The organism is Mycobacterium colombiense CECT 3035 (genome assembly GCF_002105755.1).
GTDB lineage: Bacteria > Actinomycetota > Actinomycetes > Mycobacteriales > Mycobacteriaceae > Mycobacterium > Mycobacterium colombiense.
In genome coordinates, this window is record NZ_CP020821.1 from 2,924,704 (window position 1) to 3,040,046 (window position 115,343).

The window sequence follows — 115,343 nt, forward strand, 5'->3', positions numbered from 1 at the left end:
GCGGCCCAGGCGCAGCAGCACACGCCGCAGTGCCGCGTCGGCCCGCGACTACGACGCCGCCGAGCCGGCCCGGCGACCCCGCCGCCGGCCACGGCCGGACGCCGACGCGGACCCGCGTGGCCAATCGTCCCGGGAGGCCCGTCGCGAACCGCGCAGCCGCCGCAACCCCTACGAGCGGCCCACCCCGCGGAGCAGCCGTTTCGATGGCTTCGAGTCCTACGGCGACAGGTATGACCCGCCGAGCGGCCCGACTTCGGGGGGCCGATATGGGAGCCGCTACGACGCCCGCGAGCCCTACGAGCCGTCCTCTGAACCGAGGCGCCGGCGGCCCCCGTCGAACGGCTCCACCGGGACACATCACCCCATCTCGCAGGTGCGCTACCGCGGCGCCGGTTCGCAAGACCCGCCGCGCGAGCCGCACACCGAGCGCCGCAGCCGCTCGCGGACGCCGGGACGCACGCACGGACGGTCGCCGGCGGAATCGTGGGAGTACGACGTCTAGCGGCGGGCGCGCCTCAGCGAGCTGACCGGATCTCGCGCGGCAGCGCGAACACCAGGGTCTCCTGCGCGGTCGTGACCGGCTGCACGACGTCGTAGCCGCACTCGGCGAGCCGCGACAGCACGCCTTCCACCAGCACCTCGGGCACCGATGCCCCCGAGGTGACGCCCACCGTCGTGACGCCTTCCAGCCAGGCCGGGTCGATGTCGTCGGCCCAGTCGACCAAATGCGCGGCGGCGGCCCCGCCGCCCAGCGCCACCTCGACCAGCCGCACCGAATTCGACGAGTTGCGGGACCCGACGACGATCACCAGCTCGCACTCCGGAGCCATCGCCTTGACCGCGACCTGCCGGTTCTGGGTCGCGTAGCAGATGTCGTCGCTGGGCGGATCCTGCAGCTTCGGGAAGCGCTCGCGCAGGCGCTCGACGATCTCCATGGTCTCGTCGACCGACAGCGTGGTCTGCGAGAGCCACACCACCTTGTTCTCGTCGCGCACGGTGACGTTGTCCACGGCGGCGACCCCGTCGACCAGCTGCACGTGGTCGGGCGCTTCGCCCGCGGTCCCGACGACCTCCTCGTGACCCTCGTGGCCGATGAGCAGAATGTCGTAGTCGTTGCGGGCGAACCGCCTGGCCTCGTTGTGCACCTTGGTCACCAGGGGGCAGGTGGCGTCGATGGTGTGCAGGTTGCGCTCGGCGGCGGCGGCGTGCACCGTGGGCGCGACGCCATGGGCCGAGAACACCACGATGGCACCCTCGGGCACCTCGTCGGTCTCCTCGACGAACACCGCACCGGCCTTCTCCAGGGTGGTGACGACGTGCCGGTTGTGCACGATCTCATGGCGCACGTAGACGGGTGGGCCGTGCTTTTTCAGTGCGCGTTCCACGGTCTCGACGGCCCTGTCCACGCCCGCGCAGTAGCCACGCGGTTCGGCCAGGAGCACTCGCTTACGGGCTGGGTCGCTGGCTACCGATCGCGCTGGTCCTCCCACACGGCCGGGAATCCCCATGTCGATAGTCGGCGGCATGACGTCCAGGGTACTTACTGCCGACACGGCCTTGCCAGCTCGCGCCGGTGGGCTTGGAGTTAGCCGCCGCTTAGGGCAATCTTGGACCCATGGGCACTGCACCGTATGGCGTTCGGCTGCTGGTCGGCGCGGCAACAGTCGCTGTCGAAGAGACCATCAGGCTGCCGAAGACCATCCTGATGTACCCGATGACACTGGCCAGCCAGGCGGCGCACATCGTGATGCGCTTTCAGCAGAACCTCGCCGAGCTGGCGATCAAGGGCGACAGCACCCTCGAATCGATCTTCCCGCCGCGGGACGAGAAGCCGGAATGGGCGACCTTCGACGAGGACCTGAACGACGCGATCGACGCCGGCTACAGTCCGGTACCCGACGGCGGTGAGGGCGAGCGCCGGGCCGAGGGCCGGTTCGCGCTGTACTCGGTGGCCGACGCGCACGAAGACGCCAGCGCCCTGACCAGGCCCGCCCGGCAATCGAAGAAGCCGGGCGCCAACGCCTCGGTTCCGCAACCGGAGGTGGTCACCGAGCTGGACTACTCGTCGCTGACGCTGGCGCAGCTGCGGGCCCGCCTGCAATCGCTGAGCGTGGACGAACTCGAAGCCCTGCTGGCCTACGAGCAGGCCACCAAGGGCCGCGCACCGTTCCAGACGCTGCTGGCCAACAGGATCACCCGCGCGAACGCGAAGTGACACCGGCCGTTACCTCCGAACCAAACTCCGCCGAGAATCCCTTTCCGGTGCGCGCGGTGGCCATCCGCGTCGCGGGCTGGATCGACAAGCTGGGCACCGTCTGGGTCGAGGGCCAGCTCGCCCAGATCTCGATGCGGCAGGATTCCAAAACCGTGTTCATGGTGCTGCGCGACCCGGCCGCCGACATGTCGCTGAGCGTGACGTGCCCGCGCGATCTGGTGCTCAACGCGCCGGTTAAGCTGGCCGAAGGCACGCAGGTGGTGGTGCGCGGCAAGCCCTCCTTTTACACGGGCCGGGGCACATTCTCGTTGCGGCTCACCGAGATTCGTGCGGTCGGCGTGGGCGAGCTACTGGCCCGCATCGACCGGCTGCGCAGGCTGCTGGACGCCGAGGGACTTTTCGATGCCCGGCTCAAGCGACCAATCCCGTTCTTACCTAACATGATCGGCTTGATCACCGGCCGGGCCAGCGCCGCCGAACGCGACGTGACAACCGTGGCGGCCGCCCGCTGGCCCGGGGTTCGCTTCGCGGTGCGTAACACCGCCGTGCAGGGACCCAACGCCGTCGCCCAGATCGTCGAGGCGCTGGGCGAACTCGACCGCGACGCCGAGGTGGACGTCATCGTGCTCGCCCGCGGCGGCGGCAGCGTCGAGGATCTGCTGCCGTTCTCCGACGAGACGCTGTGCCGCGCTATCGCGGCGTGCCGCACCCCGGTGATCAGTGCGGTCGGCCACGAGCCCGACAATCCGCTGTGCGACCTGGTCGCCGATCTACGCGCGGCCACTCCCACCGACGCGGCGAAGAAGGTGGTGCCCGACACCGCCGCCGAGCAGCGGCTGATCGACGACCTGCGCCGGCGTAGCGCGCAGGCGCTGCGCAACTGGGTGTCCCGCGAGCAACGGGCGCTGGCCCAGATACGCAGCCGCCCGGTGCTGGCCGAGCCGCTGGCGGCGCTGACCGCGCGCGCCGAGGAGGTGCACCGCGCCCGATCGGCGATTCGTCGCGACATCACGCGGCTGGCCGCCACCGAGACCGAACGCGTCGGCCACCTGAGCGCGCGGCTGGCGACGTTGGGACCTGCCGCCACGCTGGCGCGTGGCTACGCGGTCGTGCAGGCCATCGGGCCGACGAGCCGGGTGCTTCGCTCGGTCGACGACGCGCCGGCCGGCACGCGGCTGCGGGTGCGGGTGGCCGACGGCGCCGTGGCCGCGGTGAGCGAGGGACGGACCGATGGCGCGTAAAAACGACGGTGGAAACGACTCCACCACCCCGCAAGAGGGCGAATCCATTACACCTATTAGTCACCTGGCGTATGAGGCCTGCCGCGACGAGTTGATCGAGGTCGTCCGGGCGCTGGAGCAGGGCGGCTTGGATCTGGATGAGTCGCTGAAGTTGTGGGAACGAGGCGAGCAGCTGGCGAAACGCTGTGAAGAGCACTTAGCTGGCGCGCGGAAGAGAATCGAAGATGCGCTCGCGGCGGGCGAGGCCGAGGACGCCTGAGCACGCCGATATGTGGGGGCTTTGTTGAAAACTTTCCGCCAAACTGGAACACGTTACATTTTTTCTCGGCTAAGCTAGCCGGACTATGGGTGATGCATCGCTGACGGCCGAGCTCGGCCGCGTCCTGGTCACCGGGGGGTCCGGATTCGTCGGCGCCAACCTGGTGACCACCTTGCTCGACCGCGGGCATCAGGTCCGCTCCTTCGACCGCGCGCCCTCGCCGCTGCCGCCGCACCCGCGGCTGGAGGTGCTGCAGGGCGACATCACCGACACGGCGGTGTGCGCCCAGGCGGTCGACGGCATCGACACCGTCTTCCACACCGCCGCGATCATCGACCTGATGGGCGGCGCGTCGGTGACCGACGAGTACCGGCAGCGCAGCTTCGGGGTCAACGTCGGCGGCACCGAGAACCTGGTCCGCGCCGGGCAGGCCGCCGGGGTGCAGCGCTTCGTCTACACCTCGTCCAACAGCGTCGTCATGGGCGGCCAGAACATCGTCAACGGCGACGAGACGCTGCCCTACACCACGCGGTTCAACGACCTGTACACCGAGACCAAGGTGATCGCCGAGCGATTCGTCCTGGGCCAGAACGGGGTTGACGGCCTGTTGACGTGTGCCATCCGGCCCAGCGGCATCTGGGGCCGTGGCGATCAGACGATGTTTCGCAAACTGTTCGAGAGCGTGATCGCCGGCCACGTCAAGGTGCTGATCGGGCGCAAATCGGCCCGGCTGGATAACTCCTACGTGCACAACCTAATTCACGGTTTCATCCTGGCCGCCGAGCACCTGACGCCCGGCGGCACCGCGCCCGGCCAGGCGTACTTCATCAACGACGCCGAGCCGATCAACATGTTCGAGTTCGCCAGGCCGGTGGTCGAGGCCTGCGGGGAGAAGTGGCCGCGGGTCCGGGTGAACGGCCCGATCGTGCGCGCGGCGATGACGGGTTGGCAGCGGCTGCACTTTCGGTTCGGGATACCCGCGCCCCTGCTCGAGCCGCTCGCGGTCGAGCGGTTGTATCTGGACAACTTCTTCTCGATCGCCAAGGCCTCGCGCGATCTCGGCTACCAGCCGCTGTTCAACACCGAGCAGGCGCTCACGGAATGCCTGTCGTACTACGTCGACATGTTCGACCAGATGAAGCGACAAGCCCTGGCGGGCAAGGCATCCGCCTAGCGGAAGCTCACCATCTCGCTGCCCCAGGCCGCGCGAATGCCAGCGTCCACGTCGTGCGCGAGGGCGTCGTTGCGGCCGATGATCAGGCAGGCACGGTCGTCGTGGGCATACGGCGTCCACTCCGGCTCGCCGGCCGGACCCGCGGGCGAGCCGTGCGCGGCGAAGTTGATCCACCGGGCGCGCACCCTCTTGGACACCGCCTTGGCGGTTCTGCTACCGCCGAGCTTCAGGGTGGGATCCTTGGGCGCACCGAGAGTGCCCCAGACGTAAGGCAATTCGGTGGCATGCGCGGCGTTGACCATCAGCAGCTTCAGCAACGGGGTGGCGTAATCGAAGCGGTACAGATAGACGGGCGCCACCCGGCTGTGGCCCTCGGCGAGCCACACCGACGGCATCCGGAAGCCGACGTCGGTCGCGATGCTCAAACTCCGTGCCTTGCGCCGCATTCGTGAATACGCCGAGCCGATCACCTCTTCGGTGGGCAACTGCAGATCGGGTTGTTCGGCGGCGATCTGGTTGAACATCGACGTGATCGCACTCGGAGTGATCGGCATCAGCGGCGAGCGCATCAACCGAAACAGCGCCGCCTCGTGCTTGTTTGTGCCGATGATCAGCGGGACCGGAAGGGAGCGCCCCTCCTGCGCCAGCTTGACCGGGTAGTCGCTCAGCACGTCGCCGTCGACGATCGGGACGAACGCCAGCCTTCCGGGGTTGCGCACCGGCACTTCGTCGAACACCTGTTGCGACGCGGTCAGGATGGCCCCCATGGGCAGGTCGAACAGCTTTTGCGATTCCGACGGGGTGACTCCCAGCCGGTCGAGGAAGGCCTGGGCCACCGGCGCGGCACGCTCGCGGTCGTAAACCGAAGTGGCCGGCGAACTTTGCGCGATCGCCGCGCCGAACAGGCCCTCGGCCGCCGGGCTGGCCAGCAGGGTGGTGACGATCCCGGCGCCGGCGGACTCGCCGAACAGGGTGACCCGCCGGGGATCGCCGCCGAAGGCGGCGATGTTGTCGCGCACCCACTCCAGCGCGGCCAGCACGTCGCGCAAGCCGACGTTCGAGTCGAAATGCCGCCCCGCGCCGTCGAACGATGACAGGTCGAGAAAGCCGAGCACCCCGAGCCGATAGTTGACGGTCACCACGACGACGTCGCCGTGGCTGACCAGCCTGCGGCCGTCATACAGCGTCTGGCTGCTCGACCCCAGGACATAGGCACCGCCGTGCAGCCAGACCATCACCGGCTTGGCGTCACCTGGCCGGGTGGCAGAAGACGCCCAGACGTTGAGCCGCAAGCAGTCCTCGCCCTGCGGTGCGCCCAAATCCAATGGCATGTTGGGAAATACGGGTTGCGGGCAGGCCGGCCCGAATGCGGTGGCGTCCGCGACCTCGGCGCTGCGCGCTGGCGGCTGTGGCGCCCGGAATCGCAGCTCGCCGGTGGGGGCGGCCGCGTACCGAATGCCCTTCCACGCCTTGACGTTGTCCTCTGCGATGCCCCGGACCGGACCGTAATTGGTTTCGACCACCAGGTCGTCGATTGCCATGCGCGTGCGAAATCTTTCGGGTGAGCTCAAATGGGACGTGACGTCATTATCGTCGAAGATCGGGGCGACGGCGTCGGCGCAGTGCCGCGACCGTGCCGCACATGCGCGCAGATGCCGGTCAGAGCCTCGAACAACAGCTGGTTCAGGCGCTGGATCTGTTCCTCGTCCAGCGCCGAGGGCGCCCATGCCCATGTCGCATGCAGGCGCTGGCCGGTGCCGGTGTCGAGGAGGGCGGCATTGAATTCCACGGTATGGCCGAGCGGCGTGGGTATCGCCGACGCCGCGGGGATGGTCGCCATGGCGCCCTCATCGACCCGCCACAGATTGTTGGAGACAGCGGCCGCATCGGCGTCAAACCGCCCGAGATAGTTGAATTCGATGGTCGGCTCCGAACCATCCAGTCCCACTTCGGGATTCAGATAGCGCAACACCCCGTAGGTCAGACCGTCGGGCATGGCGCGGAGCCGTTCTAAAGCGGCCGTGATCAATGGCCCCAGCGGGGCCTCGCCGGCGGCCACGTCCGTCCACGGCAGTTCGCCCATCGTCAGCGCTACCGGGTACTTACAGGTGAACCACCCCACGGTGCGCGACAGATCAACGTCGCGTCCCAGCTCTTCGGCGCGGCCGTGACCTTTGACGTCGATGCCGATCGGCGCGCCACCCGCGCCGAGGAATTCATTCCAGGCCAAGCCGAACGCGATCAACAGAATGTCTTGCACCCCAGCGTGAAACACGACCGACACCTCGCCAAGCAACTGGTGAGTGGTCTCGATGTCCAGGGCCGCCAGCAGGTGGCCCGCTGCGGCGTAGGTGTCGACCGCAGGTCGTACCGCGGGCAATGCGGCGGGGGTCGCCAGCAATCGTCGCCACGTGTCCGCCAGCTGCACGACCGCCGCGCTGCGCGCGTGCTCACTGAGTACCGACCCCCACCGGGCAAACGACGTTCTGCCGGTGGGCAATTCGACGGGCTGACCGTGGTGATGTTGCACCCAAGCAATGTTCAAGTCTTCGAACAGGATTCGCCAGGACGGCACATCCACGGACAGGTGGTGAATCATCAACGCCAACTGGCCCGTGTCTGGCACCCATAACGCGGTGAACATCGTTCCCGTCCCCGGATTCAAGCGTGACCGCGCGGCCACCAGCGCCTCATCAGACAGCGCATCCACCGCCTGCAGGCAGGTTCGGGCGTCCACGGCCCCTACCTCGGGTACCCACAGCGACCAATCGCCGTCGCCGGTGTCCTCGGCACGCAGCCGCAACATAGCGTGCCGGTCCAGCAGGGCTTGCAACACGACGACCACGTCGGCCTCGGTCACTCCGGCGGGAGCTTGCACCACCACCGTCTGGTTGTACTCATCGACCGGGCCGTCAAAATCGTGTAGCCAGCGCATGATCGGGGTGGCCACCACCTCGCCGACACCCTCGTCGATGTCTTCTGCGGGGCCGTCGAGCAAAACGGCCACCTGCGCAAGTCGGGCCACCGTCTGCTCGACGAAGACATCGCGCTGTCGACACAGCACGCCGGCCGCGCGCGCCCGAGCCACCACCTGCATCGACAACACGCTGTCCCCGCCCAGGTCGAAGAACGAGTCGTCCACGCCGACCCGCTCGATACCGAGGACCTGGGCGTAGATATCGGCCAGAACCTGCTCGATCGCGTCTCCCGGCGCGCGGTACCGATCGGCGTCCTGGTACTCCGGTGGCGGCAAGGCGCGGGTGTCGAGTTTGCCGTTGACCGTCAGTGGCAGAGCCTGTAGCCCCACGACCGCGGCCGGCACCATGTATTCCGGCAGTCGATCCGCCAGCTGCGTGCGCACCTTGACCGGATCGGCGGTCCCCGTGACGTAGCCGACCAGGCGCTTGTCGCCCGGACGGTCCTCGCGGGCGATCACCGCCGCCTGATCCACTCCGTCCATCTCACCGAGCGCCGCCTTGATCTCGCCCAGCTCGATGCGATATCCGCGGATTTTGACCTGCTCATCGGCGCGGCCCACATACTGCAGCTGACCATCGGCGTCCCAGCGCACCAGATCGCCGGTGCGATACATGCGTTGTCCAGGCGCCTCCGCAGAGCCGAACGGGCACGCCACGAACCGCGACGCCGTCAACCCGGACCGACCCCAGTATCCGGAGGTCACTCCCGCACCGGCCACATAGAGCTCACCGACGACGCCCGCCGACACCCGACGCAGGAATTTATCCAGCACGAAGAAGGCCAGGTGCTCCAACGGCACGCCGATCGGGCTGACGTTGTTGTCGACGTCGCCGACGCCGATCTGCCGGAACGAGGCATGCACCGTCGTCTCGGTGATGCCGTACATATTGATCATCCGCGGCGACTCCGGATGATTGCGGAACCATGACGCAAGGCGTTGCGGTTCAAGCGCTTCGCCGCCGAAGACCACCGTCTTCAGGCTCAGCCGCCCCGTATCGGGGTGCAGCGCGTCGGCGGTTTGCAGCGCATGAAAGGCCGACGGGGTCTGGCTCAAGACGCTGACCTGTTCGCGCACCAGCAGGGCGTGGAATTCTTCCGACGAACGAACGACACCGTCCGGCACCACCAACAGCCGCCCGCCGCACAGCAGCGGGGCCCAGATCTCCCAGACGGAGTAATCGAAAGCCAGGGAATGACACTGCGTCCACACCTGTCCCCGCGCCAGTTCGGCGTCGAGTGACTCGAGGAGCTGGGTCACATTACGGTGCGTGACGGCCACGCCCTTGGGCGTGCCGGTGGTGCCCGAGGTGTAGACGAGGTAGGCGAGATTGCCGGCGGCGGGGACCGGCAACGCGCCGCCGGACTGCGCGTCGATGGCGGAGTCATTGACGTCGATGACGGCCACGTCGGACGCATCCACCCGCAGACGCAGGTCCGCGGTGGTGATCACGGCGATCGGTGCAGCGTCTCCCAGGACCAACTCGATGCGGGCGTCGGGATGTGCTGGATCCATCGGGACGTATGCCGCGCCAGTCTTGATCACCGCCAGGACCGCCACGATGGCCTCGGCGCAGCGCGGCAGCAGCATCGCCACGCGCTCACCGGGGGCCGCGCCGCGACCAACGAGCAGGTGCGCCAACCGATTCGATGCCGCGTCCAGCTCGCCGTAGGTCATCGAGCGGCTCCCGCAGGTGATCGCTACCGCCTCCGCGTCGCGGGCCACCTGCGTCGCGAACAATTCGGGAATTGAGAACGGCCGGCGGGCCGGCTGTGCCAGCACCGCTCGGTTGCCCCATTCGTCGAGCTGGCTGTGTTCATCGGCATCGAGCAAGTCGATCGACAACAACCTTTTAGCCGGGTCGGCGGGTATGGCCGCCGGTAACGCGCCGCAATCAGATTCCATTTGCACCGTTCACAGGCCGAGAGCTGCCATAAGGTCCAGCGATATCAGGCACACCGATTTTCCTCAGCCCCCTGGACGACATAGCGAAATGTTCCGAATTGTACTCAGAGATAACGTGACCCGTCCCGGTTTCCGACTCGCCAAAGTCGACGCAATAGGCTCGCGCTGGACCCGCGAAATGGTAGACAGGGGCGGCGTACATCCGCCGCGCACCTGGAGCCGCAACCGGACTCGGTAGTTCCGGATGCGGTGCGTCGGCGCCCGGGCGCGATGACCGAAAGTTTGAGATCCGTCATGAGATTTGCGCTGGCTAGCTATGGAACTCGAGGCGATATCGAGCCGTCTGTCGTTGTTGGCCGCGAACTGCAGCGCAGAGGGCATGACGTGTGCATCGCCGTCCCGCCCGACCTGGTCGGCTTCGCGCAATCGGCCGGCCTCTCCGCGATCCCCTACGGAGCCGAGACGAACGCTTGGATGGATGCGTTCCGCAAATTCAGCACGACCCTGTTCAGCAGGTTTTGGAGAGTTCGGGACATATCGCGGTCGGGGCGCGAAATCAAGGAGGTCACCAACCAGTCTTGGGCACAGATGAGCGGGACACTGAAGTCGCTGGCGGAGGGAGCCGACCTGGTGCTCGCCGGGCAGACCTACCAGGAGATCGCCGCCAATGTGGCGGAATATCACGGTCTTCCGTTGGTCACGCTGCACCACGTCCCGATGCGGCCCAACGGCCAGGTTGTGGCGATCTTGCCGGCGCCGGCGTCTCGCTTCGCGGTGCGGGTGTTCGACTGGCTGACTTGGCGCCTGAGCAAAAAGCTCGAGGACGCGCAGCGCAGCGACCTCGGCCTACCGAAGACAACGTCGTCCTCGCCGCGACGGATTGCCGCATTGAGAGCATTGGAAATTCAGGCATACGACGAGGTGGCATTCCCGGGGCTGGCAGCTGAATGGGCGAGATGGAAAGACCAGCGGCCCTTCGTCGGCGCGCTGACGATGGAGTTGGCGACGAGCGCCGATGACGAAGTCGCATCGTGGATTGCCGCGGGCACGCCGCCGATTTTCTTCGGCTTCGGCAGCATGCCGGTGGAATCTCCGTCCGACACGGTCGAGATGATCAGTGGAGCCTGCGCGCAATTGGGTGAGCGGGCGTTGATTTGCGCCGGCTGGAGCGACTTCGACAACGTCCCGCATTCCGATCACGTCAAAATGGTCGCGGCGGTGAACTACGCGTCCATCTTTCCCCTCTGCCGCGCGGCCGTGCACCATGGCGGCTCGGGCACCACGGCCGCAAGTTTGCGTGCCGGAATTCCGACGCTGGTCCTGTCCGTGGACGGTAATCAGATCATCTGGGGAGCTCAGGTGAAACGACGCCTGAAGGTGGGCACCCACCGCCGCCTATCGGCCGCTACCCGGGCATCGCTCGTCGCAGATCTGCGCCGAATCTTGGCGCCTGAGTATGCGAGCCGCGCCCGCGAGCTTGCCGCCCGGATGACGACACCCGCCGAAAGCGTCGCCAAGGCCGCAGACCTGACCGAGAACTTCGCCGGCTCGAGGCGAAGTGCCCGGTAGGGCGCCTAGCTGAGCCGCTCGGTGAGGAACTCGACCACGCGCTTGCGGGCCTCGTAGGCGGGGTGGCCGTCGATTTCGCGGACCTCGTCGGTGAGCACCGAGTGCGCCATCTTGCCGAAGCCGTGCTGATTGTTTGGGCCCGAGTCGATGTCGATCACCTCGAAGGCGTCGCCGAGGCGCTGCTTGAGCGTCGCGAACCGCTCGCCGGGCGCCGTCTTGTCCTCGCTGAACCGCAGGCCCATGGCGCACAGGCCGTCGGTGGCGCACCGATCGGCCACGGTGGTCAGCTCCGACTCGCTCAGCCCGGGATCACGCCGCCGCGCGGCACCCAGCGGGAACGGGACCGACGGCTGCGAAAGCACCGGCGCCAGCACGCTGTCGTCCACCGCGGCGGCCAGCGCGAATCCGCCGGTGAAGCACTGGCCGATCACGCCGACACCCTTGCCCGGCGTGGCGGCGTTGAGGTCGCGCGCGAGCGCTCGCAGGAACGCCGCTACCGGCCGCTGCTTGTTCAGCGCGAGCGCCGCGAATTCCCTTGCCACGCAGGCCCGCGTGATCGCGCCGACTAGGTACCCGGCCGTCTTGGCCTTGCCCGGCTCGCCGAACAGCGATGGCATGGCGACGGTGAAGCCGTTGTCCACCAGGTGATTACCCAAGCCCAGTACACCGGGATGGATCCCGGGCAGCTCCGGAATCAGCACCACGCCGGGGCCGCTGCCCTTGCGGTAGACGTCGTGGGTGTAGCCGCCACCGCTGAACGGCGCCGCCGACCATCCGGACAGATCGGCCTCCGGTGCGCCCATGCGGTCCCCTTCTATTTGTGACTCGGCAAAGGCGGTTGCGATTGCGTCGCCGACGCCAGCGTACGGAACTGATCGGTGTTTCCGGCGCCGGTTATCGCGATTTGGGTGACGCCGCCCGGGCCGCTGAGCCGGGTCGTCCACACCGGCTCGGCGTCCGCGCCGTCCTGGCCGGAACCCTGATAGACCACCCAGTTGGTTCCCGCGACGTCGACCGCGCCGGTCGGGAAGGCCGACGGGTGGATCGAGCTGACGAGCTTGTCCTCGTCGGCGTCGCTCTGGGTCAGGCTCAGGTACATCCCCGTCGGACTGATGTAGCCGACGACCGAGATGGGCGCGTTCACCCGCTGCCCGCTGGCCGGGTCGGTCCGCCCGCCCTGGATGCCACCGCGGTGGCCGGAATTGGCCTGCCAGCCGCCGGGCAACCGCGGTTCGCGGATGGGAAAGCCCAGCGCGGAAGCGTCGGCGCGCAGGGCCGCGCCCGCGTCGTAGGACGGGACGGGGCCCTCGTGATTGCCGACCTGAAACGAGCACATGCCCAGCATCCCGGCCAGCACGACACACCCGATGACCAGCGGAATCAGCGACCAGAACATGTCGCGGCCGTCCTGCAACAGCCGGGGCTTCGCCGGCCTGGGCGCCGGTCCTGGTTGCGCGGACGGCGCGCCGGCCTCACTCCCGTCAAGCTGGGTATTCAGCGGCGGCTCCTCCGTCATCCCCCAAGTATCCCAGTTCCAGCGGACCGATCCGCTTCTGGGACAATCCCAACCATGACAGTTGAGGGCGACCGCTCGACCGCCACCGCCGGCCGGGCCTCAGCGCAGGGACGACCGCGCGGTGAGGCTCCGGACCGCAACCTGGCTTTGGAACTGGTACGCGTCACCGAGGCTGGTGCCATGGCCGCAGGTCGCTGGGTAGGCCGCGGCGACAAAGAGGGCGGCGACGGGGCGGCCGTCGACGCGATGCGCGAGCTGGTCAACTCGGTGTCGATGCGCGGCGTCGTCGTCATCGGCGAGGGTGAGAAGGACCACGCGCCGATGCTCTACAACGGCGAGGAGGTCGGCAACGGCGACGGCGCGGAGTGCGACTTCGCCGTCGACCCCATCGACGGCACCACGCTGATGAGCAAGGGCATGCCCAACGCCATCTCCGTGCTGGCGGTGGCCGACCGGGGGGCGATGTTCGATCCGTCGGCGGTCTTCTACATGAACAAGGTCGCCGTCGGCCCCGAGGCCGCGCACGTGCTCGATATCACCGCCCCGATCGCCGAGAACATCAAGGCCGTCGCCAAGGTGAAGGCGCTGTCGGTGCGGGACATGACCGTGTGCATCCTGGACCGGCCGCGGCACGCCAAGCTGATCGAGGATGTACGGGCCACCGGGGCCCGGATCCGGCTGATCACCGACGGCGACGTCGCCGGCGCCATCTCGGCCTGCCGGCCGCACTCGGGCACCGACATGCTGGCCGGCATCGGCGGCACGCCGGAGGGCATCATCGCCGCCGCCGCGATCCGCTGCATGGGCGGCGCCATCCAGGCGCAGCTGGCTCCCACCGACGACGAGGAACGCCAGAAGGCCATCGACGCCGGTTACGACCTCGACCGCGTGCTGACCACCGAGGACCTGGTCTCCGGCGAGAACGTGTTCTTCTGCGCCACCGGGGTCACCAACGGCGACCTGCTCAAGGGCGTGCAGTACTACCCCGGCGGCTGCACGACGCAGTCGATCGTGATGCGGTCGAAGTCGGGAACCGTCCGGATGATCGAGGCCTACCACCGGCTTTCGAAACTCAACGAGTACTCCGCCATCGACTTCATTGGCGATAGCTCCGCCGCCTACCCCCTGCCCTGACCACCGACCGAAGAACGAGGAAGCCACTCAATGGCCGCTGAAGACGTTGCCGACACCGAGTACCGCATCGAGCACGACACCATGGGCGAGGTCCGTGTACCCGCAAAAGCGTTGTGGCGGGCCCAAACTCAGCGCGCGGTCGAGAACTTCCCGATCTCGGGCCGTGGCCTGGAACGCACCCAGATCCGTGCGTTGGGCCTGCTGAAGGGCGCCTGCGCGCAGGTCAACAAGGACCTCGGGTTGCTGGCGCCGGAGAAGGCCGACGCGATCATCGCCGCGGCGGCCGAGATCGCCGACGGCCGGCACGACGACCAGTTCCCCATCGACGTCTTCCAGACCGGCTCGGGCACCAGCTCCAACATGAACACCAACGAGGTGATCGCCAGCATCGCGGCCGCCAACGGTGTGACGGTGCACCCCAACGACGACGTCAACATGTCGCAGTCGTCGAATGACACCTTCCCCACCGCGACCCACATCGCGGCCACCGAGGCCGCGGTGCGTCATCTCATTCCGGCCCTCGAGGTGCTGCACGCCGCCCTGGCCGGCAAGGCCCGCGAGTGGCACACGGTCGTCAAATCCGGACGCACCCACCTGATGGACGCCGTCCCGGTGACCCTCGGTCAGGAATTCAGCGGGTACGCCCGGCAGGTCGAGGCGGGCATCGAGCGGGTCCGCGCGACGCTGCCCCGGCTCGGCGAGCTGGCCATCGGCGGCACGGCGGTCGGCACCGGCCTGAACGCACCCGACGGCTTCGGTGCCAAGGTGGTCGAGACTCTGGTCGCCTCCACCGGCCTGGGCGAATTGCGCCCGGCGGCAAATAGTTTCGAGGCGCAGGCGGCGCGCGACGGGCTGGTCGAGGCGTCCGGCGCGCTGCGCACCATCGCGGTGTCGCTGACCAAGATCGCCAACGACGTGCGCTGGATGGGGTCGGGCCCGCTGACCGGCCTGGCCGAGATCCAGCTGCCCGACCTGCAGCCGGGTAGCTCGATCATGCCGGGCAAGGTCAATCCCGTGCTGCCCGAGGCGGTTACGCAGGTCGCAGCGCAGGTGATCGGCAACGACGCCGCGGTCGCCTGGGGCGGTGGGAACGGTGCGTTCGAACTCAACGTCTACATCCCGATGATGGCCCGCAACATTCTCGAGTCCTTCAAGCTGCTGACCAACGTGTCCAGGCTGTTCGCCGAGCGCTGCATCACCGGCCTGGCCGCCAACGTCGAGCACCTGCGCGAGCTGGCCGAGTCGTCGCCGTCCATCGTGACGCCCCTCAACTCGGCGATCGGCTACGAGGAGGCCGCCGCGGTGGCCAAGCAGGCGCTCAAGGAGCGCAAGACGATTCGTCAGACCGTGATCGATCGCGGCCTGATCGGCGACAAGTTGTCGATCGAGGAACTCGACCGGCGGCTCGACGTGCTGGCGATGGCCAAGGTCAAGCCCGAAGACTGAGCCGCTCGTCCGGGGGTGACGGCGGTGGTCGACGAGAGTAAGGGTGGTTTTCCATGACGGCTCCTCCCGGCGGTCCCTACGGCCAGGGGCCCTACGGAAGCAATCCCTATGGGCAGGACCCGAATTGGGGTGGCCAGCCGCAGGGCTATCCGGGGCCCTACCCGCAGGGCGGTCCGTACGGCTACCCGCCGCCGGGTGGCCCGTACCCTTATCAGCAGTATCCCCAACCCGGCCAACCGTTTCCGCCGGGTGGGCCGGGCGGGCCCTACCCTCCGGGGCCGCCGCCGGGTGGGTCCGGCTCGAAGCTGCCGTGGCTGATCGTCGCCGGCCTGGTGGCGCTGGCGGTGATCGCGTTGGTGGCGACGCTGCTGGTGATGCGCGGCGGCCATGACAACAAGTCGGCCACCGCGCCCTCCACAACGAGCAGCTCGGTCTCGCAACCGAAGAACTCCGCGCAGAACGCGACCGACTGCACCCCGAACGTGTCCGGCGGTGAGATGCCCCGAGGCGACTCGATCTCCGCCGGCAAGCTTTCGTTCCCCGCCAGCGCGGCGCCGGGCGGCTGGACGGTGTTCTCCGATGATCAGGGCCCGAATCTGATCGGCGGGCTGGGGGTCGCCCAGGACGTGCCGGGGGCCAATCAGTGGATGATGACGGCCGAGGTGGGCGTCACCAATTTCGTTCCCAGCATGGACCTTACGGCGCAGGCCACGAAGTTGATGCAATGCATCGTCGCGGGTCCCGGCTATGCGAACGCCCAGCCCACACTGGGACCGACGAAGTCGTCGTCGATCACCGTCGACGGCACCAAGGCCGTCCGGGTCGACGCCGACGTTACGATCGCCGACCCCAGCCGCAACGTCAAGGGCGACTCGGTCACCATCATCGCCGTCGACACCAAGCCGGTCACGGTCTTCATCGGCAGCACACCCATCGGCGACGCCGCTTCGGCGGGCCTCGTCGGCAAAATTATTGCCGCGCTGAAGGTCTCGAAGTCCTGACGCGAATCGGACCGGCTAACCGGCCGGGCCGGTCGGTGCCGAGACGTGGGTGGCCTCCGAGCGCCCGCGCAGTACCGTGGAATAGCATTCGGCCCACTGCGCGCGCTCGGCCTCACCCGCGGCGTCGATGGCACGCGCCGAGCACAGGATTCGCCGGTCCGAGGTTTTTGCGAGGTCGGCCAGCCGCGCGGCCTCGTTGACCGCATCGCCGATCACGGTGTATTCGTACCGGTTCTCGGCGCCGACGTTGCCCGCGAACACCCGTCCCGCTGACACACCGATGCCGAAATCGACCGGCAGCCTGCGCAGTTGGGCGCCGAGCGTGCGGGCGGTCGCCAACGCCGACGATGCGGGCTCGCTGATGGGCAACGGCACCCCGAAGACGGCCAGTGCGGCATCGCCGGCGAATTTGTTGATCAGCCCGTGGTGTTCGTCGACGGCGTGCACGACGATCCGGAAGAAGTCGTTGAGCACCTCCGCGACCTCTTGCGGGGGCGGCTTTCGGCGAGCTGGGTGGATCCCACCAGGTCGATGAACAGCACCGCCGCTTCGACCACGTCGCCCGAGAGAGTGGCCCCCTCGGTGAGGGCGCGCTGCGCGACATCGGCGCCGACATGGCGCCCGAACAGGTCACGCAGCCGGTCGCGCTCGGCGAGGCCGGCCACCATCCGGTTGAATCCCGTTTGCAGGCGCCCGATTTGGGAGCGTTCGTAAGCACCGACATAAGTTTCCATGCGGCCGTGCTCCACCTCGGCCATCGCGTCGACGACCTCGCCCACCGGATCCGAGATGGACCGCGAGGTCAGGATCATCGTGGGCAGCCCCAGCACCAGCGCCGCCAGCGACACCACGAGAATCGGCACGTCCAGCGAGGCCGACTTCTCGATCAGCCACCCATACGAGCGCAGAACGACCAGCGTCGCGATGACGGCGATGGGAAAGGCGCTGCACAAGAACCACAGCAGAACCAGCCGCGCGTACACGCTGGGCACCGCAAGCCGCGGTTCGGCGCCCAAGGTGGCGGCGCGCATGATGGGCCGCAGGGTCCGTTGCGCGAGCAGCATCCCGGTGCCGGCGGCCGCCGATCCGCCGAGCAGCACACCGAGCACGATGGGCAACAGAAGTCGCGGCCCGCCAGCCAGATTGAGCAGGATGAAGATCCCGCCGGTCAGCGCCCAGCACGTCACCAGGATCGCCGACTGGCGCCCGGCCAGCTTCATCACGGCTTCACGTTGTTGCGGGGTGGGTTCGTCACCCGCGACGTACCAGCGCACCGTGGGCGCCAGGCTGACGGCGCCGGCCACCGCGACGCTGACGATGCCCAGCGCGATGAGCAGCACCACGGGCGCGGTGTTCTGCCGCGCGAAGTCCGCGGTGGCGCCGACGGAGGTGTGGCCCCGCAGCGGGACCAGGATGGCCGCCGCCTCGACGACGGCCAGCACGTAGGACAGGCTCAGATCGAACCCGTATTGAAACAACCACCGCCGAAAGGACTTTCGTTGCCCCGTTGCGGGCGGCCCGGCCGGGCCACGCCACGATGACGGAAGCCGATCCCGAAGCCAGCCCACGGTGATCACCCTACGAAGGTAGCCGCTTCTAATCCGAAAATGGCTCTAAGCACCGTTGTTCGGCCCGCCGGAGTTCTGGCCCGGGATGTCGGTGATCGGGAAATTCGGCATCGGTTTCGGTGAGGGCGTGTTGGGCAGCGTGGGGATGTCGCCGGGCGGGATGTCGTGCAGGCCGTTGACGGGCGGACCGTTCTCCCGGCTGCCGTAACTGCTGCCGGGAGAACGTGATCCCAGCAGGTCGCTGACCGTCACCAGCCGGTATCCGTTGGCCTTGAGCACCGGGATGAACTGGTACACCAGGTCGACGGTGCTCGAGTAGGTGCTGTGCAGCAGGACCACCGAGCCGGGCTTGATGTAGGTCATCAGCATGTACCGCGTCGCCGCCGTGTTCGAGTCGTTCGCCCAATCGAAAGGGATCACATCCCAGAGGATTTCGGCGAGCCCGAATTGACCGGCGGCCTGGCGCACCACCGGGTCGGACAATCCGCCCGCGGGGCGATACAGGTTCGGGGTGCGGCCGGTCGCGGCGGTGATCGCGTCGTTGGCCTTGGAGAACTGGGCGGCGATGTCCTCGCGCGGGATCGTGGTCATGTTGGGGTGTTCCCAAGTGTGGCTGCCGATCTCCATCCCCGCGTCGGCGATGCGCTTGGCCCCGGCCGGGTTGGCGGCCACCTTGTTGCCGATCAGGAAGAAGGTGGCCTTGGCGTCGTTCGCCGTCAGGATGTGCAGCAGCCGCTCGTCGAACGGCCCCGGCCCGTCGTCGAATGTCAGCGCGACGCACTTGACGACCGAGCAGCTGAGGTCGTCGGCGCGCGTCACGTGGCCCGTGAGCCCGCCGATCACCAGCACCGCGACGGCCGCCGCCACACCGACAACCGTGCGCCAGTAGCGCCAGGCTTGGGTGTCGGGTCGTTTCGCCACCGTGGAAGTTTATCGAAGGACGGCCTGCCCGGGGCCGAGCGCGCTGGTCGGGCGCCCTCACTGGGGGCCGGCGATCTCCTCGAGCATCTCGGTGACCAGGGCGGCGATCGGGGATCGCTCGCTGCGCAACAGGGTGATGTGGGCGAACAGCGGATGGCCCTTGAGCTTCTCGATCACCGCCGCGACCCCGTCGTGGCGGCCCACCCGCAGGTTGTCACGCTGCGCGATGTCGTGCGTCAACACCACCCGCGACCCGGTGCCCAGCCTGGACAGCACCGTCAGCAGGACGTTGCGCTCCAGCGACTGCGCCTCGTCGACGATCACGAACGAGTCGTGCAGCGACCGGCCCCGGATGTGGGTCAGCGGCAGCACCTCGAGCATGCCCCGGGACAGCACTTCCTCGAGCACCGCCGGGCTCGCCAGCCCCTCGAGGGTGTCGAAGACGGCCTGGGCCCACGGCCCCATCTTTTCGCTCTCGCTGCCGGGCAGGTACCCCAGCTCCTGGCCGCCGACGGCGTAGAGCGGCCGGAACACCACCACCTTGCGCTGGGTCCGCCGCTCCAGCACCGCCTCCAGGCCGGCGCACAGGGCGAGGGCCGACTTGCCGGTGCCCGCCTTACCGCCCAGCGACACGATGCCCACCGACTCGTCGAGCAGCAGGTCCAGCGCCACCCGCTGTTCCGCGGACCGCCCGCGCAGCCCGAACACCTCGCGATCGCCGCGCACCAGCTGCACGCGTTTGTCCGCGTTGACCCGGCCCAGCGCGTGAGAGCTTCCGCCGAGCAGCCGAACACCGGTGTGGCAGGGCAGGTCTCGCGCTTCCACCAGATCGATCTCACCGTCGGTGAACAGCGCGTCGATGTCCTCGGTGGCGGTCTCGATCTCGCGCATCCCCGACCACCCGGAGGCCACCACGTCCTGCGCGTGGTACTCGTCGGCGGCCAGACCCACCGCGGCGGCCTTGACCCGAAGCGGAATGTCCTTGCTGACCAACGTAACTCGCTTGCCTTCGGCGGCGAGGTTGGCGGCACAGCTGAGGATCCGGGAGTCGTTGCTGTCGCTGCGGAAACCCGCCGGCAGCACCGACGGGTCCGTGTGGTTGAGCTCGACGTGCAGCGAACCGCCTTGCGTCCCAACGGGAATGGGCTGATCCAGTCGTCCGTGCAACAGCCGCAGGTCGTCGAACAGCCGCAAGGACTGGCGGGCGAACCATCCCAGCTCGTGGTGGTGGCGTTTGGCCTCCAGCTCGCTGATCACCACCAACGGAACAACCACCTCGTGTTCGGCGAACCGGCTGCACGCCCAGGGGTCGGACAGCAGCACGGAAGTGTCGATCACGTAGGTCCGGATTTCGGTCACGTAGCGCTCCTCGAGCGGGATGAGCCCGCGCGGACCCGCACAGGCATGTCGACGGGAACCGCAGCACCAGGACCGGGGCCGGTCCTTCCGTTGTGGTGACGGGAGGTGCCGCCCTGGCAGCAGAGCATGACGCTGACCATCGGGATCGACGCTACTCCCGTGGCCGCATGCGCGCTGTGCAGGCGCGCCGACGTGGCGGGCCGCGACCACCTTCGCCGGGCGGCCGATGTTGAGGGGCGGTTTCCGGCCGGCTTAGCCGACGATCAGTTGCCGCAGTTCAGGCTCGTCGGCGAGCCCCCATGCGGTGACGCGATCCGAGATCGCCTGACGCAGCTGCTCGGGACCGAAGATGCCGGCCTTGTCGACGTTGCGCACTTTGTCCGCGTACGCGTCGATGTCGGCGCCGGGCACCTCGAGGTCGGCCGCGCGGGCGGCGATCGCCGCGATGGTCTCATCGCGGGTGTACTCGAGGCAGTGCGCGACCAGGTTGGAGAAGAAGACCTCGTGGCGGCGCTCGTCGCGGGCGATCCGGTCGACCAGGCCGGCCAGGATGGGCTCCTCCAGCTTGGCGGCGAGGTTTTCGCAGAACACCGCGTGGGTGCGTTCGACGAACGCCATGTGCACCAGCGTTTCCACCTGCGAGTAGGTGTCGGCGCGGTAGCCCTTCATGACGTACTGGACCCGGGCCTCTTCGTTGGCGGTCGGGTCCACCTCGCGGGTCACCACCAGGTACTCGCGCAGCGCGATGGCGTGCAGGTGCTCCTCGGCGGTCCACCGGCCCAGCCAGCGGCCCCAGTAGTCCTCCAGGATGAAGTGCTCGACCAATTCGCGGTGGTGCGCGGCCAGGTTGTCCTTGAGCAGCAACATGATTTCGCAGGCGTCCGTCAACGGCCGCGGCAGCGTCATCGACGACGGGTCCCAGTCGCGCCCACCGAGGAAGGCGAAGTTCTCGCCCCGGTCGAACGGCACGTATTCGTGCGCGAACCAGAGTTCTTCGGTGGACAGGTGGCGGTCGATGTTTGCTTCGACGACCGGCTCGAGTTCCAGGGTCAGCGCGTTAGCGACAGGTCTTTCGGCCATGAGATAACTGTAACCCGCGTACACAGGTTCATGAAATCGCCGGGGTCGTGTCGGGCCAACTGGTGACTTTGGTCCTCAAAGCCGCCGGGGAGCCGGGCGAAGCGGGTCGCCGCGCTCGACGTCAGCGGCCGACCAGCGCCCAGTCTTCGAGGCCCTCGTACAGCGGAAACTCCTGCGCCAGCCGCGTCACGCGCTGCCGCAGCCCCGCCACGTCGGCCGAGCTGCCGGCCGCCAACGCGGTGGCGATGACGTCGGCGACCTCGCTGAACTCGGCGTCGCCGAAGCCGCGGGTGGCCAGGGCGGGCGTCCCGATCCGCAGGCCCGAGGTGACCATCGGCGGGCGCGGGTCGTTGGGCACGGCGTTGCGGTTGACGGTGATGCCGACCTCGTGCAGCAGGTCCTCGGCGGCCTGACCGTCCAGCGGGGAGTTGCGCAGGTCCACCAGCACCAGGTGCACGTCGGTGCCGCCGCTGACCACGGACACGCCGGCCTTCGCGACGTCGGCGGCCAACAGCCGGTCGGCGAGGATGCGCGCGCCGGACAGCGTGCGCTGCTGGCGCTCGACGAACTCGGGGGTGCTGGCGATCTTCAGCGCGACAGCCTTGCCCGCGATGACGTGCATGAGCGGGCCGCCCTGCTGGCCCGGGAAGACCGCCGAGTTGACGGCCTTGGCGTACTCCTGCTTGCCCAGGATCATGCCCGAGCGGCCGCCGCCGAGCGTCTTGTGAATGGTCGTCGAGACGATGTCGGCGTGCGGCACCGGCGACGGGTGCAGCCCCGCCGCGACGAGGCCGGCGAAGTGGGCCATGTCCACCCAGAGCTTGGCGCCGACCTCGTCGGCGATCGACCGGAAGGCCGCGAAGTCGAGGACCCGCGGGTAGGCCGACCAGCCGGCGATGATCACCTTCGGGCGGAATTCCAGCGCCTGCGCGCGCACCGCGTCCATGTCGACCAGGTGGGTCGTCGGGTCGACGCCGTAGAAGCCGTTCTCGTAGAGCTTGCCGGAGAAGTTCAGCTTCATGCCGTGCGTCAGGTGACCACCGTTCGCCAGGTCCAGACCCAGCAGCCGCTCCCCCGGCGACATCAGCGCGTGCAACACCGCGGCGTTGGCCTGGGCGCCGGAATGCGGCTGCACGTTGGCGAAGTCGGCACCGAAGAGCGCCTTGGCCCGGTCGCGGGCGATGTTCTCCACCACGTCGACGAACTCGCAGCCGCCGTAGTAGCGCCGCCCGGGCAACCCCTCGGCGTACTTGTTGGTGAGCACACTGCCCTGCGCCTGCAGCACCGCGCGCGGCACGAAGTTCTCCGAAGCGATCATCTCGAGGGTGTCGCGTTGCCGGCCGAGTTCTTTGCCGAGGAGCTCGGCGATATCCGGGTCGACGTCGGCCAGCGGGGCGGACATCAGGGACGCCGTGGCGGGGGCGGTGGGGCGGGCGTCAGGTGCAGCAGTCACGGCCGCCAGTCTATCCAGCGTCGAGTTTTCGCCAGCCCAGCCGTCGGGCTTTCCGGCGCCCCTGCAACACTTGCACTATGCCGCGGCTTAGCGAGCCGAGCCCTTATGTGGAGTTCGACCGAAAGCAATGGCGTGCGCTTCGTATGTCGACGCCGCTGGCCCTCACCGAGGAAGAGCTTGTCGGCCTGCGCGGTTTGGGTGAACAAATCGACTTGCTCGAAGTCGAAGAGGTCTACCTGCCGCTGGCCCGGCTCATCCACCTGCAGGTCGCGGCGCGGCAGCGCCTGTTCGCCGCGACCGCCGAATTCCTCGGTGAACCTCAGCAGAACCCGGACCGGCCGGTGCCGTTCATCATCGGGGTGGCCGGCAGTGTGGCGGTGGGCAAGTCGACGACCGCGCGCGTGCTGCAGGCCCTGCTGGCGCGGTGGGATCACCACCCGCGGGTCGACCTGGTCACCACCGACGGCTTCCTATACCCGAATGCCGAGCTGGACCGGCGGAACCTGATGCACCGCAAGGGGTTTCCGGAGAGCTACAACCGTCGCGCGTTGATGCGGTTCGTCACCTCGGTCAAATCCGGTTCGGACTACGCGTGCGCGCCGGTGTATTCGCACCTGAAATACGACATCATCCCCGGGGCCAAGCATGTCGTCCGTCACCCCGACATCTTGATCCTCGAGGGCCTCAACGTCCTGCAGACCGGTCCGACCCTGATGGTGTCGGACCTGTTCGACTTCGGCGTGTACGTCGACGCCCGGATCGAAGACATCGAGCAGTGGTACGTATCGCGATTCCTGGCCATGCGCGGCACCGCCTTCGCGGATCCCGAATCGCACTTCCACCATTACTCGGCCCTCAACGACACGAAGGCGGTCGCCGCCGCGCGCGAGATCTGGCGGTCGATCAACCGCCCCAACCTGGTCGAGAACATCCTTCCGACCCGGCCGCGCGCCACCCTGGTGCTGCGCAAGGACGCCGACCACTCCATCAACAGGCTGCGGCTGCGCAAGCTGTAGCGCCCCGACGCGGCTCCCGCCGGCCGGCGCGGCGGATCACGCCTCGAGTCGACGCAGCCCGAGGTATTGCAGCCCGGCGAACGCCGCCGTGTACGCGCCACTGGCCAGGGTCAACGCCACGCCGGTGGCCGTCAGCGGCAGCGCTTCGGCGGCCACGATCGCGGCCAGCGTGAACGCGACGTTGACCACCATCACGCTGATGCCGAGACGCCGCAATTCCGGCAGCGCCCCGAGGCTGAACACCAGCAGGCCGGCGATCACGAAAACCACGCCCACGCCGTATTCCTGGAAAGACGTCAGTCCGGTCAGCGACGAGATCGGGTCGGCGAGGAAGGCGATGGCCAACCCGACCAACCCCGTCAGGGTCGCGTCGGCGCGCACGGCAAAACGCAACAGCGAGTCCGTCGAGTCGTAGAGGGTCCGGGTCTGGATGCTTGATACGCCAGTGATCGAGCTCATGTGCTTACTCCTCGCGATGGCGGGTTGGGTCGAACAGCTTCGAGGGTGCCGCCGGTGCACTGCCATATCGACTCGTGGCGCTGCCAACTGCTGCCACGGATACAACGACGAGGTGGTTCACCCGACTATTCCCGTCGGCGGGTAAATATTTGACACGCGCCAGCCCCGAAGGGCTCAGCCACCCCAGCAGTCACAGGCACAGGGGCACAGCACTGTGCCGTCGGCGACCGCGCCGACGAAGTACCCGTTCTAGTCGCTGGGAACCGGGACCCGGCCGCGCAGATCGGCGGCGATCAGTCGGGCGGCCGCGTTCTGCCAGTTGTGCAGCGAGCGCTGGGGCACCTCGGTGACGAACCACTGCCAGGCCTGCCGCGCGATCGGATCCAGACCCGACGCGGTGGCGTTCTGCGCGTACGCGCGGACCCCGACGACGTAGGGGAAGTACAGCGAGTTGTAGTACCGCCACTCCTCGGTGGTTCCGAAGTCGCCGCCGTCGCGCGGCTTGAGCCGCGCTATGCCGTCGGCCAGCACCGCCTTGAGTTCGTTGGCCCGCTCGATCGGTTGGTCGGGGGCTCCCCGGGCGGCCAGCCGCTCGTCGATCACGGGCAACGCGGTCAGCGGGCTGGCGACCAGCTTGGTCAGGTCGCCGTAATGGCCCAGCGCGCGACGGGTGAGCCTGGCGAACGTGACGTCGTCGACGCCGGCCAGCGGGTGGTCCTGACGCAGCGGCAGCGCCGCGCCGGTATGGCGCAGCGCGGCCCGATCCGCCCGCAGCGCAGGCGATTTCGAGAACGCCAGCCGGTCGAGCACCCCGGCCAGCGGGTCGGCGAGCACCTGGACGGTGATCGCGATCGCGAGGCTGGTGAACAGCAGCACGGTCAGCGCGGTCTGTGCGCCGGGGTCGTCGCGGGTCACCGCCAACCCGATCAGCGCCTGGCCGCCGAACAGCACCGCCACCGCCACCGAACCGGCGAACGAGCGCAGCATGTCGGCGCGCAGCGCGTGGCCCTCGTCGAACGCGTCCCACAGGGCGACGGCGACCCCGAGGCCGAGGACGTCACAACTCGTCGACGCCAGCGCAACCCAGCTCGGCACCACGCCCAGCGGGATGACCAGGATCGCGTTGCTCAGCGCGAAGAACAGGGTGGCGGTGACGGCGAGTCCCACGGCAGGCCTCGGCCGCCGAGGGCGGCGCAGCGCGACGACCATCGCGGCGAGCGTCGACACCGAGATCACCGCGAACATGAGCCAGTGGCCCGGCCGCAGCGGTCCGTCGACGCTGCCGGCCTGCGCCGCCCCGAACAGGGTCAGCGCGGCCATCCCGGCGACGAGTAACACCTCGCGCGTGCGGGAGCGCCAGCCGTCGCTGGGCCGGGACAGTTCGACGAGCACCGCGAACCACGCCACGCCGGGGACCGTCGCCAGGTAGATCTCGACCCGGCTCAGCAGCTGGGCGTGCCCGGGGCCGGCGGTGCGGACCGCGTCCAGGCCCACCACGAGCGCGAATCCGCACAGCCCGATCGCCGCCAGCGCGAGGACGGGCTTACGCGGATCGCGGGCGGCCAGATACAGGCCCAGCCAGGCGCTCAGCGTGAATACCACCGCCGACAGCGCAGCCATGCCCTTAGTGTGGCACGCGCGCGAGCCGGCTCTGAAGGCCTTGAGGGCTACTTGCCGTGCCGGCGATCCCGTCGGCTGTAGTCACGCAGCGCGCGCAGGAAGTCGACGCGGCGAAACGCCGGCCAATGCGTTTCACAGAACCACATCTCCGAATACGCGCTCTGCCACAGCAGGAACCCGGACAGCCGTTGCTCGCCCGAGGTGCGGATCACCAGGTCGGGGTCGGGTTGCCCCGACGTGTAGAGGTTTTCCGAGATGGCGTCGACCGTCACCGCGTCGACGAGCTCCTCGGCGGTGGCGCCGTTGGCGAGTTCCTTGTTCAACAGCGCGCGCACCGCCCCGACGATCTCCTGCCGGCCGCCGTAGCCGACCGCCACGTTGACGTGGAATGGCGCGACGCTGGGCGTGGACTCGACCGCATCGCGCAACCGGCGGGCCGGCTCGTCGCCGAGCAGTTCCAGGTCCCCCACCGTGCGCACGCTCCAGCGGTTGGCCGGCGCGCAGATCTCCTCCACGACGTCGGTGATGATTTCGATAAGCCCGGCCAGCTCGTCGGGGTCGCGTTGCAGGTTTTCGGTGGACAGCAGGTACACCGTGGTCATTTCGACGCCGGCTTCCTGGCACCAGCGCAGCATCTCGGCGATCTTGGACGCGCCCATCCGGTAGCCGTAGCTGACGTCCTCGTATCCCGCGTCACGGGCCCACCGCCGGTTCCCGTCGCACAGGACGGCGATGTGCCGCGGCAGCTGGGACTTCGAGGCGGCCAGGCCCTGCCTCAGCCGCAGCTCGTAGACGCGATACAGCGGCTCTTTGAGGCGCGGCGGGATAATTTCCACGAACATCCACCCTACTGCCAGCGGTGATTAATTCACCGGACTCATTTCGGCGCGGTCGCTGAGAAACCTGAGAAGGCGAGGCTGCGCTGTAACCATCCCTGGCTACTGTGGATCGTGGGCGGCCGTCCGCGGCCGTCCCACCCGTATCCCACGCCGCGAGAACAAGAGACAGGAGACATGAGCAGCCAGACCAGCACCGTTCCCACCCCGGATCCCGAACCCGAGTCGATCGTTCCGGGCAACACCGTCGAGCAGTTCGTCGAGGGTGCCGCCCAGTTCTTGGGCAAGCCCCGGATGCGCGGCTGGATCCACTTCGTCTCGGCGTGGCTGGCCATCATCACCGGCGCCACACTGGTGTCGGTGTCCTGGGCGCTCTCCTCGCCCCGCGCCGGTCACTCGACGCTGGTCTATGCCGCCGCCACCGTCGCGATGTTCGCCGTCAGCGCCACCTATCACCGCGTGCATTGGAAGTCGGATGTCGCGCGCAGCCGGATGAAGCGGCTCGATCACTCGATGATCTTCGTCTTCATCGCCGGCAGCTACACCCCGTTCGCGCGGCTGGTCATGCCGCAGAACACCGGTGTGCTGGTGCAGTGCATCGTGTGGGGCGGCGCGGCGGCCGGCATCACGCTGAAGATGTGCTGGCCGACGGCGCCGCGCTGGGTCGGGGTGCCGCTGTATCTGCTGCTGGGGTGGGTGGCCGTCTGGTTCGCGCCGACGATCCTGCACCAGGCCGGCGTGGCCGCGATGGTGCTGCTGGCGGTGGGCGGCGTGTTCTACAGCGTGGGCGGCATCTTCTATGGGCTGCGCTGGCCCGACCCGTGGCCGAAGACCTTCGGCTATCACGAGTTCTTCCACGCCTTCACCGCTATCGCGGCCATCCTGCACTACATCGCCATGTGGTTCGCCGTCTTCTACACCAGCGACCACGCCTGGCTGTTAGGCGGCTAGGCCGGGGCGACGTCGTCCTGCGGCGACCAGTAGGCCTTCATCGAGGCGATCTTGCCTTGGCCGTCGAAGACCATGACGTCGATCGGCTCGATCACCAATCGGTGCTCGCCCGCGGTCACGGTCAGCCGGAATTGGAAGGCCGCCTCGTTGCCGGCCACCCGCAGCGTCACCAGTTCGCATTCGCGCTGCAGTTGGTCGACCGCGGAGTAGAAGCCGTGGATGGCCTGCCGGCCGATGTGCACCCCGCCGCCGACCGGATCCTCGACGGTGGCGTCGTCGGCGTACAACTCGACCAAATCATCGGCGCTGCCCTTGGCGACCAACTCGATGTAGCGGTTGACCGTGTCAGTGATGTGTTCGGCGCTCGGCATGACACGTCACGCTACCGTGGCGCGGCCAGCGCGTGTGCCAGGTCTTCGGCGGTGACGACCGGTAGGTCGCACACCTGGCCGCGGCACACGTAGGCGGCGTCGGCGCCGTCCACCCGCGGTCGGCCGGCCAGCAGCGCCGACGAATCCGCCTGTCCGCCGACGACGATCGCCCCGCCGGGCGCCAACCGCCGCGCGTGGGCCAGCAACGCCGAGGCCGACGGGTCGCAGGCGACCGCGATCTGCAGCGGTCCGCGCACCGCCGCTTCGGCGACGGCCAGCCAATGCCCGGCCGACCGCGGCGCGCGGTCCAACAGCACCGAGTGCGCGCCGAGCGACTCGCCCACCGCCCGCAGATACCGCTCGGCGCGATCGCCGTCGACCAGGTGCGCGGCGGCCAGCAGCGCCTCGGTGATCGACGACGCTCCCGACGGAGTCGCGCCGTCCAGCGGGTCGGCCGGCCGGAGCATCAACTGCTCGGCATCGTCGGCGGTGTCGAACCAGCGGCCGGGTTGCGCCCGATCGGCGAAGTGCGCCAGCGCGGTGTCCAGCAGGTCGGTGGCCGCCGCCAGCCAGCGCCCGTCGGCGCTCAGCTGATAGAGCGCGAGCAGCCCGGTGGCCAGCATCGCATAGTCCTCGAGGATGCCAACGCTGTCACCGACCACGCCGCCCAGGCTGGCGCGTCGCAGCCGGCCGTCGACGACATGCAATTCCAGCAGCTCCCGCGCGCAACGCCTTGCGGCGTCGATCAATTCGGGTTCGTCGAGTGCCACGCCGGCCTCGGCCAACGCGGTGATCGCCAGCCCGTTCCACGACGTGACGACCTTGTCGTCGCGCCCGGGCTGGACTCGGGCGTGCCGGGCGGCCAGCAGGGCGGACCGCACGCGGTCCAGCCGTTGCCGATCCTCGGGATCGGCGGGCAACTGCAGCACCGAGGTGCCGTGCTCGAACGTGCCGACCGGGGTGACCGCGAAAACGCCTGCCGCCCAAGGGCCGTCGTCGGGCCCGAGCACCTCGGTCAGCTGCGCCGGTGTCCAGACATAGGTCGAGCCCTCGCGGCCGTCGGCGTCGGCGTCCAGCGACGAGGTGAACATCGCGGCGTCGGCCAGATCGTCGAGCAGGAACCCGGCGGTCTGGGCGGTGACCCGGCGCGCCAGCGGATCACCGGTGCGCCTGGCCCAGTGCGCGTAGGCGCGCAGCAGCAGCGCGTTGTCGTACAGCATCTTCTCGAAATGCGGTACCACCCAAGCATTGTCGACGCTGTAACGGGCGAATCCACCGCCGAGCTGATCGTAGATGCCCCCGCGCGCCATCGCGTTGCAGGTGTGGGCAACCGCCGCGAGCGCCGGCGGCGAGCCGGTGCGCTCGAAGTGCCGCAGCAGCGCCTCGAGCAGCGCCGACGGCGGGAATTTGGGCGCACCGCCGAACCCGCCGTGCACCGCGTCAAGTTCGCTGAGCAGCGCGGCGACGGCCCGGTCGCACAGCTCGGGCGCGACGGCCGGACCGGCCCCCGGGAGGCCCGAAGCCATCTTGCGCAGCTCACCGGCGATGTTGTCGGAGGCCTCCTCCACCTCGCCGCGACGCTCCCGCCAGGTGGCGGATACGGCCGAAAGAAGCTGCAGGAAGCCCTCTTTCGGATAGTAGGTGCCGCAGAAGAAGGGACGCCCGTCCGGCGTGAGGAAACACGTCATCGGCCAGCCGCCGTGCCCGGTCAGCGCGACCGTGGCGTTCATGTACACCGCGTCGATGTCCGGGCGTTCCTCACGGTCGACCTTGACGCAGACGAACCCCGCGTTCATCGCGGCGGCCACCTCGTCGTCCTCGAACGATTCGTGGGCCATGACGTGGCACCAGTGGCAGGCCGCGTAGCCGACCGAGAGCAGGATCGGCACGTCGCGGGCGGCGGCGTTGGCCAGCGCCTCGGGGGTCCACTGCTGCCAATGCACCGGATTGTCGGCGTGCTGGCGCAGATACGGGCTGGTCGCCAGCCCAAGGGTATTCGTCGAAGCGGGGTCAGCCGGGCTCATCGCCGGGCCCCGGGGCTCGCGGTGAGCCGTCCTCATGGTCGGGGGCGCCGCCCCGGTCGACCGCGTCGGTGCCCTCGTCGGCGGCCTGGTCCGGTTCGGGGTGCTTGGGGTCAAACGATTCCGGCACCTTCTTCAGCTGGCGGTTCATCGACCGCAGCAGAAACAGCGTGCTGATCAACAGCAACACGACGATCAGCAGCCCGACCGGGCTGGCCTTGCCGAAATCGGGACCGGTGTGGTGCGGCGGGCCGTCGGCCTGCCAGCCGGCGGCGGTCAGGGCCAGGTAGAGGTGATTCACTCGTCGCTCTCGATTCCGGCGAACAGGTCGTCCTCGGGCAGCCGGACCGGGACGCGCGAACGCGCCAACTCGAATTCCTCAGTGGGCCAAAGCCGTTGCTGCCACGCGATGGGAGCGGCGAAGAAGTCGTGATCGGGGTCGATCTGGGTGGTGTGCGCGCGCAGCGCGTCGTCGCGCTGGCTGAAGTACGCCGAGCACTCGACCCGCGTGGTGACCCGGGACTCGAACGGATCGTGTTTGGCGTCCCAGTGTTCGAGCCACTTCTTGAACGGGGGCTCTTGACCATGCTTGACGGCCTCGTCGTGCAGCAACTGCATGCGCGCGCGCAGGAACCCGTGGTTGTAGTAGAGCTTGGACACCGTCCACGGCTCACCGGCGTCCGGGAAGAGCCGGTAATCGCCGGCCGCCTCGAACGCGCCGACCGAAACCTGGTGGCAGCGAATGTGATCGGGGTGGGGATAGCCGCCGTTCTCGTCGTACGTGGTCATCACGTGCGGGCGGAACTCGCGGACCACGCGGACCAGCGCCTCGACCGACTCCTCCAGCGGCACCAGCGCGAAACAGCCATCGGGCAACGGCGGCGGCGGATCGCCCTGGGGCAATCCCGAGTCGACGAAACCCAGCCAGGTGTGCTCCACGCCGAGGATCTCGGCGGCCTTGGCCATCTCGTCACGGCGGATTTCGGCGATGTGTCCACGCACCTCGGGCAGGTCCATCGCCGGGTTGAGAATGTCGCCGCGCTCGCCGCCGGTCAGCGTCACCACCAGCACCCGGTGCCCCTCGTCGGCGTAGCGGGCCAGCGTGGCCGCGCCCTTGCTGGACTCGTCGTCGGGGTGGGCGTGCACCGCCATCAACCGCAATTCGCTCACGTGCTCCCTTGTCACCTCGGGTGGTCGCCCGGTCTGACCCTATAATTCCAGTTCCGACTTCGTTGCATGCCGCCGGCTGGTGCCCGGCGGCCGACGACCAGGCATAACAGGCATAACAGGCGATGACCGAAACCCCGATTTCTCGGCCGGAGGCCCGCTACGGGCGCTCCCGGCTGTCGCGCATCCCACGGCGATGGGTGATCGCCGCGCTGGGCGTCCTGGTGGTCGTGGCGGGGCTCGTCATCGCCGTCATCGGTTATCACCGGTTCGGCACCAGCGACGTCAAGGGGACGATGGCCGGCTACCGGGTGATCGATGACCAGACGGCCTCGATAACGATCAGCGTGACGCGATCGGATCCGTCGCGGCCGGTGGACTGCATCGTGCGGGTCCGCGCGCAGGACGGCAGCGAGACCGGCCGGCGCGAGCTGCTGGTCCCGCCGTCGGACGCGGCCACCGTGCAGGTGACCACGACGGTGAAATCCTTCGAACCGCCGGTGGTGGCCGATATCTATGGCTGCGGCACCGATGTGCCCGCCTACCTGCGCCCGGCGTGACCTCGGAGATCCACGGCGAACAGCGAATATGGGGTCATCAACTGTTTGCGCAGTGGTAACATGGATGAATGCACGGTTCCGGTTGGGGCCGTGTTGCTGCATTAGCGACCGTGAGCAAAACGGAGCGGCAGCACACGGGGAGGGACCCGCACACTCCGGGACGGCGGAGCTAACAGGACTTAACGCGAACTCGCGAAACAACATACGAGGAGCACGACAAGATGACGGACACTTCCGTGACCTGGCTGACCCAAGAGTCACACGATCGACTCAAGGCCGAGCTCGATCACTTGATCGCGAACCGTCCGGTCATCGCCGCGGAGATCAACGACCGCCGCGAGGAGGGTGACCTGCGCGAGAACGGCGGCTACCACGCCGCCCGCGAAGAGCAGGGCCAGCAGGAGGCCCGCATCCGTCAGTTGCAGGACCTGCTCAACAACGCCAAGGTCGGCGAGGCGCCCAAGCAGTCCGGCGTCGCGCTGCCCGGTTCGGTGGTGAAGGTCTACTACAACGGCGACAAGTCCGACACGGAGACCTTCCTGATCGCCACCCGCCAGGAGGGCGTCAACGACGGCAAGCTCGAGGTGTACTCGCCCAACTCACCGCTGGGCGGCGCCCTGATCGACGCCAAGGAAGGCGAGACGCGCAGCTATACCGTCCCCAACGGCAACACCGTCGAGGTGACGCTGATCAGCGCGGAGCCCTACCACTCCTGATCGGCGCCCGCTAGTTGAGGGCTTGACCGAGGTCGGCCAGCAGGTCGGCGATGTCTTCGATGCCGACCGACAGGCGCACCAGGTCGTCGGGCACCTCCAATTGCGACCCGGCCGTCGACGCGTGCGTCATCGCACTGGGGTGTTCGATCAGCGACTCGACCCCGCCCAGCGATTCCGCCAGGATGAACACCTTCGTCCTGCCGCACAGATCGCGGGCGGCGTCGCGGCCGCCGCGCATGCGGACCGAGACCATGCCGCCGAAGGCGCTCATCTGCCGTGCGGCGACCTCATGTCCGGGGTGTGACGGCAGGCCCGGGTACAGCACCGCGCTCACCGCGGGATGCCCTTCGAGGAATTCCGCTACGGCCGAGGCGTTTTCGCTGTGCCGCTGCATGCGCAGCACCAGCGTCTTCAGCCCGCGCATCGTCAGGTACGCGTCGAACGGGCCGGGCACCGCGCCGGCCCCGTTCTGCAGGAAGGCGAACGCCTCGTCCAGCTCCTGATCGTTGGTGACCAGCGCACCGCCCACCACGTCGGAGTGCCCACCGATGTATTTGGTGGTCGAATGCAGCACGATGTCGGCGCCCAGCGTCAACGGCCGCTGCAGTGCGGGCGAGGCAAAAGTGTTGTCCACCAGTAGCTTTGCCGGGTTTTTGGCGTCCCGCCCGGCCGCCAGTTCGGCCAGCGCCGCGATGTCGGCGATGGACAGCAGCGGATTGGTCGGGGTTTCCGCCCAGATCAGCCGGGTTCGCGGCGTGGTCGCGGCGGCGACGGCGTCCAGGTCGTGCAGCGCCACCGGCGTGTACTCGACGTTCCACTGGGTGAAGACCTTGTCGATCAGCCGGAAGGTGCCCCCGTAGGCGTCGTTCGGGATGACCACGTGGTCGCCGGGGCGCAGCAGCGCGCGCAGGGCGCAGTCGGTGGCGGCCATCCCCGAACCGAACGCCCGCCCGTACGCGCCGTCTTCGACGGCGGCCAGCGCGGCCTCCAGGGCGGCGCGGGTCGGGTTGCCGGTGCGCGCGTATTCGAACCCGCCGCGCAGCGCGCCGACACCGTCCTGGGCGAAGGTGCTGCTGGCGTAGATCGGCGCGTTCACCGCGCCGGTCGCCGGGTCCGGCCGATAGCCGGCGTGAATCGCTCTGGTGGCCAGTCCGGTGAACTCGGGGTGTCCGCCGGTGCCCGGGTGGTCGTCGCTCATCGACGATCAGCCTAGGTGACGGCCGGCCTCTCGGCGCCGTCGATCGGCAGGCACACCGTCGTCATGATCTTGTCCGCCAGCGTTTGACGCTTCGAATCCCACAGCGGGAAAAGGAAACCGATGAAGCAGATGACCGCGTCGACGAAGTGGGCCAGCGAGCGCACCACCGACATCCCGAAGCCGATGGGTTGGCCGGTGACCTCGCTGACCACCTTGAACTTCAGCACCGACTTGCCGACGCTCGACCCGGTGGTGCCCTGCCGGTAGCCGTAATTCCAGATCAGATAGAACAGCCCGATAATCGACGCAAGCCACTGCGCCACCATGCCGGTGGTCGAGTTCTGGGTGGCGCAGTACTGGTTGACGGCGTACTGCGTGACGTCGGTGATGCAGGCGGTCTGCTGGGTGGCGACCAGGATCGCGGTGCCGATGCCGTGCACCACCACGTACGGGAGGATGTCGATCACGAACGCCAGCGCGCGGGTGAGCCACGGCGTGTAGTCCTCGGTCGGCAGCGTGCGGATCGCCGGCCCGGGTGGCGGCGGCGCGTAACCACCGGCCGACGGCGGGGGCGGCGGGTACGACCCGCCGGGCGGCGGCGGGGGCGGCGGATAGGACGCGGCGGGCGCCTGCGGGACCTGTTGCCCGCCCGAAGGCTGCTGCGGCTCACCCGAAGGTCCGGGCGACGAGGGAGGTGGCGGGTAAGCGCCGCCGGGCGGCGGTTGTTCGGTCATGGGCAACCTTCCACTCCGGGTCAGCGGGACCCCTAGCTGGGACAGCCGAAACAGTACCCGAGCGCGTCGCGCCCCGGCGAGACGCGCAACGCCGTGTACTACCGGCGCCCGGACAGCCCCCGAGGCCCGTCGGAGAGGAAGCCCAGCAGGTCGTAGCGGGTGATCACTCCCACCGGTTTGCCCTCCTCGACCACCATCAGGGCGTCCCAGTCGCGCAGCGCCTTGCCGGCCGCGCTGACCGACTCCCCGGCGCCGATCATCGGCAGCGGCGGGCTCATGTGCAGCGCGACCGCGTCGGCCAGTTTCGCGCGGCCCTCGAAGACGGCGGACAGCAGTTCCCGTTCGGAGACGCTGCCGGCCACCTCCCCGGCCATCACCGGCGGCTCGGCGCCGACCACCGGCATCTGCGACACCCCGTACTCGCGCAGGATGCCGATCGCGTCGCGCACGGTCTCGGATGGGTGGGTGTGCACCAGGTCGGGCAGCTCGCCGGACTTGCGGCGCAGCACGTCGCCCACCCTGGACTGGTCGGTGGAACCGTCGAGGCGGCTGCGCAGGAACCCATACGACGACATCCAGGCGTCGTTGAAGATCTTCGACATGTAGCCGCGTCCGCCGTCGGGTAGCAGCACCACCACGATCGAGTCGGGGCCGGCCTGCTCGGCGACCTTGAGGGCGGCGACCACCGCCATCCCGCACGACCCGCCGACCAGCATCGCTTCCTCGCGGGCCAGCCGCCGGGTCATGTCGAAGGAGTCGGAGTCGGACACGGCGATGATCTCGTCGGGCACCGTGCGGTCGTAGGCCTGCGGCCAGAAGTCCTCCCCGACGCCCTCCACCAGATACGGCCGGCCGGTGCCGCCGGAATAGACCGACCCCTCGGGGTCGGCGCCGATGATGCGCACCGCGCCGCCCGACACCTCTTTGAGGTAGCGGCCCGCGCCGGTGATCGTCCCGCCGGTGCCGATGCCGGCGACGAAATGGGTGACCTTGCCGTCGGTGTCGGCCCAGATCTCCGGGCCCGTGGTGGCGTAGTGGCTGGCCGGGCCTTCCGGGTTGGCGTACTGGTCGGGTTTCCACGCGCCGTCGATCTCGGTGACCAACCGGTCGGAGACGCTGTAGTAGCTGTCCGGGTGCTCCGGCGGCACGGCCGTCGGGCACACCACGACCTCGGCGCCGTACGCCATCAGCACGTTGCGCTTGTCCTCGCTGACCTTGTCGGGGCAGACGAACACGCACTTGTAGCCGCGGTGCTGCGCGACGAGGGCCAGCCCGACGCCGGTGTTGCCCGAGGTGGGTTCGACGATGGTGCCGCCGGGCCGCAGCTGCCCGCTGGCCTCGGCGGCGTCGATCATCTTCACCGCGATCCGGTCCTTCGAGCTGCCACCGGGATTGAGGTATTCGACCTTGGCCGCCACGATGCCGGCACCGTCGGGGACGACGGAATTCAGCCGCACCAGCGGCGTGCCGCCGATGAGGTCACTGATGTGCTGCGCGATCCGCATGCGTTCATCGTCTCAGGCGGTTTCGCGCGGCGCACAACTACTCTCCACGCGGTTTGCGCGTCTACTCGGTGGCCTCGCGGATGTAGTCGCCGATCTGGCGCAGCGAGCGCATGGCCTCGGGCACCATCGGCGCGGCCAGTTGGAAGTCGTGGATCTGTCCGGGCCACACCCGCACCTCGGCCGGCACGCCCACCGCGGCCAGCCTGCTCGCCGCCAGCCGCGCGTCGTGCAACAGCACCTCGGAGCCCGACACGTGAATCAGCGTGCGCGGCAGTCCCGGCTTGATGTGCTCCAGCGGCTCGTAGATCTCCTCGGGCTTCCCGTCCACGATGTTCTTCTCGGCGGCCCCGGCCACCAGCACGGCCAGCGCGTCGAACGCCCCGGCCGTGAACATCGCGTCCGTCTCGATGTTGGGGTGGGTCTGCTTGGGCTCCTTGGCCAGCTGCAGCAGGGGCGAGATCGCCACCAGCGCGGCGGGATCCTCACCCTCCTCCTGCAGGCGCTGGGCCAGCGTCAGCGCCAGGTAGCCGCCCGCGGAGTCACCGGCCAGCACGATCTGGTCGGGTTCGTACCCGCGCCGGCGCAGCCAGCGGTACGCGTCGTGGCAGTCCTCGAGCGCCATCCCGACCGAATTCTTGGGCAGCAGACGGTAATTGACGACCAGGACGGGCGAATCGGCGAACTTGGACAGGGTCTCGACGAGCCGGCCGTGCGAGTTCGCCCCACAGGTCAGAAACGCGCCGCCGTGCAGGTAGACGATCACGCGACGGGTGCCGTCGGCGGGCAGCACCCCGGGCGCGCGGACCAGCTGCGCCGACGCGTGGGGCAGCTTGATGGTCTCGCGGACGGTGGCCGACGCCGGGATCAGCACGCGCGCGGTCAGGTCGATGAGGCCCCAGGGCCAGGGCAGGTTGGGAACGTGGCTGCCGACGGACAGGATCGGCCGGATGGTCAGGCGCGACGTCAGGTTCGCCAGTCGCGCGGCGACGCTGGGCCCGGATTCCAGGACCTCGACGGGCGCCCCGTCGCTGATGGCGAATTTGCGCGCCTGGGCTCGACGCGCTCTCAGGACGTCATGGGGCCGAAGGGTAGTTGCCGATGACCCCGATTCCTTGCTAGGTGCAGTCATGCTCAACACTTCCTACGCCGTTGTAGTGCGATACAGCATGTGACGAGTCGACCGAGCGTCTGGTTCAGCCGTTTGCCGTGGCGCTCAGCCAACCCCTTGACTTCAGCTTGACAGGCGATGCTTAGTGCAACGTATGAAATTGCTGATTCGATACCAGTTTTGCTTCGCACCGTAATCAGTTCGTTTTCCAGCCACCCGCGCGAAACTCACCGCCGCTCTAAACTTGACTGCGTGACCATGCGGGTGCCACGTCGTTCGGCGATCGCCCTGGCCACAGCGGGCGCGCTGGCCTCAACAGGAACCGCCTACCTGGGGGCACGCAGTCTGTTGGTCGGCCAGGCCACCCACGCGCGCACGATCATCCCCAAGTCCTGGGACATCCCGCCCCGCGCGGACGGCGTGTACGTGCGCGGCGGCGGCCCGGTGGAGCGGTGGCGCCGGGGCATGGCGGTCGACCAGCACCTGATGATCTTCGGTGACTCGACCGCCGCCGGGTACGGCTGCCTGACCGCCGACGAAGTGCCGGGGGTACGGATCGCCCGCGGCCTCGCCGAGCAGACCGGCAAACGAATCCGGTTGAGCACCAAGGCGATCGTGGGCGCCACCTCCAAGGGCGTGTGCGGTCAGGTCGACGCGATGTTCGTGGCCGGTCCCCCGCCGGACATCGCGGTGATCATGGTCGGCGCCAACGACGTGACCGCGCTGAACGGCATCAGCCAGTCGGCGCAGCGGCTGGCGCTGACCGTCCGCAAGTTGCGCGCCCGCGGCGCCGTGGTGATCGTGGGCACCTGCCCCGATCTCGGGTTCATCAGCGCCATTCCGCAGCCGCTGCGGTCGCTGGCGCACGAGCGTTGCCTGCAGCTGGCGCGCGCCCAGACCGCGGCAGTCCGGTCGGCCGGCGGCGTGCCGGTGCCGTTGGCACAGCTGATGGCGCCCCAATTTCGCGCCACGCCGGACGCCATGTTCTCCGCCGACGGCTTCCACCCCTCGGCGCCGGCCTACGCGCTCGCGGCCGACGCGCTGCTGCTCGCCCTCTGCGACGCGCTGGGCGAGGAGGTGGAGCGCCCGCCGGTGAGTTCGCCGGTGCCGGCGGCGACGCCGGTGCTCGGTCAGCGGCACACCCGCACCAGCGTGATGTCGCGGCTGTGGCGGCGTCCGGCGCCCGGACCTGCCCCGTCTTCGTGCCCCGAGGTCGGCAGCGACTAGATTTGTTCTCGCCCGTCGGGGTGGACCTACCGCCCGAAGGTGAAGCGAGCCAGCCCCCATCTGTGGGATCTGCAGGGATCTGAAGGGAACCACCATGCCTGAAGCCGTCATTGTCTCCACCGCTCGCTCGCCGATCGGCCGCGCGATGAAGGGGTCGCTGGTCAACATGCGCCCCGACGACCTGACCGTCCAGATCGTGCGCGCCGCGCTCGACAAGGTGCCCGCGTTGAACCCCCACCAGATCGACGACCTGATCCTGGGCTGCGGCCAGCCGGCCGGTGAATCCGGCTACAACCTGGCGCGGGTCATCGCCGTCGAGCTCGGCTTCGACTTCCTGCCGGGCACCACCGTCAACCGATACTGCTCGTCGTCGCTGCAGACCTCGCGGATGGCCTTCCACGCGATCAAGGCGGGTGAGGGCGACGCCTTCATCTCCGCGGGTGTGGAGACCGTGTCGCGCTTCGCCAAGGGCAGCGCCGACTCGTGGCCGGACACCAAGAACTCGCTGTTCGCCGAGGCCCAGGAGCGGTCGGCCGCCGCGGCCGAGGGCGCCGAGGAGTGGCACGACCCCCGCGCCGACGACAACGTCCCCGACGTCTACATCGCGATGGGGCAGACGGCCGAAAACGTGGCGCTGCTGACCGGCATCAGCCGCGAGGACCAGGACCACTGGGGCGTGCGCAGCCAGAACCGCGCCGAGGAAGCGATCAAGAGCGGCTTCTTCGAGCGCGAGATCACCCCGGTGACCCTGCCCGACGGCACGACGGTGAGCACCGACGACGGCCCGCGTCCCGGCACCACCTACGAGAAGATCAGCCAGCTCAAGCCGGTGTTCCGGCCCAACGGCACCGTGACCGCGGGCAACGCCTGCCCGCTCAACGACGGCGCCGCCGCGGTGGTGATCACCAGCGACACCAAGGCCAAGGAACTGGGCCTGACCCCGCTGGCGCGCATCGTGTCCACCGGGGTCAGCGGCCTGTCCCCCGAGATCATGGGTCTGGGCCCGATCGAGGCGACCAAGAAGGCGCTCGCGCGCGCCAAGCTCTCGGTCAGCGACATCGACCTGTTCGAGATCAACGAGGCGTTCGCCGTCCAGGTGCTGGGCTCGGCCCGCGAGCTGGGCATCGACGAGGACAAGCTGAACGTGTCCGGCGGGGCGATCGCGCTGGGCCACCCCTTCGGCATGACCGGCGCGCGCATCGCCACCACGCTGCTCAACAACCTGCAGACGCACGACAAGACCTTCGGTCTGGAGACCATGTGCGTCGGCGGCGGGCAGGGCATGGCGATGGTGATCGAGCGGCTGAGCTAGGCCGTTCGAGCGCGGGCCGCAAGCCCGGGCGTCGAGTGTGAAACCGCGGCAGGCTCACACTCGACGCCCTCTGCCCCGACCGGCACACGAAAAAACCGGCACGCCAACGGGCGTGCCGGTTTTTCTCTGTGCCAGAGCTAGTCGTTCTGCAGATAACTCAGCAGACGCAGGATCTCGATGTACAGCCAGACCAGCGTGACGGTCAGGCCGAGCGCGATGCCCCATGCCGCCTTCTCCGGCGCGCCGGCGCGGACCATCTGGTCGGCCGCGTCGAAGTCGATCAGGAAGCTGAACGCCGCGATCGCGATGCACACCAGCGAGAAGATGATCGCCACCGTGCCGCCGCTGCGCAGGCCCAGGCCGGTGCCGCCGTTGACGTGGAACATCGCCAATACGAAGTTGCCGAGCATCAGGGCCAGCACGCCGAACATCGCGGCGACCAGCATGCGGGTGAACTTGGGCGTCACCCGGATGGCCCCGGTCTTGTAGACGACCAGCATGCCGAAGAACACCCCGAAGGTACCCAGCACCGCCTCACCGATCAGCGCGCCGGCGTTGGCGTTCGACACCGAGAAGTTGGCGAACACGAACGAGATGGCGCCCAAAACCAGGCCCTCGAGCACCGCGTAACTCAACACGATGCCGGGGTTGTCCTGCTTGCGGCCGAAGGTGGCCACCAGCACCAGGACCAGGCCGCCCAGCCCGCCGACCAGGGCCAGCGGCATGGCCAGCGCCACGTCGCGGGCGACCAGGAAGTAGGAGACCACCGCGGACAGCGCCAGCACGGCCAGCGTGATGCCGGTCTTGGTGACGACGTCGTCGATGGTCAGCGGACGCGAAGCTTTGGCCTCCTGGTACGGGGCCTGATACGGAGCCGCGTACGGGTCGGCCCCATAGCCGTAGCCCTGCATCGGGGGCGCGCCAGTGCCGAATTGCGCGTATCCGCCCCTCTGCTTAGGCAGCGAACGAAATACCGGGTTGCTTGTCTCCCGCACCGTCGGATCCTCTCTAATTGGCTTCGAGCTGTGCGAACACAATCTCAACGATCGGCGTTGCACCCTGGTTCCCAGCGGACCTGGGCGTTTTCCGGTGTATACGGCCTCCGCCGTTCTCGTCGCGTTAAACATAACCCTTACCCGCGGGTACCGCGCCGGTCGCGACGATCTAGATTTCTTCCTCGAGGCTGGACCGGCGCGAGGAAGGCGAGGGCGTGACCGACGAATCCGATGAGGTTCTGACCGAAGTCGAGGGAAGCGTCGGCTTGATCACGCTCAACCGCCCCAAGGCGATCAACTCGCTGAACCAGCCGATGATCGACGCGCTGAGTGCCATCCTCACCGACTGGGCGGGCGACGACACCGTGCGCGCGGTGGTGCTGTCCGGCGCAGGCGAACGCGGACTGTGCGCAGGCGGCGACGTGGTCTCGATTTATCACAGCGCGCGCAAGGACGGCGTCGAGGCGCGACGCTTCTGGCGCGACGAGTATCTGCTCAACGCGCAGATCGCCGAGTTCCCCAAGCCGTACGTGGCGTTGATGGACGGCATCGTGATGGGCGGCGGCGTCGGTGTCAGCGCGCACGCGAACACCCGGGTGGTCACCGATACCTCCAAGATCGCCATGCCCGAGGTCGGCATCGGCTTCATCCCCGATGTCGGCGGCGTCTATCTGCTGTCGCGGGCTCCCGGGGGGCTGGGTCTGCACGCCGCCCTGACGGGGGCGCCGTTCTCCGGAGCCGACGCCATCGCCATGGGTTTCGCCGACCACTACGTCGCACACGGCGACGTCGAGGCGTTCCGCCGCGCGGTGGTCTCCGACGGCGTCGAAGGCGCGCTCGCCAAATACGCGACCGAACCGCCGGCCAGTGACCTTGCCGCGCAACGCAACTGGATCGACCAATGCTATGCCGGCGACACCGTCGAGGACATCGTCGCCAGTCTGCGCGGGCACGGTGCGGCTGCGGCCAACGACGCCGCCGACCTGATCGCCACCCGTTCCCCGATCGCGCTGTCGGTGACCCTGGAGGCGGTGCGCCGCGCCGCCAAGCTGGCGACGCTGAAAGACGTTCTGGTGCAGGACTACCGGGTGTCATCGGCGTCGTTGCGCTCGCACGACCTGGTGGAGGGCATCCGCGCCCAGCTGATCGACAAGGATCGCAACCCGAAGTGGTCGCCGGCGCACCTGCCCGAGGTCACCGCGGCCGACGTCGAGGCGTATTTCACCCCGGTCGACGACGACTTGAGTTTCTAGAAAGGCGGTTTGGATGACGGACACGAATTACGAGACGATCATCGTCGAGCGCGAAGAGCGTGTCGGCATCATCACCCTGAACCGGCCGAAGGCGCTCAACGCCCTGAACACTCAGGTGATGAACGAAGTCACCAGCGCGGCAGCCGATTTAGATGACGATCCCGGCATCGGGGCGATCATCATCACCGGCTCGGCCAAGGCGTTCGCCGCCGGCGCCGACATCAAGGAGATGGCCGGGCTGACGTTCGCCGACGCCTTCGGCGCCGACTTCTTCGCGCCCTGGAGCAAGCTCGCCGCCGTCCGCACGCCCACGATCGCCGCGGTCGCCGGGCACGCGCTGGGCGGTGGCTGCGAACTCGCGATGATGTGTGATGTGCTGATCGCCGCCGACACAGCGAAATTCGGCCAGCCCGAGATCAAGCTCGGGGTGCTGCCCGGCATGGGCGGCTCACAGCGGCTGACCCGGGCCATCGGCAAGGCCAAGGCCATGGACCTCATCCTGACCGGCCGCACCATCGGCGCCGAAGAAGCCGAACGTAGCGGCCTGGTCTCGCGAGTGGTGCCTGCCGACGACCTGCTGACCGAGGCCAAGGCCCTCGCGACCACCATTTCGCACATGTCGCGTTCGGCGGCCCGGATGGCCAAAGAGGCGGTCAACCGCGCGTTCGAATCCACCCTGGCCGAGGGACTTCTCTACGAGCGCAGGCTCTTTCACTCGACCTTCGCGACCGAGGATCAGTCCGAGGGGATGGCGGCCTTCGTCGAGAAGCGCCCGCCGAACTTCACCCACCGCTAGGACGCGCCCGTGAGCGAACCGGTTTCCGCGACACACACCGAGGCGGGTAAAGACCCGGCGGACGTCGCCGAAAAGTCCGCGGCGACCGGGCCGGACGCCGCACCGCAATCGGCCCCCGCGTCGCGAGCCGGGCGTGCGGTGCCCACCCTGCCATGGACCGAAAAGCCTTGGTATGTAAGGCATTACACGTTCACCGGTACCGCGGTGGGCGTGATCTTCATCTGGCTTTCGCTGACACCGTCGCTGCTGCCGCGTGGCCCGTTGTTCCAGGGGCTGGTCAGCGGGCTCTCCGGCGCCATCGGCTATGGGCTGGGCGTCTTTTCGGTCTGGCTGGTGCGGTTCATGCGCGAGAAGGATCACAGCCCGCCGCCGCCGTCCTGGGCATGGAAGGTGCTGATCCCCATCGGCCTGACGGGCCAGGTCCTCATGGCGATCTGGTTCCACATCTGGCAGGACGACGTCCGCGACCTGATGGGCGTGGAGCACCTCAAGTGGCACGACTACCCGCTGGCCGGGGCGTTGTCGGTGGTGGTGTTGTTCGCGGTGGTCGAGCTGGGTCAAGCCACCCGCTGGCTGGTCAGATTCCTGGTCGGTCAGGTGGACCGGTTCGTGCCGTTTCGCCTCTCGGCAACCATCGTGGTGGTCACCCTGGTGATCCTGACCATCACGGTGCTCAACGGCGTCGTACTCAAATTCGCGATGCGCACCATGAACAACACCTTCGCCTCGGCCAACGAGGAGATGAATCCCGATACCGCTCCCCCGAAAACCCCGCTGCGATCGGGTGGCCCGGAGTCGCTGGTGTCGTGGGACTCGCTGGGGCGTGAGGGTCGCGTCTTCGTCGAGGGGGGTCCGAAGGTCACCGATCTGACCGCGTTCAACGGGGCGCCGGCCACCGAGCCGATCCGGGCCTACGCCGGACTGGACTCGTCGAAGGGCATCACGGCGGCCGCGGAGCTGGCGGCACGGGAGTTGCAGCGCGCCGGCGGGTTGCAGCGCGCCGTCGTCGCGGTGGGCACCACCACCGGCACCGGCTGGATCAACGAGGCGGAAGCCTCGGCGCTGGAATACATGTACAACGGCAACACCGCGATCGTGAGCATGCAGTATTCGTTCTTGCCGAGCTGGCTGTCGTTCCTGGTGGACAAGGAAAACGCCCGGCACGCCGGGCAGGCGCTGTTCGAGGCCGTCGACAAGCTGATCCGCCAGATGCCCGAAGCCAGCCGGCCCAAGCTGGTCGTGTTCGGCGAGAGCCTGGGTTCGTTCGGGGGCGAGGCGCCGTTCCTGAGCCTGAACAACGTGCTGGCACGCACCGACGGGGCGCTGTTCAGCGGACCGACCTTCAAGAACACCATCTGGACCGATCTGACGTCGACGCGGGACAACGGATCGCCGGAGTGGTTACCGATCTACCAGGACGGTCGGTATGTCCGATTCGTAGCCCGCGCAAAGGATTTGACGCGCCCCAACGCGCCGTGGGATCACCCGCGGGTGGTGTATCTGCAGCACGCGTCGGACCCCATCGCCTGGTGGACGCCGGACCTGTTGTTCAGCAAGCCCGATTGGCTGAACGAGCCGCGTGGCTACGACGTGCTGCCGCAGACGCGCTGGATTCCGGTCGTGACCTTCCTGCAGGTGTCGGCCGACATGGCGGTGGCCGTGGACGTACCCGACGGGCATGGCCACCACTACGTCGCCGATGTCGCCGACGGCTGGGCGGCGGTGCTTGCACCGCCCGGCTGGACGCCGGACAAGACGGCGAAACTGCGTCCGCTGCTGCACTCGGACGAGACGGCTTAAAGCGACGAGACGGCTCAGAGCCCGCTGGCGGCGACCCGCTAGATCCAGCGGCGCGCGGTGCCGCCGGTGTCGGCGAACACCGGATCGACCCGGCCACCGGCCAGCTCGCTCAGCACGCCGGCCCCGGCCAGCGCGTGATAGCCGCCGATGACGTCGGTGGCGCGGTGCAGGCCGATGTCCAGCAGCGCGGCGGCGGCCAGGCTGGAGGTGTAGCCCTCCGAACACAGGATCACCCATTCGACGTCGTCGCCGACGGCCTCGGGCAGCCTGGCCTCGCTGGTCGGGTCGCAGCGCCACTCCAGGACGTTGCGCTCGATCACCAGCGCGCCCGGCACCTCACCCTCGCGAAACCGCTGGGCCTGCGGCCGGATGTCGACCAGCACCGCGCCGCGCCGCAGCGCGTCGGGCACTTCGGCGGCGGGCAGGCGGCGATACCGGCGCCGGGCGGATCTCAGGACGACGTCGATGCGGCTCATGGCGCTCCCTCCGGCTGGTCGGTCAGTTCGGTGCGGTCGCGACGCAACGTCTTGCGGTCGGTGATCTCGTAGTACGACATCGCCGTCAGCGGCGGCGAGTAGGCGTGCACGCTCAGGGTCGGCCGCACCGGCGCGGCCGCGGCGCCGGGCGACCCCGCGACCGGCAGCGAAACCGGCACGGTGACCGGCCGCGGCGCCCAGACCACGTCGTGCACCCAGCCCAACGGGAATCCGGCCTGATCGCCGGAGTCCAGCCGACGGCGCCGCAAAGCCCTTCCGTCCCAACGGTATTCGTTGAGCGACCCGGAAACGACGGTCAGCGCACCCAGCGACCCGCCGTGGTCGTGCAACTCGGTCGGCTGGCCGGGTACCCAGCTGATCAGCCAGACGTCGAGTTCTTCGTCGCCGTGAATGCGGGTGAACCAGCGCCGCGACTCGGGTATGCCGCCCGGCGGCAGCAGGTGGTCGCAGCGGCCGCTGAGCACATCATCGGCGGCCTGGTCGGTGGCGTAGAGCAGGTCGGGCACGCGCAGCCGGGTCGGGCCGGCGGACGGGCGGAGAGGACTCGCGGGCGCGGGGCGGCCACAGGACCCACAGTGGCGACGGGCACAGACATACAAGGGAGCTTTCATGCGAAATCGGACAGGGCAAGCGGCGGCGTGTTACGGCCGACAACACTCGCAAAATCCGAAGCGCTCCATCACGGCCGCAAGTGTTGCATAGATTGAGACCGTGCGCTTGAGCGGTGATCGGCCCCGGCGGTGGGGCGCGGCTGTTGCCACGGCCGCCGCCCTGGCGGCCGTGGGGTGCTCGCACGGCGGCCACAGCGGTGCGCCCGCGTCCCCGTCGGCGCGGCAAGCCGGCATTCCGGCTTCGCTCCCCGCGGGCGCGGTCGGCCTGTCCCCCTCCGGCGTGACCACCAGGGTCGACGTCCCCGCGAACTCGACCGAGGAGGAGTACTACCAGGCCTGTCACGCCGCGAAAGAGTGGATGGACGCCCAGCCCAAGACGGGTGCGTCGCTGTTCGAGCCGTATCTGTCGATGGTTCAGGCGTCCCCGGCGGGCACCGCGGGCAGCTGGAACGCCCCGTGGTCGAAGTTGACGCCGGCCCGCCAGGCCGCCGTGATCGTCGCCGCGCGGGCCGCCGCCAACGACGAATGCGGGTAGGGCCGCATCCGGGGATTTTTCGCCCCGCGTAATTGGAATCACGGGCGAAAAAACCGCCCGCGCCGCCCGCTGACCGAGCGGCACCGCGCAAAATGTAGGGGTGTCTGACGAAGTTCCGCGTCGCTCAGATCCGACCCGGGTGGCACTGGCCCTGGGCAGCGGCGGCGCTCGCGGATACGCCCACATCGGGGTGATCGAGGCCCTGGTGGCCCGCGGCTACGACATCGTCGGCGTCTCCGGCTCGTCGATGGGTGCGCTGGTCGGCGGCCTGCAGGCGGCCGGGCGGCTGGACGAGTTCGCCGACTGGGCGAAGTCGCTGACCCAACGCACCATCCTGCGGCTGCTGGACCCGTCCATCAGCGCGGCCGGCGTGATGCGGGCCGGCAAGATCTTGGACGCGGTGCGCGACATCCTGGGCCCCGTCGCCATCGAAGAACTGCCCATCCCCTACACCGCGGTGGCCACCGACCTGCTGGCGGGCAAGTCCGTGTGGTTTCAGCGCGGCCCCCTCGACGAGGCGATCCGGGCGTCGATCGCGATCCCCGGCGTGATCGCACCCCACGCGGTCGACGGACGGCTGCTCGCCGACGGCGGCATCCTGGATCCGCTGCCGTTGGCCCCGCTCGCCGCGGTCAACGCGGACCTGACCATCGCGGTGAGCCTGTCCGGCAGCGAGGCGATCAGCAACCGCGAACCGGAGCCGGGTGCCACCGTCGAGTGGTTGACCCGCATGGTGCGCAGCACCTCCGCGCTGCTCGACACGGCCGCCGCCCGCTCGCTGCTCGATCGGCCGACGGCGCGCGCCGTGCTGAGCAGGCTGGGCGGGCCCCCGGCGAGCCGGACGGCTGGGCGGACACCCCGGAGGACGAGCAGCCCGCCCCCGGTGAGGACGCGGGCGAGCTGGCCGGCGTGGGACCCGACGTGCCGAAACTGGGCAGCTTCGAGGTGATGAACCGGACCATCGACATTGCCCAGGCCGCGCTGGCGCGCCATACCCTGGCGGTCTACCCGCCCGACCTGCACATCGAGATCCCGCGCTCGACGTGCCGGGCCCTGGAATTCCACCGGGCGGTGGAGGTGATCGCCGCCGGGCGGGCGCTGGCCGACGACGCGCTGGACGCGCTGGGACTCGGGGACGATCAGGACGTCCCGCCCGCGATCGAGCGCTGAGGACGCTCAAAGCGCTTGCGCGCCAACCGCCGTCACAACCCCAGGAAGCGGGCGAGGTTCGCGGCTTCGCGGCGGCCCTGCTCGCGTCCGGCCAGCGCCGACGGGATGCGGCAACCCGGGTCCAGCGCGTTGGGTCCGAAGGCGGCCAGCGAATCGCCGTCGGCGAAGACGGCGAACGCCGCGCCGGGAAACGCCGAGACCTCGGCCGCCGGCCCGGCACCGAACGGCGAGGGCGCGTCGACGCCCGAGGGCACCAGCACCACCGCCGTCGCGCAGTCGGCGGCCACCACGAGGTTGACCGAGCTGGCGACCCCGCCGTCCATGTAGTGGCGGCCGTCGATGCGCACCGGCGGCCACGCCCCGGGCACCGCGCAGCTGGCCGCGACGGCGTCGACCAGGTCGACGCCCGAGTCGCGGTCGAACACGGTCAGTTCGCCGGTTTCGACGTCGATCGCGGTGAGCCGCAACTCGGCGTCCGGCCAGTCGTGCGACGGCAGGCGCCGTGCGATGACGTCGCGGCGCACCGGCGCGGGAACGGTTTTGGTGGCCAGCGCCACGGCGCCGATGCGTCGCATCTGTTGCCGGGTCCTGTCCAGCGTCTCCTCGTACGGCTCACCCAGGGCGGTCAGGAACAGTTCGGTGATGGTCTCGACGTCGACCCCCGAATCGATCTCGGCCGACGACTCGGCGACCTGCCGGTCGAACAGTTCGTCCAGGGTGTGTCCGCTGCCTAGCTGCGCGGCGACGGCCGAGCCCGCCGACGTCCCGACCAGCACGTCCGACTCGATCAACAGCCGGGCCACCGCCGGCGACTCGTCGGCGATGCCGCGCAGAACACCTGTCTCCCAAGCGATTCCCGCTATACCCCCACCGGCCAGCACCAGGGCGCGTTTGGTTGTCACGGTGTTCAGCTTGCCAGCACGGGTCAGGCCAGCTGCCGGGTGTTCGGCAGCGCGTGCTGCGACTCCTCCACCGGCGAGCTGAGGTCCTCGCGACGCAGCAGATGTCTGGGCGGATCCGGCAGGATCATGCTGCGGTGGATCTGCAGACCGGCGTCGACATGGAAGAGTTCACCGGCCGGCAGCAGCCGCCAGCGGGGCTCGTCGTCCATCACCTCGGTGGCGAACACCACCGACGACCGCTCACACAGGTGCTCCGATCGGGCGTGAATCCGCTTGGTGCACAAGTCGAATTCGGGGTCGCGGGGAGCCGCATCGTCGGATCGATCCAAAATGTAGAGCTGATGGGTTTCCGGATAGCGCAGCGCCCACATGTCGGTGGCCGTGCTCAACAGCACGTTGACCGCGTAGATCGGAACGTGCTCGGCGAGCCATCGCATGGCGTCGGTGAGGCCGGCGGTGATGTCGCCGTCGCGCGCCCGGATCGCGGCGGTGATCAACGCGAACACCCGCTCGGAGTCGGTGTCGCCCAACACCAGGTCGTCGGTGCCCACCTCGCGCAGCCGTTCGTCGAGGATGTCCAATCCCTCGAGCACACCGTTGTGCGCGAAGATCCGCCCGTCCTGCAGGAACGGGTGGGTGTTGTGGATGTCGAGTGAGCCGGTGGTCGCGTAACGGACATGGGCGAGGACGGTCGTGCCGGTCATCCGGTGTGCCTCGGTCGCGAATGTGGCGTCCTGCCAGGCCGCTATCGGCTCCTTGTACAGGTGCGGTCGGCCGTGTTCGTCGAAGACGCCCAGGCCGGTGCCGTCCGGATTTCTCCTGCTCTGTTGAGCCAGGCTGTCCGGGGCGTCCAGCAGCCAGAAGGTCGCGGTGCACGCGTGTGTCCCGGCGTGCAGGCCAAAGAGTCGGCACATGGCTTCCCACGGTAGCGGGCGCCGGTCGGCCCGTCAGCTCAGCGCGCCTCGATCACCTGATATTCGCCATCGCCGTATCGCGACCGGATGGTCTTCTTGTCGTACTTGCCGACGCTGGTGCGCGGGATCTCGTCGACGAAGGCCCACCGTTCGGGCAGCCACCACCGAACGACCTTGTCGGCGAGGAAGTTTCGCAGCTGCTCGGGGCTCACCGATGCGCCCTCCTTGGCCACGATCACCGCGAGCGGCCGTTCCTCCCAGCGCTCGTCGGGAACGCCGACCACGGCGGCCTCGACCACGTCGGGGTGCCCGATCAAGAAGTTCTCCAGCTCCACCGAGGAGATCCATTCCCCACCGGATTTGATGACGTCCTTGGCGCGGTCGGTCAGGGTGACGAACCCGCGCTCATCGATGCGGCCCACGTCGCCGGTGCGCAGCCAGCCGGAGTCGAACCTCGACTCGTCGCGGCCCAGGTAATAAGAGCCGGCGATCCACGGTCCGCGCACCTCCACCTCGCCGACGGCTTGGCCGTCGTTGGGCAGCACCTGACCGTCGTCGTCGACGATGCGCATCTCCACCCCGCAGACCGGCTGGCCCTGCGTCCCGCGGAAAGCCCAGTGCTGGTCCTCCGGGGTGCCCGGCGGCGGCCACGCCATGGTGGCCAGCGGCGAGGTCTCCGTCATGCCCCACAGCTGCCGGATCTGTACGTCGTGCTTTTCCTCGAAGGTGCGCATCAGCGACACCGGGACGGCCGAGCCGCCGCAGACCACCAACCGCAGCGAGGACATGTCGTGGTCGGGGTCGTCCTCGAGGTGATGCAGGACGCCGTTCCAGATGGTCGGCACCGCGCCGGTCACGGTGGGCTTCAGGTCCTCGACCATCGCGACCAGCGACCGGGGGTCGAGGTGGCAATCGGGCAACACCAGGTCGGCGCCGGCCATCAGCGCCGCGTACGGCAGCCCCCAGGCGTTGGCGTGGAACATCGGCACGATGGGCAGCACGCTGTCGGTGGCCCCGACGCCGATGCCGTTGGTGGTACACGCCCCCATCGTGTGCAGGAAGCTCGAACGGTGGCTGTAGACAACGCCTTTCGGGTTTCCGGTGGTGCCGCTGGTGTAACACATCGCGGCCGCGGAGTTCTCGTCGATGCGCGGCCAGTCGAAGTCGGTGGGCTCGCCGTCGAGGACGTCGGCGTAGCGCAGGACGGTCTTACCCGACCCCTGCAGCGGCTCGGTTTCGTCGCCGACCACGATCACGGTGTGCACGGTCTCGAGGTCGGGCAGCACGGGTGCGAGCAACTTGACCAGTGAGGCGTCGACCAGCACCACCTGGTCTTCGGCCTCGTTGGCGACGAAGGCGATCTGCTCGGGGAACAGCCGGATGTTGAGGGTGTGCAGGACCGCGCCCATCGACGGCAGGGCGAGGTATGCGGTGAGGTGCTCGGCGTTGTTCCACATGAACGTGCCCACCCGCTGGTCACCCGTGACGCCGAGCCGGCGCAGGCCGTTCGCCAGCTGCGCGGCCTGCCCGCCCAGCTCCCGGTAGGTCGTGCGCCGGTAGCCGTTACCGGTGGCGGTCGTGACGGTGCGCTCCCCGTGCACGGTGCAGCCGTGACGCATGATCGCGGTGATGGTCAACGGAAAGTCCTGCATCGTGCCGTCCACTCATCTACCGCCTTAAGTCTCGGGGCAGCGCCGCCTGTGCCGTCGGCCGCCTCCCACCCTAAGCCCGAATTCGGCGAGAGTGTCAGCACCCGGGCAGACTGACGGCCGATCGCGTGGATCCCGTTCGGCCGGGGCGGCTTTGGGTGTCAGCGTGCCCCACGCCACCGGGTGGGCCTAGGCCAGGACCGGCTCCCACTCGGGCAGTTCGGGCAGCCAGCCGGCGACCGACAGGTCGCGGTCGCTCGCACCGCCGCCGGTCTGCGACGGCGCGGCCGAGGCGATGCGCGCCGCGGTGACCACGCCGGAGTAATCGGCGACGTAGAGGTGGGTGCCGTCGGGGCTCTCCACCACGCACGACGGGTGCTGGGACACCTTGACCTCGCCGACGACGTCCTGCTGGTGGGTGCTCAGCACGGTGATGCGGTCGTCGCTGATCAGGTAGGCCCGCGCGCCGTCGCGACTGAGCGTCATCCGGGTGAGGGGCCCGGTGATCTCCGGGATCTTGTGGGTGCCGACGATCTTGTTGACCCGGGTGTCGATCACGTCGAGCACCGCGCCCGCGACCGGATCGCAGCTCGCCACGTACGCCGTGCCGCCGTCGTTGCTCAGCGCCACGTCACGCAGGGGCAGGCCCAGGTCGACGACGCCGACGAGGCGCGACCGGCCGCCGACCCGGCGATTGTCCGACCGCGTTCGGGTCTCGAGCATGGCGAGGCTTCCGCCGGTCCGGGCGTTCATGCCGACGTACAGCCGGCGTCCGTCGGCGCTGATCCGCACGCACTCGGTGGTGGTGCCCGGCACGGTCGCCAGGTCGATGACCTCGAGTTCGCCGGTGGTGGTGTCCAGCACCGTCACGTCCGCGCCGCGAACCGCGTTCCGGCTGGCGTAGAGGTATTTGCCGTCCGGACTCACGGTGAGGTCGCTGACGCTGTTCGCGAGCCGATGTGTGGCGATACGCCAGTTCGTGACGACGTCGATGACCTCGATGGCGTCGTAGCCGGCGGTCGCGATGCTGACGTAGGCGTAGTTGGAGTCCGCCCTGCTCATGGTGACCGCGAACGGTTCGGTCAGCCCGGTGAGCGCGCTCGAGAGGCGACACGTGCTGGCGTCGATGACCGAAACCATGTTGCGGCCGTAGTTCGTTGCGACCAGCCGGCGCCCGTCCGGGCTGATGTCCATGTCGCTGATCGGGCCGTTGTGCAACGGGACCCGCACCACCGAGGTGGTGTCAAGCTCGAAGATTCGGCCGTCTGGATCGTCGTGCGCGGCCGTAGGGCCGTTCACATCGTTCACGCTGGCACCGCCTTTGCTGTGTTTGTCGGCTCTCATCGTCAAGTGGCGAAGCCGCCGGTACGCGTGCGACGATTTGGCCTCCGGATCCACCGGATTTCAGCACCGAAAGGCGCTGACGAGACTGGTTTTCGGTAGTCTACTGGCCCAACATCGCCTTACCGCAGTTCGAGATGCCCGACGTTAGCTACGTCACTGTCCGCACTCAGGTTCTGCTCAGACTTCCAATCACGCTGTATCGCAGTCGCTTACCCGTAGCGAAAGTCGGGCAAACCCGCTTCCGGCGGATTTCGCTCGCGCCGCTAACAGCGCACGTGAGCGCGCTATCGGGCGCGGAGGTAAGGAATTCTCAGGTTTCGCGGCCGACGAGGGATAAATCACACCGTGCCGGTTTCCCCTAGCTGAACTGCGTTTGCGGTCTCGCCAGCCTGGACCCGTCGACGGCGATGTCGAGTTTCTCGTTGTAGAAAGCGATTAGGCCGGCAATGTGACCGACCGCTGGAAGCGGATAATGGTAGGTCCATGCCAGGTCCTCGTGCACGGCGTCACCCACGCGCACCGACCAATAACCCGACGTAACCCCCTTGTACGGACACAAAGTCCGCGTGGGGCTCGATTCCAGGTGCTCGAAGGAGATGTCGGTCGGATCGATGTAATACCTTGTCGGCAAACCGGTTTCGAACAGCAACACGGGAGTTGTAGTGTCGGCCAAGACAATTCCGTCGAGCTCGACACGAACGTGGCGGTGCGAGCGCAGGGCGTCGACCCGCGAATACGGATTGCGTGGGTGACCGTAGATCGGCTCGTCTTCTTCGAACCAGCGCAACGGATTCCACTCGAACCGCACGGTTCCGGCCAGCGGGCCGCCGCCGTCGGCATCGAACACCCGCGCGGCCGACTCATGCGACTGGCCGGCTCCCACCAGGGAGTACAGCCGCGACGGGCCGAATTGCACCTTCTGGGCATGGTTTTCGTCGTGCAGGAACTCGGAGCGGACGTCGTCGAGCGGGATGTAGTACTGCGGGTAGTACGGGACTTCCCACACGTACCGGGCGGCGGTGGTGTCAAAGACCAGCGTGTCGCCGAGATAGCCACGGACCCGCCGCGGAGCGGGTTCGATCCTGCCGCGCGCCGCGGCCATCTGCGGGTAAGCGGTGTCGGTGTCCATCGCCGGCCTACTGGTCCCTGGAGGCCAGTCCGGCCGGGGCGTGGCCGATGGCCTTGCGGATGGCGTCGGCCAGCGCCAGCGCGCTCTCCTCGGTCAATTCCAGGGCCACCCGCGCCGACGGCCCGAGCTGCGGATTGATCACGTCGATGTTGACGGTGTGGCCGTACGGCGCGTGGACGGGGTGGTCGACATACACCGTCGCGCGGTTGGCGCCGAACCATCCGGTCGCGCCCTTTCCGCTGCCGTCGATCTCGACATGTTCGGTGAGATAGGTGCACATGGGAGATGCCTAGCCCTTCAGGTAGGTGGCGAAGAACTCGTCGATGCGCCGCCAGCCGTCCACCGCCGCCTCCGGCCGGTACGCCGGGCGGTCGACGGAGAAGAACGAATGGCCCGCTCCCTCGTAGGAGTGGAACTCGTGCGGCTTGTCGTGCTTGTTGAGCTCGGCGTCCAGGGTGGCCACCGCGGCGGGCGCCGGAAACCGGTCGTCGAGCCCGAACAGGCCCAGCAGCGGACAGCTGAGATTGGCGGCCAGGTGCAGGATCGGCTGCATGGTCTTGGGCATGCCCTCGGGCGGGTCCTCGACGACGAAGGCGCCGTAGCAGTCCACCGCCGCGTCGAAGGGCAGCGAGCACGCCGCGAGAAAGGCGTGCCGCCCGCCCGAACAGTGCCCGATGACACCGAACTTGCCGTTGGCGCCCTCCAGCGTGCGCAGGTGCTCCACCGCGCCCGCGACGTCGCCGACCAATCGTTCGTCGGGCACCCCGCCGGCGGCGCGCGCCGCGGCGGCCGCGTCATCGGGTTCGGCACCCGGCGCTTCGCGCGAGTAGAGGTTCGGCGCCACGGCGTGGTAGCCGCCGACGGCGAGCCGGCGGACGAACTCCTTGGTCTCCCGGTCGTACCCGGGCATGTGGTGGATCCACACGACGCCGCCCCGCGAGGCCGGCGCGAGCGGCACGGCGTGGTAGGCCTCGATCTCGTCGCCGCCGTGGCCGGTGATGGTGACGGTTTCTGCGCGGATCGCGTCTGCGCTGGGTGCGTTCATCACGACTCCTGTTCTCCGCTCCGGGGGCATTCACGTTGGGGCCGGCCGGATGCGGAGCGCTGCGGCAGGTTCGGGGCCGCTCCGCCGAGAACCAACGTAGCCGAATCGCGCCGCCGGCTCAGTGCCGCTTGTCGCGCACCTTGTAGGTCGAGGGCCACGACTTGCGGGACTCGTCTCCGGTCAGCGGAGTTCCCATCCCGCCGACCTTGACGGCGTACGCCTCCTTGCCGGGGCCGACCTCCCGGTTGGCGTGTTCCTGCGCCAAGAAGTAGAGCTCGTCGATGGTGGCTTCGTCGTAGGCGACGAACGAGGTTTCCCGCGCGACGTCGTCGATGCCGACCAGCATCCGGTCGGGCAGCAGTCGCGACGCGACCGCCGCGAGACCCAGCAGTGCGAAGGGAATGATCCAGTAGCAGAGAAACGACAGCGGTGTCTTCGTGTCCAGCATCAGGGCGGCGGTGGTCCCGGCGGGCCCGTCGCGACCTTCCAGGATCGACGGGATCACCGACGACACCGTCATCCCGGCGAACGTCGCGACCCACAACCAGCTCAGGATCTTGACGATCCGGCCGAACAGCTCGGTTCTGACGATGTCGGCGGCCTGCTCCGCCGCGGCGAACTCGGCCACGAAGGGCTTGCCGGCCAGCACCCCGATCAGCGTCACCAGGAAGATCCCGGCGTTGCTCAGCGGCAGTATCCACCGCTCCAGGAACAAATCACTGAGCGTGAAGGCCAGCACGCCGAGAATCAAAAGCACTGCGGCCGAGGCAAAGTCGAAGAACTGCCACTTCCTGCCCAGCACGCCCCCCAGGCCCAGGCTGGCGGCGGCGATCGCCAGCGCGACCAGCACGGCCGCGGCGAACGGGACGTTACCGACGAGTACCCAATACACGATCCACGGCGCGAGGCCGAACAGCATGCCCATGCTGGGTCAGTGTATGGATGACGGTTTTCGGGCCCGTCGGCGGCAGGCCCAAACTGTTGGTCCGCACACGGGATGTCCGCCAACGACAGCGTTCGCCGCGCTCGGACATGTTGTGCCGCAATTAATTTCGAACGCTACGCGGACGGAACGGCGTTCAACGCCATCGCCAGGAAATCCAGGCGCCACAACGAGCGGAACAGCGTCAGCCCGAAGTCCTGCACGCGTGGCCTCTCCTCCGGTCCGACGTCGTCGCGCCGGGCCACGCCGTCGATGATCTCCCCGATGGTCCGGCGGCCGTCGACGAGCTGGACGAAGGGCAGCTGGGCCGGGTCGAGCTTCAGCGTCGCGCCGGGCAACTGAATGGTGTCGCCGGACAACAGGCAGGCCGTGCGTAGCAGCGGGACGTAGCCGAGGCAGGCCGTCGCCGAGAAGTCGATCGCGTACTGCGCCTTCGGGCGGTCCGGGCGGCAGGCGAGGAAGAAATGGGTGGCGTTCGCCGGTTGCAGCCGCTCCATCACCGACCACAGCCTGGCATCGGGAAGCCGGTTGAGCAGCGCCTGGAACTGGCCGGCCGGCGCGACGAAGTCGTGCGGGTAATACGGTGCGTTGCGCAGCCAGCCCTGAAACGCCAGCCCGGCGGAGTCGACCAACTGCAGGCATTCGTCGACGGTGTAGCTGCGCTGGCGGGCGTGCAGGAAGGTGTCCACGAGCGCGCCCGACGACGTCAGATCGCGCGCGCTGTGCAGATAGGGGCGGACGGGGTGGTCGGCCGGTAGCGTCGCGATCGCCTCGACGACCAGCCGCACCGAGGCGTCGTCCTGGGTCAGGCCAAGGTCGCGGAACGCGGATTCGAGCATCTCGACCCCGATCCGGCCGTACTTGGCGTAGAGCATGACGCCCAGCACCCCGTCCGGCCGCAGACACCGGCCGAGTGCCGTCAACCCCGCCAGGGGATCGGCCGTGTGGTGCAGGACGCCGCTGGACACGATGAGGTCGAAGTCGCGCGACAGCGCCGGCACCTCTTCGACCGCAAGCAGCCGCAGTTCGAGGTTGTCCAGGCCGTGCCGGTCTTTGAGCTGCCGATGATGCTGCAGGGCCGACCGGCTGACGTCGATCGCCACGACCTTCGCTCCCCGGTTCATGTAGGCCAACACGGCCGCCTGGAAGGTGCCGCATCCCGCCACCAGGATGTCCAAGTCCGCCTGGTATTCCCGGTCGGGCCACAACATCCGGTGCGCCCAGTAAGGGTCGAACCAATCCCAGTGGTTCGTGGTCCACGCCGCGAGATCGGTTACCGGGGGCGGATATTCCCACCGATCGTATTGGCGGGAGACGCCGTCGCCCCGCGGATCCTCGGTCACTTCGGCGCTGGCTCCTTCACGGTCGCGGATCGCGCAACGGTACGACGAAACTTGGCGCGCCCGCCACATTCGCCGTTCAGACCCAGCCGTCCCGATTCGTTCCGATCTGCCGATTCGGGGCGGCACAATTAGGATTCGGTTCCTGCACCATCCACGGCGAGGAGTCAGCGCATGAAGATCACGGCACGGTTGAGCGGCCCGATCGCTGTCGGCCTGGCCGCCTTCGTCGTCCTCGCCACCGCTCCCACCGCGAACGCCGACCCGGCTGACGACAACTTCCTGCGCGCGCTGACCCAGCGGGGACTGAGCTGGCCCGGCGGCAATGACCAAACGATGATCAACGTCGGGCATGCGGTGTGCGCGGACTGGGCGGGCGGCGACACGATGGCCCAGACCGTCGACGACGTGCAGAAGGCGCTCGGGGTGAGCACCAACGGGGCCGGCACGGTGATCGGGGCGGCGACGGCGTCGTACTGCCCCGAATTCCGCAGCAAGATGTAGCGGCGTCCCTGTCCGGCGACGGTTACTTGTTGCCGGCTTCTTCTTGGGCGCAGTGGATCATTCGCTCGCTCAGGCGGACCAACGGGTCCTCGTGGCCGCCGGGCATGCTGTAGGCCAGCTGGCGCAGTTCGATGGCGAATCCGTACAGATCTTCGCTTAGAGACGCAACATTCATCAGACGACTTCCCACCTGGGTGGAGTGTGTTCAGAACCGTAAACGCCCGCGGGCTCTTCCCGATCAGACCGCCGGATGCGTTTGCGCGTTACGCCTACCCCGATCCGGCTCCATCGCAAACCTGCGCGCCGAGTATGACCTCGTGCGTCCTCTGCGCCGGCGCCGCCTGCGCCGGATGCGTGCGGGTTTTGAGCCGTCGCTGTCCGGGTAACCGACGGCACGATCGTGACCGCAGTGGCGCGGAGTTAGCAGGGCGAATGGACACGCGGGTGTTGCTCGCCGGTCGCTATGAGGTGCGCGGCAGGCTGGGCAGTGGCGGCATGGCCGAGGTTCGCGCGGGCTGGGACACCCGACTTCGGCGACCGATCGCGATCAAGCTTCTACACCCGGCGGTGTGCTCGCAGAGCGGCATGCGGAATCGATTCGATGCCGAAGCGCACGCTGCGGCGGCGCTCAACCATCCGAACATCGTCGCGATCTACGACAGTGGCGAGCAGGACGGCAGGCCGTTCATCGTGATGGAACGGATGCCCGGTGAAACCTTGGCCCAGGAGATCGCCCGCGGTCCGCTGCCCCAACCGCGGGTCCAGGCCCTGCTCGACAACGTCCTTGCCGCGCTGAGCGCGGCACATTCGGCCGCCATCCTGCACCGCGACATCAAGCCGGGAAACATCCTGATTGCCGCGGGGGCCAGACCGTGAAGGTTGCCGACTTCGGGATTGCCAAGCTTCCGGAGGCGACCAACACGCTGACCGGTCAGATCCTCGGCACCATTGCCTATCTGAGCCCCGAGCGGATCGCCGGTGCGCCTGCGTGTGTCGCCGATGATCTCTACGCGGTCGGCGTCGTGGGTTATGAAGCGCTCGCCGGTCACCGCCCGTTCCCGCAGGAGAACGTGGCCGCGCTCGCCGGCGCCATTCTGCACGGGCGGCCGCCACCACTCGCCGGGCTGAGGCCCGACGTCGATCCGGGGCTGATCATGGTCATCGAACGCGCGATGGCGTACGACCCAGGGCTGCGGTTTGGCAGCGCCGACGAGATGCGCGCCGCGGTGCACGGCCGACGCGAGGTGGCCCCAGGCGTGCAGGTCGCTGCGCCGACGCGCCCGCCACACCCGGCTACAAAGCCGCTTACGGTCGCGGTGCCCGGCTCGCCCACGAACACTTTCGTTCCAGCGCTGGTCGCACCGACGAGCCGCAGGCGAAAGTTGCTGGGCGTTCTGGCGGTCTTGGCGGTTTTGATTCTCATCCCGCTGGGTCTCGCGCTTGATGCGTCCTCCTCCCACGCACCTGTCGAACCGGCGACGACCGGTACACCGTCGCCGGTTCCGGTGAGTAATGCCCCACCGCCGCCATCCCCGCCGGCGGAACAGCCTCAGGCGCCACCATGGCACGGCCCAGGTAAGGGACACGGCAAGGGCAACGGCGGTAACCGGGGAGACTAAGCCCTGGCTCCCAGGGCCGCCTGACACGGGCGGCGTCGGCGTCTGCCGGTATCGGGCCCCGTTGCGGTGCAGCGCGGAGTCCATGGCCCAACCGAGGGCATGGTTGCTCGATATCCCTGCGTTCCAAGCTATTTCATCATCGCAGTGCACGACGATCCCGTGAGGTGCCGCTAGTTTCGGGGTGGGCGGCCCAGCGGGCGCCGGCCGGCGGGCTGTTCCCCGGCCGGCTGTGCCTGCTGCGTTCAAAATCCAGTGCGGTGTCTCACCAGCAGCGGCGGGCGGTGGATGCAGCCCGCACCCGCCAACCCGGTGCCCCCAGTCGGACTCGAACCGACACTGGGCGGATTTTAAGTCCGCTGCCTCTGCCAATTGGGCTATGGGGCCCGGCGGCGAATCTAGCGCGTCGCGGCCCCGCGCGGGGCATCGCATCGACATGCTAATTAGCCAGTTGTACAACGTGCGGGCCGAATAGGCATCCGCTACGATCCGCGCGCCGCGCGCGACTTCCTCTCTCGGCGCCGCCGCTCAGGTGACATCACTATGTCGTCCGACAGGGCCTTGTTAAAACTGCCGCCCTTGTCGTTAAGAAGCCGTAAACGGCTGTAACCGCTGCCCTTTGGATGGGGAACGTGGGGTTGTGGGTCATTAGCCTTACGCACACGCATAAGGGCCGTTTACGTGCAGACAGGTCGATCCACGCCGGGGGTCGACTCGTTCCAACGCTAGGAGCAACGGATGTCTTTTTTGACAACGCAAACTGAAGAGATGTTAGCCGCAGAGCAACTGCTCAGCGGGATCAACACCAATCTGGCGGCGCAGAACGCGGGCGCGGCCGCCGCGACGACCTTCGTCGCCCCCGCGGCCGCCGACCCGGTTTCGGCCCAGCAGTCGGCCCTCTTCTCGACCTACGGCACCACCTACCAGACGCTCGCGGCGCAAGCCCAGGCGCAGCTGGAGCAGTACGCGAGCACCCTGGGGATCAGCTCCAACAGCTACGGCGACACCGAGACCGTCAACGCGGCCCAGGCCGTGCTGTCGAATTCGAACCTCGCGGCGAGTCCGCTGGCGGCCGCCGCGGCCACACCGTCGAACACTCCCCTCGACTTCCTTTCGTACCTCCTCGGCAGCACCGGCAACGGCACGAACCCGAGCATGCTGGGCGGAATCTTCGGCCTGTCCAGCAACGGCGCCAACATCCTGAACATCGGCGCCGGGAACTGGGCATCGGCCGGGTCCGACCTGCTCGGCATGGCCGGTGGTGGTCTGCTTCCCGCCGCCGCCTCCGACACCGGTGACGCCGCCGCCGCGGCCGGCGCCGCCGACCTCGCCGCGTCGACGACCCCGGTCAGCCCGGGCGTGGCCGGCATGGGCGCGATGCCGGCGGCCGCGATGGGCCAGGCGACCATGGTCAGCAAGCTCTCGGTGCCGCCCACCTGGGCCGGTGCCGTCACCCCCGTGGCGGGCACCGTCGCCGCACCGCTACAGACGGTGGGCTGGACCGCCGCGGCGCCGCAGGCCGGTGCGGGAACGGTGGTACCGGGCATGCCGGGCATGGGCGCGATGGCCCGCAACAGCGCCGGCTTCGGCGCCCCGCGCTACGGCGTCAAACCGATCGTCATGCCCAAGGCGTCGACCCTCTAGGCGGCCAGCGACGCGGTCATCAGCTAGCAGGCAGAAGTTTTCACACCGATAAAAGGAAACGGGATACTAGAAATGGTTCTTGATTTTGCGGGTGTACCACCGGAGATCACTTCGTCGCTCATGTACGCGGGCGCGGGCTCGGGGCCGCTGATGGCCGCGGCCACGGCGTACGCCAACCTGTCCGCCGAGATCAGCTCGACGGCCAGCCAGTGGGAGTCGATCATCTCGTTGCTGACCACCGAGCAGTGGACGGGTGCCGGGTCGGCCGCCGCTGCGGCGGCGGCGCAGCCCATCGTCACGTACCTCACCGAGACGGCGGCGGCGCTCGAGCAGGCCAGCACGCAGGCCACCGCGTCGGCGGCCGCGTATGAGGCGGCTTTCGCCGCGACGGTGCCCCCGCCGGTGATCGCGGCCAACAGGTCGCTGCTGGCGACGCTCGTCGCGACGAACTTCCTGGGCGTCAACTCGGCCGCGATCGCCGCGACCGAGGCCCAGTACGCCGAGATGTGGGTCCAGGACGCCACCATGATGGCCACCTACCAGGCGGCCTCGGCGGCGGCGGGCACCCTGCAGCCGGTGACGCCGCTGACGTCGACCACCAACCCGGCCACCGCCGCGGCCGTCGACAACAGCGCCCTCGCCGCCAACTCCACGGGCGGCACCGCCCAAGCGCTCGCAGCTCCCCTCGCCGCAGCGCCCGCGGCCGTCGACCCGAGCCTGCCGTTCCAGACCACCGGCATCCTGTCCTCGATCGACAACTTCCTGGGCACACCGTCGGTCCTCAACGGCATCAACGGCGCGGTCAACACCGGAGCCTGGTTCACCATGAACGCGATTCCCACCGGGGTGTCGCTGGGGCACACGCTGTCCGCCGCGGCCCCCGCGGCCGCGGTCAGCGACGTGGCGCCGGCCGGTCTGGCCGGTGTCACGGAGGGCGCCATGGTGAGCGCGGTGACGCCCGCGGGCGGGCTGGGCGCGGCGGCGTCGGCGAGCGTCGGCGGAGCCTCCTCGGTCGGCGGCCTGTCGGTTCCGGCAAGTTGGTCCACGGCCGCGCCCGCGACCGCCGCGGCTTCGGCGGCGGCCCCGCTGGAGGGCTCCGGCTGGACCGTGGCCTCCGAGGCCGCCTCCGCCGAGCCTGTCACCGCGATGCCCGGCATGCCCGGGATGGCGGCGGCGGCAAAGGGCGCCGGCGCGTACGGCGCCGGGCCTCGGTACGGCTTCAAGCCGATCGTCATGCCCAAACAGGTTGTCGTCTGAGAGGGTCCGCTGATATGGGAAAAAGGGGGTACATGTCACCCATTTGAGGCGAGCAATTAACCGGCAGGCCGTAGTCTATTTACAACGCGGCCACCACCGCATCAATTACAACTGTTAAGACTTCGGCGAACTGAAGCTTCAAGATAGGAGACAGCCGACATGGCAACACGTTTTATGACCGACCCGCACGAGATGCGGGCGATGGCGGGCCGCTTCGAGGTGCACGCCCAGACCGTTGAGGACGAGGCTCGCAAGATGTGGGCGTCGTCGATGAACATCGCCGGCTCGGGCTGGAGCGGTCAGGCCCAGGCCACCTCGTACGACACCATGGGTCAGGTCAACCAGGCCTTCCGCAACATCGTCAACATGCTCCACGGGGTGCGCGACGGGCTGATCCGCGACGCGAACAACTACGAGCAGCAAGAGCAGGCCTCGCAGCAAATCCTCAGCAGCTAGCTGTCGAAGCAGCTGTCGCCCAACACTTTTAAGGAGCTAAGCAAATGAGCATCAATTACCAGTTCGGCGATGTAGACGCCCACGGCGCGTTGATCCGCGCCCAGGCCGCGTCCTTGGAGGCCGAGCACCAGGCCATCGTTCGCGATGTGCTTGCTGCCGGCGACTTCTGGGGCGGTGCGGGTTCGGTGGCATGCCAAGAGTTCATCACCCAGTTGGGTCGCAACTTCCAGGTCATCTACGAGCAGGCCAACTCCCACGGGCAGAAGGTCCAGTCCGCGGGCAGCAACATGGCCAGCACCGACAGCGCCGTCGGGTCCAGCTGGGCCTGACACCTCGTCTCGACAAAAGGGGCCGCACACCACTTGGTGTGCGGCCCCTTTTCGTTGGGCGAACGGGCTTGCGCCGCAACGGCGCGAGCCCAATTCGTTGCGGGTCCCCGGCTTACCCGGCCACCGGCGAACGCGGAAACAGCGAGGGCCGCAACCCGATTCGGTGCACCCCGGCGTCGGACTCGCGGCCGACCATCGCGCCCAGCGGCAGCTTGGACAGGCCCGTGCCGGTCGCAGGCGACGGCAATGCGCCCACCGGTCCGGGAGCAGGGGCATCGAACGCCGGCAGCGGCGCCACCGACGACACCGTCTCGGCCCATGCCGGGGGCACCGACAGGGTGCCGAGCGGCGACGCCTGGCCCACACTCGCCGAGGCGGTGGCACCGAGGCCGCCCACCGGCCCGAGGTTTCCCAGGGGGCCCATGTCGCCGACGTTCCCCAGGCCCGGGACCGCGCCCCCTTCGGCCCCGATGATCGAACCCGCGCCCTCCATGTCGAGTCCCAGGCCGTACACGTCCATGCCGACCCCGGCGCCGTCGCCGCCCAATCCGGCGCCGTCGGCACCCAGGCCGGCGAAATCGGAGCCCAGGCCAATCGCGTCCGAGGCCAGGCCGGCGGTTTCGCCGGACCCGGTGGCGCCGCCGAGGGCGGAGCCGACGCCCTGAACCGCCCCCAACCCGGTGCTCGCGCCCTTGGTGGCGCCTTTGCTGGTGCCGGACAGGCTGGACAGCGCGCTGATGGGGGCGGAGGTTCCCGACGACCCCAGCGACGTACCGGTGCCCACCGCGGCGGGCGCCAGGCCAGTGCTCGACGATGACCCCGGAGTCGAGAGGCTTTGCAGCGCTTGGGGAACCGATGACAGCGCGTGCGTCGACGCCGTCTGGGCATGGCTGCCGGCCTGGCTGGCGGTCGCCTGAGCGACCGCGCCCGCCTGACCGGCCGCCCCGCTCGGGTTGGACGTCTGCGGGGGCGGCGTGAACGCGCTGAACGTCGCGGCGGTCGCCGAACTTGCGGCGTAGGTATACATCGCGGCAGCATCCTGGGCCCACATTTCGCTGTACTGCGCCTCGGTTGCCATGATCGCGGGCGTGTTCTGCCCCAGGAAGTTCGTCGCGACCAGCGTCATCAGCTGAGCGCGATTGGCGGCGATGAGCGGCGGTGGCACCGTCATCGCGTACGCGGTTTCGAACGCGGCCGTGGCGGCGGAGCCCTGGATGGCCGACTGCTCGCATTGTTCGGCGGTGGCGCGCAGCCACAAAACGTAGGGCGCGACCGCCGCCGCCATCGCCATCGAGGTCGGCCCCAGCCACTCGTTGGTCAGCGTCGTGATCACCGACTCGTAGCCACCGGCGGCGGCGCTCAGCTCAGCGGCCAGTGCGTCCCATGCCGCCGCGGCGGCCAGTAGTGTCCCGGGCCCCGGCCCCAGATACATGCGGCCGGAGTTGACCTCTGGGGGCAATGCGCCAAAATCCATGGCTTCTCTGCTTTCTACTGAAGTTTGCTGCCACGGCGTGACGGCCCGGGCCGTGCCGCCCGGCGGCGGCACCGCGTCGGGGTGGTGTCGTGTAGCCCGCACGGGCCCGTGTCGTATGCCGTCGCTTCAGAACGGGTGGGTGCGGCCGAACCATTCGCCGCACCGATCGACGGCCGTCCGGTGGCCCGGCAGGCGTGCACCCCGCCAAGCGAACAATTCGCCCTCACCAAGGTGGCCGCGGTTGTGAACGCCGGCGAACCGCCGCGGATCCGGATCGGCACCGTGCTCAAAGTGTGGGGCTGCGCTCGCACGGCTCGCGCTACGAAAAACATGTCAATCAACCACTATTCGTAACATCGCGTAATTTGAAAGTAATGAAGATTGGGACATCGTCGTCCCGAGGCGTCTTGCGTGTGCATCGAGTATCGACGCCACTCACTGAGATGCACCGCTGCTGTATTTGTTGAAATCCGTTCTGGCGCCGGTAGTTTTGCGCTGCGAATCCTGCACCGGATCGCAGCGGTCAAACCAACGACTATGCATTCCAGTATTTTTCGAATCGCGTCTCATCTCAAGCCGACCCACCGGGCACATATAAAACTCATATTTGAATGACATCTGATGTGATCTGGCGAACAGGCTTACATTTGAGAATTCTATGAACTGCGTGACAGTCCAGTGTGTGGCTTGCCAGAATGTAGGAACATGACCGCAATGTCGGGTTACTCAGGCGCGCAGCGCCCACGTCAGGCCATCCTGGGGCAGCTGCCCAGGATCTATCGTGCCGACGGGTCCCCCATCAGGGTTTTGCTGGTCGACGACGAGCCTGCGCTGACCAACCTGGTGAAGATGGCGCTGCACTACGAAGGCTGGGTTGTCGACATCGCCCACAACGGGCGCGAGGCCATGGCCAAGTTCGACCGGGTCAGCCCCGACGTCCTGGTCCTCGACATCATGCTTCCCGACGTCGACGGATTACGAATCCTGGAACGCGTCCGCCAATCCGATGCCTACACACCCACGCTCTTCCTCACCGCGCGCGACTCGGTGATGGACCGCGTCACCGGCCTGACCGCGGGCGCCGACGACTACATGACCAAGCCGTTCAGCCTCGAGGAGCTGGTCGCCCGACTGCGTGGGTTGCTCCGCCGCTCCGGCCAGCAGCCCACGCCGACGGCCGAAACCCTCAAGGTCGGCGACCTCAAGGTGGACAGCGCCAGCCGGGAAGTCACCCGTGATGGCGAACCGATATCGCTGTCCTCCACCGAATTCGAATTGCTGCGCTTCCTCATGCGCAATCCCCGCCGCGCGTTGAGCCGCACCGAGATCCTGGACCGTGTCTGGAATTACGACTTCGCCGGCCGCACCAGCATCGTGGATCTCTACATCTCGTACCTGAGGAAGAAGATCGACTCGGGCCGGGAGCCGATGATTCATACCGTCCGCGGGGTGGGGTACATGCTGCGGTCCGCGGAATGACGCCAGACCCAGACACCACATCCGGGCGTTTTCCGCGGTGGTTCCCCCATTCGCTGCGCCGCCAACTGCTGGTTGGCGTGTTGGCCGTGGTCAGCGTGGTGCTGGTGACGGTCGGGATCGTCTCGGTGCTGAGCCTGCGCGGCTATGTCAATGCCATGAGCGATGCCGACGTCGCCGAGTCCCTGGACGCGCTGAGCCACCAGTACGCCAAATACCGCAACGGGGAACATGTTTCGTCGCGACCCGGTAGCCCGCCGATTGCTCAGGCGATGCTGGAGTTCACCGGGCAGACGCCGGGGAACCTGATCGCCGTGCTGCACAACGGCACCGTGATCGGGTCGGCTGTCTTCTCCGAAGACGAACCCAAGCCCGCGCCGGCCGACGTCGTCCGCGACCTGCAAGCGCAGACGTGGAGCGACGGGCCGCCACGCACCGAAACCCTCGGCAGGCTGGGGCCTTACCGCATCGACAGCACCGTCGCCGGGTCCGACGTACTGGTGGTCGGGACGTCGCAGAACCTCGCCGACCGGATCATCGCCCGCAAACAGGTCACCACCATCGGACTGACCGCGGCGGCTTTGGCGCTGACCGCCGCCCTCACCGTGTGGGTGGTCGGGTACACCCTCCGTCCGTTGCGCCGGCTCGCGGCCGTTGCCGCCGACGTCGCCGCCATGCCGCTCACCGGCGACGAGCACCGGATCAGCGCCCGGGTGCCACCGCAAGACACCGATCCGCAGAATGAGGTCGGGATCGTCGGCCACACGTTGAATCGCTTGCTGGACAACGTCGATAGCGCGCTGGCGCATCGGGTCGAGTCCGACCTGCGGATGCGGCAGTTCATCACCGACGCCAGTCACGAACTGCGGACACCGCTGGCGGCCATCCAGGGCTACGCCGAACTCACCCGCCAGGACAGTTCGGCGCTGCCGCCGACCACCGAATACGCGTTGGCCCGCATCGAGTCCGAGGCTCGGCGGATGGCCCTGCTGGTCGACGAGTTGCTCCTGCTTTCCCGACTGGGCGAAGGCCAAGACCTCGAGTCCGAAGACGTCGACCTGGCCGAGGTGGTCGGCAATGCGGTGAACGACGCGACGGTGGCTGCCTCGACGCATCAGTGGGTCAAAGACCTGCCGGACGAGCCGGTGTGGGTGCGGGGAGACCACGCGCGGCTGCATCAGCTGGTCAGCAATCTGCTCAGCAACGCCCGGGTGCACACACCACCCGGCGTCACGGTGACCACCGGGATCACCTGCCACCGCGGCGCTCCCGACGGGCCATTCGCGGAATTGACCGTCATCGACGACGGCCCGGGCATCGATCCCGAGATCCTGCCCAATCTGTTCGGGCGCTTCGTCCGGGCGGACAAGTCGAGATCCGACGGTTCGGGTCATGGACTGGGGCTGGCCATCGTCAGTTCGATCGTCAAGGCCCATCGGGGTTCGGTGACCGCCGAATCCAACGAGAACTGCACGGTTTTCCGGGTGCGGCTGCCGTTGATCTCGCGCTCCGACAAATCACCACGCTGACACGCCTGCGGCGATGCCGCCAGACGTGGAAGTCGTTGTCACAGAAGGTGATCGGCGGACGCGGTGGATCTCTCGGCCTGGCCGGCCACGGGGGCGGGGCGGCGCCGCCCGGACGCCGTCGCACGGGGGTGTTAAGAAACCGTAAATGTGCACCGTGCGCGCGTTAGGAAACCGTCAACCGAACGCCCCGGCGGATGGCGTCCCGATAATTTCGAGCTGACCTTGGCTGGCGAGACCGTCGCTTGATGGTGGTGACCCGCTGCGCCCGGCTGCGGCCGCGCTCGCGATCACCACGTCCTGTGGCCGGCTCACCGAGGCCCCTTTCGGATGCACTGTGATTGGCGCGGGACGGAGAAATGATGGGCGTGGTGGTGTATCTCGTGCTGACCGTGGCGGTGTTCGCCGTGCTCGGCCTGGCTCAGAAGTTGGTCGAGCGGTTGTGAACTACCAGAATGCGGTCGGCTTGGCGCTTTCCATCGTCATCGCGCTCTACCTCGGGGGCGCCCTGCTGTTCCCGGAGAGGTTCTAGTGAGCACAACAGCAGCGGGGATCATTTTCCTCGCCGTACTCGTCGTGGCGCTGGTAGTGGTGCATGTTCCCCTCGGCGACTACATGTTTCGGGTCTACACGTCGGAGAAGGACCTGTATGCCGAACGAGTGATCTACCGGCTGATCGGGGTCGATGCCCGTTCGGAGCAGACGTGGGGCGCCTACGCGCGAAGCGTGCTGGCGTTCTCGTCGGTCAGCATCCTTTTCCTCTTCGTGTTCCAGCTCGTGCAGGACAAGTTGCCGCTGCATCTGCACGACCCGGCCACGAAGATGACGCCCTCGCTCGCCTGGAACACCGCGGTCAGCTTCGTCACCAACACCAACTGGCAGGCCTACTCGGGCGAAACGACCGAAGGCCATCTCGTTCAGATGGCCGGCCTGGCGGTGCAGAACTTCGTCTCGGCCGCGGTCGGGATGGCCGTGGCCGTCGCGCTGGTACGCGGGTTTGTCCGCCGCCGCACCGGCGAGCTGGGCAACTTCTGGGTCGACCTGGTCCGCGGAACGCTGCGCGTCCTGCTGCCCATCGCTGTCCTCAGCGCGATCCTGCTGGTGGCCGGCGGGGCGATCCAGAACTTCCACCTGCACGACCAGCTGGCCACCACCGTCAACGGGACCCAGCAGACCATCACCGGCGGCCCGGTGGCCAGCCAGGAGGTCATCAAGGAACTCGGCACCAACGGCGGCGGCTTCTACAACGCCAACTCCGCGCACCCGTTCGAGAACCCGACCGTATGGACCAACTGGCTGGAGATCTTCCTGATCCTGGTGATCGGCTTCTCGCTGCCACGCACCTTCGGACGGATGGTGGGTAACACCAAGCAGGGCTTCGCGATTGCGGCGGTGATGGCGACGCTGTACACGACCAGCACGGCGTTCATGCTGTGGTTTCAGACGCAGCACCACGGCACCGTGCCGACCTCGATCGGCGCCGCGATGGAGGGGGTCGAGCAGCGCTTCGGCGTCACCGACTCGGGGGTGTTCGCCGCCGCGACCACGCTCACCTCCACCGGGGCGGTCGACTCCACGCACGACTCCCTGACCAGCCTGGGTGGCATGATCGCGCTGTTCAACATGCAGCTGGGCGAGGTCGCCCCGGGCGGCACCGGCTCCGGCCTCTACGGCATCCTCATCCTGGCGGTGATCACCGTCTTCGTCGCCGGCCTGATGGTGGGGCGTACCCCCGAATACCTCGGCAAGAAGATCACCCCGCGTGAAATCAAGCTTGCCGCAAGCTATTTCCTGGTCACACCGTTGCTCGTACTGACCGGCACCGCGGTCGCGATGGCGCTGCCGGGCGAGCGGGCCGGCATGCTCAACGGCGGACCGCACGGGCTCTCCGAAGTGCTCTACGCGTTCACCTCGGCGGCCAACAACAACGGGTCGGCCTTCGCCGGGCTGAGCGCCAACACCGACTGGTACAACACGGCCCTCGGCCTGGCCATGGCGTTCGGCCGGTTTCTGCCCATCGTGCTGGTGCTGGCGCTGGCCGGTTCACTCGCGAGGCAGGGCAGTACACCGGATTCGGCCGGCACCTTGCCCACGCACCGGCCGCAGTTCGTGGGCATGGTCGCCGGCGTCACGTTGATTGTCGTTGCCCTCACGTTCCTGCCCATGCTCGCGCTCGGGCCTCTCGCTGAAGGAATCCACTGATGACCGCGACCGCGATCGACCCGACCGAGCGGACCGAGCCGGCGGCCTCCGGCGGCAGAAAACGGGTGCAGGGCGGGCTGCTCGACCCGAAGATGCTGTGGAAGTCGACGCCGGACGCGCTGCGCAAACTCAACCCGCGCACCCTGTGGCGGAACCCGGTGATGTTCATCGTGGAGGTCGGCGCCGCGTGGAGCACCGCGTTAGCCATCGTTGAGCCGACGTGGTTCGCCTGGCTGACCGTGATCTGGTTGTGGCTCACCGTGTTGTTCGCCAACCTCGCCGAAGCCGTCGCCGAGGGCCGGGGCAAGGCACAGGCCGAAACGTTGCGCCGCGCCAAAACCCAGACCATGGCCCGGCGGCTCAAGGACTGGGCGCCCGGCGCGACCGCGGTCGAGGAAGCCGTCGCAGCGCCGGAGCTGCAGCGGGGCGACATCGTCGTGGTCGAGGCCGGGCAGGTGATCCCGGGCGACGGCGACGTCGTGGAAGGCATTGCCTCGGTCGATGAATCGGCCATCACGGGCGAATCGGCGCCAGTCATCCGCGAGTCCGGCGGCGACCGTTCCGCGGTCACCGGCGGCACCACGGTGCTCAGCGACCGCATCGTCGTGAAGGTCACCCAGAAGCCCGGGGAGAGCTTCATCGACCGGATGATCGCGCTGGTCGAGGGCGCCAACCGGCAGAAGACGCCGAACGAGATCGCGCTGAACATCCTTTTGGCCGCGTTGACGATCATCTTCGTCTTCGCCGTCGCGACCCTGCAGCCGTTGGCGATCTACTCCAAGGCGAACAACCCCGGCGTCCCGGATGGCCAGGCGCTCAACGCAAGTGGTGTCACGGGCATCGTGATGGTATCGCTGCTGGTGTGCCTGATTCCGACCACCATCGGCGCGCTGCTGTCGGCGATCGGCATCGCCGGCATGGACCGTCTGGTGCAGCGCAACGTCCTGGCGATGTCCGGGCGGGCGGTGGAAGCCGCCGGCGACGTCAACACCCTGCTGCTGGACAAGACCGGCACCATCACGCTGGGCAACCGGCAGGCCGCGGCCTTCATCCCGCTCGACGGAGTCTCCGCCGAACAGCTGGCCGATGCCGCCCAATTGTCCAGCCTCGCCGACGAAACTCCCGAGGGCCGTTCGGTTGTCGTGTTCGCCAAGCAGCACTTCGGGCTGCGGGCGCGCACACCGGGCGAGCTGGCCCAGGCCCAGTGGGTGGCGTTCTCGGCCACCACCCGGATGTCGGGTGTCGACCTCGACGGTCACCTGCTCCGCAAGGGTGCCGCGAGTTCGGTCGCGGAATGGGTACGCGCCCAAGGGGGTAAGGTGCCCCAGCAGCTTGGCGAGGTCGTCGACGGCATCTCGGCCGGCGGCGGCACCCCGCTGGTGGTCGGGGAAAGCCGGGACGGCGAGGCGGCGGTGCTCGGTGTCATCCATCTCAAGGACGTCGTCAAGCAGGGCATGCGCGAGCGGTTCGACGAGATGCGGAAGATGGGCATCCGGACGGTGATGATCACCGGGGATAACCCGTTGACCGCCAAGGCGATCGCCGACGAAGCCGGAGTCGACGACTTCCTGGCCGAGGCCACGCCGGAGGACAAGCTCGAGTTGATCAAGCGCGAGCAGGCGGGCGGCAAGCTGGTCGCGATGACGGGCGACGGCACCAATGACGCTCCCGCCCTGGCTCAAGCCGACGTGGGTGTCGCGATGAACACCGGCACGTCGGCCGCCAAAGAGGCCGGCAACATGGTCGACCTGGACTCCGATCCCACCAAACTGATCGAGATCGTGGAAATCGGTAAGCAGCTGCTGATCACCCGGGGCGCGCTGACGACATTCTCGATCGCCAATGACATCGCGAAGTACTTCGCGATTATCCCGGCGATGTTCGTCGCGCTGTTCCCCGGCCTGGACCTGATCAATGTGATGCGGTTGCACAGCCCGCAATCGGCCATCCTGTCCGCGGTCATCTTCAATGCGATCGTCATCGTCGCGCTGATACCACTGTCGTTGCGCGGCGTGCGGTACACGCCGAGCAGCGCGTCAAAGCTGTTGAGCCGCAACCTGTACGTGTATGGCCTCGGTGGCATCGTCGCCCCGTTCATCGGAATCAAGGCGATCGACCTGATCGTCCAATTCATCCCAGGGATGTCCTGACATGACGTTCTCGAATTTCGTCCGCCTACATTGGGCGGCATTGCGCACGCTGCTGGTGCTGACCGTGATCACCGGCCTGGCCTACCCGCTGTTCATCTGGCTGGTCGCGCAGTTTCCCGGGCTGCGCGACCAGGCCGAGGGGTCGATTCTCTCCGCCAACGGAAAGCCGGTGGGCAGCAGGCTGATCGGCCAGTCGTTCACCGACAAGGACGGCAATGCACTGCCCCAGTACTTCCAGAGCCGCCCCTCGGCGGCCGGCAACGGGTATGACCCGACGTCGTCGGGAGGCAGCAACCTCGGGCCGGAAAGCATCGTCGACACTCCGGCCGATCCGTCGCAACTGGCGGCCGGCAAGTCCGCGTCGGACGCGGGCTTCAAGCCGAGCCTGTTGACGACGGTGTGCTCGCGCAGCGCCGCGGTGGGCAAGCTGGAGGGCGTCGACGGGTCGCGGCCGTTCTGCACGGGCGGCGGCGTGGGCGCGGTGCTGTCGGTGATCGGTCCTCGCGACGGTCGCGGCAACGTCATCCACCCGACCCGGGTGGTCAGCGTCAACGAGCCGTGCGGGTCGACGGCCACGCCGTTCCTCGCGCTCTACGAGGGGGTGCGCGTCGAATGCGCCAAGTACGGCGAGGACTACACGATCGGGCAGATCATGCCGATCCGCGGCGCCGCACCCGCCGACCCGGTGGTGCCGGCGGACGCCGTGACCGCCAGCGGCAGCGGCCTGGACCCGAACATCTCACCCGCCTACGCCGACATTCAGGTGGCCAGGGTGGCCAAAGTGCGTCACGTCAGCGCAGATCAGATACGTGAAGTGGTCGCGCAGAACAGCAACGGCCGCGGCCTCGGATTTTTCGGTGAACCGCGCGTCGATGTGCTGCAACTTAATCTGCAACTCGATCACCGGTATCCGGTCACGAGCTAGCGTCAGGGGGGATGATGGTTGACGTGAGTGACGTCAGCCTCCGCGACCACCATCCCAAGCGCGGGGAGCTACGCATCTATCTGGGCGCGGCTCCGGGCGTGGGCAAGACGTACTCGATGCTGGGCGAGGCGCATCGGCGGCTGGAACGCGGCACCGATCTGGTGGCGGGCGTGGTGGAAACCCACGGGCGGTCGAAAACCGCTGAGCTGCTTGAGGGCATCGAGGTGATTCCGCCGCGCCAAGTGGAATACCGCGGCAGCAGCTTCCCCGAACTCGACGTGCCTGCGGTTCTGGCGCGCCGCCCCCAGGTCGTCCTGGTCGACGAACTCGCGCACACCAACACGCCGGGCAGCAAAAACCCCAAGCGGTGGCAGGACGTCGAGGAATTGCTCGACGCCGGGATCACCGTGATCTCCACGGTCAACGTGCAGCACCTGGAGAGCCTCAACGACGTCGTCGCGCAGATCACCGGCATCGAGCAGAAGGAGACGATACCGGACCTGATCGTGCGCCAGGCCGCCCAAGTCGAACTGATCGATATCACACCAGAGGCGTTGCGCCGCAGGTTGTCTCATGGCAACGTCTACGCCCCGGATCGCATCGATGCGGCGCTGTCCAACTACTTCCGGCGTGGAAACCTCACCGCGCTAAGAGAATTGGCGCTGCTGTGGCTTGCAGATCAGGTCGACACCGCGCTGGCCAAATACCGGGCCGAGAACAAGATCACCGACATGTGGGAGGCCCGCGAGCGGGTGGTCGTGGCGGTCACCGGCGGTCCGGAGTCCGAGACGCTGGTGCGACGGGCGTCCCGGATCGCCTCGAAGTCGACCGCAGAACTCATGGTGGTGCACGTGATCCGCGGTGACGGGCTGGCCGGCCTGTCGGAGTCACGGATGGCCAAGATTCGGGAGCTGGCGAACAGCCTGGACGCGTCGATCCACACCGTGGTCGGCGACGAGGTGCCCACCGCCCTGCTCGAGTTCGCCCGCGAGATGAACGCGACGCAGCTGGTGATCGGCACGTCGCGCCGGTCACGCTGGGCGCGGCTGTTCGAGGAGGGTATCGGCCCGAGGATCGTCGAGCTGTCCGGGAAGATCGACGTGCACCTGGTCACCCACGAGGAGGCCAAACGCGGATTCCGTTTGTCCTCGCTCGCGCCCCGCGAGCGGCGGGTGGCGTCGTGGCTGGCGGCTCTCGTCGTGCCGTCGGTCATCTGCGCGATCACCGTGACGACGCTGGACCCGTATCTGGACACCGGCGGCGAGAGCGCCGTGTTCTTTATCGGGGTGCTGTTGGTCGGGCTGTTCGGAGGTATTGCGCCCGCGGCACTTTCGGCGGTGCTATCCGGCCTGCTGCTGAACTACTTCCTGATCGCCCCGCGGCACAGCTTCACCATCGCCGAACCCAACAGCGCCATCACCGAATTGGTGCTATTGCTTGTGGCGGTCGCCGTCGCGGTGCTGGTCGACTTCGCGGCCAAACGCACCCGGGAAGCTCGGCGTGCCTCGCAGGAGGCGGAGTTGCTGACCCTGTTCGCGGGGTCCGTGCTGCGCGGTGCCGACCTCGAGACGCTGCTCGAGCGGGTGCGCGAGACCTACGCGCAGCGGACCGTCACCATGTTGCGTGAGCCCGGCGAGGAGGCGCGCGCCGGCGGCGCCAAGGGCGACGTCGTCGCCTGCGTGGGCCGCGATCCCTGTGTCAACGTCGATTCCGCCGACACCGCGATCGAGGTCGGCGACGACGAGTTCTGGATGCTGCTGGCGGGCAGGAAGCTCTCCGCACGTGACCGGCGGGTGCTCAGCGCGGTGGCCAGGCAGGCCGCGGGTCTGATCAGGCAGCGTGAGCTCGCCGAAGAGGCCAGCCGCGCCGAGGCGATCGTCCGGGCCGACGAGCTGCGACGCTCGCTGCTGTCGGCGGTCAGCCACGACCTGCGCACGCCCCTGGCCGCGGCCAAGGTCGCCGTCTCCAGCCTGCGCGCCGAAGACGTCGCTTTCTCCCCCGCCGACACCGCCGAACTGCTGGCCACCATCGAGGAGTCGATCGATCAGCTGACCGCGCTGGTCGGAAACCTGCTCGACTCATCGCGGTTGGCCGCCGGGGTGATCCACCCCGATCTGCGCCGGGTGTATCTGGAGGAGGCCGTGCAGCGGGCGTTGGTCAGCATCGGCAAGGGCGCCACCGGTTTCTTCCGGTCGGCCATCGACCGGGTCAAGGTCGACGTGGCCGACGCCATGGTGATGGCCGACGCCGGGCTGTTGGAACGCGTGCTGGCCAACCTGATCGACAACGCGCTGCGCTACGCGCCCAACTGTGTGGTGCGCGTCAACGCCGGGCGGGTGGGTGATCGCGTGCTGATCAACGTCATCGACGAGGGCCCCGGCATCCCGCATGGGGCCGAGGAACAGATCTTCGAAGCGTTTCAGCGGCTCGGCGATCAGGACAACACCATCGGCGTCGGCCTGGGGATGTCGGTGGCGCGGGGCTTCGTCGAGGCGATGGGCGGGACAATTACGGCCACCGACACCCCGGGAGGCGGACTGACCGTGATCGTGGATATGGCTGCGCCGCAGATGGATGCGGTATGACGCGCGTACTCGTGATCGACGACGAACCGCAGATACTGCGTGCGCTGCGCATCAACCTGACCGTGCGGGGCTACGAGGTGATCACCGCGTCCAGCGGGGCCGGCGCGCTGCGCGCGGCCGCCGAGCACAAGCCCGACGTGGTGATCCTCGACCTCGGCCTGCCCGACATCTCCGGCATCGACGTGCTGGCCGGCCTGCGCGGCTGGCTCACCGCGCCGGTGATCGTGTTGTCGGCGCGCACCGACTCCTCCGACAAGGTCGAGGCGCTGGACGCCGGCGCCGACGACTATGTGACCAAACCCTTTGGGATGGACGAGTTCTTGGCTCGGTTGCGCGCGGCGGTGCGCCGCAACGCAGCGGCTTCCGAACTGGAGCAGCCGGTGATCGAGACCGAATCGTTCACCGTCGACCTGGCCGCCAAGAAGGTCACCAAGAACGGTAGCGAAGTCCACCTCACCCCGACGGAGTGGGGAATGCTCGAGGTCCTGGTCCGCAACCGCGGCAAGCTGGTCGGCCGCGAAGAACTCCTCAAAGAGGTGTGGGGCCCGGCGTACGCCACCGAAACACATTACCTGCGTGTCTATCTCGCGCAACTGCGCCGCAAACTCGAGAACGACCCGTCGCACCCCAAACACCTGCTGACCGAGTCGGGCATGGGGTATCGCTTCGAGGCGTGAGGTGGCGGCGGCTGTCGCGGCCACCCTGATCTCCGCGCGGCCACCCTGATCTCCGCGCGGGGGTATTGGCTAATTGCCCGCCTCAGAGCGACAACTTGGCCGCCTCGCGCAACGCCAGCACACGCTGGTGGATTCGATGTTCGGTGCCACGGGGCATGTACCCGGGCCCGTAGCGGCCCCGCCGGAGCCGTAGCACCCTGCCGCGTTCGGTCTCCCATCGCAGCGCGTCCGAGATCGCCTTCGATGGTCGGCCGCGGACGCAAAAGTTGTGCCACCGCAGCGCGTCGATCAATTCGGCGATGGTCGCCGGCCCATGCACCGCCAGCTGCATCGCGAGCACGTAGCGCAGCTCGGTCCCCTTGAGTGAATAGCTCATCTCCGGACGGTCGCACACGGGTACGACACCGCCGGCATTGTCGCTACGAGGCGGGCAAAACACATGCCCACTTCCTCAGAGGGCGATCTGGCTTATGTGACCTACTCGGCGATGGACAGCACGATGCCGTCCAGGATGTCGTGCTCGCTGACCGTCAGCTCGTCGATGCCCGCGCGGGCCCGCAGCTCGCGCGCCAACTCCTCGACCACGATCGCTCCCCCGCCGATCACGTCGGCCCGGCCCTCGTGCATCGGCGGCAGCGCCGCGCGCTCCGCCCGCGTCATGCCGATGAGGCGCTCGCACACCGACATCAGGTCATCGCCCGCGACGCGCGAAAGATGAATGGCCGCAGAATCATACGCCGTCATGTTGTGGGCCAGCGCGGACAGCGTCGTCATCGTCCCGGCGAGTCCAACCCAGGTCTTCGCCCCCGCCACGGGCACCACATCCAGCGCGACCTCGAGTCGTTCGCGCACCACCCGCCGGGCCGCCGCCACCTCCTCGACCGTCGGCGGGTCCGAATGCAGGCAGCGCTCGGTCAGCCGCACGCAGCCGATATCGGCCGAATAGCTGGCCGTCACTCCGTCTTCGGCGCCGCCGCCGGTCACGATCTCGGTGGAGCCGCCACCCAGGTCGACGACGACGAAAGGGCCTGTCGCACTGTCCAGCTCGCCCACCGCGCCGCGGAACGAGAGCTCGGCCTCCTCGGCGCCGGTGATCACCTCCGCCACGGCCCCGGGCAGCACCGCACCCAACACCTCGGCCGTCATCGCAAAGAACGCGTCGCGGTTGGCGACATCGCGGGCGGCCGACGTGGCCACCATCCGCACCCGTTGCGCGCCATGCTCTTTGACCAAGGCCGCGTAATCGGTGAGCGCCGCGCGGGTGCGGGCGATCGCGTCCGCCGCGAACTCACCGGTGGCGTCAACACCCTGACCCAGCCGCACGATTCGCGTCTCCCGGTGCACGTCGCGCAGCCGGCCGCCGTCGAGGTCGGCGATCAACAACCGGATTGAGTTGGTACCGCAGTCAATCCCCGCGAGCCTGCCGTTCACCATTGGCCGGCCACCAGGATGCCGGCCATCGCGGGCTCGCCGGCCAAAATCGCCAGCGCCTCGTCGCCGAACGGATTCACGCCCGGCCCCTTGGCCAGCGAATGCGCGATCAGCACATGCAGACACTTGACCCGGTCGGGCATTCCGCCACCGGAGAACGTGGTTCCCAGCGGCTCGATCGCGTCCCGTTCGGCCAGATATGACTCGTGGGCGCGCCGGTAGGCGGTCGCCAATTCCGGGTCCCGGCCCAGCCTTTCGGTCATCTCGCGCATCAACCCGGTGGTCTCCAGTCTGCTGGCGGCGGCCGTCAGGGCCGGATGGGTCAGGTAGTACAACGTCGGAAACGGCGTGCCGTCGGGCAGTTTCGGCGCCGTCTTCACCACGCCGGGTTCACCGTTGGGGCACCGGTAGGCGATGTCGAGTACCCCGCGCGGCTCGCGCCCCAGCTGGCGCGCTACCGCTTCCAGGTCGGCATGATCAACCACCGGGACCCGTGGGATTCGGTGCGGGCAACGGGCCGGGTGCGCCCGGTTCGGCCGGCGGGGCTTCGGGCGCAGGCGCTTTGGCCGGCGGCAGGTGCGGGGCGTCGGCGATGGTGTGCCACAGCGACGTGTACCACGGGTCATTGTTGGCCGGTTTCGCCGACGGCGATCCCGGCTGCGTGGGCTCGGCCGCCGACGGCGGAAGCTGGACCTGGAACGGGATGTCCCCGGGCTTGACGAAGCCGAGGCGCTCGCGGGCCTGCGCCGCGATGTAGGCCGGGTCACCGAGTTTGGCCTTGCGCTGTTCTAGGTCCGCGACCTGACGGCGCAGCGCCGCTTCGGTGGCGGCCAGCTGATTCATCTCGGTGCGCTGGGCGAAGTAGGTGCGCACCGGCCCGGCGATGGTCAACGTCAGCACGCAGATCACCGCGGCCAGCACCGCCGCGCGGCGCGCGGTGAAACCCAGCCGTTGCTCGGAGCGCTGCTCCACCGATTCGGCGGCCTGGCGGGTGATGGGCTCGACGACATGCTCTTGCTGCGTTCGCGGGGCGGCCCGGCCGGCCTGGTTCGCCGTGGGCGACGTCCGCGAAGACGGCTTGGAGGACGGCTTGGCCGTGCGGCGGCCCCGACCCGCATCGCCGGCCTTCCCCGGGCGTGAGGCCGGGGAGCGCCGTTTCGAGTCGGGCCGTTTCGCGTCAGCCATGTCAGCCGTTGAACGTCAAGCTATTTCGCCTCCACGGCGTAGCGCGGGAAGGCCAGGTCGCCGGCGTAGCGCGCGGCGTCGCCGAGCGCCTCCTCGATCCGCAGCAGCTGGTTGTACTTGGCGACGCGCTCGCTGCGGGCCGGCGCGCCGGTCTTGATCTGCCCGCTGCCGACGGCCACCGCCAGGTCGGCGATCGTGGTGTCCTCGGTCTCGCCGCTGCGGTGGCTCATCATCGTGCGATAGCCGCTGTGGTGGGCGAGCGCGACGGCGTCCAGGGTCTCGGTCAGCGTGCCGATCTGATTCACCTTGACCAGCAACGCATTTGCCACTCCCTTGTCGATGCCCTCTTCCAGGCGCTCGGGATTGGTGACGAAGATGTCGTCGCCGACCAGCTGGACCCGGTCACCGATCGACGCGGTCAGGGTCACCCAGCCGTCCCAATCGTCTTCCGACAGCGGGTCTTCGATGGACACCAGCGGGTAGGAGCCGAGCAGCCCGGCGTAGAACTCCGCCATCTGCTCGGCGGTGCGGGTGGAACCCTCGAACTTGTAGCCCGTCCCGTCGGTGAAGAATTCGGTGGCCGCCGCGTCGAGCGCCAGCGCCACGTCGGAACCGAGTTTGAAACCGACCGACTCGATGGCCCGGCTGATCAGATCCAGGGCCGCGGTGGTGCCCGCCACGTCCGGGGCGAAGCCGCCCTCGTCGCCCAGGCCGGTGCTCAGGCCCTCCTTCTTCAGCACCGACTTCAGCGCGTGGTACACCTCGGCGCCCCAGCGCAACGCCTCGGCGAAGCTGGGCGCGCCGATCGGCGCCACCATGAACTCCTGGATGTCGACGGCGGTGTCGGCGTGCGCGCCGCCGTTGAGGATGTTCATCATCGGCACCGGCAGGATGTGCGCGTTCGGCCCACCGAGGTAGCGGAACAGCGGCAGCTCGGCGGAATCGGCGGCCGCCTTGGCGACCGCCAGGGAGACGCCGAGGATCGCGTTGCCGCCCAGCCTCGACTTGTCGGGCGTGCCGTCCAGATCCAGCAGCGCCTGATCCACCAGCCGCTGATCGTCGGCGTTCAGGCCGATCACCGCCGGGCCGATCTCGTCCAGCACGGCCTGCACCGCCTTCTGCACGCCCTTGCCGCCGTAACGCTCGCCGCCGTCGCGCAGCTCGACGGCCTCGTGCTCTCCCGTCGACGCGCCGGACGGCACCGCCGCGCGGGCAAACGTCCCGTCGATCAGGGCTATCTCGACCTCGACTGTCGGGTTACCGCGGGAATCGAGGATCTCGCGGGCCCCGACCTGCTCGATAATCGGCACTGAGTTCTCCTTGCCTAAACTTGCCGGGTCGCCGGTGCGTGCTTTTTCCGTCAGCGATACATCCTGCTACAGCGGGTGGCCCTTCGCGTAAGCGGTCGCCCAATCGCGGACCGCCCGGGCGTAGACACCGGAGTTGTTGTAGGCGCGCAGCGCGGTGATCCAGCCGCGCGGCGTCGCGAGATCCTTTCCGCGCCAACACAGATACCCGGCCGCGGCGAGCGCCGCGTCGTCGATGTTGTCCGGGCTGACGCGGCCGTCGTTGTGAGCGTCGACACCATAGAGCCGCCACGTCTCCGGGATGAACTGCATCGGCCCCATGGCGCGCGTCACACCGTCGTCGTCGGTGACGTCTTCCTCCGTGTCGACGATGCGCAGCGTGCCGCCGCTGCCGTCGAGGCGGACGCCCCGAATCGGGGGGCTCACATCGCCGTTGGGGGCCAGCCGCGCTCCGCGGTAGGTGCCATGGTGGCTCTCGACCTGGCCGATGCCGGCCAGGGTGGTCCACGCGATGTGGCATTTCGGGTTCTCGACTTCGGCGACCCGGGCCGCGTAGGCGTAGGCCTCGAGCGCGATCACCGGGATCTCCAGCCCTGCCGACCGCTGCACCGCCCAGTCCCGCAACTGATCCGCGGGCCGGCCGCTGGCGTGGGTGTCCACCGCCGGCACCGGATCCCCGGCCGGCGGCGGGACCCCGTCGGGGATGAACAGGCTGAGCTGCCAGGTGCAACTGGATGCCAGAACGATCGCGGTCGCGCCGATCACGGCGGCCGCGCGCATCCAACGCCTCGGCGACACCATGCTTTTCTGAGCTCCCCTAAACTCGCCTGCACCAACTTCCGCCACACCATCGTCCCATGCGTTCGGCAACTGCCCGGCTGCCTCGGACCTCGGCGCACCGACCGCTCGTCGGTTTCAGCTAATGCTCGGTTAGCTGCTCGTCGCCTCGGCTAGCGCAGTCAGACCATCGCCGACCACGGGGATTCGCAACCTCATCCGCGATATTACCGAGCCGCCGACGACAAATCCGGCAAACATTCCGATGATCGCTCTGACTCACGGCCGAAAGTGCGAATTAGTGCGCCGCGGCGCACGCGGTACGGACGCCGGCCACCCGTCAGGCGTCGTCGGCGGTCGCTTCTTCCTCGACCACATCGACGGTCGCGTCGGCCTTGCCGTCGGTATCCGGCGCCGAGTCCTGCAGCCGATCCTCGACGGCCTTCGGTTCTTCGGCCGGCCAGTGCTCGCGCCAGTCGTCCTCGGAGATCTCGCCGAGCGGGGCCACGTCGAACTCCTCGGGCACCCCGCTGCCGCGGCGCGCGGCCGCGATCACCCGCTCGACACCGCGGACCGTCTCCACGAATTCCAGAACGGCGCTGCGCAGGGCACTTTCGGCGTCGACGTCGGCCGACACCGAGATCGACGTGACCGTCTCGGGGATCAGGTCCGCGGGCAGGCCCGCCTTGCCGGCACGCGCAATGACCTTCTGCGCCAGCGCCAATGCGGGCTGGCCGGTGTGCACCTCGTCCATCACCGACTTGCGCGGCTTCTCGGCGGCCTTGCGCTCTTCCCACTGGGCCAGCTGCTCTTCGAGCGAAATGGATTGCCCCGCAAGCACTCCCGGCACCCGATTGCCCAGCTTGCGCATCAGGGTGGTGGCGACGTCGTCGATGGTGAAGGGGAATTGCGACGCGTCCTCGGCGATGCGCGCGTGGAAAAGCACCTGCAGCAGCACGTCGCCGAGCTCTTCTCGCAGCGCCTCGGCATTGCCGCTGCCGACCGCGTCCAGCAGCTCGTAGGTCTCCTCCAGCAGAAACCTGCGCAGCGAGTCGTGGGTTTGTTCGCTCTCCCACGGCCCCGCGGTGCGCAGCTTGTCCATCATCGCCACGGCGTCGACCAGCCGTTCCCCGCGTGGCGTCTCGGGCGCCGAGATCAGCCGGGCCCCGGCCGCCAACCGGGCGACGACGGCGGGGTGGTCGGGGTCCGACGACAGCAGCACCGGGGCGTCTTCGCCGGAGTGCACCGGGCGCGCCGCGGACAGCGACCACGGCACCGCGACGGGCATCTCTTCGGTGTACTGCACCTCGCCGCCGAGGTGCTCGATGGCTTCGATGGGCACCAGCGAGGGGCGGCGGGGGTCGAACAAGACGACGATCATCGTGCTTGTCGCTCCTCCCTCGTCATCGCTGCAGGTGAACTCGTTATATCAATTTCTTGCTGCGGTTTGCCCTGCAGTGCCGTCACCAGGTTGGCCACCATCTGGACCAGCTCCACGTCGCGCAGCCGCGGCGCGCCCACCCCGCCGGCCCTCGGGATGGGAACCTGCACGGTGGACGTCGTGGCGCGGTAGCTGGCGGCCGGGTACATCCGCTTGAGCCGCACCTGAGCCGAATCCGGCAGCGTCATCGGCGAGAGCCGCACGGTCGACGCCGACGCCGCCGATACCTCGGTGATGCCGGCGGCGCGGCACAGCAATCGCAGCCGCGCCACCGCCACCAGCCGCAGGGCCGGTTCGGGCAGCGCCCCGTACCGGTCGATCAGTTCCTCCACCACCGCGTCGATCTCGCCGTCGGAGGCCGCGGCGGCCAGCCGCCGGTAGCCCTCCAGGCGCAGCCGGTCGCTGGCGATGTAGTCCGGCGGCAGGTGCGCGTCGACCGGCAGGTCGATCCGCACGTCCTTGGGCTCCTCGGCCGTGGTGACGGTCTGGCCGTCGGCGGCGGCCCGGTAGGCCTCCACCGCCTCGCCCACCAGCCGGACGTACAGGTCGAAGCCCACCCCGGCGACGTGTCCGGACTGCTCGACCCCCAACACGTTGCCCGCGCCGCGGATTTCGAGGTCCTTCATCGCGACGGCCATGCCCGCGCCCAGCTCGTTGTTCTGTGCGATGGTGGCCAGCCGGTCGTAGGCCGTCTCGGTCAGCGGCGAGTGCGGCGGATAGAGGAAGTAGGCGTAGCCGCGCTCGCGGCTGCGGCCGACGCGGCCGCGCAGCTGGTGCAGCTGCGACAGGCCGAAGGTATCGGCGCGCTCGACGATCAGCGTGTTGGCGTTGGAGATGTCCAGCCCGGTCTCCACGATCGTGGTGCACACCAGGATGTCGTATTCGCGGTTCCAGAACCCCTGCACCGTGCGTTCCAGCCGTTCCTCGGGCATCTGCCCGTGCGCGACGACCACCCGCGCCTCGGGCACCAACTCGCGGATCCGGGCCGCCGCCCGGTCGATCGAGCTGACCCGGTTGTGCACGTAGAAGACCTGCCCGTCGCGCAGCAGCTCGCGCCGCAGGGCGGCGGCCACCTGCTTGTCGTCGTGCGGGCCGACATAGGTCAGCACCGGATACCGCTCCTCGGGCGGGGTCAGGATCGTCGACATCTCCCGGATGCCGGCCAGGCTCATCTCCAGGGTTCGCGGGATGGGGGTGGCGCTCATGGTCAGCACGTCGACATGGGTGCGCAGCGACTTGATGTGCTCCTTGTGCTCGACGCCGAACCGCTGCTCCTCGTCGACCACCACCAGGCCGAGGTCCTTCCAGCGCACCCCGGTCTGCAGCAGCCGGTGCGTGCCGATCACCACGTCCACCGATCCCTCGGCCAGGCCCTCGACCACGGCCTTGGACTCCGTCGGGTCGGTGAACCGGGACAGGCCCTTGACGGTCACCGGGAAGCCGGTCATCCGGTCGCTGAAGGTCTGCAGGTGCTGGTCGGCCAGCAGCGTGGTGGGCACCAGCACGGCGACCTGCTTGCCGTCCTGGACCGCCTTGAACGCCGCCCGCACCGCGATCTCGGTCTTGCCGTAGCCGACGTCACCGCAGATCACCCGGTCCATCGGGATCGGCTTTTCCATGTCCGACTTGACCTCGGTGATCGCGGTCAGCTGGTCGACGGTCTCGGTGTAGCCGAACGCGTCTTCCATCTCGGCCTGCCAGGGCGTGTCCGGCCCGAACGCGTGCCCCGGGCTGGCCTGCCGCTTGGCGTACAGCGACACCAGCTCGCCGGCGATCTCGCGGACCGCGCGGCGGGCCTTGGTCTTGGTGTTGGTCCAGTCGCTGCCGCCCAGCTTGCTCAGCGCCGGCGCCTGCCCACCGACGTACCGCGACAGCTGGTCCAGCGAATCCATCGGCACGTACAGCTTGTCGGAGCCGCCACCGCGCTTGCTCGACGCGTATTCGAGCACCAGGTATTCGCGGCGGGCCCCGCCGACCGTGCGCTCGACCATCTCCACGAACCGGCCGATGCCGTGCTGATCGTGCACCACCAGATCACCGGCGGACAGGGCCAACGGGTCAACGGTGTTGCGCCGCTTGGCCGCCAGGCGCTTGCCCTCGACAGCCGTGACCCGGCTGCCGGTCAGGTCGGTCTCGGTGATCACCACCAGCGTGGCGCCGGGGATGATGACGCCGTCGTGCAGCGGCCCCTTGAGCACACCGACCACGCCGGCCTTGGGTGCCGCACCGGATTCGAGCATCGCGGCCGGGGTGTCGCACTCGGCCAGCCGCTCCACCACGCGATGCGCGGTCCCGGTGCCCGGCGCGACGACGACGGCGTAGCCGCCCGTGCTGACGTGCGCGCGCAGCATCGCGAAGATGCCGTCGATGTCGTGCTGGTGTCCCCGGGCCGACGGCGCCGAGCGGATGTCGAGTTCCACGGCCGACTCGTCGGACAGCTGGCTCAACGTCCACCACGGGTGCCCGGCGCGGGCCGCCGCGGCCCGGACCTCGTCGAGTTCGGCGAATCCCGATCCGCCGAACTGCGCCACGTCCACCGGCGCGTCGGTGCCCAGGGCGGCGACCGACCACGACGCCTCGAGGAATTCGCTGCCGGTCTTGATCAGGTCGGCGGCCCGGGTGCGGACCTTCTCCGGATCGCAGAGCAACACCGGTGTGCGCTCGGCCAATTGGTCGGTCAGCAGGACGTGCTCGCCGGGCCGGAGCACCGGCAGCAGGGCCTCCATGCCGTCGACCGAGATGCCCTCGCCGATCTTGGCCAGCATGTCGCTGACGCTGCCGGTGATGGCGGGTTCGGTGCTGCGGTGCCGGGCGGCGAGCTCGGCGGCGCGCTCCCGCACCTCGTCGGTCAGCAGCAGCTCGCGGCAGGGCACCGCGATCAGGGTGTCGACCTCGATCTCGGGGATCGAGCGCTGATCGGCGACCGAGAACATCCGCATCTCGCTGACCTCGTCGCCCCAGAACTCGACGCGCACCGGGTGCTCGGCGGTCGGCGGGAAGACGTCGAGAATGCCTCCGCGCACGGCGAATTCGCCGCGCCGGCCGACCATGTCGACCCGGGTGTAGGCCAGCTCGGCGAGCCGGGTGATCACGCCCTCGAATTCGATCTCGGTGCCGACGTTCAGGGTGACCGGTTCCACCAGGCCCAGCTGCGGCGTCATCGGCTGCAGCAGCGAACGCACCGCGGTCACCACCACCTGCAGGGGCGGGCCCAGCCGGGAGTCGTCGGGATGGGCCAGCCGGCGCAGCACCGTCAACCGGGCGCCGACGGTGTCGACGCCGGGCGAAAGCCGCTCGTGCGGCAGCGTTTCCCACGAGGGGAAGACCGCGACGGAATCGCCGAAGACCCCGCGCAGTTCAGCGGTCAGGTCGTCGGCTTCGCGCCCGGTCGCGGTGACTACCAGCAGAGGACCCAACCGCGCCAGCGCACTGGCGACGAATAGTCGTGCGCTGGCTGGACCCACCAGGTGTAATTCGGCAGGCGAAGCGGACGCGCTGTCGATCAACTGCTGGAAGGTCGGCGCGGTGAGCGCCAATTCAACGAGCCCCGCGATCGGGGTTTCTGGGCGAGCAGCCCCCGGTGCGGTCATGATGAATTCCATTCTAGGGGCGACCCCGGACACGCCGAACCACATCAATATTGAGGTCGCCGCCGTCAAGGGATCGTAAGAAAGCCACCACCCGAATACCCGCGGGCGCAGGTTGGATTCATGACATTGCTGGACATCCTGCCGTCGCTGGGTCAGGCGGCTTCGCCGCGTTTCGATCCCGCCATCTGGCCGATCACCGCCCACCCCGACGAGCAGGGCAGGCTGTGCGTCGGCGGTGTGCCACTGGCCGACATCGCCGACGAATTTCACACCCCGGCCTACGTCATCGACGAAGCCGACTTCCGGCATCGCGCCCGCCGCTACCGCAAGGCGCTGCGCGGTGTCGACGTGGTCTACGCCGGAAAGTCGCTGTTGAGCACCGGGGTGGCCCGCTGGGCGCGCGACGAGGGCCTCGGCATCGACGTCTGCTCCGGCGGCGAGCTGGCCGTGGCCCTCGCCGGTGGGGTCGACCCGGCGCGCATCGTCATGCACGGCAACGCGAAGTCGCCCGAGGAGCTGCGCGAAGCGGTACGCGTCGGCGTGGGCCGCATCGTGCTGGATTCCGGCATGGAGATCGCCTACCTCGCCGGGCTGGCGCAACGGCGCCAGCCCGTGCTCATCCGGGTGACCCCCGACATCGACATCCACGGACACCGCGCCGTGACCACCGGTGTCAGCGACCAGAAGTTCGGGTTCACGCTGCACGGCGACCGGGCCGACGTCGCGGCCCAGCGGGTGCTGTCGCACCCCATCCTCGACCTCGTCGGTCTGCACTGCCATATCGGCTCGCAGGTCGCCGACCCCGCCCTGTACGGCGAGGCGATCCGCCGGATGATCGCCGCGATGGCCGACATCCGCGCGCGGCACGGCGTCATTCTCACCGAGCTGAACATCGGCGGCGGGCACGCCATCCCCTACGTCCCCGGCGATCGCGAGCTGAACCTCGAGCAGCTGGCCGACGTCATCGAGAACGCCCTCGACGAGGCCTGCGCCGCCGAGCATTTCCCCCGCCCGCAGATCGTGGTGGAACCGGGCCGGGCCATCTGCGGCCGGGCCGGGGTGACGCTGTACCGAGTGTGCTCGATCAAGACCCAGCCGGGCGGGCGCACCTTCGTCGCGGTCGACGGCGGGATGAGCGACAACCCGCGGGTGTCGCTCTACGGCGCGCGATACACGGCCGCGCTCGCCAATCGGCACTCGCTGGGCCTCAAGCAGCGGGTCACCGTCGTGGGCCGGCATTGCGAGGCGGGCGACGAGATCGCCCGCGACATCGAGCTGCCGTCGGATCTGCACCCGGGCGACCTGCTGGCGGTGGCCTGCACCGGCGCCTACCACCACAGCATGGCGTCGAACTACAACATGGTCGGGCGCCCCGCGCTGGTGGCCGTCAAGGACGGCCGGGCCCGCGAACTGGTCCGCCGGGAGACCGTCACCGACCTGCTGGCCCGCGACTGCGGCTAGCTACTCGTCCTGCAGCCGAGGGTCGGCTTCCAGGTGGGTCAGCCCGTTCCACATCAGGTTGACCAGGTGCGCGGCCACCACTTCTTTCTTGGGCTCGCGGGTGTCGAGCCACCACTGCGCCGTCATCGACACCGAGCCGACGAGCGCCTGCGCATACAGCGGCGCCAGCCCCGGATCCAGGCCGCGCCGGGAGAAGTCGCCGGCCAGGATGGAACTGACCTGGTTGACGGCGTCGTTGAGCAGGCTGGAGTAGGTGCCCGAGCTGATCGCGGCCGGCGAGTCGCGGATCATGATCCGGAACCCGTCGGTGCGCTCTTCGACGTAGGTGAGCAGCGCCAGGGCGACCCGTTCGACGCGCACCCGGGACCGGTTGTTGGTCAGTGACGAGGTGATGCCGTCCAGCAGCGCCGACATCTCGCGGTCGACGACCACCGCGTACAGGCCCTCCTTGCCGCCGAAATGCTCGTAGACAACCGGTTTGGATACGTTGGCGCGCAGCGCGATCTCCTCGATCGAGGTACCTTCGTACCCGCGTTCGGCGAACAGCGTGCGCGCGATGCCGACCAGTTGCTGGCGGCGCTCGGTGCCGGTCATCCGCGCGCGCGGCGCCCGCACCTCCTTATCCGCCTTGTCCGAGTCACGATCCAGCACGGCCACGTCATTCAGCGTATCGGGCGGTCGGCGGTTCAGCGGCCGACAAGCGGCCCGCATCGTCGTCGGACTAAAGTCTTGGTGGCGCGGTCGGTGTCGATCCGCCGCTCGCCATGGGTTAGCGATCCGTCGTGGTGTAATCGGCAGCACCTCTGATTTTGGTTCAGATAGTTCAGGTTCGAGTCCTGGCGACGGAGCTTCAATTGCTTGTTGCGATATCCCATCGTTTTTTGCCTTCACCGCAGCTGAAGTGACACGCTTGACGGCGTGTCGGCGCTTGAAGCGCGCAGCCCGCGCCCGACGAACCCAAGAGGAGGGTTGATGTCGTCTCCTGGTGACACCGCGGTCCTGGTGCTGGCGGCCGGGCCCGGCACCCGGATGCGGTCGGACACCCCGAAAGTCCTGCACACCATCGGTGGGCGCAGCATGCTGTCCCACCTCCTGCACGCGATCACCAAGGTGGCTCCCCAGTACCTGGCCGTCGTCCTCGGACATGACCACGAGCGGATCGCCCCGCTGGTGGCCGACTGGGCCGACGCGCTGGGCCGTCCCATCGACGTCGCGCTGCAGGACCGGCCCCGCGGCACCGGCGACGCGGTGCTGTGCGGCCTGTCCGCGCTGCCCGACGACTACGCCGGGGTCGTCGTCGTCACCTCGGGCGACACTCCGCTGCTGGACGCCGACACCCTGGCCGACCTGATCGCCGCCCACACCGCCGCCCCGGCGGCGGTGACCGTACTGACCACCACGGTGAGCGACCCTAGCGGCTACGGCCGCATCCTGCGCACCCAGGACAACGAGGTCATGGCGATCGTGGAGCACGCCGACGCCACACCCTCGCAACGCGAGATCCGTGAGGTCAACGCCGGCGTCTACGCCTTCGACACCGCGGCACTGCGCTCGGCGCTGAACCGGTTGAGCTCCAACAACGCTCAGCACGAGCTCTACCTCACCGACGTCATCGCCATCCTGCGCGGTGACGGCCTGGCCATCCACGCCCGCCACGTCGACGACAGCGCGCTGGTCGCCGGCGTCAACAACCGCGTCCAACTCGCGCAGCTGGGTGCCGAACTCAACCGCCGCATCATCGCGGCCCACCAGATGGCCGGCGTCACCATCGTCGACCCGGCCACCACCTGGATCGACGTCGACGTCAGCATCGGTCGCGACACCGTCATCCAGCCGGGGACGCAGTTGCTGGGCCGCACCCAGGTCGGTAGCCACTGCGACGTCGGACCGGACACCACCCTGACCGACGTCAGCGTCGGCGACGGCGCCTCGGTGGTGCGCACCCACGGCACCGCGTCGTCGATCGGTGCGGGCGCGACCGTCGGGCCGTTCACCTACCTGCGGCCGGGCACCGTGCTGGGCGACGACGGCAAGCTCGGCGCGTTCGTCGAGACCAAGAACGCCACCATCGGCACCGGCTCCAAGGTGCCGCACCTGACCTACGTTGGGGACGCCGACATCGGCGAACACAGCAACATCGGCGCGTCCAGCGTGTTCGTCAATTACGACGGCGAATCCAAGCGGCGGACCACCATCGGTTCGCACGTGCGCACCGGCTCGGACACCATGTTCGTGGCACCCGTGACGGTCGGCGACGGTGCCTACACCGGCGCGGGCACGGTGGTGCGCAACGACGTCCCGCCCGGAACGCTGGCGGTATCCGCGGGTCCGCAGCGCAACATCGAGGGCTGGGTGCGCCGCAAGCGCCCGGGCAGCGCGGCCGCGCAGGCGGCCGAGGCCGCCGAGAAAGCCGCTGTTCAGGGCCCCGCGGCGGGCTCCACGCCACAAGCCGAATAGACACCGTGAATTTGCTAGCTGGCAACCCGGCCACATTTCCGTACGATTCGCTTCGTACGATGGGGCCTTCCATCCCCCACCCCGATTTGGCGAGGGCAGTGCGTTGAGCCACGACTGGACCGATAACCGCAAAAATTTGATGCTCTTCTCCGGCCGTGCGCATCCGGAGCTGGCCGAGCAGGTGGCCAAGGAGCTCGACGTCCACGTCACCGCACAGACGGCGCGGGAGTTCGCCAACGGCGAGATCTTCGTGCGGTTCCACGAGTCGGTGCGCGGCTGCGACGCCTTCGTCCTGCAGTCGGCCCCGGACCCGGTGAACAACTGGCTGATGGAACAGCTGATCATGATCGACGCCCTCAAGCGGGGCAGCGCCAAGCGGATCACCGCGGTCATGCCGTTCTACCCGTACGCCCGCCAGGACAAGAAGCACCGTGGCCGCGAGCCGATCTCGGCTCGGCTGGTCGCCGACCTGCTCAAGACCGCGGGCGCCGACCGGATCGTCACCGTCGACCTGCACACCGACCAGATCCAGGGCTTCTTCGACGGGCCCGTCGACCACATGCGCGGGCAGAACCTGCTGACCGGCTACATCCGCGACAACTACCCCGACGGCAACATGGTGGTCGTCTCGCCCGACTCCGGCCGGGTGCGCATCGCCGAGAAATGGGCCGACTCGCTGGGCGGCGTCCCGCTGGCCTTCATTCACAAGACCCGCGACCCACGGGTGCCCAACCAGGTGGTGTCCAACCGAGTCGTCGGTGAGGTGTCCGGACGCACCTGCGTGCTGATCGACGACATGATCGACACCGGCGGCACCATCGCCGGCGCGGTGAAGCTGCTGCGCGACGAGGGCGCCGGTGACGTGATCATCGCCGCCACCCACGGGGTGCTCTCCGACCCGGCGGCCGAGCGGCTGGCCGCCTGCGGCGCCCGCGAGGTGATCGTGACGAACACCCTTCCGATCGGCGAGGAGAAGCGTTTCCCGCAGCTGACGGTGCTGTCCATCGCGCCGCTGCTGGCCAGCACCATCCGCGCCGTCTTCGAAAACGGTTCGGTCACCGGGCTTTTCGACGGGGACGCCTAGATGGCTGGCAAGCCAGACGACGCCGTTATCTTCCACAACCCACGCTGCAGCACCTCCCGCAAGACGCTGGACCTGTTGCGCGACAACGGCTTTGAACCCAGGGTGGTCGAGTACCTGAAGACCCCGCCGACCCGCGACGAGCTGGTGAAGATGATCCGCGACGCGGGTATCGACGTGCGCACCGCCGCCCGCAAGCGTGAGTCGCTGTACGAGGAGCTCAGCCTCGCGGATGCCAGTGACGACCAGTTGCTGGACGCCATGGTCGAACACCCCATCCTCATCGAACGGCCCTTCGTCGTCACGCCGAAGGGCACTCGGCTGGCCCGCCCGATCGACGCGGTCCGCGAGATTCTGTGAGTCGGCCCGGCCGCGGTGTGGCCGCTGCCGCGATGGTTGCGGTGGCCTTGTCCGCGGCCGGCTGCGCGCCGAAACCGCCTGACTACCAATCGATCCTGTCGAACACCCCGACGACCACGACGACCAAGGCGGCGGAGAAGCCGGTGCCGCTGTCGCAGTATCTGCAGAGCATCGGGGTGACCGGAGAGCCGGTGGCACCGGGATCGTTGCCCGACCTGGCGGTGTCGATCCCGACTCCGCCGGGCTGGTCTCCGTTCACCAGCCCGAACATCAGCCCGCAGACGCTGATCATCTCCCAAGGCGGCAAGTTCCCGACGGCGCGGCTGGTGGTGTTCAAGCTGAACGGTGACTTCGACCCGGCCCAGGTGATCAAGCACGGCAACGACGACGCGCAACTGTTTCCGAACTTCAAGCAGCTGGACGCCTCGGGCGCGCCCTACAACGGATTTCCCTCGTCGATGATTCAGGGCAGCTACGACCTCGACGGCGGCATGCGGCTGCACAGCTGGAACCGCATCGTCATCGCGACCGGATCGGGGCCCGCGCACCAGCGTTACCTCGTGCAGCTGACCATCACCGGCTTCGCCAACCAGGCGGCGGCGCAGTCCGGCGACATCGACACGATCATTCACGGATTCGTCGTCGCGGCAAAGTGACGTCCCCATTAGTGTGGTCAGCCATGACTGGCTGGACCGCCGCAGATTTACCGTCGTTCGCCGGACGCACCGTCATCATCACCGGTGCCAACAGTGGGTTGGGTGCCGTGACCGCCCGCGAGCTGGCGCGACGAGGGGCCACGATCATCATGGCCGTCCGCAACATCCGCAAGGGCGAGACCGCAGCCCGCCAGATGGCCGGCCAGGTCGAGGTGCGAGAGCTCGACCTGCAGGACCTGTCGTCGGTGCGCCGGTTCGCCGACGGGGTGAGCGAGGCCGACGTGCTGATCAACAACGCCGGCATCATGGCGGCCCCGTTCGCGCTCACCGTCGACGGCTTCGAGACCCAGATCGGCACCAACCACCTCGGGCACTTCGCGCTGACGAACCTGTTGCTGCCCAAGCTGACCGATCGGGTGGTGACGGTCTCGTCGATGGCGCACTGGCCCGGGAGCATCAACCTCGACGACCTCAATTGGCAGCACCGGCGGTATTCGCCATGGCTGGCCTACAGCCAGTCGAAGTTGGCCAACCTGCTGTTCACCAGCGAGCTGCAGCGCCGCCTGGTCGCGGCCGGTTCCCCGCTGCGCGCGCTGGCGGTGCACCCCGGCTACTCGCACACCAACCTGCAGGGCGCCTCCGGGCGCAAGCTGGGCGACGCGCTGATGTCGGCGGTCACCCGGGTGGTCGCCACCGACGCCGATTTCGGCGCCCGGCAAACGCTGTACGCGGCGTCCCAGGATTTGCCCGGGGACACCTTCGTCGGGCCCCGGTTCGGCCAGATGGGCCGCACCCAACCCGTCGGGCGCAGCCGGCGCGCCCGGGACAGCGCCACCGCGGCGGCGCTGTGGTCGCTGTCCGAGCGGCTCACGAAGACGACGTTCCCGCTCTGAGGTCACGCCGGTCCCGAACACCGCATCACTACCTCGCCGAATACCTCGCCGAACCAATAGGCGTTTTGCCCGCCTCTGAGCGACAACCGGGGTGGCCCACGCAGGCGCTCAGGTAGCCGCCGCAGTTTGGTCGCTCAAAGGCGGGCAGTTGCAACATCCCCCTGGCCGAGTGGCAGAAGTGCCGCCGGCGCCCCGCGGCGACCGCGAATTTCCCCTCTGAGGTGCAGATGCGCTAACCTGACCGGGCGTCACGGCGAGGGTGACTGGCTGGCCAGCACCGTTATCGACGGAGACCGACGAATCGTCGCGACCCTGGCCGTGCCCCGAACAACGAGCGAGCACACAGGAGCGACACGATGGCCAAGCAAGCACTCAACCAGTTGAAGGTCGCGGTCCGCGCCGAGACCGGCAAGGGTGCGTCCCGGCGCGCCCGCCGCGACGGCAAGATCCCGGCCGTCCTCTACGGCCACGGCAGCGACCCGCAGCACCTGGAACTCCCCGGGCACGACTTCGCCGCGGTGCTCCGGCACGCGGGCACCAACGCGGTGCTGACCCTCGACATCGAGGGCAAGGAGCAGCTGGCCCTGACCAAGTCGCTCGACATCCACCCGATCCGCCGCACCATCCAGCACGCCGACCTGTTGGTCGTGCGCCGCGGTGAGAAGGTCGTCGTCGAGGTCCGCGTCGTCATCGAGGGCGAGGCCGTGCCCGGCACCCTGGTGACCCAGGACACCAGCACCATCGAGATCGAGGCCGACGCGCTGTCGATTCCCGAGCAGCTGACGGTGTCGATTGAGGGCGCCGAGCCCGGCACCCAGTTCTCAGCCGGACAGATCGCCCTGCCCAAGGGCGTCACGCTGATCTCCGACCCGGAGACCCTGGTGGTCAACGTGCTCACCGCGCCGACGGCCGAGGAACTGGCCGAAGAGGGCGCGGGCGAGGTCACCGAGGAGGCCCGGCGGCCGAGGGCGAAGCGGAGGCCGAGGCCGGCGAAGAAGAGGCCGCCGAGGCCGAGTCCGAGTAGGCGGATCGCGACGTGGCCGAGCCCTTGCTGGTCGTCGGCCTGGGCAATCCGGGGGACAACTACGCCCGGACCCGACACAACGTCGGATTCATGGTCGCCGACCTGCTCGCGCAGCGAATGGGTTCGAAGTTCAAGGCGCACAAGCGATCCGGCGCCGAGATCGTCAGCGGCCGGCTCGCCGGGCACTCGGTGGTCGTCGCCAAGCCGCGCTGCTACATGAACGAATCCGGCCGCCAGGTCGGCCCGTTGGCGAAGTTCTACTCGGTGACACCGGGCGACATCATCGTGATCCACGACGACCTCGACCTGGATTTCGGGCGCATCCGGCTCAAGATCGGTGGCGGCGAAGGCGGCCACAACGGCCTGCGGTCGGTTGCTAACGCATTGGGCAGCAAGGACTTTCAGCGGGTCCGGATCGGGATAGGCCGTCCCCCGGGACGCAAGGATCCGGCGGCGTTCGTGCTGGAGGCGTTCAGCGCCGCGGAGCGCCCCGAGGTCCCCACCATCTGCGAGCAGGCCGCGGACGCGACCGAGCTGCTGATCGAACTGGGGCTAGAGCCCGCGCAGAACCGCGTCCACGCCTGGTAGCCAGCCGACGCGGACTAGGTGACCAGGCTGACGGAGGTCGACCGGCGCAGCTTGCCCGACGGCGTCTTCGGGATGGTCCCCGGGCCGAGCACCACCACGTTGCGCGGCCGCACGTCGACCTCGGCCACCACCTCTCGGGCGACCTGGTGCTCGATGCGGCGCACCTCGGCCTGGTCCTGGAAGGCGTTGGACTCCACGGCCACCGCGAACGTCTCGCGGGAATGCCCGGCGTCCAGCCGCACCGCCACGGCGCAGCCGGGCCGCACCCCCTCGACGCGGCAGGCGGCGCGCTCGATGTCGGTCGGATAGATGTTGCGGCCCGCCATGATGATGACGTCCTTGACGCGGCCGCAGACCACCACGTGACCCTCTTCGGTCAGGTAGCCGAGGTCGCCGGTGTCATACCAGCCGTTCTCGTCCTGGGCCGAGATGAAGCCGCCCATGGTGAGGTAGCCGGGCGTCAGCGACTCGCCGCGCAGCTCGATCACGCCGACGCCGCGGGCGGGCATCACGTCGCCGTTCTCGTCGATGATGCGCGCCTCGAGGTCACGCAGCAGCGGGCCGAGGGTGGCCAGCCGGCGGGTGTTGCCCTTGGTGGCCGGCACCGCGCGGCGCAGGGCGGCCAGCAGGTCGGCGTCCACCTCGTCGACCACCAGGCCGGCGTTGCACTCCGAGAACGACACCGCCAGCGTGGTCTCGGCCATGCCGTAGGCCGGCAGGATCGCAGACGACTTCAGGCCGAACGGCTTGCCGGCGTCGAGCAGGTCCTCGACGTCGGCGGGCTCGACGGGCTCGGCGCCGGACAGCGCGAAGCGCAGGGTCGACAGGTCGAAGTCGCCGGGCTTGGCGTTGCGGCGCAGCCGCTTGGCCAGCAGCGCATAGGCGAAGTTGGGCGCCGCGGTCATGGTGCCCTTGTACTTGTCGATCAGCTTGGCCCACAGCAGCGTGTCGCGCAGGAAGTCCATCGGCGTGACCTTGACCAGCTCGGCACCGAAGTACATCGGGATGGTGAGGAAGCCGACCATGCCCATGTCGTGGAAGCAGGGCAGCCAGCTGACCATGACGTCCTTGGTGACGTCGTACTGGGCGCCGATGAACATCGCCTCGGCGTTGGAATAGATGTTGCGGTGGGTGATCTGCACCGCCTTCGGGGACCCGGTGGATCCGGACGTCAATTGCATCAACGCGAGCGCATCCTCACCGACCTCGACGGGTTCGATGGGCTCCGCCGCGAGCAGGTCGGCGACGGTGACGACTTTGATGCCCTTCTCCTCGAGCACCGGGATGGCCACCAGGAACGGCTCGGAGACGACGACGGCCTTCGCCTCGATCATGCCGATGACGTTCATGGTGTCCTCGGCCCACACGGCCAGGTCGGTGCGCGGCGTGGGCTGGTGCAGCATGGTCAGGCTGGCGCCGCGCATCCACAGGCCCTGCGCGGTCGGGGCGATCTCCACCGGGTAGCCGGCGAGCACGCCGACCGCGTCGTCGGGCCCGATGCCGGCGGCGGCCAGGCCGCCCGCGATACGGCGCGCGCGCTCGTGGACCTCGCCCCAGGTGTGGCGGACCGGTTCGTGGGGTTCACCGGTGACCATGCCCGTCGTCACGGACCGGGCATTGCGGTACATCTTCTCGGTAAACCTGCTCACAAAATCCTCCTCGGATCCAGCCCTGGTCCCAATGCCCGGAATCTCATGTTCCGCCCGCTGGGTGACTCTTCGCCGCAAGCACGCAAACACAGTTGGGCGGCGGTTAGGTCTCGGAACGATGATGCGTGCGCACCCGCCGCGGTGCCGCGGCGTTCGATCACCCGATAAGCGCGAATCGGACCGGAGAAGTCTTGCCGGGCCCGATTCATTAATCGTCCGCCGGGACACCCGGCGGACGATGGAATTAAGTGATCTTGCTCAACGCTTCCCGTCACCGCGCATCATCTTAAACTCCTCTTAGGGTGGCGCCAAACCAATGCGCGAATTGGGGTTTTTTTCACACCTCGGTCGGTGAGGGGACCACCCGCGCGCCCGCCACCGGCCCGCTCGCGACCCGCACCGTGCGGCAGACGCCGGCCCCCGACACCTCGGTGCCGACGTCGACCGCGGCGGCCGCCGACGAGCACAGGAAAGCGCACGTCGGGCCCGACCCGGACACGATCCCCGCCAGCGCGCCGGCCTCCACGCCGGCGCGCAAGGTCCGCCGCAGCGCGGGGTGCAGGCTCACCGCGGCCGCCTGCATCTCGTTGCCCAACAGCGGTGCCAGCTGCTCGGCGTCGCCGGCGGCCAGGGCGGCCAGCACCGGCCCGGGAGCGGGCAGCCGGGGCGGGTCGCCCGCCTCGCGCAGCCGGTCCAGCTCGGCGAAGACGGCAGGCGTCAGCAGCTCGCTGTCGGCGAACGCCAGCACCCAGTGGAAGGTGTTGCGGGACAACACCGTCGCCAACTCCTCGCCGCGGCCGGTGCCCAACGCCGTCCCGCCGTGCAGCGCGAACGGGACGTCGCTGCCCAACCGGGCGGCCAGCGCGCGCAGGTCGCGACGCGGCACGTTGAGTTCCCACAGCGAGTTCATCGCGACCAGCACGGCGGCCGCGTCGGCGCTCCCCCCGGCCATTCCGCCGGCCACCGGGATCGATTTGTCGATGATGATCGACACATCCGGCGCTCGGCCGACGTGTTCTGCCATCAGCTCGGCGGCCTGCCAGGCGAGGTTGCGTTCGTCGGTGGGCAGCTTCTCGGCGCCCTCGCCGACCATCTCCAGCGAGAGCACGTCGGCATTGCGGACCGTCACCTCGTCGAGCAGCGAAACGGCCTGAAAGATCGTGTTCAGCTCGTGATAACCGTCCTCGCGCCGGTCGCCGACCGCGAGGTACAGGTTGACTTTTCCGGGACCCGAACGGTCACCGACCCGGTGGGAACCCACTGCGCGGCGGTGTTGCCGTCAGACGCTGACACGGCTGCAGACTATCGCTGCTGAGAGCCAACCACACGCATCTGCGCCCCGGCGGCCCGCCGTCAGCCCGCCGACGCGCCCTGTTCCGTGCTTCGCGGCGTCGTCTGGGAGGCGCCATGGGGCCGGTCTGCGGATCGCTGCAACAACCGCACGAAGTCGTCGATCGAGAGCGTCTCGCCGCGGCGAGCGGGATCGATGCTGGCGGCCAGCAATCGATCCGCCGACTCGTTGCCCGAGCCGGCCCAGTCCACGAACGCGTTGCGGCAGGTCTTGCGCCGCTGCCCGAACGCGATGTCGATCAATGCGAACACCGCGCGACGGAACGCCTCGTCGGCGGGCCACGGCGAGGTCGCGTAGCGGTCGATGCGCACCAGCCCGGAGTAGACCCGCGGAATCGGCCAGAACACGGTCGGCGACACCATGCCGCAACGACGGACCCGGCCGAAGAAGCGCACCTTGACGCTGGGCACGCCGTACTCCTTGCCGCCCGGCTCGGCGGCGAGCCGCTCGGCGACCTCGGCCTGCACCATCACGGTCACGGTCTGAATGGACGGGAATTCGGCGAGCAGGTGCAGCAGCGCCGGCACGGCGACGTTGTACGGCAGGTTGGCGACCACCGCGGTGGGCTGCACGGCCAGCTCGTCGCGGCGCAGCGTCAACACGTCGCGGTTGAGCACGGTCAGGCGCTGGCCTTCGCTGGTGGAGTGCTCGGCGACGGTGTGGGGCAGCCGTTCGGCCAGCACCGGGTCGATTTCCACGGCGGTGACGGGCGAGCCGCGGTCGAGCAATGCCAGGGTGAGCGAACCCAGCCCGGGCCCGACCTCAAGGACGTGGTCGGACCGGCTCACGCCGGAGGTGGTGACAATCCGGCGCACCGTATTGGCATCGTGGACGAAGTTTTGGCCGAGGGATTTCCGTGGCCGAAATTCAAGTTCTTTGGCCAGCCGCCTGATCTCGGTACGCCCGAGTAGCCGGATGGTCAGCGCGCACCAGCTCTTCCGCTGCACACTGGCCACGCACCCCAACCCTGGCGCTCCCGGGTCACCTCGGCAACGGTGATCTGCTCCTCGCGGGTGGCGAGGTCGGCGCGCGAGGCGAACCGCAACCCGCCGTTGCGCTCCCACGTGCCCTGGTCGAACTGCACACCGCCGTAATACCCGTTACCGGTGTTGATCGCCCAGTTTCCGCCGGCCTCGCAGCCCGCGATCGCGTCCCAGATCGAGCCGTCGCTGACCGGGGGCACTTCGGTGCCGGGCTTGGTGCCGATGCGGACCACCGAATCGCGGGCGGGCGTGATGACGGTGTTGGCGATCGGCAGCCGGCCGGTCTCGACGCCGTTGACGGTGGCCACCGAGAAGGTGACGTCCTGCGTGCCGGGGCTGCCCGGATCCTCGACGACCTGGCGGCTCATGTTCATGCCCGGATCCTCGATGCGACGGGCGGTGGGGGGCAGCGGGACCCGCTCGGTCACCTGCTTGATCCGGTTGCGGGTCACCTGGACTTCCATCCCGTCGACGATCGGCGCCGTCGCGGCGGGCACCACCTGGTCGCTGTCGAGCAGCGGCGCTCCGGCGGCGCTGAGCAGGCCGGCGACGTTCGGCGCCGCGAGGTGCACGTTGCGGACCGCGCCGCCGTCGTTGATGCGGACGGTCTTGGCGCTGACGACGGGCAGCGCCATCCCGGCCAGCGGAACGCGGCTGCCGCGGTTGGCGGCGGCCGGGGCGGTGTCGGTCATGGCCAGCTGGGCCAGCGCCTCGTCGACGGTGGATGCGGTGGTCCACACCTGCCTGGCGTCGTGGCCGTCCAGCGAGATCTGCAGCGGGCGGCTGCGCCGCAACACGATCTTGCCGGCGTCGTGCACCTTGACATCACCGGCGGGATAGAGGTCGTCGCGTTCGTCGATGGCGAACCCGTTCTCCTCGACGACATCGATGACCCGCGACTTCATGGTGGTCACCTGCATGGCGACCCCGTCGACGGTCAACGTCACCGTCTTACACACCGAGACCGCATATCCGCCCGCGAATGCCAGGACTACCAGCAGCCCTCCGACGACGAGACGCAACATTGGCGAAGGGTTCTGATGAAGTTTTGTCAATACACTCAACGCGCGCTACCCAACCCTCAACAACCCACTCATTCAGCAGCAAGTCACAAATTAAGGGCCTAAATGGCCCAACCGTTCGATCACAAGACGGTAACGAACCGGTCACTGTTGGGCAACTCCGACGCGGCGAAATTCAACGAATCGCCTGGTCGTTTACGTCACACTGTGACCAATCCGTACACCCGTCGAGCGTTGCCCGTTGTTATCTCGGCCAGCTCTTCGGGGCGACGATCCACCAGTTCGGCGATCGCCCGAACAGTATAAGGAAGGCAATACGGCTCATTCGCCGTCCCCCTATACGGATGGGGCGTCAAGAATGGTGCGTCGGTCTCCACCAGCAGCTGCTCCGGCGGTATCAGCGGGATGGCTTCGCGCAGGGCGCGCGCGTTGCGGAAGCTGGCGGTGCCGGACAGGCTCAGCAGCCATCCGGCGTCCACGCAGCGGCGGGCCATGGCGGCATCCGAGGAAAAGCAGTGGAAGATCACGGCGTCCGGGGCGCCCTCGGCGGCCAGCACGTCGAGCACTTCGTCGTCGGCGTCGCGGTTATGGATCATCAGGGGTTTGCCGCACCGCTTCGCCAGGTCGATGTGCCAGGCGAAGGCCTCCTTCTGCACGGCCGGCTCGGCGCAGCCGTCCAGGCGGCCGGGCCAATACAGGTCCAGGCCGGTCTCGCCGACGGCCACCACCCTGGGTTCCGACACCAGCCGCTCGATCTCGGCGCGGGCGGCGTCGTCGAGCGCGACGGCGCGGGTCGGGTGCAGCGCCACCGCGGCGTAGACCCGCGGGTCCCATCCGGCGGCCCGGGTGACCCAGCGCGCCGAGTCCAGGTCGTCGGCGACCGTGACGACCGCGCCCACCCCGACCGCCGCGGCGCGGTCCACGATGGCCCGCACGCCGTCGGCTCCCATATCCGGGCCGTCACCACACGCATCGAGGTGGGTGTGCGCGTCGACGAGCGGGCTCAAGGGCTCGGGGGCCGGCGGCGGCCGGCGTTTGGAACTCACGCGCACACAATAGGTCGCCCCCAAATAAGGTTGGGGGCGATGAGGCCCTATTACGTCACCACCGCGATCACCTACCCCAATGGCGATCCGCACATCGGCCACGCCTACGAGTACATCGCGACCGACGCGATCGCCCGCTTCAAGCGGCTCGACGGATTCGATGTGCGGTTTCTGACCGGCACCGACGAGCACGGCCTCAAGATGGTCGAAACCGCGGCGGCCGAGGGCATCCCGACGCCCGAGCTGGCCCGGCGAAACTCCGATGTGTTCCAGCGGCTGCAGGAGCGGTTGAACATCTCCTTCGACCGGTTCATCCGCACCACCGATCCCGACCACCACGAGGCGTCCAAGGAGATCTGGCGCCGGATGTCGGCGGCCGGCGACATCTACCTGGACACCTACTCGGGCTGGTACTCGGTGCGCGACGAACGGTTCTTCGTCGAATCGGAGACCACACTCCGCGAGGACGGGACCCGGCTGGCCGTGGAGACCGGCGCCCCGGTGACCTGGACCGAGGAACAGACCTACTTCTTCCGGCTCTCGGCCTACACAGACAAGCTGCTGGCCCACTACGAGGCGAACCCGGACTTCATCGCGCCCGACGTGCGGCGCAACGAGGTGGTCAGCTTCGTCTCGGGCGGGCTGCGCGACCTGTCGATCTCGCGCACCTCGTTCGACTGGGGCGTGCAGGTGCCCGAGCATCCCGACCACGTGATGTACGTCTGGGTGGACGCGCTGACCAATTACCTGACCGGGGTCGGCTACCCCGACACCGAATCCGAGCGGTTCCGCCGCTATTGGCCGGCCGATCTGCACATGATCGGCAAGGACATCATCCGGTTCCACACGGTGTACTGGCCCGCGTTTTTGATGTCGGCCGGAATCGAGCTGCCGCGAAGGGTTTTCGCGCATGGATTCCTGCTCAACCGCGGCGAGAAGATGAGCAAGTCGGTGGGCAACGTGGTCGACCCGATCAACCTGATCGACACGTTCGGAGTCGACCAGGTGCGCTATTTCCTGCTGCGCGAGGTTCCGTTCGGCCAGGACGGCAGCTTCAGCGAGGACGCCATCGTGACCCGGATCAACTCCGATCTGGCCAACGAGCTGGGCAACCTGGCGCAGCGGTCGTTGTCGATGATTGCCAAGAATCTCGACGGGGTCGTCCCCGAGCCCGGCGACCTGGCCGCCGCCGACACCGAGTTGCTGGCCACGGCCGGCGGTCTGCTGGAACGCGTGCGGGCCAGTTTCGACGCGCAGGCGATGCATCTGGCCCTGGAAGCGATCTGGCTGATGCTCGGCGAGGCCAACAAGTACTTCTCGGCGCAACAGCCGTGGGTCTTGCGCAAGAGCGAGTCGCAGGCCGATCATGAACGGTTCCGCACCGTCTTGTACGTCACCTGCGAGGCGGTGCGCATCGCGGCGCTGCTGGTGCAGCCCGTCATGCCCGAATCGGCCGGAAAGCTGCTGGATCTGCTCGGCCAGCCGTCAGACCAGCGGGCGTTCGCCGCCGTCGGCACGCGCCTGGCGCCCGGCACGGCGCTGCCCGCCCCCACCGGCGTGTTCCCCCGCTACCAGGTCGAGTGAGCGGAACGCTCAACGCCTCTCGGCGGCGGCCGGCGACCCGGACAATTCGATTGACAAATAAGCGAGTTCGTCGACACGGCGAATACTTCGCTGCCGCTTTTGAACAAAAGAACGCAACATAACTTCTGGCATAGACCATAATCTTTGGTGTGGAACGACGCCAGAACAGGCAACAGAGCCAATCGCCGATGACGACCTTGAAGGAGCTGCCCGCGCTGGTTGTGCTGGAGCGGATCCCGGTTCCGGTGCTGGCCATCAGCGATGACGGCAGTATCTTGTTCGCCAACACCGCATTTGCCGACATGATGGGCTACGAGCCGGAGGAGACGCTGTCGCTGCGGTTCGAACAGATCTTCCACGAGGCTCCGGCGTCGGATTCACTGTTGGCGACCGTGCATGCGCTCGCGAACGAGGTCGTCGAGCTGGCGCACAAGGACGGCTCCGTCGTACGCGCGCTGATGAGCAAGTCCGCGGTGCGGCGGGCGGACGATCAGTTCGCCCTGGCCGCCTTCCAAGACCTCACCGAGCAGCTCTGGGAAGAAACGCGCTAGCCGCCCCCAACCACCCTCAGCGGCGCGGCAGGCCGCCGCCGCGCGCCGGCGCGGCAGGCCGCCGGAGACCATGAGCCGGAAGTAGTCGAACGAGGAACCGCTGCCGACCGCCAACCGCGGCAGTGCCAGCGGGTCACAGCGGCGATCGGCGAATCCCGGCGCGGTGGACAACGCCCAGCGCACCCCACGGCGGCGCAACGCGTCCACGGCTCGGGCGTCGAAATCCTGCGGCCGGCCGTTCGGGTAGGCGAAAATTGTTGGCGCCGAGCCGGTCTCACGCTCCAGCTGCGCGCAGGAATCGGCGATCTCCCGCTCGACCTTGTCGTCGCCGCACCGCGAGAGGATGGGGTGGGTGACGGTGTGCGGATACAGCGTCACCAGAGGATCGGCGGCCATCTCCCGCGCTTCGTCCCAGCTGAGCATCCGGAACGGGCCGGGGTCGCCGTCGTCGCGGTATCCGAGTGCGCCCAGGACCTGGTCCAGCGCCGCGATGCGCTCCGCGTCGCCAAGGTTCTTCAACCGCTCGACGGCCGCCACGTAGACAGCGCCGCGTTCGGAGCTGCCGTCGAGCGAACGTGTCCCCAATCCCACAGCGGCCAAGTCGACTTCGACGGCACTGGTGCGCGCGATCGCCAGCCACAGCCGGTCGGGCCATAAGGTTGCACCGGTGCCGATCGGGCCCGTCGCGAGGAACACCGCCGCGGGCAGGTTCAGCTCGCGCAGCACCGGCAGCGCGCGTGTCATGAGGTTGCGGGTGCCGTCGTCGAACGTGATCGCCAGCGCGCGCGGCGGCAACGTTCCGGCGGCGAGGCACGTCAGGGCCTCCTCGAGCGGAAGCACGGTGAAATGCGCACGCACGTATTCCAATTGGCGGCGGTACAGCTGCGCGCCGTGGACATGCCGGCATGGCGGCGACAGCGGGTGGTCCTCCACGCCATGGAACATGACGATCGCCAGCACGTCGCGGTGCCGTCGCCGCGCCAGCGCCGGAAGACCTGCGGCACACAGCAGCCGGGCCGCGGTGTCCTTGACGGCCGGACGCGTCAACGCATTCCGCACTGGAGCCATCAAGCGTCGAACCCTATTGGCGCCGCCATGATTCGCGCCTGACGCGCCACAGGATCACCCCGGCACCGACGATGGCCACCGCCACCCAGCCGGCGCCGAACCACCACAGCCAGTCGAGATCGGAATGACCTCCGGAGCCGGCGGCGGACGCACCGGCGGCCAGCGGCGGATGGTCGACCGTCACCGGGTCTTGCCCGGGCACCGATACCACCGCAACACCTCTGAGTCGCTGCCAATGCTTGTTGTTGTCGCTCTTGAGCCACCTGATCAGTTCGTCGAGCTGTCCGGGAGCTCCGTTGGACGTCGCTACCAACAGCGACCGGCCCTTGTTGAAAACCGTTTGGAGAGAGGCGAAGCGCAGCACGGGGTCCAGCGTGAGCTTGGCCGGCTTGTCACCGGGCCCGACGGCGTTGACGGTGATCGGGCCGCTGGGTCCCGCGGCCACCGGGAGCACCACGTCGGATTGGTTCCACCCGTCGGCGGAAATCAAAAGCGCCGGGTTCGAGGAATCGATCGCCTGCTTGACGGTGGTGACGGTGGTGTCGATCGGGGTCGAGCTGATCCGCTGCAAGCCGATCATGATGTCGAGCGCGCGCACGGTGTCGATGAACGAGTGCTCGGCGATGCCCACCTGGACGCGGGGCATCAGGGTTTGCGGCACCGATTGGAAGCCGTCCGGCACCGGCGGCGCGGCGGGGCTGCTCTCAACCGTGCTGTCACCGTTGATGTTCAGCGTGAGGAGCTGGTTTCCGGGCCCGGCCGTGTAGAAGTCGCCACAGTGCCCGACGTTGCTTGCGACATCGAGTACCAACTCGAGATTGGTGTAGCGCTGCAGCAGCCGGTCCGGCACGTCGACCCACCGGTCGACGGTGCCATGGCCGTCAGTCGGCCAGTGGTCGATGGTCTCCGGCCCGATCATCACCGCGATCTGGCCGACGATGTTGTTCGACGTCGGCGTGTAGGACCCTTGAAGATGCACCCGCACCGAATGAATGGACCTGCCGAACCTGGCCTGGTCCACGCCTACCGACACCCGGGGTTGCAGTGAGGTCGAGTTGGCGAAGGGCTGCCCCAGCTCGCGCAGCGAGGCGGCGTTGCCGGGGAATTGCACCTTGGGCTTCGGCGACTCCATCGACGCCTTCGACGACAGCGCCAGATCCGACATGTCGCTGAACAAGATGGCCGTGTCCGACTCGTCGGTGCGGTTCAGCGGGCCCGAGATCAACAGCCACGGCACGCCGGAAGAACCTTGCAGCGAAAGCCCGTTGTCCGGGCCCTCTTTCACGACGACCTGCCGCTCCAGCGGTTGCGGCGGCCCCGGCGGTGAGTTCTGCCCTTCCGGCAACGGGATCACCGTGATGTCGGGCGCCTGCTTGCCATAGTGCGCGGCGGTGGACGTGGCGAGCTGAATTGCCGTGTCGGACTCGGCGGTCGACGGCGATTGCGGCAGATAGATGCTCAGCTTCCGCAGCACCGGCGGCAGGAAATGGGCCACCGTGGTGGGCGGCAGTTCGACCCCGGAGTAGGAGACCGTTCCATTGGTCAGGCGCAGGGGGCTTTCCTGGTACAAGCAGTATCCGTCCACCGGAACCAGGTACGCATGCACGGTCACCGTCAGCGAGTTGTCGGTGACTTCGGCCCCGGTCAACGGGATGGCGATCGTTGACTGATCGGTGCTGGGCAGGTTCAGCCTTGCCAGGGTGCGCTCGCCCTGCGTCACGGTGATCAACCCCGAGCGCAGATTGATCGGCAGTTCGACCGTCGCATTCAGGGCGGCCGGCGTCAGCCCATGCAGCACAGGAACCGTCAGCTGCTGGTTGCTCGTCAGCCCCCAGAACTCCAGGGTGGCGGCGGACCCGACGTCAACCAGCGACAGGGTCGTCGTTGAGTCCGTCGATGGAACGGGGTCGGCCGGCGCGCCCCACGATGCCGGAGCACTCATCACCAAGAATCCGACGACACCGGCGAACGCAAATACTCGGCGGAGAGATTTCCGGTACATCACCGGAACAGTATGCATTGTTGAAAGCGCTGCAACCCCAATAACGGAATCGCCGTCGTGGCGACCGCGAAAAGGTTTCTCGCACCACCGCTTCGAGATCCTGCGGCGCCCCGGCAATGGCCATCACCGGAATCTAATCGGGTTCCGACTCCGCGGCCGCCTCGTCGCGGGCCGCCCTGGCCGCCGCGTGGCGCATTCCTTCGCGGCGCAGGAATTGCTCGAAGTAGGGCAGCGACGCTTCCGAGACGACACCGGGCAGCAGCAGATTCCATATCTGATGCAGGCGCGCGGTGGGGTCGCCGACGATGTCGCCGATTCTGCCGTGGCTGGAGATGGCATTGGCCACCAACCGGGCTGCCGATGATCGACGCGCTGAGCACGTCGGGGTCGATTTCGCTGCGGAGGTCGCCCTCCTTGATTGCGCGGCGCGCCTCTTGCGCCGTCTCCAACATCAGGTTCGCGAAGAAGCGCGACGCCGCCCCGTTGAATCCGCTTAACGCCGTGGCCAATTGCGCGGCCGCGCGGGCCATTCTGTCCGAGTTCACTACTTCGACGATCGTGAAGGTGCCGTGCAGCAGGTTCTCCAGCCCCGGCGACGACGCCCCACACACATTGCGGAAAGCGCTGAGAAGTGCGTCCGAGCCTTCCTCGATGATGTTCGACGCCAATGATTCTTTCGAATCGAAGTGGTGATAGAGCGCGCCCTTGGTCATTCCCGTGCGCTCGATGATGGTGCTCCATCCGGCGGCGGCATACCCGACGTCACCGAATACTTCGATCGCGGAATCGAGTATTTTTCGGCGGGTGGCTTCAGAGCGAACTTGGCGCGCCATTGTGCACGCACCTCCGGAGTTTCATCGGATGCGCCGATAGCCCATCTGGTTTCACCTTGCTCGCAAGGCGGCCCGCCGTATCAGCCGCCGCCACCACGACGATCCCCCCGTGTAACCCCCCGGTGGCGCCGCCGTTAGTCGACATCCGCGGAACTGGTGTTGATGGCGAGCGCCGCACGCCGCCTGAGGAATTGACGGAAGTATTCGGTGCGATCCGGCTGCAGGACGCCGGTCAGGAGCAGCGACCAGCACTTCTCCAGGTCGCGCAGGAATCGTTCCGGTTCGTCCAGATTGCTGGTCTTCCGCAGACCCATGTGCAGCGAGACCATCAGGCGCCCGACGTCCTGCGGGTCGCACTCGTCGTTGATGTCACCCTCGGCCTTGGCCTGCTCGGCGACCCTGGCCAGCGCTTTAATCCATCGGTCGAACAACTTCTCCTGCAACCCGTCCGCCAGGCCGACCGATTCCATCAGGTTCAGCCCCGACCTGACGACGTCGCTCTTGATGTCCTTGATGGCGATCAGGTAGGAGAAGTCGATCAGGGTCTCGAGGCCCGAGAGACCGCGCGACAGCAGCTCTCGCACGGCTTCGGTGCCGGCCTCGGTCTGGCCGTCGATGATCGCGACCGCCAACGCGTGCTTCGACTTGAAATGGAAGTACATCGCGCCCTTGGTCAGTTCGGCCTCGGCGAGGATGTCATCGAGGCCGACGTCGTGGTACGGGCGTCGGGCGAACTGATGAGACGCGGCCCGCAGTATCTGTTGCCGGGTCGCGTCGGCTCGTCCGTCAGTCGAGTGGGTCGTCATCGCGATCGAGAACTCGGATTCCCCGCGGCGCGAGTTTTGACGCAAGAGCCCAGGCCGAGACCGACGCCGTGGGCACCATCAGGCGCCACTACGTCGACAAACGCCTTGCTCAAGCAGGGCACAACCACCTCGGTTCTTCAGGGGTTTGGAGCGAACCCGCCACGCGCGTCACTCAAAGATGTCCAGTCCACTCCTGAGGTTAGCAGTCATACGGCTGTCCCGGTTGACGCGCGCGTAAATACCTGAGGTCTAGATCACACGTTCTTGTCAAACCATTGGTATGTTTTGTACGCTATTGTCAGATCGTCAGTTTGGAAAACCCGTAAACATCGTCTCGACCGTCTGCACCGCCTAAGGGGAAGCACATGTCGTTCGTCACGGCGAACCGCTGGTCACAGGTCTCACCAGACCGCCAGACCCCGGCTGACCTGCGGTTTATCGATGCAGCCCCGGGCACCTGCACCTTTTCCGCCGCGACCGCCGCCTCGGCCCGCCTGACGGTTACGGCCTGAAATGATCGATTTCGGAGCTCTTCCCCCGGAGATCAACTCCACGCGGATGTATGCCGGTCCCGGCCCGCTGTCACTGATCGCCGCCGCCGTGGCCTGGGACGGTTTGGCCGCCGAGCTGCACGCCGCCTCCAGCTGCTACCGCACCGTGATCGCGGGTTTGACCTCGCAGCGCTGGCTGGGCCCGTCGTCGCTGGCGATGGCCTCCGCCTTCGCCCCCTACATGGCATGGACGGCCGGCGCCGCCGCGCGGGCCGCCGAATCGGCGGGTCAGGCCAGGCTGGCCGTCGAGGTCTACGAAGCCGCGTTCGCAATGACGGTGCCCCCACCGGCGGTCGCCGCCAACCGTGCCCAGCTCGCGGTGCTGGTCGCGACCAACTTCTTCGGCCAGAACGCGGCGGCGATCGCGGCCACCGAAGCGGAGTACGGCGAGATGTGGGCGCAGGATGCCGCGGCGATGTATGAGTACGCCGCCGGCTCGGCCGCCGCGTGCTCGGTGACCCAGTTCAATCCCGCCCCCCACGTGACAAACGAAAGCGGGATGGCTCAACAGGCCGCGGTGGTCGGACAGGTCACCTCGCAATCGGAGCAGGCGAACCTGGCACACGTGGTGTCCAACGTCCCCACCGCGCTGCACCAGCTTTCCTCACCGATGACCGTCGCGACCAACACCGCCAACGACCTCGGCGGGACCGTCGGGACCGTCGGAAGTGCAGGCGCCGGCGCAACCGACTCGGGCGCGTCGTCGATCGCGACCGGCCTCGCCTCGGGCATCCCGGGCGCCATTCCCAGTGCGTTCTCGGCGGCGGCGACCCCGTTGTACGGGATGTCCTCGATCCTCGGTATGGCCCAAACCGCACAAGGCTTGGCGAACGCCGCGAGCAGCGGGGCCGTGGCGGCGGCTTCGGGCGCCGCGAGCGCGGCGAGCACCGGCGCGGGCGCGCTCGGATCGGTCGGATCGTTCGGCTCTGGCGTGTTCGGCAGCCTCGGCAGCGCCGCCTCGCTGGGGCCGCTGGCCGTGCCGGCCAGCTGGACCAGCGTGATCCCCGCGGCCAACAGCGCCGTTTCCGCCCTGCCCGCCATCAACCTCGCCGGCGCGAATGTACCGCCGAGCGTCATGGGCTCGCTGCCGCGCCTGGCGGCCGCGTCGGGTAAGACGCTCGGACCCCGCTACGGCGTTATCCCCACGGTGATGACGCGCCCGCCGGCCGCCGGATACGCGTGAGCCATCGCATGAGCGACAAGGTTTTCAGCAGGCCCGGTCACGGAAGGAGCGGTAAGTGAAGTACACGCCCACCAAGGTCGCCGGGGTAACGATCATCGACCTCGAGCCCAGTCGCGACCATCGCGGGTTTTCCTCACGCGCGTTCTGCGCCCGGGACTTCGCCAACCACGGGCTGAATTTCGATGTCACACAGACCGATATCGTCTTCAACTACACCCGCGGCACCGTGCGCGGTCTATACCGTCAGGAGCCGCCGCACGCCGAGGCCTTGCTGGTCCGGTGCACTCGCGGCGCCATCGCCGCCGTCGCGGTCGATGTCCGCCCGGACTCGCTGACCTACGGCGACCACCTGATGGTCGAGCTGAACGCCGACGACCACCGGACGCTGTACCTGCCGCCGTATGTCGCCCACGGCTTCCAGACGCAGGTCGACGACACCGAAGTCAGCTACCAGGTCAGCGGGCAGCACGGCGTGGCCGAGCATGGGATCCGGTGGGACGACCCCGAATTCGGCATCACGTGGCCCATACCGGTCACGGTCATCTCCGAGCAGGACGCGAGCTGGCCCTCGCGGAAACCCCGATTGGTTCCAGTGGAACAGGTGGCAACATGCATCAGTCGGTAATGATTCGCAACACGGTGGATGTCATGCCCGGCCGGCGACCGCTGAAGCCCTGGCCCCCCAGCGGGGCCGCGTTGCATCGCGGCGAAACCGAGGCCGCACCGGCGGTCGCCGGTCGGCTGCCCTCGGCCGGTGGCAACGTCTTACGGCGGTGGCAGGACCACTATTCGCAGAACCTGCGCATCAGCGACTCGGTGATCGTCTGCGCCTCGGTGTTCCTTGCGCAGTACGTTCGCTTCGGCGAGATCGCGAACACGTCGGGCTACTCGGACCCGACGATGACGCTGTTCTCCTGCCTCTTCGCGGCGCTGTGGCTGTCTGCCCTCGCGGTATTCCAAACGCGCTCAACGCGAGTCATCGGCGAGGGTATCGAGGAGTACCGCCGGATCGGCACCGCCTCGTTCTGGACATTCGGAATCATCGCGATGGTGACGCTGCTCGCCAAGGTCGACTTGGCCCGCGGCTACCTGGCCATCGCGCTTCCCGTCGGGACCCTGGCACTGCTGGGAAGCCGCAGCGTGTGGCGTAAGCAGGTCAACCGCAAGCGCGCCGAAGGCCATTACCAGACCCGGGTTTTGGCGATCGGAGACCGCCAGGCGGTCACCCACCTCGCGCACGAACTCGCCCGCAACCCGCTGGCCGGCTGTGTCGTGGTCGGTGTCTGCATCCCCGGCTACGGGCCGGCCCGCGGCAACTGCCTGACCATCGCGGGCCGCGAGATCCCGATCCTCGGTGACCAGACCCACGCGGCTTCCGCGATCGCCAGCTGCGACGCGGACACCGTGGCGCTGACCCAGACGGATCACTTTGGGATGCACGGGATCAGGGAGCTGATGTGGCAGCTCGAGACCCTGAACGTCGACCTGGTCGTGTCGCCCGGAGTCATGGACGTGACCGAGGCGCGATTGACCCTGCGCCTCACCGCGGGCCTTCCCCTGCTGCACGTCGACAAGCCGCAATACGAAGGGGCACATCGCTTCCAGAAGCAGGCCTTTGACTTCGTGTTCTCGCTGGCCGCCCTGATCGCCACCGCACCGGTTCTCATCGCCGCCGCCATCGCCATCAAGCTGACCAGCAAGGGACCCGTCTTCTACCCGTCCGAGCGGATCGGCGTCGACGGAAAACCCTTCACGATGCTCAAGTTCCGGACCATGACCGACGGGGCCGACACGCAGATCGAACACCTGCTGTCGCTGAACGAGAGCACCGGCGGCATGCTGTTCAAGATGCGCGAAGACCCCCGGATCACCCCGGTGGGCAAGATTCTGCGCAGGTACAGCATTGACGAGCTGCCCCAGTTCATCAATGTCCTCAAGGGAGACATGAGCGTCGTGGGTCCGCGGCCGCCGCTGCAACGGGAAGTCGACAAGTACGAAAGCGACGTGAAGCGGCGGTTGCTGGTGAAGCCGGGCGTCAGCGGATTGTGGCAAGTGAGCGGCCGCTCGGACCTGTCCTGGGAAGAGTCGGTGCGGCTGGACCTGTCCTACGTCGACAACTGGTCGATGTCGGGTGATCTGGTGATTGTCGCCAAGACGGTGAAAGCGGTCCTCACGAGCCACGGGGCCTACTAGGCTCGCGAGCCATGACAGAGCCGACGGCACCCGGCGCGGTGGCGCCGTCGGTCCCGCTCAACCAGATGGCTCATGCGTTCTCGATCCAATTGATCTGCCGCGCCCTGGGCATGCTGGCCTCGGTGGTCTCGGTGGCCATGACCGCCCGTTATCTGGGACCCGGACGCTACGGCCAACTGTCCATCGCCGTTCTCTACATCGCGATGTGGACCAGCCTGGCCGACCTCGGGATCGCCACGGTGATCGTGCGCCGGGTGACATCCGGGCGCGGCGATCTGGAACGCCTGGTGCGCATCAACAGCGGCCTCGCCCTGATCTATTGCGTGCCACTGGCGGCGGTGGCGGCGCTATCGGGTTTGCTCATCTATCGCGACTCGGAAGTGCGCGTGATGCTCGTCGTGCTCTGCGGGGCCCTGCTGATGCAGACCATGGTGACGCGCTTCGAGCCGGTCTTTCTCGCTACCGTGCGGTTCTCCGCGGTCGCCGTCTCCGACGTCCTCGGCCGGTCGGCCACCCTTGCGATGGTGGCATTCCTGGTGGCGACGCGGTCGGATGTCATCTGGTTCGCCGTCGCTCAACTCATTCCGCCCGCCGTCCAGCTCCTGGTTCAGGGCACCGCGGCGACCCGGCGCATCTCGGTGCGGCCGATCTTCGCCCTCCGCGAGGCCGCCGACCTGCTCCGCGAAAGCCTGCCCCTCACCGCGTTTTTGGTGGTTGGATTCCTCTACTGCCGCGCCGACGGAGTGATCCTTTCGCTGCTGAGTAGCCACTCGGAGGTGGGCGTCTACGGGTTGGCCTTCACCATCGCCTTCAACACCATCGTCGTGTCGCTGGTGTTCCTCAAGTCGACACTGTCGACCGCGACCGAGCTGTTTTCTCGTGACGTCGCCTCCTTCGCCGGCTTTCTGCGTCGCAGTGTCGAGCTGATGTATTTCGCCGCGGTCCCGGTCGCCGTCGTCGGCGCGCTGCTGGCCGGACCGTTGATCGAGTTCTTCGGAGACAAGGCGTTCGTCGAGCGCGGAACGCCGACGTTGGCGTTGCTGTTCGTCGCCGCCGCCCTGCGATTCGTCGGGGGCACACTTGGCCAAGGCTTGGTCGCCAGCCATCACCAGCAGGTCTTGCTGTGGTTGACGGTCGTCACCCTCGCGCTCAATGTCGCGCTCAATCTCGCTCTGGCGGGACGGTTCGGCGCGGTCGGTCCCGGTATCGCGTTGGTGTGCACGGAGTTCTTCAACATGGCAGTTTCCAGTTGGTGGCTGCGCCGTCGGTGCGGTTACCGTACACCGGTGACGTTCGTGTTGCGCCTGTTGGTCCCGACGGCCGCGAGTGTGGCGGTGACGCTGCTACTTTCGGGTCATCACGTCATTCTGACCCTGGCGGTGGCGGCAGTCGTTTACCTGGCCACCAGCGCGGCGGCCGGCCCGATCTCGTTCTCGGACCTGGCGTCGTTACGCCGGCAGCGGGTCCCATGATCAGGACTCGGGAGGATTTGCGCGCGTATTTGGCGGCGGACCTCAAGGCGTACGGCCTGCAGCGTTGGCGGCTCCGTCACCGGATCTTGGAGCGCCCGGCCTACTTTCAGCGCCTACTGCGCAAATCGGAGTATTGGACCAACACGGCCCGCACACCGGCGGGGCACGCCGTCGCCGCATACCTGAGGCTGCGCACCAAGCTGTTGGGGGAACGGCTCGGCTTCGACATCCCGCGCAACGTCTTTGGTCCCGGCCTGTCGATCGCCCACCCCGGTTTGGTGGTCGTGCACTACAAGGCCCGGGTCGGCGCGAATTGCCGAATACACCATGGAGTGACGATCGGAGAAGGGCGTCCCGGCCACTACCCGTCCATCGGTGACGACGTGTTCATCTCGCCGATGGCGATGGTGCTGGGCGCGGAAGTCGGGGACCGCGTGATGATCCGGCCCGGCGCCGTGATCACCAAATCGGTGCCGGACGATGTCGACGTCGCCGGCTATCCGGCCCGCATCGTCAACGACCGCCGGCCCCGCACGGTGATCGAGGATTAGATGAAACCCCGGAAGCGGCCGATCACGTGACGCGCACGACGGATCGGGCATATCTGAAGCGCCCGGCCAACGACCCACCCCCCTTGCCGGCGCACCGATCGCTCGCGGCGCTGATCGTGAGCCACAACGACCCCGAGCTGCTCGAAGCGTGCCTTGGCAGCCTCGCCGAGCATCTGCCCGAGGTGCCGGTCTACGTATCGGAGACCAACGAGGGTGGCCTGGACCGGGACCGACTGCACGCCCGGTACCACGCGGTGCACTGGGTGTCCGGGCCGCCGAACCCCAACTTCGCCGCGCGCTTCAACGGGCTGGTGGAACACGTCCCCGGCGATGCAAACCTGTTGCTGTTCAACGCGAATGCACGTGTGTCGGGATCGTTGGCCAGGACCCGAGAGTTGCTCCGCGGGCCCCGGGTGGCCGCGGTCTCGCCGATGGCGCGCGACGGCGGTGCACCCGGTCGGCTGGCGCGGCGCTTCATCACCCGGCGCCCGCCGTGCCTGGCGATCAACCGCGCGGCCTGGAACGCCCTCGGCGGCTTCGATGAGGAATTCTTCTGCTACGGCGAGGCGGCCGACTGGCAAGCGCGGGCCCGCGCAGCGGGTTGGCGTGTCCTGTCGACCGACGAGCCCGACGTCGATTGCGCTGCGACCGAAGGACCGGCCGTCACCGACGCGGAAGACCGCCGCCGTCGCGATTTGGCGCGCGCCAACGCCGCGCTGCTGCTCGAACACCAGCACGGCGTGCACCGCGCCGACGTGCGGTTGGCCGGAGCCACCGTGCTTGACCGGTTGCGCCGCGCACAACGGGCACGCGGGCGCACGGACCTGCCGGCGATCGTGATCACCACCAACCGCCTCGTCTACGGTGGAGCCGAGCGGCAAAAGGCGTTGCTGGCAACGGAATTGGACCGACGCGGCTACGCGGTCACCATTGCCTGCATGCAGCGGCTGGGCCCGCTGATCTCCGAGATCCCGGACACGGTGCGCGTGGTGCGCCAACCGTGGTGGGCGCCGATCGTCGACATCCCGGCGGGCCCGGCGGTGGTCATCACCGGCGATACCAACACCGAAGTGGGATTCGGGAGTGTGTGGCGCGCGGCGGGACGACACCGGCACTGGTTGGTCGCACCGCATGTTCCGCCCGAGGAGGACAGGCCCATCTACTCACGGGCCCTGACCGCCGCGATGCGACGCGCGGACGGCTTCATCGTTTTGGCGCAACGGCATTGGGACATGCTGCTCGCACAGCATCGGCTTTGGGGAAGGCGTTTCATCGCACCCAACGGCGTCGCCGACATCGGAGATCCGAGCCCTCGGCACCGAACCGGCGGTGAGCCGCTGCACCTGGTGATGCTGTCCCGCATCGTCGAGCACAAGAATCCCCACCTGCTCATCGAGGCGCTGAGCGACCTGGCCGGATTGCCCTGGCGGTTATCCATTTTCGGCGACGGCCCCGATCGAGAGAGACTGCAGGCGGCAACACCTGCACAGGTCGGCAAGCGGGTTCACTGGCGCGGATGGTCGGCGGGCCCCGGGCCGGCCCTGGCCGACGCGGATCTGCTCTGCGTCCCGAGCCGCTCGGAGGCCTTCCCGGTCGTGATTCTCGAGGCGATGTCGCGAGCGATACCGGTTGCGGCGTCGGCGGTGTGCGCGGTCCCGGAAATGTTGGACTTCGGCAGGGCCGGATTCCTGGTCGAGCCAGTGTCTGTCTCGGGCTGGCGTGAACAGCTGGCGCGGATCCTGACGGACCCGGGCGCGCTGCCATCGGTTGGACGACGCGGCTACGAGCGGATGCACAAGCACTACACCGTGGAGGCGATGGCCGACGCCTACCTCGATGCGATCGGGGCCGTGCTGTGAATACGCCTCGGGTGCTTTGGCTTTCGCCGTGGACACGCCCGGCCGTACGCGTCCAGGCCGAAGCGCTGCTGCGCCACGGCGCCGATGTGCTGTTGGTGACCTCGGACCAGCATCCGGAGTCCGATGCCGCGCGCGATTACGAGTTGGTGCTCGACCCCAGATTCCGCACCGCCGCAACCTGGCTCCCGACCCTGAGGGCCTGGCGTCGGGTCCGCGAATACCAGCCTGACGTCGTGATCGCCGAACTGGTCCGGGACCCGCGCTGGATTGCGCTGGCCGGACGGGTCCCACGCATTCAAGTGGTGCACGACGACCGGCCACACGATCCCGACGAACTGACGCCGGCCTACGAACGCGCGGTATTCGACCGCTGGGGCGCCCGTTCAGCGGCCACCGTCACCTACAGCGACTACGTCGCCTCCGCCGTCGCGGCGCGGCGCGATATCGCCGGCACGCCCGTGCACGTCGTGCCTCTGGCCAGCGACCTCGACCTGGACCGCCTGCCGCCGTTCGTCGGGCCCGAAGGACGCCGTGATTTCGTCATGTTCGGCCGCCTCAACCCGTACAAGAACGCAGGCGTCGTGCTGGAAGCCTGGCAGCGACACGTGATCGGGGGCCGCTGGCGCGGCGACGACCTGGTTCTCATCGGCGACGGGGCACTGGACGCGGCCACGCTGCCCAAGCACACGCGCTGGCGCAACGGCAGCTTCCGCTACGCCGATGTCGTCGAGACGCTGGCCGCCGCGAAAGGTTCGATCGCCCACTATCGCCGTGCTTCACAAAGCGGCGTGCAAGTGCTCTCGATGCAGCTGGGCGTCATGCCGATCGTGTCCACCGCCGGTGCCCTGCCGGAGTACCAACCGCCGGGCTGCCCCCCGACCGGCGTCGACGACGTTGCCGGGCTCGCCGCCGCGTTCGACGCCCTGGCGGACCCGAATATCGCGGCGGCACAAGGCGCCGAGGCCGCGCGCCACTACACGCGGCGATGCTCCGTCGATCTGGTCGCCGACCGCTTGCTCGAGGTC

At 68.4% G+C, this 115,343-nt stretch carries 99 protein-coding genes, 2 tRNA genes and 7 pseudogenes (2 of these 108 only partly in view); 54 read left to right on the forward strand and 54 right to left on the reverse strand.

The window, feature by feature from the left end:
• On the forward strand, positions 1–502 hold the end of the coding sequence (locus tag B9D87_RS13345; protein ID WP_193787401.1) for a DUF6542 domain-containing protein. Its footprint begins 734 nt before the window's first position; 502 of the gene's 1,236 nt are visible here — the last part of the coding sequence; its start codon lies off the left edge, out of view; the stop codon is at positions 500–502.
• A 13-nt stretch (positions 503–515) separates the two neighbouring features.
• Here B9D87_RS13345 and B9D87_RS13350 read toward each other — a convergent pair whose 3' ends face one another.
• Positions 516–1,526, reverse strand: coding sequence for a 4-hydroxy-3-methylbut-2-enyl diphosphate reductase (locus B9D87_RS13350; RefSeq protein WP_040631925.1), 1,011 nt, complete (start codon positions 1,524–1,526; stop codon positions 516–518).
• An 89-nt stretch (positions 1,527–1,615) separates the two neighbouring features.
• Here B9D87_RS13350 and B9D87_RS13355 point away from each other — a divergent pair, with 89 nt between their 5' ends.
• The 4 genes from B9D87_RS13355 (at position 1,616) to B9D87_RS13370 (ending at position 4,889) form a co-directional block, all read left to right on the forward strand.
• Positions 1,616–2,215, forward strand: a complete 600-nt coding sequence (locus tag B9D87_RS13355; protein WP_007776583.1) for a lipid droplet-associated protein — start codon at positions 1,616–1,618, stop codon at positions 2,213–2,215.
• On the forward strand, positions 2,212–3,456 hold the full coding sequence (xseA, locus tag B9D87_RS13360) for an exodeoxyribonuclease VII large subunit (RefSeq protein ID WP_040631927.1): 1,245 nt from the start codon (positions 2,212–2,214) through the stop codon (positions 3,454–3,456). Before B9D87_RS13355 ends, xseA begins: the two co-directional genes overlap by 4 nt.
• Complete coding sequence (locus B9D87_RS13365) at positions 3,446–3,715, forward strand: exodeoxyribonuclease VII small subunit (protein WP_007776588.1); 270 nt, start codon at positions 3,446–3,448, stop codon at positions 3,713–3,715. Before xseA ends, B9D87_RS13365 begins: the two co-directional genes overlap by 11 nt.
• An 85-nt stretch (positions 3,716–3,800) precedes the next feature.
• Entirely contained in the window at positions 3,801–4,889 is a 1,089-nt protein-coding gene (locus B9D87_RS13370; RefSeq protein WP_007776591.1) for a 3-beta-hydroxysteroid dehydrogenase, read from the forward strand.
• On the opposite strand, the gene B9D87_RS13375 is transcribed toward B9D87_RS13370, so the two are convergent.
• Complete coding sequence (locus tag B9D87_RS13375; protein WP_007776593.1) at positions 4,886–6,430, reverse strand: carboxylesterase/lipase family protein; 1,545 nt, start codon at positions 6,428–6,430, stop codon at positions 4,886–4,888. The two genes, B9D87_RS13370 and B9D87_RS13375, sit on opposite strands and share 4 nt — an antisense overlap.
• A 26-nt stretch (positions 6,431–6,456) precedes the next feature.
• Positions 6,457–9,711 carry a non-ribosomal peptide synthetase gene (locus tag B9D87_RS13380; RefSeq protein WP_007776595.1) on the reverse strand — a complete coding sequence of 1,085 codons (3,255 nt, stop codon included), beginning with the start codon at positions 9,709–9,711 and terminating at the stop codon, positions 6,457–6,459.
• Positions 9,712–10,065: 354 nt separating this feature from the next.
• Here B9D87_RS13380 and B9D87_RS13385 point away from each other — a divergent pair, with 354 nt between their 5' ends.
• Positions 10,066–11,340 carry a glycosyltransferase gene (locus B9D87_RS13385; protein ID WP_040631929.1) on the forward strand — a complete coding sequence of 425 codons (1,275 nt, stop codon included), beginning with the start codon at positions 10,066–10,068 and terminating at the stop codon, positions 11,338–11,340.
• Between the two features lie 5 nt (positions 11,341–11,345).
• On the opposite strand, the gene B9D87_RS13390 is transcribed toward B9D87_RS13385, so the two are convergent.
• Both B9D87_RS13390 and B9D87_RS13395 read right to left on the reverse strand, forming a co-directional pair.
• Complete coding sequence (locus tag B9D87_RS13390) at positions 11,346–12,143, reverse strand: dienelactone hydrolase family protein (RefSeq protein WP_007776598.1); 798 nt, start codon at positions 12,141–12,143, stop codon at positions 11,346–11,348.
• 11 nt (positions 12,144–12,154) lie between these two features.
• Positions 12,155–12,856, reverse strand: coding sequence for a DUF4245 domain-containing protein (locus B9D87_RS13395; RefSeq protein WP_007776600.1), 702 nt, complete (start codon positions 12,854–12,856; stop codon positions 12,155–12,157).
• A gap of 54 nt (positions 12,857–12,910) precedes the next feature.
• On the opposite strand from B9D87_RS13395, the gene glpX reads away from it, so the two are divergent.
• Genes glpX through B9D87_RS13410 form a run of 3 tightly spaced genes read left to right on the forward strand, consistent with a single transcriptional unit; the run spans position 12,911 to position 16,437 of the window.
• Positions 12,911–13,990, forward strand: a complete 1,080-nt coding sequence (gene glpX, locus B9D87_RS13400; protein WP_040631931.1) for a class II fructose-bisphosphatase — start codon at positions 12,911–12,913, stop codon at positions 13,988–13,990.
• A gap of 30 nt (positions 13,991–14,020) precedes the next feature.
• On the forward strand, positions 14,021–15,436 hold the full coding sequence (locus B9D87_RS13405; RefSeq protein WP_007776604.1) for a class II fumarate hydratase: 1,416 nt from the start codon (positions 14,021–14,023) through the stop codon (positions 15,434–15,436).
• 53 nt (positions 15,437–15,489) lie between these two features.
• Positions 15,490–16,437: a hypothetical protein gene (locus tag B9D87_RS13410; protein WP_007776607.1), complete on the forward strand. Its 948-nt coding sequence runs from the start codon at positions 15,490–15,492 to the stop codon at positions 16,435–16,437.
• A 15-nt stretch (positions 16,438–16,452) separates the two neighbouring features.
• Here the strand turns inward: B9D87_RS13410 and B9D87_RS13415 are convergent.
• The 5 genes and pseudogenes from B9D87_RS13415 to glyA all read right to left on the reverse strand — a co-directional run bounded on the left by B9D87_RS13415 (position 16,453) and on the right by glyA (position 22,767).
• A pseudogene (locus B9D87_RS13415) lies at positions 16,453–17,894 on the reverse strand (adenylate/guanylate cyclase domain-containing protein).
• A 156-nt stretch (positions 17,895–18,050) separates the two neighbouring features.
• Positions 18,051–18,926 (reverse strand): polysaccharide deacetylase family protein, encoded by an 876-nt coding sequence (locus tag B9D87_RS13420; protein ID WP_007776609.1) that lies wholly within the window; start codon positions 18,924–18,926, stop codon positions 18,051–18,053.
• A gap of 57 nt (positions 18,927–18,983) precedes the next feature.
• A complete protein-coding gene (phoH2, locus tag B9D87_RS13425) occupies positions 18,984–20,285 on the reverse strand; it encodes an RNA 5'-3' helicase PhoH2 (RefSeq protein WP_007776610.1) in 1,302 nt (433 codons plus the stop codon).
• A 252-nt stretch (positions 20,286–20,537) separates the two neighbouring features.
• Positions 20,538–21,365 carry an acyl-ACP desaturase gene (locus B9D87_RS13430; RefSeq protein WP_007776611.1) on the reverse strand — a complete coding sequence of 276 codons (828 nt, stop codon included), beginning with the start codon at positions 21,363–21,365 and terminating at the stop codon, positions 20,538–20,540.
• Positions 21,366–21,486: 121 nt separating this feature from the next.
• Entirely contained in the window at positions 21,487–22,767 is a 1,281-nt protein-coding gene (gene glyA, locus B9D87_RS13435) for a serine hydroxymethyltransferase (RefSeq protein WP_007776622.1), read from the reverse strand.
• 128 nt (positions 22,768–22,895) lie between these two features.
• Between glyA and coaA the strand changes: the two genes are divergently transcribed.
• Entirely contained in the window at positions 22,896–23,834 is a 939-nt protein-coding gene (gene coaA / locus B9D87_RS13440; RefSeq protein ID WP_007776625.1) for a type I pantothenate kinase, read from the forward strand.
• A gap of 36 nt (positions 23,835–23,870) precedes the next feature.
• Here the strand turns inward: coaA and B9D87_RS13445 are convergent, their stop codons facing one another.
• From B9D87_RS13445 to B9D87_RS13455, 3 genes are all read right to left on the reverse strand, one after another.
• Positions 23,871–24,293 carry a hypothetical protein gene (locus tag B9D87_RS13445; RefSeq protein ID WP_007776626.1) on the reverse strand — a complete coding sequence of 141 codons (423 nt, stop codon included), beginning with the start codon at positions 24,291–24,293 and terminating at the stop codon, positions 23,871–23,873.
• A gap of 249 nt (positions 24,294–24,542) precedes the next feature.
• The gene (locus tag B9D87_RS13450) at positions 24,543–25,913 is read right to left on the reverse strand and encodes a hypothetical protein (RefSeq protein WP_007776627.1); all 1,371 of its coding nucleotides are present in this window, start codon (positions 25,911–25,913) and stop codon (positions 24,543–24,545) included.
• 47 nt (positions 25,914–25,960) lie between these two features.
• The gene (locus tag B9D87_RS13455) at positions 25,961–26,749 is read right to left on the reverse strand and encodes a (2Z,6E)-farnesyl diphosphate synthase (RefSeq protein WP_007776629.1); all 789 of its coding nucleotides are present in this window, start codon (positions 26,747–26,749) and stop codon (positions 25,961–25,963) included.
• A 177-nt stretch (positions 26,750–26,926) separates the two neighbouring features.
• On the opposite strand from B9D87_RS13455, the gene trhA reads away from it, so the two are divergent.
• Entirely contained in the window at positions 26,927–27,700 is a 774-nt protein-coding gene (gene trhA / locus B9D87_RS13460; protein WP_007776631.1) for a PAQR family membrane homeostasis protein TrhA, read from the forward strand.
• Here the strand turns inward: trhA and B9D87_RS13465 are convergent.
• From B9D87_RS13465 to mca, 4 genes are read right to left on the reverse strand one after another with little or no spacing between them, the layout of a single operon-like run.
• On the reverse strand, positions 27,697–28,071 hold the full coding sequence (locus B9D87_RS13465) for a nuclear transport factor 2 family protein (RefSeq protein WP_007776632.1): 375 nt from the start codon (positions 28,069–28,071) through the stop codon (positions 27,697–27,699). The two genes, trhA and B9D87_RS13465, sit on opposite strands and share 4 nt — an antisense overlap.
• A gap of 11 nt (positions 28,072–28,082) precedes the next feature.
• Positions 28,083–30,095 carry a thioredoxin domain-containing protein gene (locus B9D87_RS13470; RefSeq protein WP_007776653.1) on the reverse strand — a complete coding sequence of 671 codons (2,013 nt, stop codon included), beginning with the start codon at positions 30,093–30,095 and terminating at the stop codon, positions 28,083–28,085.
• Entirely contained in the window at positions 30,082–30,393 is a 312-nt protein-coding gene (locus tag B9D87_RS13475) for a hypothetical protein (protein ID WP_007776655.1), read from the reverse strand. The genes B9D87_RS13470 and B9D87_RS13475 overlap by 14 nt, the downstream gene beginning before the upstream one ends.
• A complete protein-coding gene (mca, locus tag B9D87_RS13480) occupies positions 30,390–31,262 on the reverse strand; it encodes a mycothiol conjugate amidase Mca (RefSeq protein WP_007776657.1) in 873 nt (290 codons plus the stop codon). The genes B9D87_RS13475 and mca overlap by 4 nt, the downstream gene beginning before the upstream one ends.
• A gap of 122 nt (positions 31,263–31,384) precedes the next feature.
• Here mca and B9D87_RS13485 point away from each other — a divergent pair, with 122 nt between their 5' ends.
• Both B9D87_RS13485 and greA read left to right on the forward strand, forming a co-directional pair.
• Positions 31,385–31,819 carry a DUF4307 domain-containing protein gene (locus tag B9D87_RS13485; protein ID WP_007776659.1) on the forward strand — a complete coding sequence of 145 codons (435 nt, stop codon included), beginning with the start codon at positions 31,385–31,387 and terminating at the stop codon, positions 31,817–31,819.
• Between the two features lie 221 nt (positions 31,820–32,040).
• A complete protein-coding gene (greA, locus tag B9D87_RS13490; protein WP_007776661.1) occupies positions 32,041–32,535 on the forward strand; it encodes a transcription elongation factor GreA in 495 nt (164 codons plus the stop codon).
• 10 nt (positions 32,536–32,545) lie between these two features.
• On the opposite strand, the gene B9D87_RS13495 is transcribed toward greA, so the two are convergent.
• The 4 genes from B9D87_RS13495 to B9D87_RS13510 all read right to left on the reverse strand — a co-directional run bounded on the left by B9D87_RS13495 (position 32,546) and on the right by B9D87_RS13510 (position 37,101).
• Positions 32,546–33,733, reverse strand: a complete 1,188-nt coding sequence (locus tag B9D87_RS13495; RefSeq protein WP_007776663.1) for a cystathionine gamma-synthase — start codon at positions 33,731–33,733, stop codon at positions 32,546–32,548.
• 11 nt (positions 33,734–33,744) lie between these two features.
• Positions 33,745–34,467 (reverse strand): RDD family protein, encoded by a 723-nt coding sequence (locus B9D87_RS13500; RefSeq protein WP_007776666.1) that lies wholly within the window; start codon positions 34,465–34,467, stop codon positions 33,745–33,747.
• 98 nt (positions 34,468–34,565) lie between these two features.
• Entirely contained in the window at positions 34,566–35,972 is a 1,407-nt protein-coding gene (locus B9D87_RS13505; protein WP_007776668.1) for a cystathionine beta-synthase, read from the reverse strand.
• A gap of 61 nt (positions 35,973–36,033) precedes the next feature.
• Positions 36,034–37,101 (reverse strand): alpha/beta hydrolase, encoded by a 1,068-nt coding sequence (locus B9D87_RS13510; RefSeq protein WP_007776670.1) that lies wholly within the window; start codon positions 37,099–37,101, stop codon positions 36,034–36,036.
• 243 nt (positions 37,102–37,344) lie between these two features.
• On the opposite strand from B9D87_RS13510, the gene B9D87_RS13515 reads away from it, so the two are divergent.
• Positions 37,345–38,307 (forward strand): SGNH/GDSL hydrolase family protein, encoded by a 963-nt coding sequence (locus B9D87_RS13515; protein ID WP_085977899.1) that lies wholly within the window; start codon positions 37,345–37,347, stop codon positions 38,305–38,307.
• A 94-nt stretch (positions 38,308–38,401) separates the two neighbouring features.
• Positions 38,402–39,619: an acetyl-CoA C-acetyltransferase gene (locus tag B9D87_RS13520; RefSeq protein ID WP_007776674.1), complete on the forward strand. Its 1,218-nt coding sequence runs from the start codon at positions 38,402–38,404 to the stop codon at positions 39,617–39,619.
• Between the two features lie 137 nt (positions 39,620–39,756).
• On the opposite strand, the gene B9D87_RS13525 is transcribed toward B9D87_RS13520, so the two are convergent.
• Positions 39,757–40,614, reverse strand: coding sequence for a Bax inhibitor-1/YccA family protein (locus B9D87_RS13525; protein WP_040631935.1), 858 nt, complete (start codon positions 40,612–40,614; stop codon positions 39,757–39,759).
• A 215-nt stretch (positions 40,615–40,829) separates the two neighbouring features.
• Between B9D87_RS13525 and B9D87_RS13530 the strand changes: the two genes are divergently transcribed.
• From B9D87_RS13530 to B9D87_RS13540, 3 genes are read left to right on the forward strand one after another with little or no spacing between them, the layout of a single operon-like run.
• Positions 40,830–41,867: an enoyl-CoA hydratase/isomerase family protein gene (locus B9D87_RS13530; RefSeq protein WP_007776679.1), complete on the forward strand. Its 1,038-nt coding sequence runs from the start codon at positions 40,830–40,832 to the stop codon at positions 41,865–41,867.
• A 13-nt stretch (positions 41,868–41,880) separates the two neighbouring features.
• Positions 41,881–42,663, forward strand: a complete 783-nt coding sequence (locus B9D87_RS13535; protein WP_007776681.1) for an enoyl-CoA hydratase — start codon at positions 41,881–41,883, stop codon at positions 42,661–42,663.
• Between the two features lie 9 nt (positions 42,664–42,672).
• Positions 42,673–44,463: an alpha/beta hydrolase gene (locus tag B9D87_RS13540; RefSeq protein ID WP_007776684.1), complete on the forward strand. Its 1,791-nt coding sequence runs from the start codon at positions 42,673–42,675 to the stop codon at positions 44,461–44,463.
• Positions 44,464–44,501: 38 nt separating this feature from the next.
• Here the strand turns inward: B9D87_RS13540 and B9D87_RS13545 are convergent, their stop codons facing one another.
• On the reverse strand, positions 44,502–44,939 hold the full coding sequence (locus B9D87_RS13545; RefSeq protein ID WP_007776687.1) for a rhodanese-like domain-containing protein: 438 nt from the start codon (positions 44,937–44,939) through the stop codon (positions 44,502–44,504).
• Entirely contained in the window at positions 44,936–45,571 is a 636-nt protein-coding gene (locus B9D87_RS13550) for a cupin domain-containing protein (RefSeq protein ID WP_437340113.1), read from the reverse strand. The genes B9D87_RS13545 and B9D87_RS13550 overlap by 4 nt, the downstream gene beginning before the upstream one ends.
• 100 nt (positions 45,572–45,671) lie before the next feature.
• On the opposite strand from B9D87_RS13550, the gene B9D87_RS13555 reads away from it, so the two are divergent.
• Positions 45,672–46,106, forward strand: coding sequence for a lipoprotein LpqV (locus B9D87_RS13555; RefSeq protein ID WP_158672677.1), 435 nt, complete (start codon positions 45,672–45,674; stop codon positions 46,104–46,106).
• A 100-nt stretch (positions 46,107–46,206) separates the two neighbouring features.
• Positions 46,207–47,276 (forward strand): annotated as a pseudogene (locus B9D87_RS13560) (patatin-like phospholipase family protein).
• Positions 47,277–47,308: 32 nt separating this feature from the next.
• Here B9D87_RS13560 and B9D87_RS13565 read toward each other — a convergent pair.
• The 9 genes from B9D87_RS13565 to B9D87_RS13605 all read right to left on the reverse strand — a co-directional run bounded on the left by B9D87_RS13565 (position 47,309) and on the right by B9D87_RS13605 (position 56,545).
• Complete coding sequence (locus B9D87_RS13565) at positions 47,309–48,178, reverse strand: patatin-like phospholipase family protein (protein ID WP_007776695.1); 870 nt, start codon at positions 48,176–48,178, stop codon at positions 47,309–47,311.
• Between the two features lie 23 nt (positions 48,179–48,201).
• The gene (locus tag B9D87_RS13570) at positions 48,202–49,092 is read right to left on the reverse strand and encodes a class II glutamine amidotransferase (RefSeq protein WP_007776697.1); all 891 of its coding nucleotides are present in this window, start codon (positions 49,090–49,092) and stop codon (positions 48,202–48,204) included.
• A gap of 38 nt (positions 49,093–49,130) precedes the next feature.
• Positions 49,131–50,756, reverse strand: coding sequence for a long-chain fatty acid--CoA ligase (locus tag B9D87_RS13575; protein ID WP_007776699.1), 1,626 nt, complete (start codon positions 50,754–50,756; stop codon positions 49,131–49,133).
• A gap of 174 nt (positions 50,757–50,930) precedes the next feature.
• Positions 50,931–52,049, reverse strand: coding sequence for a WD40 repeat domain-containing protein (locus B9D87_RS13580; RefSeq protein ID WP_193787402.1), 1,119 nt, complete (start codon positions 52,047–52,049; stop codon positions 50,931–50,933).
• 394 nt (positions 52,050–52,443) lie between these two features.
• Positions 52,444–53,214 carry a DUF427 domain-containing protein gene (locus B9D87_RS13585; protein ID WP_007776702.1) on the reverse strand — a complete coding sequence of 257 codons (771 nt, stop codon included), beginning with the start codon at positions 53,212–53,214 and terminating at the stop codon, positions 52,444–52,446.
• A gap of 7 nt (positions 53,215–53,221) precedes the next feature.
• A complete protein-coding gene (locus tag B9D87_RS13590) occupies positions 53,222–53,494 on the reverse strand; it encodes a DUF6295 family protein (RefSeq protein WP_007776704.1) in 273 nt (90 codons plus the stop codon).
• Positions 53,495–53,503: 9 nt separating this feature from the next.
• Positions 53,504–54,259 (reverse strand): dienelactone hydrolase family protein, encoded by a 756-nt coding sequence (locus tag B9D87_RS13595; protein ID WP_007776706.1) that lies wholly within the window; start codon positions 54,257–54,259, stop codon positions 53,504–53,506.
• A gap of 118 nt (positions 54,260–54,377) precedes the next feature.
• On the reverse strand, positions 54,378–55,184 hold the full coding sequence (locus B9D87_RS13600) for a hypothetical protein (RefSeq protein ID WP_007776708.1): 807 nt from the start codon (positions 55,182–55,184) through the stop codon (positions 54,378–54,380).
• 134 nt (positions 55,185–55,318) lie between these two features.
• Positions 55,319–56,545 carry a methyltransferase domain-containing protein gene (locus B9D87_RS13605; protein ID WP_007776710.1) on the reverse strand — a complete coding sequence of 409 codons (1,227 nt, stop codon included), beginning with the start codon at positions 56,543–56,545 and terminating at the stop codon, positions 55,319–55,321.
• 171 nt (positions 56,546–56,716) lie between these two features.
• Here B9D87_RS13605 and B9D87_RS13610 point away from each other — a divergent pair, with 171 nt between their 5' ends.
• A complete protein-coding gene (locus B9D87_RS13610; protein WP_007776711.1) occupies positions 56,717–57,046 on the forward strand; it encodes a DUF732 domain-containing protein in 330 nt (109 codons plus the stop codon).
• 22 nt (positions 57,047–57,068) lie between these two features.
• Here B9D87_RS13610 and B9D87_RS27035 read toward each other — a convergent pair whose 3' ends face one another.
• On the reverse strand, positions 57,069–57,236 hold the full coding sequence (locus tag B9D87_RS27035; protein ID WP_175648758.1) for a hypothetical protein: 168 nt from the start codon (positions 57,234–57,236) through the stop codon (positions 57,069–57,071).
• Between the two features lie 242 nt (positions 57,237–57,478).
• On the opposite strand from B9D87_RS27035, the pseudogene B9D87_RS13615 reads away from it, so the two are divergent.
• Positions 57,479–58,665: pseudogene (locus B9D87_RS13615) on the forward strand (serine/threonine-protein kinase).
• 310 nt (positions 58,666–58,975) lie between these two features.
• Here B9D87_RS13615 and B9D87_RS13620 read toward each other — a convergent pair.
• Positions 58,976–59,049: transfer RNA gene (locus B9D87_RS13620), tRNA-Leu, on the reverse strand.
• A gap of 351 nt (positions 59,050–59,400) precedes the next feature.
• On the opposite strand from B9D87_RS13620, the gene B9D87_RS13625 reads away from it, so the two are divergent.
• The 4 genes from B9D87_RS13625 (at position 59,401) to B9D87_RS13640 (ending at position 62,348) form a co-directional block, all read left to right on the forward strand.
• Positions 59,401–60,306 (forward strand): PE/PPE C-terminal domain-containing protein, encoded by a 906-nt coding sequence (locus B9D87_RS13625; protein WP_040631937.1) that lies wholly within the window; start codon positions 59,401–59,403, stop codon positions 60,304–60,306.
• 72 nt (positions 60,307–60,378) lie between these two features.
• On the forward strand, positions 60,379–61,563 hold the full coding sequence (locus B9D87_RS13630; RefSeq protein WP_007776718.1) for a PPE family protein: 1,185 nt from the start codon (positions 60,379–60,381) through the stop codon (positions 61,561–61,563).
• A 159-nt stretch (positions 61,564–61,722) separates the two neighbouring features.
• On the forward strand, positions 61,723–62,019 hold the full coding sequence (locus B9D87_RS13635; RefSeq protein ID WP_007168951.1) for a WXG100 family type VII secretion target: 297 nt from the start codon (positions 61,723–61,725) through the stop codon (positions 62,017–62,019).
• Positions 62,020–62,063: 44 nt separating this feature from the next.
• Positions 62,064–62,348: a WXG100 family type VII secretion target gene (locus B9D87_RS13640; protein WP_007771417.1), complete on the forward strand. Its 285-nt coding sequence runs from the start codon at positions 62,064–62,066 to the stop codon at positions 62,346–62,348.
• A gap of 112 nt (positions 62,349–62,460) precedes the next feature.
• Here B9D87_RS13640 and B9D87_RS13645 read toward each other — a convergent pair whose 3' ends face one another.
• Positions 62,461–63,822, reverse strand: a complete 1,362-nt coding sequence (locus tag B9D87_RS13645; protein ID WP_007776724.1) for a PPE family protein — start codon at positions 63,820–63,822, stop codon at positions 62,461–62,463.
• 705 nt (positions 63,823–64,527) lie between these two features.
• Here B9D87_RS13645 and B9D87_RS13655 point away from each other — a divergent pair.
• The 9 genes from B9D87_RS13655 (at position 64,528) to B9D87_RS13690 (ending at position 75,363) form a co-directional block, all read left to right on the forward strand.
• Positions 64,528–65,301, forward strand: a complete 774-nt coding sequence (locus B9D87_RS13655) for a response regulator transcription factor (RefSeq protein ID WP_007776728.1) — start codon at positions 64,528–64,530, stop codon at positions 65,299–65,301.
• The gene (locus tag B9D87_RS13660; protein ID WP_040631939.1) at positions 65,298–66,827 is read left to right on the forward strand and encodes a sensor histidine kinase; all 1,530 of its coding nucleotides are present in this window, start codon (positions 65,298–65,300) and stop codon (positions 66,825–66,827) included. Before B9D87_RS13655 ends, B9D87_RS13660 begins: the two co-directional genes overlap by 4 nt.
• A gap of 359 nt (positions 66,828–67,186) precedes the next feature.
• Positions 67,187–67,270: a potassium ABC transporter ATPase gene (locus B9D87_RS26720; protein ID WP_100882449.1), complete on the forward strand. Its 84-nt coding sequence runs from the start codon at positions 67,187–67,189 to the stop codon at positions 67,268–67,270.
• Positions 67,267–67,356, forward strand: a complete 90-nt coding sequence (locus B9D87_RS26725) for a potassium-transporting ATPase subunit F (RefSeq protein ID WP_040631943.1) — start codon at positions 67,267–67,269, stop codon at positions 67,354–67,356. Before B9D87_RS26720 ends, B9D87_RS26725 begins: the two co-directional genes overlap by 4 nt.
• Entirely contained in the window at positions 67,356–69,026 is a 1,671-nt protein-coding gene (kdpA, locus tag B9D87_RS13670) for a potassium-transporting ATPase subunit KdpA (protein ID WP_007776735.1), read from the forward strand. Before B9D87_RS26725 ends, kdpA begins: the two co-directional genes overlap by 1 nt.
• The gene (gene kdpB, locus B9D87_RS13675; RefSeq protein WP_007776737.1) at positions 69,026–71,176 is read left to right on the forward strand and encodes a potassium-transporting ATPase subunit KdpB; all 2,151 of its coding nucleotides are present in this window, start codon (positions 69,026–69,028) and stop codon (positions 71,174–71,176) included. Before kdpA ends, kdpB begins: the two co-directional genes overlap by 1 nt.
• A gap of 1 nt (position 71,177) precedes the next feature.
• The gene (locus tag B9D87_RS13680; RefSeq protein WP_007776740.1) at positions 71,178–72,101 is read left to right on the forward strand and encodes a potassium-transporting ATPase subunit C; all 924 of its coding nucleotides are present in this window, start codon (positions 71,178–71,180) and stop codon (positions 72,099–72,101) included.
• 11 nt (positions 72,102–72,112) lie between these two features.
• Positions 72,113–74,686 (forward strand): DUF4118 domain-containing protein, encoded by a 2,574-nt coding sequence (locus B9D87_RS13685; RefSeq protein ID WP_040631945.1) that lies wholly within the window; start codon positions 72,113–72,115, stop codon positions 74,684–74,686.
• Positions 74,683–75,363 carry a response regulator gene (locus tag B9D87_RS13690; RefSeq protein WP_007776744.1) on the forward strand — a complete coding sequence of 227 codons (681 nt, stop codon included), beginning with the start codon at positions 74,683–74,685 and terminating at the stop codon, positions 75,361–75,363. The genes B9D87_RS13685 and B9D87_RS13690 overlap by 4 nt, the downstream gene beginning before the upstream one ends.
• Before the next feature lie 82 nt (positions 75,364–75,445).
• Here B9D87_RS13690 and B9D87_RS13695 read toward each other — a convergent pair whose 3' ends face one another.
• The 8 genes from B9D87_RS13695 to mfd all read right to left on the reverse strand — a co-directional run bounded on the left by B9D87_RS13695 (position 75,446) and on the right by mfd (position 85,094).
• Complete coding sequence (locus tag B9D87_RS13695) at positions 75,446–75,739, reverse strand: hypothetical protein (protein WP_040631946.1); 294 nt, start codon at positions 75,737–75,739, stop codon at positions 75,446–75,448.
• A 101-nt stretch (positions 75,740–75,840) separates the two neighbouring features.
• Complete coding sequence (locus tag B9D87_RS13700; RefSeq protein ID WP_007776750.1) at positions 75,841–76,797, reverse strand: Ppx/GppA phosphatase family protein; 957 nt, start codon at positions 76,795–76,797, stop codon at positions 75,841–75,843.
• Positions 76,791–77,279 carry a DUF501 domain-containing protein gene (locus B9D87_RS13705; protein WP_007776753.1) on the reverse strand — a complete coding sequence of 163 codons (489 nt, stop codon included), beginning with the start codon at positions 77,277–77,279 and terminating at the stop codon, positions 76,791–76,793. Before B9D87_RS13705 ends, B9D87_RS13700 begins: the two co-directional genes overlap by 7 nt.
• Entirely contained in the window at positions 77,272–77,979 is a 708-nt protein-coding gene (locus B9D87_RS13710; protein ID WP_007776758.1) for an FtsB family cell division protein, read from the reverse strand. The genes B9D87_RS13705 and B9D87_RS13710 overlap by 8 nt, the downstream gene beginning before the upstream one ends.
• 20 nt (positions 77,980–77,999) lie before the next feature.
• On the reverse strand, positions 78,000–79,289 hold the full coding sequence (gene eno, locus B9D87_RS13715) for a phosphopyruvate hydratase (RefSeq protein WP_007776761.1): 1,290 nt from the start codon (positions 79,287–79,289) through the stop codon (positions 78,000–78,002).
• A gap of 66 nt (positions 79,290–79,355) precedes the next feature.
• Positions 79,356–80,084, reverse strand: a complete 729-nt coding sequence (locus B9D87_RS13720; protein ID WP_007776764.1) for a lytic transglycosylase domain-containing protein — start codon at positions 80,082–80,084, stop codon at positions 79,356–79,358.
• Between the two features lie 319 nt (positions 80,085–80,403).
• The gene (locus B9D87_RS13725) at positions 80,404–81,444 is read right to left on the reverse strand and encodes a nucleoside triphosphate pyrophosphohydrolase (protein WP_007776768.1); all 1,041 of its coding nucleotides are present in this window, start codon (positions 81,442–81,444) and stop codon (positions 80,404–80,406) included.
• Positions 81,441–85,094, reverse strand: coding sequence for a transcription-repair coupling factor (mfd, locus tag B9D87_RS13730; RefSeq protein ID WP_167540353.1), 3,654 nt, complete (start codon positions 85,092–85,094; stop codon positions 81,441–81,443). Before mfd ends, B9D87_RS13725 begins: the two co-directional genes overlap by 4 nt.
• A gap of 120 nt (positions 85,095–85,214) precedes the next feature.
• Between mfd and lysA the strand changes: the two genes are divergently transcribed.
• Complete coding sequence (gene lysA, locus B9D87_RS13735) at positions 85,215–86,555, forward strand: diaminopimelate decarboxylase (RefSeq protein WP_007776772.1); 1,341 nt, start codon at positions 85,215–85,217, stop codon at positions 86,553–86,555.
• Here lysA and B9D87_RS13740 read toward each other — a convergent pair whose 3' ends face one another.
• The gene (locus B9D87_RS13740) at positions 86,556–87,149 is read right to left on the reverse strand and encodes a TetR/AcrR family transcriptional regulator (protein ID WP_007776775.1); all 594 of its coding nucleotides are present in this window, start codon (positions 87,147–87,149) and stop codon (positions 86,556–86,558) included.
• 182 nt (positions 87,150–87,331) lie between these two features.
• Here B9D87_RS13740 and B9D87_RS13745 point away from each other — a divergent pair.
• From B9D87_RS13745 to pth, 8 genes and pseudogenes are all read left to right on the forward strand, one after another.
• A tRNA-Gln gene (locus B9D87_RS13745) sits at positions 87,332–87,403 on the forward strand.
• Positions 87,404–87,527: 124 nt separating this feature from the next.
• On the forward strand, positions 87,528–89,012 hold the full coding sequence (gene glmU / locus B9D87_RS13750; protein WP_007776776.1) for a bifunctional UDP-N-acetylglucosamine diphosphorylase/glucosamine-1-phosphate N-acetyltransferase GlmU: 1,485 nt from the start codon (positions 87,528–87,530) through the stop codon (positions 89,010–89,012).
• A gap of 103 nt (positions 89,013–89,115) precedes the next feature.
• Entirely contained in the window at positions 89,116–90,096 is a 981-nt protein-coding gene (locus B9D87_RS13755) for a ribose-phosphate diphosphokinase (protein ID WP_007776779.1), read from the forward strand.
• Complete coding sequence (arsC, locus tag B9D87_RS13760; protein ID WP_007776780.1) at positions 90,097–90,453, forward strand: arsenate reductase (glutaredoxin); 357 nt, start codon at positions 90,097–90,099, stop codon at positions 90,451–90,453.
• Positions 90,454–90,485: 32 nt separating this feature from the next.
• Positions 90,486–91,109: an LpqN/LpqT family lipoprotein gene (locus B9D87_RS13765; protein WP_052002595.1), complete on the forward strand. Its 624-nt coding sequence runs from the start codon at positions 90,486–90,488 to the stop codon at positions 91,107–91,109.
• 23 nt (positions 91,110–91,132) lie between these two features.
• A complete protein-coding gene (locus tag B9D87_RS13770; RefSeq protein WP_007776784.1) occupies positions 91,133–92,002 on the forward strand; it encodes an oxidoreductase in 870 nt (289 codons plus the stop codon).
• A 356-nt stretch (positions 92,003–92,358) separates the two neighbouring features.
• Positions 92,359–93,026, forward strand: a pseudogene (locus tag B9D87_RS13775) (50S ribosomal protein L25/general stress protein Ctc).
• A gap of 12 nt (positions 93,027–93,038) precedes the next feature.
• Entirely contained in the window at positions 93,039–93,614 is a 576-nt protein-coding gene (gene pth / locus B9D87_RS13780; RefSeq protein ID WP_007776787.1) for an aminoacyl-tRNA hydrolase, read from the forward strand.
• Between the two features lie 14 nt (positions 93,615–93,628).
• Here the strand turns inward: pth and B9D87_RS13785 are convergent, their stop codons facing one another.
• From B9D87_RS13785 to B9D87_RS13810, 5 genes and pseudogenes are all read right to left on the reverse strand, one after another.
• A complete protein-coding gene (locus tag B9D87_RS13785) occupies positions 93,629–95,263 on the reverse strand; it encodes a fatty acyl-AMP ligase (protein ID WP_007776790.1) in 1,635 nt (544 codons plus the stop codon).
• A 337-nt stretch (positions 95,264–95,600) separates the two neighbouring features.
• Positions 95,601–96,556 (reverse strand): annotated as a pseudogene (locus B9D87_RS13795) (4-(cytidine 5'-diphospho)-2-C-methyl-D-erythritol kinase).
• Between the two features lie 60 nt (positions 96,557–96,616).
• Positions 96,617–97,570, reverse strand: a complete 954-nt coding sequence (gene rsmA / locus B9D87_RS13800) for a 16S rRNA (adenine(1518)-N(6)/adenine(1519)-N(6))-dimethyltransferase RsmA (protein WP_040631954.1) — start codon at positions 97,568–97,570, stop codon at positions 96,617–96,619.
• Positions 97,534–98,661: a resuscitation-promoting factor gene (locus tag B9D87_RS13805; RefSeq protein ID WP_007776796.1), complete on the reverse strand. Its 1,128-nt coding sequence runs from the start codon at positions 98,659–98,661 to the stop codon at positions 97,534–97,536. Before B9D87_RS13805 ends, rsmA begins: the two co-directional genes overlap by 37 nt.
• Before the next feature lie 158 nt (positions 98,662–98,819).
• Positions 98,820–99,671 (reverse strand): TatD family hydrolase, encoded by an 852-nt coding sequence (locus tag B9D87_RS13810; protein ID WP_040631955.1) that lies wholly within the window; start codon positions 99,669–99,671, stop codon positions 98,820–98,822.
• Between the two features lie 33 nt (positions 99,672–99,704).
• Here B9D87_RS13810 and metG point away from each other — a divergent pair, with 33 nt between their 5' ends.
• Together metG and B9D87_RS13820 are read left to right on the forward strand one after the other, a co-directional pair.
• Complete coding sequence (gene metG / locus B9D87_RS13815) at positions 99,705–101,249, forward strand: methionine--tRNA ligase (protein ID WP_007776801.1); 1,545 nt, start codon at positions 99,705–99,707, stop codon at positions 101,247–101,249.
• Positions 101,250–101,437: 188 nt separating this feature from the next.
• On the forward strand, positions 101,438–101,800 hold the full coding sequence (locus B9D87_RS13820; RefSeq protein ID WP_007776803.1) for a PAS domain-containing protein: 363 nt from the start codon (positions 101,438–101,440) through the stop codon (positions 101,798–101,800).
• A gap of 45 nt (positions 101,801–101,845) precedes the next feature.
• Here the strand turns inward: B9D87_RS13820 and B9D87_RS27825 are convergent.
• From B9D87_RS27825 to B9D87_RS13840, 4 genes and pseudogenes are all read right to left on the reverse strand, one after another.
• Positions 101,846–102,859: pseudogene (locus tag B9D87_RS27825) on the reverse strand (polysaccharide deacetylase family protein); the annotation flags it as partial.
• 22 nt (positions 102,860–102,881) lie between these two features.
• Positions 102,882–104,888, reverse strand: coding sequence for a hypothetical protein (locus tag B9D87_RS13830; protein WP_040631957.1), 2,007 nt, complete (start codon positions 104,886–104,888; stop codon positions 102,882–102,884).
• Between the two features lie 115 nt (positions 104,889–105,003).
• Positions 105,004–105,703: pseudogene (locus tag B9D87_RS13835) on the reverse strand (TetR family transcriptional regulator).
• A 134-nt stretch (positions 105,704–105,837) separates the two neighbouring features.
• Entirely contained in the window at positions 105,838–106,509 is a 672-nt protein-coding gene (locus B9D87_RS13840; RefSeq protein ID WP_040632060.1) for a TetR family transcriptional regulator, read from the reverse strand.
• 365 nt (positions 106,510–106,874) lie between these two features.
• Between B9D87_RS13840 and B9D87_RS27040 the strand changes: the two genes are divergently transcribed.
• The 8 genes in view from B9D87_RS27040 to B9D87_RS13875 are tightly spaced (at most 55 nt apart) and all read left to right on the forward strand, a layout consistent with a single transcriptional unit that may run on beyond the window.
• Positions 106,875–107,021: a hypothetical protein gene (locus B9D87_RS27040; RefSeq protein WP_157373241.1), complete on the forward strand. Its 147-nt coding sequence runs from the start codon at positions 106,875–106,877 to the stop codon at positions 107,019–107,021.
• A 1-nt stretch (position 107,022) separates the two neighbouring features.
• Complete coding sequence (locus B9D87_RS13845) at positions 107,023–108,243, forward strand: PPE family protein (protein ID WP_007776815.1); 1,221 nt, start codon at positions 107,023–107,025, stop codon at positions 108,241–108,243.
• A 55-nt stretch (positions 108,244–108,298) separates the two neighbouring features.
• Entirely contained in the window at positions 108,299–108,868 is a 570-nt protein-coding gene (locus B9D87_RS13850) for a dTDP-4-dehydrorhamnose 3,5-epimerase family protein (RefSeq protein WP_007776818.1), read from the forward strand.
• Between the two features lie 23 nt (positions 108,869–108,891).
• Positions 108,892–110,436, forward strand: a complete 1,545-nt coding sequence (locus B9D87_RS13855; RefSeq protein WP_415623598.1) for a sugar transferase — start codon at positions 108,892–108,894, stop codon at positions 110,434–110,436.
• Positions 110,437–110,447: 11 nt separating this feature from the next.
• Positions 110,448–111,908 carry an oligosaccharide flippase family protein gene (locus B9D87_RS13860; protein ID WP_007776823.1) on the forward strand — a complete coding sequence of 487 codons (1,461 nt, stop codon included), beginning with the start codon at positions 110,448–110,450 and terminating at the stop codon, positions 111,906–111,908.
• Complete coding sequence (locus B9D87_RS13865) at positions 111,905–112,459, forward strand: serine acetyltransferase (protein ID WP_040631961.1); 555 nt, start codon at positions 111,905–111,907, stop codon at positions 112,457–112,459. The genes B9D87_RS13860 and B9D87_RS13865 overlap by 4 nt, the downstream gene beginning before the upstream one ends.
• Before the next feature lie 26 nt (positions 112,460–112,485).
• A complete protein-coding gene (locus B9D87_RS13870; RefSeq protein WP_007776827.1) occupies positions 112,486–114,318 on the forward strand; it encodes a glycosyltransferase in 1,833 nt (610 codons plus the stop codon).
• A gap of 11 nt (positions 114,319–114,329) precedes the next feature.
• Positions 114,330–115,343, forward strand: partial view of a glycosyltransferase gene (locus B9D87_RS13875; protein WP_007776829.1) — the 5' portion only. The gene runs 30 nt beyond the window's last position; the window shows 1,014 of its 1,044 coding nt (coding positions 1–1,014); it begins with the start codon at positions 114,330–114,332; the stop codon falls past the right edge of the window.

Coding starts and splice junctions, on each gene's coding strand:
- B9D87_RS13350 (WP_040631925.1), bottom strand. CDS start 1,526: ATGCCGCCGACTATCGACATGGGGATTCCCGGCCGTGTGGGAGGACCA.
- B9D87_RS13355 (WP_007776583.1), top strand. CDS start 1,616: ATGGGCACTGCACCGTATGGCGTTCGGCTGCTGGTCGGCGCGGCAACA.
- B9D87_RS13365 (WP_007776588.1), top strand. CDS start 3,446: ATGGCGCGTAAAAACGACGGTGGAAACGACTCCACCACCCCGCAAGAG.
- B9D87_RS13370 (WP_007776591.1), top strand. CDS start 3,801: ATGGGTGATGCATCGCTGACGGCCGAGCTCGGCCGCGTCCTGGTCACC.
- B9D87_RS13375 (WP_007776593.1), bottom strand. CDS start 6,430: ATGGCAATCGACGACCTGGTGGTCGAAACCAATTACGGTCCGGTCCGG.
- B9D87_RS13385 (WP_040631929.1), top strand. CDS start 10,066: ATGAGATTTGCGCTGGCTAGCTATGGAACTCGAGGCGATATCGAGCCG.
- B9D87_RS13390 (WP_007776598.1), bottom strand. CDS start 12,143: ATGGGCGCACCGGAGGCCGATCTGTCCGGATGGTCGGCGGCGCCGTTC.
- B9D87_RS13395 (WP_007776600.1), bottom strand. CDS start 12,856: ATGACGGAGGAGCCGCCGCTGAATACCCAGCTTGACGGGAGTGAGGCC.
- glpX (WP_040631931.1), top strand. CDS start 12,911: ATGACAGTTGAGGGCGACCGCTCGACCGCCACCGCCGGCCGGGCCTCA.
- B9D87_RS13405 (WP_007776604.1), top strand. CDS start 14,021: ATGGCCGCTGAAGACGTTGCCGACACCGAGTACCGCATCGAGCACGAC.
- B9D87_RS13410 (WP_007776607.1), top strand. CDS start 15,490: ATGACGGCTCCTCCCGGCGGTCCCTACGGCCAGGGGCCCTACGGAAGC.
- B9D87_RS13430 (WP_007776611.1), bottom strand. CDS start 21,365: ATGGCCGAAAGACCTGTCGCTAACGCGCTGACCCTGGAACTCGAGCCG.
- glyA (WP_007776622.1), bottom strand. CDS start 22,767: ATGTCCGCCCCGCTGGCCGACGTCGACCCGGATATCGCCGAGCTCCTC.
- coaA (WP_007776625.1), top strand. CDS start 22,896: ATGCCGCGGCTTAGCGAGCCGAGCCCTTATGTGGAGTTCGACCGAAAG.
- B9D87_RS13445 (WP_007776626.1), bottom strand. CDS start 24,293: ATGAGCTCGATCACTGGCGTATCAAGCATCCAGACCCGGACCCTCTAC.
- B9D87_RS13450 (WP_007776627.1), bottom strand. CDS start 25,913: ATGGCTGCGCTGTCGGCGGTGGTATTCACGCTGAGCGCCTGGCTGGGC.
- trhA (WP_007776631.1), top strand. CDS start 26,927: ATGAGCAGCCAGACCAGCACCGTTCCCACCCCGGATCCCGAACCCGAG.
- B9D87_RS13465 (WP_007776632.1), bottom strand. CDS start 28,071: ATGCCGAGCGCCGAACACATCACTGACACGGTCAACCGCTACATCGAG.
- B9D87_RS13470 (WP_007776653.1), bottom strand. CDS start 30,095: ATGAGCCCGGCTGACCCCGCTTCGACGAATACCCTTGGGCTGGCGACC.
- B9D87_RS13485 (WP_007776659.1), top strand. CDS start 31,385: ATGACCGAAACCCCGATTTCTCGGCCGGAGGCCCGCTACGGGCGCTCC.
- greA (WP_007776661.1), top strand. CDS start 32,041: ATGACGGACACTTCCGTGACCTGGCTGACCCAAGAGTCACACGATCGA.
- B9D87_RS13495 (WP_007776663.1), bottom strand. CDS start 33,733: ATGAGCGACGACCACCCGGGCACCGGCGGACACCCCGAGTTCACCGGA.
- B9D87_RS13500 (WP_007776666.1), bottom strand. CDS start 34,467: ATGACCGAACAACCGCCGCCCGGCGGCGCTTACCCGCCACCTCCCTCG.
- B9D87_RS13505 (WP_007776668.1), bottom strand. CDS start 35,972: ATGCGGATCGCGCAGCACATCAGTGACCTCATCGGCGGCACGCCGCTG.
- B9D87_RS13510 (WP_007776670.1), bottom strand. CDS start 37,101: ATGACTGCACCTAGCAAGGAATCGGGGTCATCGGCAACTACCCTTCGG.
- B9D87_RS13520 (WP_007776674.1), top strand. CDS start 38,402: ATGCCTGAAGCCGTCATTGTCTCCACCGCTCGCTCGCCGATCGGCCGC.
- B9D87_RS13535 (WP_007776681.1), top strand. CDS start 41,881: ATGACGGACACGAATTACGAGACGATCATCGTCGAGCGCGAAGAGCGT.
- B9D87_RS13545 (WP_007776687.1), bottom strand. CDS start 44,939: ATGAGCCGCATCGACGTCGTCCTGAGATCCGCCCGGCGCCGGTATCGC.
- B9D87_RS13550 (WP_437340113.1), bottom strand. CDS start 45,571: ATGAAAGCTCCCTTGTATGTCTGTGCCCGTCGCCACTGTGGGTCCTGT.
- B9D87_RS13570 (WP_007776697.1), bottom strand. CDS start 49,092: ATGTGCCGACTCTTTGGCCTGCACGCCGGGACACACGCGTGCACCGCG.
- B9D87_RS13585 (WP_007776702.1), bottom strand. CDS start 53,214: ATGGACACCGACACCGCTTACCCGCAGATGGCCGCGGCGCGCGGCAGG.
- B9D87_RS13590 (WP_007776704.1), bottom strand. CDS start 53,494: ATGTGCACCTATCTCACCGAACATGTCGAGATCGACGGCAGCGGAAAG.
- B9D87_RS13595 (WP_007776706.1), bottom strand. CDS start 54,259: ATGAACGCACCCAGCGCAGACGCGATCCGCGCAGAAACCGTCACCATC.
- B9D87_RS13600 (WP_007776708.1), bottom strand. CDS start 55,184: ATGGGCATGCTGTTCGGCCTCGCGCCGTGGATCGTGTATTGGGTACTC.
- B9D87_RS13610 (WP_007776711.1), top strand. CDS start 56,717: ATGAAGATCACGGCACGGTTGAGCGGCCCGATCGCTGTCGGCCTGGCC.
- B9D87_RS13625 (WP_040631937.1), top strand. CDS start 59,401: ATGTCTTTTTTGACAACGCAAACTGAAGAGATGTTAGCCGCAGAGCAA.
- B9D87_RS13630 (WP_007776718.1), top strand. CDS start 60,379: ATGGTTCTTGATTTTGCGGGTGTACCACCGGAGATCACTTCGTCGCTC.
- B9D87_RS13635 (WP_007168951.1), top strand. CDS start 61,723: ATGGCAACACGTTTTATGACCGACCCGCACGAGATGCGGGCGATGGCG.
- B9D87_RS13640 (WP_007771417.1), top strand. CDS start 62,064: ATGAGCATCAATTACCAGTTCGGCGATGTAGACGCCCACGGCGCGTTG.
- B9D87_RS13645 (WP_007776724.1), bottom strand. CDS start 63,822: ATGGATTTTGGCGCATTGCCCCCAGAGGTCAACTCCGGCCGCATGTAT.
- B9D87_RS13655 (WP_007776728.1), top strand. CDS start 64,528: ATGACCGCAATGTCGGGTTACTCAGGCGCGCAGCGCCCACGTCAGGCC.
- B9D87_RS13660 (WP_040631939.1), top strand. CDS start 65,298: ATGACGCCAGACCCAGACACCACATCCGGGCGTTTTCCGCGGTGGTTC.
- B9D87_RS26720 (WP_100882449.1), top strand. CDS start 67,187: ATGGGCGTGGTGGTGTATCTCGTGCTGACCGTGGCGGTGTTCGCCGTG.
- kdpB (WP_007776737.1), top strand. CDS start 69,026: ATGACCGCGACCGCGATCGACCCGACCGAGCGGACCGAGCCGGCGGCC.
- B9D87_RS13680 (WP_007776740.1), top strand. CDS start 71,178: ATGACGTTCTCGAATTTCGTCCGCCTACATTGGGCGGCATTGCGCACG.
- B9D87_RS13685 (WP_040631945.1), top strand. CDS start 72,113: ATGATGGTTGACGTGAGTGACGTCAGCCTCCGCGACCACCATCCCAAG.
- B9D87_RS13690 (WP_007776744.1), top strand. CDS start 74,683: ATGACGCGCGTACTCGTGATCGACGACGAACCGCAGATACTGCGTGCG.
- B9D87_RS13695 (WP_040631946.1), bottom strand. CDS start 75,739: ATGAGCTATTCACTCAAGGGGACCGAGCTGCGCTACGTGCTCGCGATG.
- B9D87_RS13700 (WP_007776750.1), bottom strand. CDS start 76,797: ATGGTGAACGGCAGGCTCGCGGGGATTGACTGCGGTACCAACTCAATC.
- B9D87_RS13710 (WP_007776758.1), bottom strand. CDS start 77,979: ATGGCTGACGCGAAACGGCCCGACTCGAAACGGCGCTCCCCGGCCTCA.
- B9D87_RS13725 (WP_007776768.1), bottom strand. CDS start 81,444: ATGATCGTCGTCTTGTTCGACCCCCGCCGCCCCTCGCTGGTGCCCATC.
- mfd (WP_167540353.1), bottom strand. CDS start 85,094: ATGACCGCACCGGGGGCTGCTCGCCCAGAAACCCCGATCGCGGGGCTC.
- lysA (WP_007776772.1), top strand. CDS start 85,215: ATGACATTGCTGGACATCCTGCCGTCGCTGGGTCAGGCGGCTTCGCCG.
- B9D87_RS13740 (WP_007776775.1), bottom strand. CDS start 87,149: ATGACCGGCACCGAGCGCCGCCAGCAACTGGTCGGCATCGCGCGCACG.
- glmU (WP_007776776.1), top strand. CDS start 87,528: ATGTCGTCTCCTGGTGACACCGCGGTCCTGGTGCTGGCGGCCGGGCCC.
- arsC (WP_007776780.1), top strand. CDS start 90,097: ATGGCTGGCAAGCCAGACGACGCCGTTATCTTCCACAACCCACGCTGC.
- B9D87_RS13765 (WP_052002595.1), top strand. CDS start 90,486: ATGGTTGCGGTGGCCTTGTCCGCGGCCGGCTGCGCGCCGAAACCGCCT.
- B9D87_RS13770 (WP_007776784.1), top strand. CDS start 91,133: ATGACTGGCTGGACCGCCGCAGATTTACCGTCGTTCGCCGGACGCACC.
- metG (WP_007776801.1), top strand. CDS start 99,705: ATGAGGCCCTATTACGTCACCACCGCGATCACCTACCCCAATGGCGAT.
- B9D87_RS13820 (WP_007776803.1), top strand. CDS start 101,438: ATGACGACCTTGAAGGAGCTGCCCGCGCTGGTTGTGCTGGAGCGGATC.
- B9D87_RS13830 (WP_040631957.1), bottom strand. CDS start 104,888: ATGCATACTGTTCCGGTGATGTACCGGAAATCTCTCCGCCGAGTATTT.
- B9D87_RS13840 (WP_040632060.1), bottom strand. CDS start 106,509: ATGACGACCCACTCGACTGACGGACGAGCCGACGCGACCCGGCAACAG.
- B9D87_RS27040 (WP_157373241.1), top strand. CDS start 106,875: ATGTCGTTCGTCACGGCGAACCGCTGGTCACAGGTCTCACCAGACCGC.
- B9D87_RS13845 (WP_007776815.1), top strand. CDS start 107,023: ATGATCGATTTCGGAGCTCTTCCCCCGGAGATCAACTCCACGCGGATG.
- B9D87_RS13855 (WP_415623598.1), top strand. CDS start 108,892: ATGCCCGGCCGGCGACCGCTGAAGCCCTGGCCCCCCAGCGGGGCCGCG.
- B9D87_RS13860 (WP_007776823.1), top strand. CDS start 110,448: ATGACAGAGCCGACGGCACCCGGCGCGGTGGCGCCGTCGGTCCCGCTC.
- B9D87_RS13865 (WP_040631961.1), top strand. CDS start 111,905: ATGATCAGGACTCGGGAGGATTTGCGCGCGTATTTGGCGGCGGACCTC.